Source organism: Bradyrhizobium sp. USDA 4452, assembly GCF_054063575.1.
In genome coordinates this window covers 5,254,660-5,367,800 of the sequence record NZ_JBSSGK010000001.1, presented here as the reverse complement: position 1 = coordinate 5,367,800, position 113,141 = coordinate 5,254,660, and the positions used below count along the sequence as shown (strand labels likewise).

Sequence of the window (113,141 nt, the reverse complement as noted above, 5' to 3'; positions counted from 1 at the left end):
GCGGAGAAATTCGGCCCGCACTAGGCCAACCAGCGAGACCCACGAGAACAGCAGCAGGATGCCGAGCAGGATGAAAAAGCCCGGCGGCAGCACTGCCGAGATGATCAGCAGCAGATAGAGCGAGGGAATCGCGGTCCAGATTTCGATGAATCGCTGGAAGCCGAGATCGATCCAGCCGCCGAAATAACCCTGCACGCCGCCGGCAGCGATGCCGATGATCGAGGACAGGATGGTCAGCGTCAGGCCGAACAAGACGGAGATGCGGAAGCCGTAGATCAGCCGCGCCACGACGTCGCGGCCCTGATCGTCGGTGCCCAGCCAATTGTATTCGAGGTCGCGGCAGCCGGTCAGGCCCTTGCGCTTCACCACGTCCGCGCACTCTTTTTCGGTCAGCAGCCAGGTCGGCTTCGACGGCACCGCGGTCGGCGGATCGAGGTTGCGGCTGTCGTAGGAGTAGCGGATCGGCGGCCAGATCATGCTGCCGCCCTTGGCCGCGATCTGCTTCTGCAGATAGGGATCGCGATAATCGGCCGCCGTCTCGAAGTCGCCGCCGAACGTCGTCTCGGCGTAAGTGAACACCACCGGCCAGTAGAGATGGCCGTCATACTTGACGACAAGCGGCTTGTCGTTGGCGATGAAATTGGCGAACAGCGACGCCACGAACAGCACGACGAAGATCCAGAACGACCAATAGCCGCGCCGGTTCGCCTTGAAGTTCTGCCAGCGCCGCTGATTGAGCGGCGACGGCGCGAAGGCGTGGCGGGTGGCGGGCACCGACTCGCCGAGCGGCGATTGCGTCGAGGTCTCGACCGGCTGGGGCGCGAGCAGCGTCATCAGACCTCCCGCGCCTCGAAGTCGATCCGCGGATCGATCCACATATAGGCGAGATCGGAGATCAGATTGACCACCAATCCGACCAGCGAGAAGATGAACAGCGTTCCGAACACCACCGGATAGTCGCGGTTCAGCACGCTCTCGAACCCGAGCAGGCCGAGCCCGTCGAGCGAGAAGATGGTCTCGATCAGCAGCGAGCCCGAGAAGAACGCGTGGATGAACGCGCCCGGGAAGCCCGCGATCACGATCAGCATGGCGTTGCGGAAGATGTGCCCGTACAGCACCTGGCGCTCGCTGCAGCCCTTGGCGCGCGCGGTCATCACATATTGCTTGCGGATCTCGTCGAGGAACGAATTCTTGGTGAGCAAGGTCATCGTCGCGAAGGCGCCGAGTGCCATCGACACCAGCGGCAGCGTCAGGTGCCAGAAGTAATCGATGATCTTCCAGTACCAGGGGAATTGCGACCAGCCGTCCGAAGTCAGGCCGCGTAGCGGGAAGATGTTGAGGAACGAGCCGCCGGCGAACAGCACGATCAACAGGATTGCAAACAGGAAGCCCGGAATGGCAAAGCCGATGATGATCACGGCCGAGGTCCAGGTGTCGAACCGCGAACCGTCCTTCACCGCCTTGCGGATGCCGAGCGGGATCGAGATCAAGTAGGTCAGCAGCGTCATCCAGATGCCGAGCGACATCGACACCGGCAGCTTCTCCTTGATCAGCTGGATCACGCTGACGCTGCGGAAATAGCTCTGGCCGAAATCGAAGCGCGCGAAATTCCAGACCATCAGCGCGAATCGCTCCGGCGCCGGCTTGTCAAAGCCGAACTGCACCTCAAGCTTCTTGATGAAATCAGGATCGAGCCCCTGCGCGCCGCGATATTTCGAGTTGATGGCCGCGCCGGCACCCGCACCCTGGCCGCGCTGCGCGCCGAAGTCGCCGCCGCCTCCCGACACGCGCGAGGTGCCGCCAGTGTCGGCGCCATTGATCTGCGCGATCACGCGCTCGACCGGTCCGCCAGGGGCAAACTGCACGACCACGAAAGAGACGAACAGGATGCCGAGCAGCGTCGGCAGCATCAGGAAGATACGTCGGGCGATATAGGCGCTCATCGGCTACTTCGCCTGCTCAAGCTTCGCGGCCTTGGCCGCATCATACCACCAATTCTCCGGCGCGCCGACGCCCTGGGTGTATTTTGCCAGCTTCTCGGTGTGTCCGAACTGATCCCAGTAAGCGATCGGATGCGTGTTGCGGTACCATTGCGGCACCCAGTAACGGCCGGCGCGAAATACGCGGTCGAAGGCGCGGCAGGCGACCGTCAGCTCGTGGCGGCTGTTGGCGCCGATGATCTTCTCGATCAGGGTGTCGATCGCCGGATTGGAAATGCCGGCGAGATTGTAGGAGCCCTTGGTCTTCGCGGCCTGCGACGAGAAAAACGGCCGCATGCTATCGCCCGGCGTCGCCGAGAAGCTGAAGCGCTGCATGGTCATGTCGAAGTCGAAGTCCTCGACGCGGGCGCGGTATTGCACCGCGTCGACCAGGCGGAACGTCGCATCGATGCCGAGCGTGCCGAGGTTCTTGATGTAGGGGCCGTGGTGCGGCTGCAGCGAGGGCTCGTCGTTGAGGAATTCGACCGTAATGGGCTCGCCGTTCGGCAGCACCCGCTTGCCGTCCTTGATGAGACAGCCGGCCTCGTTGAGCAGTTGCACCGCCTTGCGCAGCAGCGCGCGATCCTGACCGGAGCCGTCCGACATCGGCGGCACGAATGGCAGGCCGAACACTTCGTCGGGCACCTGGCCGCGGAACGGCTCGAGCAATGCAAGCTCCTCCGGCGGGGGAGGCCCCTCAGCGACCATGTCCGAGTTCTGGAATGGCGAAACGGTGCGCGCATACGCATCGTACATGATGGTCTTGTTGGTCCACTCGAAGTCGAAGGCGCAGATCAGCGCCTCGCGCACGCGCGGATCCTTGAACTTGTCGCGACGCATGTTAATGAACCAGCCCTGCGCGCCCGACGGCGTGTCGTCGGGCAACGTCTCGCGCTTGACTCGGCCGTCCTTCACCGCAGGGAAATCGTAGCGCGTCGCCCAGACACGCGCGGTAAACTCCTCGCGGAACAGATAGCTCTTCGAGGTGAAGCCCTCGAACGCCACGTCGCGATCGCGATAATATTCATAGCGTACTGTATCGAAATTGTAGCTGCCGCGATTGACCGGAAGATCGGCGCCCCACCAGTCCTTGACGCGATCGTATTCGACGTAGCGGTTGACTTCGAAGCGGCCGACCTTGTAGGGCCCCGAACCAAGCACCGGATCGAGTGTCGATTCCTCGAACGGGCGCGTCGCGTAGTAGGCCTTGGAGAAGATCGGCAGGCTCGCGACATAGAGCGGCACGTCGCGCGCGCGCCCCGCCGCGAAGGTCACCACCACGGTCGCGTCATCGGGCGCCTCGGCCTTGATGAAATCGCGCAGCTGCACCTGGATCAGCGGATGCCCCTTGTCCTTCAGCGTGTTGAGCGAGAAGGCAACGTCTTGCGCGGTCAGCTTTGAGCCGTCATGGAAGCGCGCCTCGGGGCGCATAGTGAAGCGGTAGGTCAGCTTGTCCGGCGAGATCTGCACCGATTTCGCGGCAAAGCCGTACATCGCGTCGGGCTCGTCATTGGCGCGCGACATCAGCGTCGCGAACGTCATGTCCATGCCCTGCGCGCCTTCGCCCTTCAGAACATAGGCGTTGAGCGAATTGAAGGTGTAGTAGGACTGGTTGTAAGCACGTACCCAGGGAATCACCGAGAACGTCCCGCCCTTCGGCGCCTTCACATTGACGTAGTCGAATTGCTGGAAATCTGCCGGGTATTTCAGGTCGCCGAACACCGACATGCCGTGCATCTCGGTGCCGTTGTCGGCCGCCGCCGGGGCAGCGCGCAAGCCTGCAGCACTCAACGCACCGATGCCGAGACCGAGTGCGTGCCGACGGGAGAAGTGCGCCATGCGCGAATCCTTCGATCTTACGAACGCTTGAGCTTGGCCGCCTTGTCGGCGTCGTACCACCAAAGATTTGGGAATCCTGAAACCGCGTATTTCGGCAGCGGATCGGGATGGCTGAAGCGATCCCAATAGACATAGCGCTGCTTGTCGTAATTGAAGTGTGGAACGCAATAGAAGTTCCAGAGCAAGACTCGGTCCAGCGCCTTGGCGGCGGCGATCTGATCGGCGCGGCTGGTCGCGAAGATGATGCGCTCGATGATGGCATCGACGGCCGGATTCTTGATGCCGGGAAGATTGTTCGAGCCCGGACGGTCGGCAGCCTGCGAACCGAAATTGTCGCGCTGTTCGTTGCCGGGCGAGATCGACTGTCCCCACACCTGGGTGACCATCTCGAAATCGAAATCGCGTACCCGGTTCTGGTACTGCACGGTGTCGACAGCGCGCAGGTTGACGGTGATGCCGAGGCGCTCCAGGCTCGGCTTGTAGAACAGCGTGATCCGCTCCATGCCGGAATCGCCGCTGTTGCCGAGTATCTCGACCGTAAACGGCTGGCCCGAAGAATCGACCAGCTTGCGATCGCGGATCTCGAAGCCGGCTTCCTTCAACAGTCGCGTCGCCTCGCGTAGATTGGCGCGCACGTTCTCCGGCGTGCCGCCAACCGGATCCTTGTACGGCGTCGTGAAGACTTCCGGAGGCACCTTGTCGCGCACCGTCTCCAGGATCTCGAGCTCCTTGCCTTCCGGCAGGCCAGTCGCCATCAGGTCGGGGATGCCGTCGAAATAACTTGAATCGCGATGGTACTCGCCGGTCGAGAGCACCCGGTTCATCTCTTCGAAATCGAACGCGTAATTGAAGGCCCGGCGTAGCCTCGGGTCCGCAAATTTCGGGCGCCTCAGGTTGAACACCCAGCCCTGCATCCGGCCTTGATTGCGGACGGTGAAGAGCTCCTTGAGCAGTCGCTTGTCGCGTACCGGCGGAACGTCGTAAGCCGATGCCCATTCCTTGGCGCTGCGCTCATTGTACCAATCGAACCCGTCGGCCTTCAGCGCCTCACGCGCGACGGTGTCGTCGCGGAAATACTCGTAGCGCAGCTCGTCGAAATTGTTCTGTCCGATTGCGATCGGAATATCCTTGCCCCAGTAATCCTTGACGCGCTCGAGCACCACCGACCGTCCGGCGACGAACTCCTTGATCCGGTAGGGTCCCGACCCGAGCGGCGGCTCCAGCGTGCTCGCGGTGATATCGCGCTTCTTGCCCTGCGCGTCGGTGCCCTCCCACCAATGCTTGGGCAGGATGATGAGCTGGCCGGTGATCATCGGTAGCTCGCGGTTGCCCGGGCTGTCGAAGGTGAACTTGACGTCGCGATCGCCGATCTTCTCGGCCTTCGCGATATGCCGGTAATAGGCGCTGAACATCGGACTGTTCGCCTTCAGCGCCTCGAACGAGAAGATCACGTCCTCCGGCGTCACCGGCTTGCCGTCGTGCCAGCGCGAGCCCGGCCGGAGGCGGTAGATCACGTAGGAGAAATCGTCTGGGAAGGCGGCGCCCTCGGCGAGTTCGCCGTAATAGGTATCGGGCTCGTCGAGCGAGGCTTCCATCAGCGAGTCGTAGATGCGGGCGACCGCGGCGGCGACCGTGCCCTTCAAACCCGCAACGACCAGGTTGAAGCTGTCATAGGTACCGGACTGGAACAGCCGCACCACGCCACCCTTCGGCGCGTCCGGCTTGACGTAGTCGTAGCGCTTGAAGTCGGCCGGGTACTTGATTTCGCCATAGGTGGAGAGGCCGTGCCGCCATTTCAGCCCGTTGGGGGCGTCATCGGCCAGTGCCGGCGTGATCGCCGGCAGGCTGGAGTTCAGTCCGAGCGCCGGCGCGAATGCCGCCAGTGCGCTGCCTTGAAGGAGGTGTCGTCGGGTGATCGCCAAATTCGCTCTTCCTGCTTGCGGCCCCGGTTACATGGGACCCAATATAAGGCAACGGTTCGACAGATTACGTTGCTTTTTCCTCATGATATTGGCCCGGGAACAATATTGGTGCGGCGAAACGTCCCGATAGCACCCCCGCGACAGCGGATTCCTCAAGGGATTTCCCAAGCGAAAGAGGATTCCCCATGCGAAAACGGCCAGGCAGTGCCTGGCCGTTTCATCCACATGGTTGCACGAAGCAATTCGTTACTTCGAGGCGGTCGGGAGCGGAGCCGGATGCTCCGAGTTCGAATTCAGATAGGCGATGATGTCGGCGCGCTCGCTGTCCTTCGGCACGCCGGCAAAGCCCATCGCGGTGCCGGGGATGAAGCCCTTCGGGTTGGTCAGGAACTTGTTGAGGTCGTCGAACGACCAATCGCCGCCCTTGCCCTTCATCGCGGCCGAGAAATTGAAGCCACGGCCCTCGCCTTTCTTCTCGCCGACGACACCGTACAGGTTCGGACCGACGCGGTTGGGGCCGCCCTTCTCGAAGGTATGGCAGGCCTGGCACTTCTTGGCGGCCGCGGCGCCCTTCTCCACCGAGGCGGGTCTGCAGCAGCTTCTCGATCGGTTCGGAGGCGGCCGCAGCGGCCTCACCGCCAGCACCATGGGACTCTTCCTTCACCGCGATCTCAAAACCCGGCTTCTCCGGAAGCTTGGCGGAAAACACCGATCCGGCGGCAAAGCTCATCACCAGGACGACGATGCAGGTGCCGAGAACCGCACCGAGGATTTTGTTGAGTTCGAAGGAGTCCATTTGGCTCAGGCTCCGGGCCTTGAATGTCGACTTCAGGCCGGGAATACGGCCGCGGGGAAAGACCTGGGAATCGGCCTTATCGCACCGCCCCAAGCAGGGTTGAGATATCGGTTTGCCCGCGCTCTGGCAACCCGTATAAACGCGCCGAATTCAACCTCCTCCCCGGCAATTTCCGCAGGCCGGACGGGCCCCGACACGAATGACCGATCCCCGTACCTTGGTGCTGATTCCGGCCCGCATGGCCGCGACCCGACTACCCGGAAAACCGCTGCTCGACATCGCAGGCGCACCGATGATCGTTCATGTGCTGCGGCGGGCCGAGGCGGCCGGGATCGGCCGGGTTGCGGTCGCAACCGACACGGCCGAGATCGCAGCCGCAGTTCAGGCTGCGGGCGGCGAGGTGGTGATGACCCGCCCGGACCATCCTTCCGGCTCGGATCGGATCCATGAGGCGATGACGATCCTCGATCCGGACGGCGCTGCCGAGATCGTGGTCAATCTGCAGGGCGATTTCCCGACCATCACCCCCGAGACCATCCAGAGCGTGATGCCGGCGCTGGCCGACCCCACCGTCGACATCTCGACGCTGGCCTCGCGAATCCATACCGAGGAGGAGGATCAGGCTCCCAGCGTCGTCAAGGCGGTCGGCTCGCCGATCGGCGCCGACCGGCTGCGCGCATTGTATTTCACCCGCGCCACGGCACCTCATGGCGACGGCCCACGCTACCACCATATCGGCCTCTACGCCTACCGCCGGGCCGCGCTGGAGCGGTTCGTAGCGTTGCCGCCCTCGCCGCTGGAGCAGCAGGAGAAGCTCGAGCAGCTGCGCGCGCTGGAGGCCGGGATGCGGATCGACATCACCATCGTCGACACCGTCCCACGCGGCGTCGACACCCCGGCCGACCTCGAAACCGCCCGCAGAATACTTTCCAAAGCCTGAGCGGGTGCTAAAAGGCCCGCCAGGAAAGAACCTATGACCAAGAAGCTGAAAATCGCGTTCCAGGGCGAGCCTGGCGCCAATTCCCATATCGCGATCGTCGAGGCCTATCCCGACGCCGAGCCGATGCCCTGCCCGACCTTCGAGGACGCACTGGCGGCGATTTCCTCGGGAGAGGCCGATCTCGGCATGATCCCGATCGAGAACTCGGTCGCCGGCCGCGTCGCCGACATCCATCATTTGCTGCCCGCCTCGGGCCTGTTCATCATCGGCGAATGGTTCCTGCCGATCCGCCACCAGCTGATGGCGGTGAAGGGCACCAAGCTCGCCGACATCAAGAGCGTGGAGAGCCACGTCCACGCGCTCGGCCAATGCCGGCGCATCATCCGCAAGCTGGGCATCCGGCCGATCGTCGCCGGCGACACCGCCGGCAGCGCCCGCGACATCTCCGAGCGCGGCGATAGGAGCGTGGCGGCGATCGCCTCGCGCCTCGCCGCCGATATCTATGGCCTCGACATTCTCGCCGAGGACATCGAGGACGAGGCTCACAACACCACGCGCTTCGTGGTGCTGGCGCGCGAGGCCAAATGGGCCGCACAGGGCTCCGGGCCGCTGGTGACCTCTTTTGTTTTCCGGGTGCGCAATCTGCCCGCCGCGCTCTACAAGGCGCTCGGCGGCTTCGCCACCAACGGCGTCAACATGACCAAGCTCGAAAGCTACATGGTCGACGGCAATTTCTTCGCCACGCAATTCTACGCCGATGTCGACGGCCACCCGAACGATCGCGGGCTGGCTTTCGCGCTCGAGGAACTGAAGTTCTTCTCGCGCGAATTCCGCATCGTCGGCGTCTACCCCGGCCATCCGTTCCGCGCCACGTTCAGCGAAACGCGGGATTAGTAGGCCGAGCGAGCGTAGTCTCCCCACACGTCGTCCCGGCGAAGGCCCGGACCCATACGCCGCAGCGGACGTTGTGGGTGGGACTCGTTGTTCAAGCATCGCGCAACAATCACCATCGATTATGCGGCGGCGCTCCTCTGCAGCCCGAACGCCTCCGCAAGCAGGCTGTAGGACTTCTTCCGCGCTGCGTGATCATAGACTGCAGTGATCACCATCAGCTCGTCCGCCTGGCTCGCCGCGATCAGCGGCTCCAGCTTGGTCATCACGGTCGCCGGGCTGCCGACGAAGAGCCGCCCGCGGTTGCGCGCGATCGAGGCGCGTTCGGCGTCGGTGTAGGGATAGGCCTGAGCTTCCTCAACGCTCGGCAGCGGCAGATACTGGCCGCGGTCGCGGCGCAGCCGATTGAGATCCATCGACATCGCAAGCTGCTCGGCTTCCGAGTCGGTCTCGGCCGCGACCACGGCAACCGCCAGGATCGATTGCGGCGTCGCACGCCAGCCCGACGGCTTGAAATGCGCGCGATAGTTCGTCATCGCCGCAATTGCGTCGTGAGTCGCAAAATGATGCGCGAACGCAAAGCCCATTCCGACCTCGGCAGCGAGCTCGGCGGAATAGTCGCTCGAGCCAAGCAGCCAGATCGGCGGCAGCGGCGAATCATCCGGCATCGCCACCACGTTGTTATAGGGATGGCCGGCCGGGAAATCGCGCGTCTCCCAAAGCGTCAACTCATGCAGCCGCTCGAGGAAGTCGTCGCCCTCGCGGCGATCGAGCCTGCTGCGCAGCGCATAAGCTGTGGCGCCATCGGTGCCGGGCGCGCGGCCGAGGCCAAGATCGATACGGCCGGGAAACAGCGCCTCGAGCATCTTGAACCGCTCGGCGACGACGAGTGGTGCGTGGTTGGGCAGCATCACGCCCCCGGAGCCGACCCGGATATGCTGCGTCACCGCCGCGATCTGCCCGATCATCAGGTCGGGCGCCGGGCTCGCGACCGAGGCGAGGTTGTGGTGCTCGGCAAGCCAATAACGCGTGTAGCCGAGACCATCGACATGGCGCGCCAGGTCGATGCTGTTGCGGAGTGCAGCGGCAGGCCTCGTGCCGGTGGTAACGACGGAGAGGTCGAGGACGGAGAGCGGGATCATGGCCGTCAGCCTAATGTGGCGCCACGAGTCGACAAAGGCCCCGGCCGCGCAGGGCAGTTCCGCACCGGAGGTCCGGCTTGGGGCGACAGCACAATTGGGACATAATACGACGATTATTTGAAGTATCCGGCTGCCCACAATCCATATTGGCAGGCAGTTCACCGTCAGAATCACAATTACGTCATAGATTTCAATTAATTATAAATTTCAAACAACTGCTGTGCTTGGCCCATCACTCGTGCCACGCAGTCGAATCTTGCCGCTTCTTTGCGATAAATGGGCAACTTCCCAAATACGATCGGCTATTTCGGCCCACCGGATTCGCCTATCTTGGGGCCTCGATATCCAGGCCGGACGCCTGCCCTCCAGTTGCGGAGCCCTTGCGTATCATGACCGAGACCATTTCCTCCCTGCCGAACGGGCAGCGCGCGCCAAAGACGCCGAAAATCTCCTTCGAGTTCTTCCCGCCGAAGACCGAGGAGATGGAGCGCAATCTCTGGGAGACCATCAATCGCCTGGCGCCGCTGACCCCGAATTTCGTCTCGGTGACCTACGGCGCCGGCGGCTCGACGCGCGAGCGCACCCATTCCACCATCAGCCGCATCCTGCGCGAGACCGACCTGCTGCCGGCCGCGCACCTGACCTGCGTCAGCGCCTCGCGCGGCGAGATCGACGACATCGTCGACCGCTATTATGAGGTTGGCGTCCGCCACATCGTGGCGCTGCGCGGCGATCCGCCCGGAGGCATCGGCACGCCCTACTTCACCCATCCGGACGGCTACCAGAGCTCGGCCGAGCTCGTCGCGGGGATCAAGAAGCGCCACGCCGACATCGAGATCTCGGTGTCCGCCTATCCCGAGAAGCATCCTGAAGCCGCTGACTTCGATGCCGACATCGACACGCTGAAGGCCAAGGTCGACGCCGGCGCGACGCGCGCGATCACCCAGGTGTTCTTCGACAACGACCTCTATCATCGCTACGTCGACCGGGTGCGGGCGCGCGGCATCGAGATTCCGATCGTGCCCGGCATCATGCCGATGCACAATTTCAAGCAGGCCCGCAATTTCGTCACGCGTACCGGCACCAGCGTGCCGGACTGGCTCGCCGAGAAATTCGAGGGCCTCGACAACGACGCCGAGACCCGCAAGCTGGTCGCCGCCACCGTCGCCGCCGGCCAGGTGCAGAAGCTGTTCAAGCACGGCGTCGACACCTTCCACTTCTACACCATGAATCGCGCGGACCTCGTGTTCGCGATCAGCCACCTGCTCGGCATCCGGCCGACCGGTGCCCAAAAAGCTGCCTGACCCAGAAAGCAATCGATGTCCGTTCCGGTTTCCCCCAAGCGTAACGCTTTGCTCGCGGCTGCCCGCGAGCGCATCCTGGTGCTCGACGGCGCCATGGGCACGATGATCCAGGGCCTGCAGTTCGACGAAGCCGCCTTCCGTGGCGAACGCTTCAAGGACTTCCACCGCGACATCAAGGGCAACAACGATCTGTTGATCCTGACCCAGCCCGAGGCGATCACGGACATCCACGCGGCCTATCTGCGTGCCGGCGCCGACATCGTCGCAACCAACACCTTCTCCTCGACCTCGATCGCGCAGGCCGACTACGACATGTCGGACCTCGCTTATGAAATGAACCTGCAGGGCGCGCGGCTGGCGCGTGCCGCCGCGGAGCGCGTGAGCGCCGAGGACGGCAAGCCGCGCTTCGTCGCCGGCGCGCTCGGCCCGACCAACCGCACCGCCTCGATCTCTCCCGACGTCTCCAATCCCGGCTATCGCGCGGTCACTTTCGACGACCTGCGCAAGGCGTACGGCGAGCAGGCCAAGGGCCTGCTCGACGGCGGCGCCGACCTGCTGCTGGTCGAGACCATCTTCGACACCTTGAACGCCAAGGCGGCGTTGTATGCGATCTCCGAGATCATCGAGGAGCGCGGCATCGACGTGCCCGTGATGATTTCCGGCACCATCACCGACAAATCCGGCCGCCTGCTCTCCGGGCAATTGCCGGAGGCGTTCTGGCATTCGGTACGGCACGCCAGGCCGATCACGATCGGCTTCAACTGTGCGCTCGGCGCCGAGGATCTGCGCGCGCACATCGCCGATATCGGCCGCGTCGCCGACACGCTGGTCTGCGCTTACCCCAACGCTGGCCTGCCCAACGAGTTCGGCCAGTACGACGAGACGCCGGACTACATGGCGCGGCTGATCGGCGAGTTCGCCGCCGCCGGCCTCGTCAACATCGTTGGCGGCTGCTGCGGCACCACGCCCGACCATATCGCCGCGATCGCCCGGGCCGTCGCCCCGCACAAGCCGCGCGTGGTGCCCGAGATCGAACCGCGGCTGCGGCTCTCCGGCCTCGAGCCGTTCACGCTGACCGATGCCATTCCCTTCGTGAACGTCGGCGAGCGCACCAACGTCACCGGCTCGGCGCGTTTCCGCAAGCTGATCACCGCAGGCGACTACACGGCCGCGCTTCAGGTCGCACGCGACCAGGTCGAGAACGGCGCCCAGGTCATCGACGTCAACATGGACGAGGGTCTCCTCGACTCCGAGGCGGCGATGGTGACGTTCCTCAACCTCGTCGCCGCCGAGCCCGACATTGCGCGCGTGCCCGTGATGGTCGACTCCTCGAAATTCCACGTCATCGAGGCCGGCCTGAAATGCATCCAGGGCAAGCCGATCGTGAACTCGATCTCGATGAAGGAAGGCGAGGAGAAATTCCTGCACGAGGCAACGATCGCCAAGCGTCACGGCGCCGCCGTGGTGGTGATGGCGTTCGACGAGACCGGCCAGGCCGACACGTTCGCGCGCAAGACCGAGATCTGCAAGCGCGCCTACGACCTGCTGGTCAATCGACTCGACTTCCCGCCCGAGGACATCATCTTCGATCCGAATATATTTGCGATCGCGACCGGCCTCGAGGAGCACAACAATTACGGCGTCGACTTCATCGAGGCGACGCGTTGGATTCGGCAGAACCTGCCGGGCGCGCACATCTCGGGCGGCGTCTCCAACCTCTCGTTCTCGTTCCGCGGCAACGAGCCGGTGCGCGAGGCGATGCATTCGGTGTTCCTGTATCACGCCATCCATGCCGGCATGGACATGGGCATCGTCAATGCCGGACAGATGATCGTCTATGACGACATCGACCTGGAGCTGCGCCAGACCTGCGAGGATGTGATCCTCAACCGCGATCCCGGTGCGTCCGAGCGGCTCTTGGCGCTGGCCGAGAAATTCCGCGGCAAGGAGAAGCAAACCAAGGAGCAGGATCTCGCCTGGCGCGAATGGCCGGTCGAGAAGCGGCTGTCGCACGCCCTGGTGCACGGTATCACCGAATTCATCGAGGCCGACACCGAGGCCGCCCGCCAGAATGCGTCCCGTCCGCTCGACGTCATCGAGGGGCCGCTGATGGCCGGCATGAACGTGGTCGGCGACCTGTTCGGCGACGGCAAGATGTTCCTGCCGCAGGTCGTGAAATCGGCGCGCGTGATGAAGCAGGCGGTCGCCTATCTGATGCCGTTCATGGAGGAGGAGAAGGCGCGCAACCTTGCCAACGGCATCACCGGCGGCCGCAACGCCGCGGGCAAGATCGTGCTCGCCACGGTGAAGGGCGACGTCCACGACATCGGCAAGAACATCGTCGGCATCGTGCTCCAGTGCAACAATTTCGAGGTCATCGATCTCGGCGTCATGGTGCCTGCCAACAAGATCATCGAGACCGCGAAGGCCGAGGGCGCCGACATCATCGGCCTGTCCGGCCTGATCACGCCCTCGCTCGACGAGATGAGCTTCCTCGCCGGCGAACTGGAACGGCAGGGCATGAACGTGCCGCTTTTGATCGGCGGCGCCACCACCAGCCGCGTGCATACCGCCGTCAAGATCGACCCAAACTATCCGGGCGGCCCGGTCGTGCACGTCAATGACGCGAGCCGCGCCGTCGGCGTCGCCTCCTCGCTGCTGTCGGGCGAGAAGAAGCAGGCCTACGCCGCCGAGGTGCGCGCCGAATACGCAAAAATCTCGGCGGCGCATTTCCGCGCCCAGGCCGACAAGAAGCGGCTGAAGCTGAACGACGCTCGCGCCAACAAGGTGGCGATCGACTTTGCGGCGGCGCCGCCGAAGAAGCCGGCCTTCTTCGGGCTGAAGAGCTTCGATGCCTACGACCTCGCGGAGCTGGCTGATTACATCGACTGGACGCCGTTCTTCCAGACCTGGGAATTGACCGGCCGCTTCCCGGCGATCCTCGACGATCCCAAGGTTGGTGAAGTCGCGCGCTCGCTCTACGCCGACGCGCGCAAGATGCTCGACACGATCATAAAGGAGAAGTGGTTCACGGCGCGCGCCACCATCGGCTTCTGGCCGGCGAACGCGGTCGGCGACGACATCGAGGTCTATGCCGACGAGACGCGGAAGCAAAAGATCGCGGCCTTCCATACGCTGCGCCAGCAGCTGGAGAAGCGCGAGGGCCGCTTCAACGCCGCTCTGTCGGACTTCGTCGCGCCAAAGGAGACCGGCGTGCCTGACTATATCGGCGGCTTCGTCGTCACGGCGGGAATCGGCGAGGATGCGGTCGCTGACCGTTTCAAGAACGCCAATGACGACTACTCCTCGATCCTGTGCAAGGCGCTGGCCGATCGTCTCGCCGAAGCCTTCGCCGAGCGCATGCACCAGCGCGTGCGCAAGGAGTTCTGGGGCTATGCGCCCGACGAGGCGTGGTCGGCGGACGAATTGATCCTCGAGAAATATGACGGCATCCGCCCCGCGCCCGGCTATCCGGCGCAGCCCGACCACACCGAGAAGCGAACGCTGTTCGCGCTGCTCGATGCCGAGAACACCGCCGGCGTGAAACTGACCGAGAGCTTTGCGATGTGGCCGGGCTCGTCGGTCTCGGGCCTGTATTTCTCGCATCCCGAGAGCTTCTATTTCGGCGTCGGCAAGATCGAGCGCGACCAGGTCGAGGACTATGCCGCGCGCAAGGCCATGACGGTCGCCGAGGTCGAGCGCTGGCTCGCGCCGGTGTTGAACTACATCCCCTCGCAGGACGGTGCCAAGGGATCGGCGATCGCGCCGGCCGCAACGCCCGCCAATGACGAGGAACTGGCCTCGCATCCGCAGGGCTGCACCTGTGCCGTGCACCTCGCCTGGCGCAAGAAGAAGGTAGGCGCGGGGTAAGCCTCGCCAAGACTTGTCATCGCCGGGCTTGACCCGGCGATCCCTCTTCAACGACATTCCTCCAGTCGACGGATGCCCGGGTCATCTGCACGAAGACGCGCTTCGCGCTCTTGCCCGGGCATGACGCAAGGAGTTCGCCCCATGCAGTTCTTCTCCTTCTGGCGATCGCTGGCGAGCTTTCGGGTGCGGATCGCGCTCAACCTCAAGGGCGTGCCGGCCGAGGTGGCGTTCGTCGACATCGATGCGGACGCGCATCGCACTGACGCCTATCGCAAGATCAATCCGCAGATGGCGCTGCCGGCGCTGGTGACCGACGACGGCACGGCGCTGTTCCAGTCGCTCGCGATCATCGACTATCTCGACGAGACATTTCCGACCCCGCCGCTGCTGCCATCAGATGCGCTCGGCCGCGCCCGGGTGCGCGGGCTGGCGCTGATCGTCGCCTGCGAGGGCCATCCGCTGCTGACCCCGCGGGTACGCCGCTATCTCGACCGCGAGCTCGATCTGCGCGACAGCCAGCAGAACGCGTGGCGGCGGCACTGGACGGTCGAGACGCTCGCGGCGCTCGAGGGCCACCTCGCCGGCCACAAGGCGACCGGCCAGTTTTGTCACGGCGATGCGCCGACCCTCGCCGACATCTGCCTGGTCGGCCATGTCACGGCGGCGATCAATCAGCAGATCAGCCTGTCGCCCTGGCCGACCGTGAAGCGGATTCACGACGCCGCCATGGCGCTGCCGGCGTTTGCGAAAGCGCATCCCTCCGCACAGCCGGATACGCCGGAGGCGATGCGGGCGAAGTGAGCTGTCGTCCCTGCGAAAGCAGCGACCCATACTCCGCAGCAGACGTTGTGAACGGGACTCGTCGTTCCAGCATCCTTCAACAATGAGCATTCGTGGTTACGGGTCCCCTGCTTTCACAGGGACGACACCACATCTGTTGCTCCATCAGTGCGTCGCACTTCCGCATCTCGCGACATGAATTGGCCAAGAGATGGACTCCGGGCTCGCGCTAGAGGGCGCGCTAGGTGTCGGCACCATCGGTATCGCGCGGACAATAGAGGAAGTCGGCATCCCAGATCACCGGCAGCGATGCTTCATCGATCGTCAGCGTCGCCATCAGTTGCGGAATCCATTCTTCGCCCATCAGCCGCCGCGCAGGTTTCAAGATGGACGTGGGATCACGCCGTGATACCGTGCAGCCCCAACCAGCCGGTATAGAGGCCAACGAGCACGATCAGCGCGGCCGACACATAGGGCGCGCGTTGCGCAAACCGACTGAACCCTCCCCAGTGACGCTCGACATGGCGCAGACTGAGCGCGGCCACAACACCAGCGGAGACCATGGTGATCGCAAGCCCGATGCCGAAGCAGAGCACCAGCACGAAGCCGAGGCTGAACTGCTTGAGCTGAAGGCAGAGCAGCAGCACGGTGATCGCCGCCGGACACGGAATGAGACCGCCGGTCAGGCCGAACAGAATGATCTGCCAGGTCGTGACGGTGCGTCCGGCAAAGCGATTGCGGATGTCGGCGGCGTGAGCGCGCGCATGCGCGTCTTCCGCGTCGCCGAGGTCCATGTGCGCGTGGTCGTGCTCCTCGAACAGCACTTCCGCAATGTCCGCCCGCAGCGACACACGTGCCTTGAAGGCATGCGGCTCCGGGATTTCATCGACGCTTTCCAGATAGCCACCCCGATCGGCGAAGCGAAAGCGCTGCTCGCTGCCGTCGGGACGGATGGTCAAGACGTCGACCTCGCCGGCCGCCGGGAGCGTCCCGGCCTCGCTACGCAACCGCCAGCGCGGCGGCACGCCATCCTCGAAAACTTCGAGCGACAGCGCCTGCCCGGCGAGGATCAGTTGACGCGTTTCATCGTGGTGGTGATGGTCATGGTCATGGTCGGAATTCTGCTCGCGCCAGGTGCGCCAAGCCATCCAGGCGGCGACCGCGATGATGATCGCCGCCGACACCAGTTGCAACCAGGCTTCGCTGCGTTCGCCGGACCATTGCTGGCCGAAATGCAGCCCCGCCACCGCGATGATCCAGACGATGGCCGTGTGCGAGATGGTCGCCGACAGGCCGAGCAGCACAGCCTGCAGCACCGTGCCGCGGATCGCGACGATGAAGGCCGCCATCATCGTCTTGGAGTGCCCGGGCTCGAGACCATGCAGCGCGCCGAGCAGGATCGCACTGGGGATGAACAGCCATGCATGCGCGCTGCTCTGCTGGAGCAGCTGGGACAGATCGGTCATGTGCTTCACTTCAAATAGGTGCGAACGACGTCGATGAGATCGGCGGCGCCCTGCGCCCGTTCGGGATCCTTTTCCCGGGCAGGGTCGAGCACGTGATGGCGGATATGATCCTCGAGCAGTTCCGCGGTGAGACCGTTGATGGCGCCGCGAACCGAGGCCACCAGCATCAACACGTCGGCGCAGCCGAGCTCGGACTCCAGTGCCCGCTCGACGGCCTCCAGCTGACCCTTGATGCGGCGAACCCGGCCGACGAGCTTGGACTTGTGCTTGATTGTGTGCGACATGCAAATAATATAGGGGGGTACCCTATATTGGTCAACACCGCTTTCTGGTCTTTGCGCCGGGGACAACCGCCAGCGCCGTGTGTTCCTGTCACAATCGGTGAATTCTTGGTGATCTGCCGACGCGGCAGAGCCGGTTGACAGCAAGGCGCATTGCTCTTCTATTGACAGCACGGGGATGTGCGATCTCCCCGCGAGGCGACATGCCCAAGAATCGCGTCCTGTTCACCAAGGACGCATCATGTCATCATACACCTCGATCTCATCCGAAAAACTGTATCGTCTCATCGGCACGGCCAAGGCGCCGGCGCTTGTCGACGTCCGTCTCGATGAGGATTTTTCCAGCGATCCGCGCCTGATTCCGGGCGCGATCCGGCACTCCCATCTCGACGTCCAGGACTGGGCTTCCGGCCTGACCGGCCAGTCCGTGGTCGTGGTCTGCCAGAAGGGACAGAAGCTCAGCGAAGGCACCGCCGCCTGGCTCCGATGCGGCAACATTGCTGCCGAAGTCCTCGAGGGCGGCCATCTCGCCTGGAAGCAGGCGGAGCTTCCGACCGTTCCTGCCGACAGAATTCCGAAACGTGACGGGCGCGGCCGGACCGTCTGGGTGACGCGATCGCGGCCGAAGATCGATCGCATCGCCTGCCCGTGGCTGATCCGCCGCTTCATCGATCCCGCGGCCGTGTTCCTGTTCGTCGCTTCAGCGGAAGTCGAGGCGGTCGCGGAACGATTCGACGCCACGCCGTTCGACATCGAGAACGTGTTCTGGAGCCACCGCGGCGAGCTCTGCACCTTCGACGTGATGGTCACGGAGTTCGGCCTGTCGACGCCCGCACTGGAGCGACTCGCGACCATGGTGCGGGCCGCGGACACCGCCCGGCTCGATCTGTCGCCGGAGGCCCCGGGGCTGCTCGCCGCTTCGCTCGGCCTGTCGCGGATGTTCGACGACGACCTCGAGCAGTTGAGCGCCGGCATGCTGCTCTACGACGCCTTCTATCGCTGGTGCCGCGACGCGACCAGGGAAACGCACAACTGGCCGACCAGCAAGGTGAAGCCGTGAGCGTTGCGATCTTCCGCTTCATCTGAGCAAGCGCGCACCTGAAGAACCTGGGGCAGCACAACACAACCAGGAGAACAGCCATGCAGAAGCGAAGATTCCTCCACCTGATCCTTGCGCTCGCGGTCGCAGGCACCGCCGTGCCCGCCCGCGCCCTGACGCAGGACGAGCTTGTCGCGAAACTTCAGGCTGCCGGCTACGCGAACGTCAGCGACGTCAAGTCGACGGCCGAAGGCACGACGGCGAAGGCGATGAGGAACGGCAAGCCCGTAAAGCTCGTGATCGACAGCAGCGGCCAGGTCAAGGAGCAGGACTGAGGTCCTGCTCCGCCCGAAGCGACCAGAGGCCGAAACAATGGAGCGACGATCATGATGAGAACAACCCTGGCCCTGTGCCTCGCCGCGCTGTGGCCCGGCGCAACGCTTGCAACACCAGCCGATGGTGGCGAGCAGCGTGAAACGGCCGTCGCATTGCAGGCGGCGGCCGTCGATCCGCCGGCAAGCGAGACGCTGCGCGGCGTCGTCGATAGCGTCGACGAACGCAATGACACGCTGCTGATACGCCTGCCTGCGGGCAGAACGGAACCGTTCAAGGTTCAGGACGGCCTGATCTTCAATGCCGTCCGCTTCGGCGACCCCGTCGAAATCTCGGTGCAGACCATCTCGGGATTCCCGACCATCGTCGGGCTCACCAAGCAATAGAGCCGCGATCTGACGCAAGGAACGTTCAACATTGGGAGAAGCCGATGACCATCAACACAGAGCGTCGAAACTTCATCGCAGCGGCTGGCGTAGCCGCAGCATCTGCAACCGTGCTTGGCATCAACCAGGCCGTGGCCGAAACCAATCAGCAGACAGGAGCCAGAGCCATGTCCTATCAGGCAAAGCCGATGCCATTCGATCCAAAATCGATCAGCGGCATCTCGGAGAAGATACTCGTCAGCCACTACGAGAACAACTACGTCGGCGCGGTGAAGCGACTCAACGCGATCGGCACGCAGCTTGCCGAGCTCGACTTCGCCAAGGCCCCGAACTTCGTCATCAACGGCCTGAAGCGCGAGGAGCTGGTCGCGGCGAACTCGATGATCCTGCACGAGGTCTATTTCGACGGGCTCGGCGGCGCGGGCAAGCCGAACGGCGCACTGGCCGAGGCGATCGGGCGCGACTTCGGCAGCCTAGAGCGCTGGCGGACCGAATTCGCCGCCATGGGCAAGGCGGAAGGCGGCGGTTCGGGCTGGGTGATCCTCGCCTACTCGCCCCGCGACAAGCGGCTCGTCAACCAATGGGCGGCCGATCACACGACCACGCTCGCCGGCGGCCGCCCGGTCCTGGTGCTCGATATGTATGAGCACGCCTATCACATGGACTTCGGAGCCGCGGCGGCCCGCTATGTCGACATCTACATGGAAGCCATCCGCTGGGACAACGCGGCCAGACTCTATGAGCAATATTCGAAAGAGGCTTGAGGAGAGGCGCGTGGAACTTCCTTCGAGGGAGATTTTTCAGGAATGACACCAACGTCCTCGCATCCCGGCCGATTGGCGGAACTGGCACGCTATTTCCTGCGCCTGGGCTTTCTCGGCTTCGGCGGCCCGGTCGCGCTCGTCGGGCAGATGGAGCGGGAGCTGGTCGACGGCAAGAAATGGCTGACCAAGGCTGAAATGAAGGAAGCGATTGCCATCTGCCAATCGCTTCCGGGGCCGCTGGCGATCCAGGTCGGCATCTATGTGTCCTGGCTCCGCGGCGGCTTCTGGGGAGCCTGGGTCGGTGGATGGTGCTTCATCCTGCCGAACTTCGTCATCGTGGCGGCTCTCGGCGCGCTGTACGTCTACCTTGGCGATCTCCAGCCGGTCACCGCGATCTTCTACGGCGTCAGCCCCGCCGTGATCGCGCTCATCCTGCACTCCTGCTACCGGCTTGCCAAGCTCGGCATGGAAGACTGGCTGCAATGGGCGATCGCAGCGATTTGCCTGGCGGTCACCGTCATTCTCCAGGCCGAGGTCGCCCTGCTGTTCATCGGCGCGGGCATCGTGGGCATCCTCTATTACGGCAAGCCGTTCAAACGCTCGCCCGCGATCCTGCCAGGAATTGCCATCGTGCCGGTCGCCACAGGTCCGATCGCGCCGGTCGCAAGCACGTCTACGCTCTCCAAGCTGTTGCTGTTCTTCCTCAAGGCCGGCTCGCTGACCTTCGGCAGCGGCCTCGTCATTGTGCCGTTCCTCGAGCAAGGGCTCGTGCAGCAATATGGCTGGCTCGATGAGCGGCAATTCCTCATCGCGGTCGCGATCGGCATGATCAGTCCGGGACCGGTGGTGATCACCGCGACCTTCGTCGGCTACCTCGTGGCGGGATTCTGGGGCTCGCTGGTCTCCACCATCGGCATTTTCCTGCCGTCGTTCCTGCTGGTGCTGATCGTCGCGCCGCTGCTGGCGCGGCATCGCGGCAACGCCAACGTGCAGGGCTTTGTGAAGGGCGCCTATGCGGCGGCGATCGGCACCATCCTCGGCGCCTGCATCCTGCTCGGCAAGATCGCCATCGGCGACTGGCTGACAGCGCTGATCGGCACGATCTCGCTCGCCCTCCTGTTCCGCTGGAAGGTGAGCAATCCGCTCTTGATCGCTGCAACGGCCGTCGTCGGCCTGATCGCCTATCCGTTACTGCAGCCGACCTGGGTGATGGTTCATTAGCCGCCCGTGACATCCCCGGTGCTCTGGTTCAAGCGGCGCGGATGGATTGACCGGGCCGACAAGCGACGTTGAAACACCGCTGCGTTATCGGCGTTGAGAACCCGATTACGGCTCTCTAGATCAGGACTGCCCCATCCGCCCCTGCGGCGCAGTCATAACCCACCGAAGAGTTGAGGCAATGCGACCCCACATCATCTGCCACATGGGCACGTCGATCGACGGCCGGCTTCATCCCAGCCGCTTCACCAAGCCGGCCGCGGGCATCCCGGCCGAGGTGCTGCGCTCCCACTATGAGAGGATACATGACGGCTTCAATGCCGATGGATGGATCATCGGCCGCGTCACCATGAACGAGATGGCCAAGGGAACGGAGCGGCAGTTCGCCAATGCGCCCAAGCTGCCGCGCGAGCCGCATCTCGGCAACCGCGACGGCCGCAAGCTCGCTGTCGGCATCGATCCGTCGGGCCGGGTACATTTCGGCAAGGACAATGTCGGCGGCGATCACGCCGTCGCGGTGCTCGGCGAACAGGTCTCCGACAGCCATCTCGCCGAGCTGCGCGAGGACGGCGCGTCCTACATCTTTGCAGGCCTCAAGGGCGACGATCTGGCGAGCGCGATGGCGCAGCTTGCAGCGCGGTTCGGCGCCAAGACGCTGCTGCTCGAAGGCGGCGGTGCGATCAATGGCGCCTTCCTCAAGCACGGGCTGATCGACGAGTTCAGCACATTGATCCATCCGGCCGTCGACGGTGTCGCGGGATCGCAAAGCATTGTCGACTATCACGGCGAGGCCGGCGAGCGCCCCGGCGCCGGGCAGTCGCTCCGGCTCACCCATTGTGAAACGCTGGAAGGCGGCATGGTCTGGCTGCGTCACGCGGTGGAGCGCGCGCCGGGCTGAGCGCTCCCTGAGAGACTGCACCAGAGCTGCGTCACCTCTCCCGCGCGCGGGAGAGGTGACGCAGCGTTTGCTCGCCGGTGTCAGAACTTGTAGCTCAACGCGGCGCGGGCGACGCTGAACCTGTTCTCGCGACTGGCATTGTAACGGATCTGGCTCTGCAGCGGATCCGTGCCCTGGAATGTCGCCGTCGTACCGCTGCTGCCGAGATCGATATAGAGATATTCGCCGCGCAGCGTCCAGTTATTGGTGAAGGCATATTCGAGGCCGGCGCCGGCGGTCCAACCGACGCGAACGTCGGAGTTATCGCCAAGCCAGAGCCGCGAGAGGCCCGTGGAGAAGGCCGACGAATTGGCGATGTTGGTCTTCACCTCGCCATAGGCCACACCGCCCGTCGCGTAGATCAGCAGGCGCTCGGCCGGCACAAAGCCGATACGACCCCGCACGGTGCCGAACCAGTCGATCTTGCTGGTGTTCGCAATGTTGAAATTGCCCGTCACGCCGCCAGGGAAAGCGGCGGTGGTGCTTCCTCCCTTGGTGGACTTCAGGTCGACATAGTTGAAATCGGCTTCCACGCCAAGGACGACCCTGTCCATCTGATAATTGTATCCGATCAGTCCACCAGCGGTAACACCGGCATGGTTGCTGTTCGAAAGGGGCACACGGACGATGTTGCCGGGGGGAATCAGCGAACTGACATTGCTGCTTGTCGTGATATTCCCACCATCATACCAGCCCCCGCCCGCATTCACGCCGGCGTAGAATCCGGACCAGTTGAACGCGGGAGCCAGCAATGGCGGAGCCTTGGTCCAATTGCGCTCCGACAGGTCAGCGGCTGACGCCGCGCTCGCAAATTGCGTAATCAAAAGCAGGCAAGTCCCAACGATTGCAAAACGGCGCACTTCCATTCCCCTTGCGGTTGCCATAGGCCAGCGACACACGTCTCTGCCATGGGCGGAAGGGATGCGACAGTACGTCTCATTCAAATTCTATTCTTTTCCGCACTCCTGTGACGCAGTTGCGACGGTCCGCACTCACAACCTGGTGATCGTCCGGGGGTCAATCGGCGCCGAACCGGTAACCGCTTCTGCACGCCGCGACGAAGAACGAGACGCCGCGCGCGACGTGTTCGTCGAGCTCGGGATCGAGCGCCTTGAGGTCGACTTCGTACAGCGCCCGCATCAGCATCGGCACCGCAATGATGTCGAGGAACAGGCGCGCGGTGGTAGGCAGGTGCTCCGGCGCGAAGGCCGGCAGCTTGCCGAGCTCGTCGGATTGCGTCAGGTCGCGCAGCAGATGGATACCGAGCTCGGTCGCGAGCGCGCGCGCCCTGCGGTTGACGGTGGCGGCGAGATCCGGGAAACGATGCGCCTCGGCGATGGCGAGCCGCATCAGCCCGATCCGCTCGGCGTCGAGACCCCAATGCAGCAGCGTAGATGCGACGCTGGTGAGGCGTTCCTCCACGGTCGCACCAAGAGGCGCGTCCGCCTTGAACTCAGCGACGCGTGACAGGATGTCCCGCGTCACCACCTCGGTGAACAGCGCCCGCTTGTCCTGAAAGCGCGCATAGATCGTGCGCTTGCCAGAGCGCGCGATGTCCGCGATCTCGTCGATGCTGGCGCCTTCGAACCCGCGCTGCAGGAAGACCTTGCGCGCCGCATCGAGGATGCGCGCGTCGACCTCGCCGGCGAGCTCCTTCGGCGGCCGGCCGGCACGCACCTTGATCGGCCTTTCTGCCGTGCGGGCCTTGGGCGCCCGCGGCATCTTCAGCGTGCTGGTGGTCATTGGCTTGACCTCGGGTTCCGTGAGCCGTTGGGCCGGCAACGCCCAGTAATATAGGCCGATCACATCTGGTTGTAAATAGAACGGTACAGTTCCGTTCCTATTGACGCTGCATTGCGGTGGGACTATCTGCCGCACAGAACGGAACGGCATCGTTCCCTTTTGCGAAGGCCTTGCAGACCTCGCTCAACAGCCAGGAGCAGCCATCATGTTCGAAGACACTGTCTTGGAGCGCGACCAACCGGGGCACGAGGGCATCGAGGGTTCGCCCTCGCTTCCACCCTCTCATGAGCCCACCATCACGGCCGAGCGGCCGGAGATCACCGCGCGCGCACCCGCGCAGCAACGCCCCGCAAACAAGCAGCCGGTCCCGCCGGCAACGATCCCGCCGGAGGCCACGGCACCGAAGCGCGGCTTCCTGCGCCGCCGTCCGGTCGTCTCCGCGATCGGCGCCGTGCTGCTCGCCGCCACGCTCGGCGGTGGCTATCTGTACATGGACTACACCGAGCATTTCGAATCCACCGATGACGCCTTCATCGCGGCGCGGCAGTCCGCGCTGGCCCCGAAGGTCTCGGGCTACATCACTGCCGTTCCGGTCACCGACAACCAGCATGTCGCAGCCGGCGATGTGATCGCCCGGCTCGATGACCGCGACTATCGCGTCGCGCTGGCACAGGCCGAGGCGCAGGTCGCGGCCGCACAGGCCAGCATCGAGAATGTCGACGCGCAGCTCGACGTGCAACAGGCGCAGATATCAGCCAACCAGGCCCAGGTCGACCAGGCGCAGGCGGCGCTGACCTTCGCCCAGCAGCAGGCGACTCGCTACCAGCACCTGGAGCAGACCGGCTACGGCACGGTGCAGAATTCCGAGCAGTACACCTCGCAACTGCATCAGCAGCAGGCCTCGCTGCTGAGCGCGCAGGCGACGCTCAATCTCGCGCAGCGTCAGGTCGAATCGCTGAAGGCGCAGCGCAAGAGCGCGGTCGCCAACCTCGCCCAGGCCGAGGCGCAGCGCGACCAGGCTAAACTCAATCTGTCTTACACGACGGTCACGGCCGCGCAGCCGGGCCGCGTCGTCAATCTGTCGGCCGCGGTCGGCCAGTTCGCGCAGGCCGGCACCAACCTTTCGATGTTCGTGCCCGACCAGACCTGGGTCACCGCGAACTTCAAGGAGATCCAGCTCGACCAGATGCGTCCGGGCGAGAAGGTGACGCTGAAGATCGATGCCTATCCCGGCCGCACCATCAAGGGTCATGTCGAGAGCGTGCAGCCCGGATCGGGCACCGCGTTCTCGCTGCTGCCGGCGCAGAACGCCACCGGCAACTACGTCAAGATCGTGCAGCGCGTGCCGGTGAAGATCGTGATGGACAACCCGCCGACCGACGTTGCGCTCGGCCCGGGCATGTCCGTCGTCCCGACAGTGCGGATCAATCCCGCGCCGTCACTGCTCGAGCGGCTTGGCAAGCTCTGATCCGGGGAGGCCGTCATGAGTGCCGCAGCAATCGATGCCGGAAGCCTCCCTGCTCCAAGCGTTGCCGTCAATCCCTGGCTGATCGCCATCGTGGTCGCGCTCGCGAGCTTCATGGAGGTGCTCGACACCACCATCGCCAACGTGGCGCTGCCCTATATCGCGGGCGGGATGGGCGTGAGCGAGGACGAAGCCTCCTGGGTGGTCACCTCCTATCTGGTGTCCAACGCTATCATCCTGACCGCCTCCAGCTTTCTCGCCAAAATGCTGGGGCGGAAGACGTTCTTCCTGATCTGCCTCGGCATCTTCACCGTCAGCTCGATCCTGTGCGGCTTCGCGCCCAATCTGAACGCGCTGCTGCTGTTCCGCATCCTGCAGGGTCTCGGCGGCGGCGGCATGGTGCCGGTGGCGCAGTCGATCCTCGCGGATGCGTTCCCGCCGGCCAAGCGCGGCCAGGCCTTCGCGGTGTTCGGCATCGCCGTGGTGGTGGCGCCGGTGGTCGGCCCGACGCTCGGTGGCTGGCTCTCCGACAATCTGTCCTGGCACTGGTGCTTCCTGATCAACGCGCCGGTCGGCCTGTTCGCGATGGTCGCGATCGCCGCGGTGTTGCGGGAGCCAGCGAAGGCTGCGGACCCGAAGCAGGACAACTCGTTCGACTTCGTCGGCTTCGCGCTGGTGGCGACCTTCCTTGGCGCGCTCGAGGTGACGCTCGACCGTGGCCTCGAGGACGATTGGTTCGGATCGTCCTTCATCGTCGCGTCAGCGGCGATCTGTGCCGCCGCGTTCGTGCTGATGATCCCGTGGGAAATGACTCGCCGCAATCCGATGATCGATTTGCGGATGGTCGCGACCCGGCAGTTCGGGGCGAGCTTCCTGGTGATGCTGGCGACCGGCGCCATCCTGCTTGCGACCACCCAGTTCCTGCCGCAGCTGGTGCAGCAGGATTTCGGCTATACCGCGACCTGGGCCGGCCTCGTGCTCTCGCCCGGCGGCATGGTCACCATGCTGATGATGTTCGTGGTCGGCCGGCTCGCCGCCAGGGTGCAGCCGAAATATCTGATCATCGTCGGCGCGCTGGTGATCGCCGCCTCGATGTACAGCATGACCAACGTGTATGGCGATCTCGGCTTCTGGTACATGGCGCGCTCGCGCATGCTGATCGGCGTCGGCCTGCCGCTGATCTTCATTCCGATCATGACGGCGTCCTATGACGGCATCCCCGCCGGCAAGACCGACCAGGCCTCCGCGCTGATCAACGCGGCGCGCAACACCGGCGGCTCGATCGGCGTCGCGCTGGTCTCCAACGTGCTGACGCATCGCCAGCAGTTCCACCAGAGCCGGCTGGTCGAGCAGGTGACGCCGTCGAGCCCGCAATACCAGGACACGCTGCACCAGGTCACCGACTTCTTCGTCGCCCAGGGCAATGCGCTGGCGCAGGCGCATCAACAGGCGATCCAGTGGATCGGCCAGCAGGTGCAGACCCAGGCCTCGTTCCTGTCCTACATGGATGCGTTCTGGGTGCTGATGCTGATCGCATTGTCGGCGATCCCGCTGGCACTGACCTTGCGCAAGGTCAAGCTCGGCGGCGCCGTGCCTGTCGGTCATTGACAGGCAGCAGAGATAAATTGCGATGCGCCCGCGCCACAGATCGGCGCGGGCGCATCGCTTCAGGATCGGCGCGAGATCAAATGCCGCGCGTAGCGGCAACGATCGTGTCGCGCAGCCAGCGGTGCGCCGGCAGATCGTCGAAGCGGCGGTGCCAGCTCATGACGCTCTGCAGCTTCGACGCGTCGAACGGCAGCTCCCGTATCTCGATCGGATAGGCGCGGCGGAATTCGAGCGCGAGCTTGCGCCCGAGGATCGCGACCATGTTCGATTGCACCAGGACCGCGCCGGCCGACAGATACGGCACATCTGAGGCGATGGTGCGGCTCGCCTTGCGGGCCCGCAGCCAGGCATCGATGAAATCCAGGTCTTCGCCGCTGGAGGTGATCGCAAGGTGCGGCAGCTCGACCAGCGTCTCCCCGGTCAGCTTCTTGCGCAAGGCCGGATGACCGGCGCGTAGCACCGCGACGAAGCGGTCCTCGATCAGCCGGCAGGAGGCGAAGCGCTCGCCCTCCAGTGCGCGGGCGGAGATCGCAAGATCGAGCTCGCCGCGATCGAGCCTATCGGCGAGATCGAGCGTCCCGCTCGGCACCAGCGTCAGCCGTACCCTCGGCGCCTGCGCGCGCACCGCCGCGATGATCGCGCCGGCCGCGACCACCGCGGCATAATTGTTGACGGCGATGGTGAAGCGCCGCTCCGCCTGCGCCGGATCGAAGCGATCGCCCTCGACCGCGAGTTGCAGCTCGCTCAGCGCCTTGCGGACCGGCAGCGCGAGCGCTTCGGCCCGCGGCGTCGGCAGCATGCCGGACGGCGTGCGGACGAACAGCTGGTCTTTCAGCGCATGACGCAGCCGGTTCAGCGCGTGGCTCACGGCGGGCTGGCTGATGGCAAGCGCGCCAGCCGCGCGCACCACGCTGCGCTCGCGCATCACGGCGTCGAACACCAGGAGGAGATTGAGATCGAGATTGCGCATCCGCATGCCGTCATCATGCATGATATGAATTGACGGATAAAGACAATTCATTTGAATTATATCGACCCAGGGCCCAGCTTCCGGGCATGTCCGAAAGCCCGCACAGCGCCCTCGCAACCCGGACCCGCCCCGCCGTCACGGGCGTGCTGGTCGGCGTGCTGGCCGCCCCCGATGCTGCGTCCATCACCGTGCCCGAGACCTTTGCGCGCTGGCGCCGGCTCACGCCACTGGCGACGTGGCTGCCGATCGAGCTCCGCGAAACCAGCTATGCCGGCATCCTGAGCGGCGTTGCGGACGCGCTCGACCGCGTCGGCATGATCCCGCGGCAGCTGATCCTGCTCGGCGAAGGATCGGTCGCGCGGCGCATGCTCGAACTGGCGTTGCGGGGCGAGTTGCCCTGCGGCGGCATCGTCGCAATCGACGCCGCCTCCGACGCGCTGCCGTTTCACATCGTGCCGACAGTGACCGCGATCCGGCTCGTCGTTCATCGCACCGACGATGCGCCGCAAGAGAGCCTGATCGGCGCGCTGCGCGCTTCCGATCTCGACGCACGCATCATCCACCTCGACCTGACCGCCGGCCCCGGGGCCGCGGCGGCCGCGGCGAGCGCAACTGAAACCTTCGTCCTGGAACTGGTCGCAACGATCGGCCGCCGGACAACCGATGGAGCTGGTGACCCATGAGAGCGAAGACCTTCAAGATCGCGGCCGCCGGCATGGTGACCGCCGCCGCAATCGGCGCCGGCTCTTACGTCCTGCATCGACCGGACAGCGCGACGGACCATGCACCGGCGGCCCAGTCGAACACCACCACATCAGTCGTTCCGGTGACGGCGGCGAAAGTGTTGCAGCATGATGTGCCGATCGTGCTCGAAGGCCTCGGCACGGTGACGCCGATCAACACGGCCACCATACGCACCCAGGTGCAGGGCACGCTCGACAGCGTCGATTTCGTCGAGGGTAAGCAGGTGAAGCGCGGCGATGTGCTCGCCAGGATCGACCCGCGGGTCTACGAGGCTCAGGTCGACCAGGCCGAGGCCGCGCTGGCGCGCGACGAGGCGAGCCTGAAGAACGCCCGGACCAATCTGGCGCGAACGCAGCCGCTCGCCAATCGCGGCTTTGCCACCCAGCAATTGCTCGACACCCAGGATTCGCAGGTCGCCCAGGGCGAAGGTACCGTCGCGCTCGACAAGGCGGCGCTGGAAGCCGCGCAGACGCAGCTGAGCTTCGCGACGATCACCGCACCGTTCGACGGCGTCACCGGCATCCGCCGCATCGATCCCGGCAATATCGTACACCCGACCGACACCAACGGACTCGTGGTCCTCACCCAGCTGCAGCCGATCGCGGTGATCTTCACGCTGCCGTCCGGCGAGATCCCGGGCGTGCGGCAGGCGCTGGCATCCGGAGACGCATCGGTCGACGTCTATGATGCACAGAACAAGCACAAGCTCGACCACGGCAGCCTGATGCTGATCAACAACCAAGTCGACAGCTCAAGCGGCACGGTGCAGCTGAAGGCGTCCTTTCCCAATGCCGGCAACACGCTGTGGCCCGGCAGTTTCGTCAACGTCCATCTGACGATCGCGGTTCGTCACGACGCGCTCACCGTGCCGCTAACGGCGGTGCGCCAGGGACCGGACGGCGGCTTCGCCTATGTGGTCGGCGCGAACAACGTCGTCAGCATGCGCAATGTCACGGCCGGCCAATCGCGCGACGGGCAGGTCCTGATCGAGCAGGGCCTCGCGGCCAACGAGACCGTCGTCACCGCGGGTCAGTACCGGCTCAATCCGGGGACGAAGGTCGAGATCGTGCCTGATGACAAGAAAGACCTGGTCCAGGAAGCAACCACCGCAAGCGCAGGCATGCTGCCATGAACATATCAGCAGGTTTTATCCGCAAGCCGGTCGCCACCGCCTTCCTGGCCATCGCCATCGTGCTGGTCGGCATGATCGCCTTCGTGCGGCTGCCGGTCTCGGCGCTGCCGACGGTGGATACCCCAACCATCCAGGTCACCGCGCAATTGCCCGGCGCCGATCCGCAGACGATGGCGTCCTCGGTGGCGACGCCGCTGGAGCGGCAGTTCGGCCAGATCGCCGGCCTCACCGGCATGAGCTCGAGCAGCGGGCTCGGCAACACCCAGATTACGCTGCAATTCGCACTCAACCGCAGCGTCGATGCGGCCGCGCAGGACGTGCAGACCGCAATCGATGCGGCATCGGGGCAATTGCCCAAGACGATGCCGTCGCCGCCGACCTTCCACAAGGTCAATCCGGCCGACGTGCCGGTGCTGCTGATCGCGCTGATGTCGGACACCGAGCCGCTGACCAAGGTCGACGACTATGCCGACAGCATCCTGGCCCAGAAATTGTCGCAGGTGCCGGGCGTTTCGCTCGTCACCATCGGCGGCATGCAAAAGCCCTCGATCCGGGTGCAGGTCAATCCGGCCAAGCTCGCCGCCGCGGGGCTCGATCTCGAGCAATTGCGCGGCACGCTCGGCAACATCACGGTGAACCAGCCCAAGGGCGTGCTCTACGGCAGCCAGCAGGCCTACACGCTCGCCACCAACGACCAGGTGCTGGTCGCGAGCAAGTATGATGATCTGATCATCGCCTATCGCAACGGCGCGCCAGTCCGCCTGCGCGACATCGGGCACGCGATCGTGGCGGCCGAGGACATCACGCTGCATGGCTGGTACAACGACAAGCCGGCGGTCATCCTCGCGATCCAGCGCCAGCCCGGCGCCAACGTGATCAGCACGGTGGACGGCATCGAGAAGCTGCTGCCGCAGCTCGTGTCGAGCCTGCCGTCCGACATCAAGGTCCAGATCGCCTCCGACCGCACCCAGACCAGCCGCGCCAGCGTCGCCGACGTGCAGTTCACCCTTGTGCTGACCATCGCGCTGGTGGTCGGCGTGATCTTCCTGTTCCTGCGCAATCTGTGGGCGACCATCATCCCCGCGGTCTCGGTCCCGATCTCGCTGATCGGCACCTTCGGCGTGATGTATCTGCTCAACTACAGCCTCGACAATCTATCGCTGATGGGGCTGTCGATCGCGGTCGGCTTCGTCGTCGACGACGCCATCGTGATGATCGAGAACATCTCGCGGCACATCGAGGAAGGTCTCTCCCCGATGCAGGCCGCCCTGAAGGGCGCCGGCGAGATCGGCTTCACCATCATCTCGATCTCGGTCTCGCTGATCGCGGTGTTCATTCCGCTGCTGCTGATGGGCGGGGTGATCGGCCGCATGTTCCAGGAATTCGCCGTCACGGTGTGCGTTGCCATCGTGGTGTCGGTGATCGTCTCGGTGACCCTGACGCCGATGATGTGCGCCTATCTACTGTCGCCGCACCAGGGCGCCAATGCCGGCGCGGTGTCGCGCGCGCTGGAACGCGGCTTCATTGCGATCCAGGCGGCCTACGAGGCCGTGCTGGCCAAAGCGCTGCGCTACAAGGCCACGACCCTGTCAATCATGCTGGCAAGCGTCGCGGTGACCGGCCTGCTGTTCGTCGGCATCCCCAAGGGCTTCTTCCCGCAGCAGGACACCGGCATGATCACCGGCATCACCGAGGCCTCGGCCGACGTCTCGCCCTCACAGATGGCGACGCTCCAGCGCAGCGTCATCGACGTCATTTCCAAGAACCCTGCGGTCGCCAATGCGACCGGCTACATCGGACCGGGCGGCCCGACCGTGACCGAAAACAACGGCCGCCTGTTCGTGCTGCTGAAGCCGCGCAACGAACGCGATGCGTCCGCCGATCAGGTGATCCGGCAGCTCGACACGGCGCTAACGAAGATCAAAGGGATGTCGGTGTTCATGCAGGCGACGCAGGACATCAACCTCGCCAGCCGGCTGTCGAAGACGCAGTACCAGTTCACCCTCACCGACGTGAACCAGGACGAGCTCAATCTATGGGCCGGCAAGCTGTATCAGAAGCTGAAGACGCTGCCCGAGCTGGCCGACGTCGCGACCGACCAGGCCAATGCCGCGCGTCAGCTCAAGCTGCAGATCGACCGCGACGCCGCCTCCCGGCTCGGCATCGATCCGGCCGCGGTCGACAACACGCTCTATGATTCATTCGGCCAGCGTCACGTCGCCCAGCTGTTCACAACGCTCAACACTTACTACGTGATCCTGGAGGTCGATCCGTCGTTCCAGCTCGGCCCCTATGCGCTCAACCGCATCTACGTCCGCTCGTCGGCGGGAACGATGGTGCCCTTGAGCCAGATCGCGAGCATCGACTACGGCACCGCACCGCTCTCCGTAAATCATCAAAGCCAGTTTCCGTCGGTGACGCTGAGCTTCAACCTGGCGCCGGGCACGGCGGTGGGGACCGCAGTCGCAGCCGTGCAGAAGGCGACCGCCGACCTGCAGGTGCCTTCGACGGTGGTCACCAGCTTCCAGGGCAACGCGCAGGCGTTCCAGGCGGCGCTCGCCTCGACGCCGGTCCTGATCCTCGCTGCGGTGGTCGCCGTCTATCTGATCCTCGGCATGCTCTATGAGAGCACGATCCATCCGGTCACGATCCTCTCGACCCTGCCGTCCGCCGGGCTCGGCGCGCTGCTCACGCTGTGGGCGTTCGGCTTCGGGCTCGACGTGATCGGGCTTGTCGGCATCATCCTCTTGATCGGGATCGTGCAGAAGAACGGCATCATGCTGATCGATTTCGCGCTGGAGGCCGAGCGGCACCAGCATCTCTCCGCCGAACAATCGATCTACATGGCCTGCAAGGCGCGCTTCCGCCCGATCCTGATGACGACGATGTGCGCCATGCTCGGCGGCGTTCCGTTGATGATCGGCACCGGCACCGGATCGGAGCTGCGCCAGCCGCTCGGCTTTGCCATCGTCGGCGGGCTAATCGTCTCGCAGCTGATGACGCTGTTCACGACGCCGGTCGTCTACATCTATCTCGACGGCTTGATCCACTGGATCGGCCGCATGCGCAGGAGCCGTTCGGGCAAGCCTGCGGCACATCCCACAATGTCGACCTGAACGTTGCCTCGGAGGCGCATATGGACGTGGTTCATATTGAGATGCGAGGGACGCCCGGCGTGCGCGAGGCCGCGGTACGGTTCTGGGCGATGAGAACCGTTGCCGCAGTGCTGGGCGAAATCGCGGGCCTCGCCGTTGCAGGAAAGGGGAGCCACTTCCTGGCCGCGGCCGGTGTGGTGTCAATTGGGGTGCTGTATGCACGCGATCGCGCAGGTCCGATCGCCTTTTGGCCGGTACTGGTCGGCGTCCTGATGCTAAGCGCGGCATTGGCCCATATGGCGGACCGGTCGCTCGGGATCGGCGATTGTATCCCCTCGGTCCAGCTGGCGGCACTGTTCGCGCTCGCCCTAATCGTCCGGGCTCGGGTGGCGGGCAAAACGGGATTCCTTGCCGTCGGGTCGATCCGGAATCATGCGCCGTTCTGGATCGTCACGATGCTGGCGCAGGCACTCGCCAGTTCGTTGGCCGACTGGGTGGTGGAGCCCGGTCAGACCGGCTCATCCGTCGTGCTGCTGGCTGTCGCAATCGGCCTGCCGGCGGTGGCCGCGGCCCGATGGGCGCGGATCGCACGTCCCGCACTGTTCTGGGCCGCGTTTGTGTTGACCGGGATTCTCGGCGCGCTGTGGGGTGACATGCTGATCCGTCTGATCGGAGCCGGCCACTCGCTCTCCACCTGATCTCAAGCTCCCTTGCGCCACTGGCCACGCCACCACAGGCCGAAGGCGATCGTGACCGCGGCGGCCAGCGAAAACCAGGTGATAGCGTACTGCATGTGGTCGTCTTTGAGATGGACCTTGAGAGGTCCGGGCTTCGGGGTGCCGCTGTCGGGCACCGGCGCCTCGAGGTCGATATAGAACGGTGCGAGCTGAGCTCCGTCCTTGCCCCAGCCGAGCGCCTGCGCCATCGCGCGATGATCGCGCACGAACCACAGCCGCTTCACCGGATCCTCCTTCGGCGTCAGCCGGCCCGGCGGCTCGGGAAAGCGGATATAGCCGGTGAGCTCGACCGGTGCGCCCGTGACGAGGCGCCCGGTGACGCGATCCTCGAAGGCACGGTCCTGCATCGTGTTCTGCACGAAGCCGGTGTTGATCACGACGGTTTCGCCGCTGGCGAGCGTGGCCGGCAGGAACGCCCAGGTACCGGGTCCCGAAATGTCGTCGCGCACGGCGGAGCCGGAGCTGAAGACCATCGCATCCGGCTGTTGCGCGTAGGTCGCGGTCAGGGTGACGCGGCGGAATTCATCCTTGGCCGAGGTCAGCGTGGGCCATGCCGAGGGTGGCGGCAGCGCGTCGGTCGGGGCGGCCAGCCGTGCGTCGAGCGCAGCGATCAGCGCATGCTTCTCGACCCGGCGCTGCAATTGCCAGACGCCGAGCGCGACGAACACCGCGATCAGGATCAGCGTGAAAATGCCGAAGCCGGCCGCGCTCGGCCGGCGGGTCGTGGTGGTCTCATTCATTTCGGATCGCGCTCGATCAATTGGCCTTCGGCGGCCTTGTGGTGGAATTGCAGCGCGATCAGCAGCGCCTTCATGGATCGCAGCGGCAGGATCGTGGTCGCCACGATCAGCGGCAGCCACAGCGCGGCGTGCACCCAGAACGGCGGCTGGTACTTCACCTCGACGATCAACGCCGCCGCGACCACGATGGCGCCGGCCAGCATGATGACGAAGATCGCCGGCCCGTCGCCGGAATCGATGAAGGCGAAGTCGAGGCCGCAGGCCTGGCAGCGCGGCGCCAAGGTTAGGAAGCCGGAATAGAGCTTGCCCTTGCCGCAGCGCGGACAGCGGCAGGCGATGCCGCGCATCGCGCTCTCGGTCACGGTAGGCGGGGTATCGGTCATCGGTTCTCTTCAAAAGCAAAGGGGCGGCCGTTCGGCCGCCCCTGATAGCACGTCGGCCTGCGCTTTAGTGCGCGCCGTGAGCCATCGACTCGGCGCCGTGGCCCCAGACGTAGATGCAGATGAACAGGAACAGCCAGACCACGTCGACGAAGTGCCAGTACCAGGCGGCGAACTCGAAGCCGAGGTGCTGCTTCGGCGTGAAGTGGCCGGCATAGGCGCGGATCAGGCAGACCAGCAGGAAGATGGTGCCGACCAGCACGTGGAAACCGTGGAACCCGGTCGCCATGAAGAACGTCGCGCCATAGACGTTGCCGCCGAACGAGAACGTCGCATGGGCGTACTCATAGGCCTGCACGCAGGTGAAGAGGGCGCCGAGAATCACGGTGAGGATCAGGCCCTGCTTGAGGCCCTGGCGGTCGTTCTCCAAGAGCGCGTGGTGCGCCCAGGTGACCGTCGTGCCCGAGGTCAGGAGCAGCAGCGTGTTGAGCAGCGGCAGATGCCAGGGATCGAAGGTCTCGATGCCATGCGGGGGCCAGGTACCGGGGACCGAGCAGGCGCCCATCGCCGTGCCGGGGCCGCAGCCGAACACCGCATCGCGGGTGGCGTGCACCGCATCGGCCGGGAACAGCGCCGAATTGAAGAACGCCCAGAACCAGGCGACGAAGAACATCACCTCGGAGGCGATGAACAGGATCATCCCGTAGCGGTGGCTGATCTGCACCACGCGGGTGTGGTCGCCCTTGTACTGGGCTTCCTTGATCACGTCGCCCCACCAGCTCGCCATCGTGTAGAGCACACCGATGGTGCCGATGCCGAACACGATCGGAGCGGCGGAGTACATGTGGTGCATCCAGCCGATCGCACCGAACGCCATGATGAAGGCCGAGATCGAGCCGACCACCGGCCACGGGCTCGGGTCGACGAGATGATAGTCGTGATGCTTGACTTGCGCCTCAGCCATTGCCGTCTCTCCATTCGCGTGCCGCAAGGCACGTCTTAATCTTCAATTCCAATCTCTTCAGCATGATCTTCCCGGAAAACCGGTCCCCACTTTTCCGGATCGTGCTCTAGCCGCCCTTGCGCTGCTCCGCCTCGCCCGCAGCCACGGGCTTCGGCGTGGCATCGCGCACGGGGAAGAAGGTGTAGGACAAAGTGATCGTCTTCAGCGTGTCGTTCTCGCTGTCCCTGGCCAGCGCCGGATCGACATAGAACACCACGGCCATCTCGCGCTTCTCGCCCGGCGCCATGGTCTGCTCGGTGAAGCAGAAGCAGTTGATCTTCTGGAAATAGGCGCCGACCGTCAGTGGCGCGACGTTGTAGGCGGCCTGGCCCGTCGTGGTACGCGCCGACTGGTTGGTCACGGTGTAATAGACCGTGACCACCTGGCCGATCTTGACGTCGATCGTGGTCTGCTCGGCCTCGAACTTCCAGGGCAGGCCCGGCGCGACGTTGGAATCGAAGCTGACCGAAATGGTGCGCTCGAGCGGCGCATCCGTCGGGACCGACGTCGCGACCTGGGTGGTGCCGTTGAAGCCGGTGGTGCGGCAGAACCAGTTGTAGAACGGCACGGCCGCGTAGGACGCGCCGACCATCAGCACCACCACGAAGCCGCAGATCGACGCGACCATGGCGTCGCGCGTCAGCATGCGGCGCGTGACTTTCGTGCCCTCGCCTTGCGGAGCCTGCGGTGCGGGATGGTTCGCCACCTCGCTCACAGCGGCCGCACCAGCACGGCCGGCCCCTTGACGAGGGTGACGGCGAAGAACAGCACGACCATGACGCCGAGCGCGAGCGCAATGGCGATCGAACGCTGGCGGCGGCTCCTGAGCTGCGCCTCGGTGAGGACGATGCCTTCTGGTTGGTTCTTGTCGTCCATTGGTATCCCGTGCGTCCCCATCTCGCCCCCCGGCGTCCCTACCCGATGATGACAGGCAGGATCGCGCGGACCACGACCTCGGCGAGGAGGACGGCGAACAGCGCGAACAGATAAAGGATCGAGAAGGCGAACAGCCGGCGCGTGGCACGGTTGGCCGCAACACCCTCACGACGGCGATAGACCTCGACGGCGAGCCACAGCATGCCACAGCCGAGCACCAGCGAGGTGACGCCGTAGATCGCGTCGAAATAGCCGAGCGGCCACGGCGCCAGCGCGATCGCGACCAGCACGATGGTGTAGAGCAGAATCTGCAGCCGGGTCGCGTCGGGCCCGGCGACGACCGGCAGCATCGGGATGCCGGCGCGCGCATAGTCGTCGCTGCGGAACAGCGCCAGCGCCCAGAAATGCGGCGGGGTCCAGAAGAAGATGATCAGGAACAGCAGGATCGGCTCGACCGAGAGCGAGCCGGTCGCGGCCGCCCACGCCACCACCGGCGGCAGCGCACCGGCGGCGCCACCGATCACGATGTTCTGCGCGGTCCAGCGCTTCAGCAACATCGTGTAGATCACGGCGTAGAAGAAGATGGTGAAGGCAAGCAGCCCGCCCGCCACCCAGTTGACCAGGATTCCGAGCGTCATCACCGAGAAGAAGGCGAGCGTCAGGCCGAAGGTGGCCGCTTCGGCCTGGGTGATCTTGCCGCGCGGGATCGGCCGGTTGGCAGTGCGCGACATCAAGGCGTCGACGTCGCTCTCATAGGCCATGTTGAGCGCGCCGGAGGCGCCGGCGCCGACCGCGATGCAGAGGATCGAGGTGAACGCCAGCACCGGATGCACATGCACCGGCGCGATCATCAGCCCGACCAGGGCGGTGAAGATCACCAGCGACATCACGCGCGGCTTCAACAGCGCGATGTAGTCGCCCACTTCGGCCTCGGAGATCCGGGGCATTTCGATAGCGTTGTGATCGACAACCGACAAGATCAGGTCTCACTTCTCTTGGAAAGGCGCGGCGCACCTGGGGTGCGCCGCGTTGTCTTGGACTTACTGCACGCGGGGCAGCACTTCGAACTGGTGGAACGGCGGCGGCGAGGTCAGCGTCCACTCCAGCGTGGTCGCACCCGCGCCCCACGGGTTGTTCGCGGCCTGCTCCTTGCGGACGAAGGCATCGATCACCCCATAGATGAAGATCAGCACGCCGACGCCGGAGATGTAGGAGCCCCAGGAGGAGATCAGGTTCCAGCCGGCGAACGCGTCCGGATAGTCGACGTAGCGGCGCGGCATGCCCGACAGCCCGAGGAAGTGCTGCGGGAAGAACACCAGGTTGACGCCGACGAAGGTGAACCAGAAGTGCGCCTTGGCGATCTTCTCCGAGTACATGTAGCCGAACATCTTCGGGAACCAGTAGTACCAGCCGGCGAAGATGCCGAACACGGCGCCGAGCGACAGCACGTAGTGGAAGTGCGCCACCACGTAGTAGGTGTCCTGCAGCACGCGGTCGACGCCGGCATTGGCCAGCACGACGCCGGTGACGCCGCCGACGGTGAACAGGAAGATGAAGCCGATCGCCCAGATCATCGGCGCCTTGAACTCGATCGAGCCGCCCCACATCGTGGCGATCCACGAGAAGATCTTCACGCCGGTCGGCACCGCGATCACCATGGTGGCGGCGACGAAATAGGCCTGCGTCGCCGAGGACATGCCCACGGTGTACATGTGGTGCGCCCACACCACGAAGCCGATGCCGCCGATCGCCACCATGGCGTAGGCCATGCCGAGATAGCCGAACACGGGCTTGCGCGAGAAGGTGGAGACGATCTGGCTGATCATGCCGAAGGCCGGCAGGATCAGGATGTACACTTCGGGGTGGCCGAAGAACCAGAACAGATGCTGGAACAGCACGGGGTCGCCGCCCCCGTCGGCCGCGAAGAAGGTGGTGCCGAAATTGCGGTCGGTCAGCAGCATGGTGATCGCACCGGCGAGCACCGGCAGCGACAACAGCAACAGGAACACCGTCACCAGGATCGACCACACGAACAGCGGCATCTTGTGCAGGGTCATGCCCGGCGCCCGCATGTTGAAGATCGTGGTGATGAAGTTGATGGCGCCGAGGATCGACGACGCACCGGCGAGATGCAGCGACAGGATCGCGAAATCCACTGCCGGACCCGGATGGCCCGAAGTCGACAGCGGCGCATACATGGTCCAGCCCGCGCCGACGCCGTTGGCACCCGGCTCACCCTCGACGAAGGTGGACATCACGAGCAGCGCGAACGAGGCAGGCAGCAGCCAGAACGAGATGTTGTTCATGCGCGGGAACGCCATGTCAGGCGCGCCGATCATCAGCGGCACCATCCAGTTGCCGAACCCGCCGATCATCGCCGGCATGACCATGAAGAAGATCATGATCAGACCATGCGAGGTCACGAACACGTTATAAGTGTGCGTTTCGTGGAATATCTGGACGCCCGGATACATCAACTCGGCACGGATCGCGATCGACATCGCAGCGCCGATGATGCCCGCGATCACCGCAAAGATAAGGTACATCGTACCGATATCCTTGTGGTTCGTGGAGTAGAGATAACGCCGCCATCCGGTCGGATGGTGGGCGTGATCGTCATGGGCGTGATCGTCGTGTGTCGCTGCGCCTGTCGCCATGTTCAAAATCCTGCCTTGCAGTCCCTCTCGGACCTTGCGGGTCCCATCGCCCTTATTCCGTCCGCGCCGTGAGCCGTCAGGCTTACTGCGCCGCCTGACCAGCCGAGGCGTAGGAATTCGCCGGGTTGGTCGCAAACTTCTTCTTCGCCCCTTCAACCCAGGTCGCGAATTCCTGGTCGCTGACGACCCGCACCGCGATCGGCATGAAGGCGTGATCCTTGCCGCACAGTTCCGAGCACTGGCCGTAGAACACGCCGGTCTTGGTGGCCTTGAACCAGCTCTCGTTGAGGCGGCCGGGGATCGAGTCGATCTTCACGCCGAACGCCGGCACCGCGAAGGAGTGGATCACGTCGGCACCGGTGGTCTGGATCCGCACCACCTTGTTGACCGGGACCACCATCTCGTTGTCGACGCCGAGCAGGCGGGGCTGCTTGTCCTTGTCGAGCAGCGAGTCGAACTCGAACTTGCCGTTATCCGGATAGGCGTAGGACCAGTACCACTGCTTGCCGGTGACCTTTACCGTGAGGTCCGGCTTCGGCACGTCGAGCTCCAGGAACAGGAGGCGGAACGACGGCACCGCGATGCCGACCAGGATCAGCACCGGGATCAGCGTCCAGGCCACTTCGATCAAGGTGTTGTGGGTGGTCCTGGAGGGGACCGGGTTGGCCCTGGCGTTGAACTTCACCACCACGATGACGAGCAGCGCCAGCACGAACAGGGTGATCAGGGTGATCAGCACCAGCAGGAAATTGTGGAACCAGATGATGTTTTCCATCACCGGGGTCGCGCCTTCCTGCAGCGTGTGCTCCCACGGCGCCGGCTGTCCCATTTCGGCGAAGGCCGATCCCGCGGCGATCGACGCCACACCCGCTACCGCCAACCCCAGCAATTGCCTGCCCAACCGGCCAATCGACATCTTCATGCCGCTCGCGCTCCCTTGCATTGTTCCCCAAAGCACCTCCGGCTTATGGCCGAAAATGCAGCACGATCCGCCCTGACAAACGGCCTTCCGGACATACCCGTCTCTGAGTCAAGGTGGGTACGGGAGCCAGATCGCTAGAACGCGTCGAAATCCAGCCTCTCAAACCATAATTCGCAGGCGCTCGCAATGCAGTAGTAGGGCCGAAAGCCATGCGCCTGCGATGAGCCTGCCGCTTGCGAATTTTCCCGCAAAATCAAGCGAAAGTCGTCGAAACTCCGCCGCACGCAGTTGACAGGGGGATTGCCGGATGTAGGCACAGGCGGCGTAGCCCACAGGAACCTGATTCGCTGCGTGCTGCCCCAATCCGGCGCGGGAATGGCTTCAAGATCGCCTTCAAGGCGCCCTATTGCGGTATCAGTCGAGGCTTGAGCATGATCCGGAAAGTTGGAGACCGGTTTTCCGAAAAAGATCATGCTCAAACAAGAACATGAGATCATGATGCGCTTCGGGAAGCGCATCATGGCGCGCGTGCTGCCGGCGGCCGGAATGGCCGGATTGACCAAACATCTCAAAGGATCGACCCGGATGGGCGCTTCGAACATTCAGGCAGGACGAAAGGCCAGCTGGCTCGGCGGGCTGCTGTTTCTGGCCCTTTCTCTTGGTCCGACTCTTGGCCTGAGCCAGCCGGCGAACGCGCAAGGCGCGGTGCGCTCGGTCCATGGCGACTGGCAGATCCGCTGCGACACCCCGCCGGGCGCCCAGGCCGAACAGTGCGCACTGATCCAGAGCGTGGTAGCGGAAGACCGCTCCAATGCCGGCCTGACCGTGATCGTGCTGAAGACCGCCGACCAGAAGAGCCGCCTGATGCGCGTGGTCGCACCGCTCGGTGTGCTGCTGCCCTCCGGCCTCGGCCTGAAGCTCGACAACCAGGACGTCGGCCGCGCCGGTTTTGTCCGGTGCCTGCCCAATGGCTGCGTCGCCGAGGTCGTGATGGACGACAAGCTGCTCGGCCAGCTCAAGAACGCCAAGACCGCAACGTTCATCATCTTCGAGACCCCGGAAGAGGGCATCGGCTTCCCGCTCAGCCTGAACGGCCTGGCGGAGGGCTATGACAAGCTGCCGTGATCGGCCTCACGGTCGCGGCCCCTCCCGATTGCACATCACACGCATTATGTTGGCTGATCGCCGTCCGGTCCCTGACAGGGAGACCGGCACAGGTTTCCGGGTTGTAAGATGAGTTTCCTGCTCGTCTCTGCTTAGATGTCCGGTATTCCTGGGCTGGTTTCCACGCGCTGGCATTCAATTGCGCATGGGGGCAGGATCGCAAGGATGTGCCCTTTGCTGGAGTGACCATGACCAATCCCGCCACGACCTCCCTGCTCGACCGCGCCAATCTGGACCGCGATGCCGTCCGCCGCGAGGTGGCGCGCGGACTTGAGGGCGCCGACGACGGCGAGCTGTTCCTCGAGTTCGGGCAGACCGAGGCGCTCATGTTCGACAATGGAAGACTGAAGCAGGCGACCTATGACACCTCGCAGGGCTTCGGCCTGCGCGCCGTCAAGGACGATGCGGTCGGCTATGCGCATTCCTCCGACGTCTCGATCCCGGCGCTGATCCGTGCAGCGGATGCGGTGGCGGCGGTGCGCGGCGGCTATGCCGGGACGTTCGCCGCGGCGCCGGCCCACACCAATGTCAGACTTTATGGCGACGAGAACCCGCTGGACGGTCCGGCGTTCGAGGCCAAGGTCAAACTGCTCGGCGAGATCGACGCCTATGTCCGCGACAAGGACCCGCGGGTGCGGCAGGTCTCGGCCAGCCTCACCGCGACCTGGCAGGTGGTGGAGATCCTGCGGCCCGACGGCGAGAGCTATCGCGACATCCGCCCGCTGGTGCGCGTCAATATCTCCGTGGTCGCCGGCCAGGGCGACCGGCAGGAGAGCGGCAGCAAGGGCTATGGCGGCCGCGAGGGCTATGCCCGCTTCATCGAGACCAAGGCCTGGCGCGACGCCGCCGACGGCGCGCTGCGCGAGGCGCTGGTCAATCTCGAATCGGTGCCGGCGCCCGCCGGCGAGATGGACGTGGTGTTAGGGGCCGGCTGGCCCGGCGTGATGCTGCATGAAGCGGTCGGCCACGGGCTCGAGGGCGACTTCAACCGCAAGCAGACCTCCGCCTTCGCCGGCCTCATGGGCCAGCAGGTGGCGGCCAAGGGCGTCACGGTGGTCGATGACGGCACCATGGCGTCGCGCCGCGGTTCGCTCTCGATCGACGACGAGGGCACCCCGACCAACCGCACCGTGCTGATCGAGGACGGCATCCTGGTCGGCTACATGCAGGACCGCCAGAATGCCCGGCTGATGGGCATGAAGCCGACCGGCAACGGACGCCGGCAGAGCTACGCCCATGTGCCGATGCCGCGCATGACCAACACCTACATGCTGTCAGGCGACCGCGACCCGGCCGAGATCATCGCCTCGGTGAAGAACGGCATGTATGCCGCCAATTTCGGTGGCGGCCAGGTCGACATCACCTCGGGCAAATACGTGTTCCAGTGCACCGAGGCCTACAAGATCGAGAACGGCAAGCTCGGCGCCCCGCTGAAGGGCGCCATGCTGATCGGCAATGGACCGACCGATCTCCACAGGATCACCATGATCGGCAACGATCTTGCGCTCGATACGGGAATCGGTACCTGCGGCAAGAACGGCCAGGGCGTGCCGGTCGGCGTCGGCCAGCCGACGCTCAGGATGGAACGGATTACGGTCGGAGGAACGGGCTAGTGAGCAGCGGAAACGAAGTCGTGGCGGCCAAGCCGACCAGCTGGCGCGGGCAGGCCGTGCAACTGGCGGCGATCGTGGCCGTCGTGTTCCTCGCCAAGGGTGCGATCGCCGAGCCGTTCTACGTGCCGTCCGGCTCGATGGAGCCGACGCTTTTGATCGGCGACGCGCTGGTCGCCTCGAAGTTTCCCTATGGCTACGGCGCGGCGTCGCTGCCGATCCAGATCACGCTGCCGGAGACCGGCCGGGTGTTCGGCGAGACGCCGAAGCGCGGCGATGTCGTCGTGTTCCGCTGGCCGGGCGACCGCTCGCAGGCCTGGGTCAAGCGCGTGGTCGGGCTGCCCGGCGATCGTATCCAGATGCGGCAGGGCCAGCTCTTCATCAACGATCATCCGGCGGCCTTGAAGCCCGATGGCACCGGCTTTGCCGAGGACGATCGCGGCGGCGGCGAGGAAGCCAATCGTTATGTCGAGACGCTGCCGAACGGCGTCAGCCATGCGATCTTCAAGATTCGCGACAATGGCAGGCTCGACAACACGCCCGAGGTGACCGTGCCGCCGGGCCAATTGTTCGTGCTCGGCGACAACCGGGACAACTCCGCCGACAGCCGCGTGCCGGTGCGCGACGGCGGCGTCGGCCTGTTGCCGATCGACAATCTGATCGGCCGCGCCGACGCGGTGGTCGGTTCCTGGGACATGGGCATCCGCAGCCAGCCGGTCTGGACCTGGCTCTCCGGCTTCCGCCTCGCGCGCTTCTTCACCTCGGTGCAGTGAGTTCGCCAACGTGACCTTCGACGACGTCAGGACCCTGGTGCTGGCGTGGCCGGAGGTCGAGGACGGCTCGTCCTACGGCACACCGGCGCTGAAGGTGCGCAAGAAGATGCTGGTGCGGCTCAGGGAGGACGGCGACAGCCTGGTGATGCCCGGCGTCCCGCCGGATGAGCGCGACATGCTGGTCAAGAGCCAGCCCAAGGTGTTTTACTTCACCGATCACTACCGCGACTATCCGACCGTGCTGATCCGCCTGTCGAAGGCAAAACACGCCACGGTCGAGCCGCTGCTGCGCCGGCACTGGCGCGCGCTGGCATCGAAGAAGGCGGTCAGGGATTTCGACGCGACCGTTTCGTCGTGACGCAAGACGAATTCCTCGCCGCGGCGGTGCGCAACCCGGCCAATCAAGCGATCACGGACGAGTTGCTCCGCCTCGCATTGCCCGATGCCTGGCTGGTGGCCGGCTGCCTGGTGCAGAGCGTGTGGAACGTGCTGACGAAGCGGCCGCCCGAACACGGCATCAACGATTACGACGTCTTCTATTTCGATCCGGATACGTCGTGGGAGGCCGAGGACGCGGTCATCCGCGACCTCACGGCGCGGCTCGGCCATCTTGGCGTCGCGATCGAGGTCCGCAACCAGGCCCGCGTCCATCTCTGGTACCCCGGCAAGCACGGCGTGCCCTACGCCGCACTGTCGTGTTCGACCGACGGCATCGATCGCTTCCTCAGCACAAACGTGCAGGTCGGCATCCGCCGCAGCGCGAGCGGCTACGACGTCTATGCGCCAAGTGGCTTTGACGATGTCGCCAGCATGATCGTGCGACCGAACCGGACCGCGAACTTCTCGGCGGCGAACTATGCGACGAAGGCTGCGCGGTGGAAGGCGCTTTGGCCGGAGATCACGGTGCTGGCGGCGGAATAGCGGCTCGTACTTTGCGCGTCAGCGCACCACGCCCGACGTGAACCCTGCCTTTCGGCGCGGCGGCTTGATCTCTTTTTTCAGGAAGCAACGCGCGTCGCGGCCGGCATAGCCGGGCCGGGCATAGGTCCAGGCGCGGCACTTGGTGTCGGCGGTGCAGGCGGCCTGGCAGGCCTCGTCGCCATCGCTGCTCTTCAGCTCGAAATTCTTGTAGTCGCCGCCGAGCCGGTCAATCGAGGTTTCGATGGCGCCGTTGCGCGGCTCGACCACGCCCGCGCCGCGCACCCCGGAGACGCAGCAGACGTCCTGCACCCGCGCCGGCACGGTATTCTTCAGCCAGCACACCGCGCCGTTATTGGCGTCGGTCGGATAGTTGAAGCTCCAGGCGCGACAGCGGCGGTCGCGCTCGCAGGTGAGCGCGCAATCGGCGGGATCGCCTGATGTCACCGGCGCGTTCAGGTAGTCGCCGCCGGGCCGGTCGAAATTGGTCTGCGCCAATGCCGGACGCGCGGCGAGAACGGCGGAAAAAACCGCATACATCACCACGCACGCCCTAAAGAGGCGACCTATCCCCATGAGATTGCTTTCAAATTCGCACAGCCCCGCACACTCCGCGGGGCGTCATTTGAACGCCAAGAACCTGTACGGCTGATGAACGGCGGGTGCGACACCACCGTCGTCCCGCTCGCGTGCCTCACCCGAATTCGGGCCGGCGGAGATTTAGAAGGCGTACTCCTGATAGGCCGGTTCCACCGAACCGTTCCACGGTCCGTTGAACTTCTCCAGCATCTCCTCTGCCGGCGAGCGGCCGGTCTCGATGATGCGCTCGAGCGGTTCGAGGAAGCGGCTCTCGTCGCGACCGAGATGATCGATCCGGCCGCGCCGCCGCAATCCGGCATGCGAAAGGACCAGGCACTCCTTGGCGATCTCGAACAGATAGCGGTCCTTGATCCGCGACTTGAAGCCGAAACGCGGCACGTCATCGCGCAGCGCCTGCCGCTCCGGCGCGGTCCAGTGCCGGACGATGTCCCAGGCGGCATCCAAGCTGTCATTGTCGTAGAGCAGCCCGACCCAAAACGCCGGCAGCGCCGGCAGCCGGCCCCACGGCACGCCATCGGCGCCACGCATCTCGAGGTAACGCTTCAGCCGCACCTCGGGGAAAATGGTCGACAGATGATTGGCCCAGTCCGACAGGGTCGGCCGCTCGCCGGGAAGGATCTTGTTCTTGCCGGCGAAGAAATCGCGGAACGAGGAGCCGGAAACGTCGATATATTCCTCGCCGCGCTTGACGAAATACATCGGCACATCGAGCGCGTAATCGACATAGCGCTCAAAGCCCATGCCGTCCTCGAATGCGAACGGAATCATGCCGCTTCGTGCGTTATCGGTGTCGCGCCAGATCTCGGAGCGGAACGACAGGAAGCCGTTGGGCTTGCCTTCGGTGAACGGCGAGTTGGCGAACAGCGCGGTCGCGATCGGCTGCAGCGCCAACGACACCCGCAGCTTCTTCACCATGTCGGCTTCGGAAGAGAAGTCGAGATTGGTCTGCACCGTGCAGGTCCGGAACATCATGTCGAGGCCGTATTTGCCGACCTTCGGCATGTAGTTTCTCATGATGTTGTAGCGGCCCTTGGGCATCACCGGGATCTGCGCCCGCGACCAGGACGGCGTCATGCCGAGGCCGAGGAAGCCGATGCCGAGCGGGGTTGCGATCTCCCGCACCTGCGCCAAATGCGCCATCAACTCGGATTGGGTCTGGTGCACGGTCTCGACCGGCGCGCCCGACAATTCGAACTGGCCGCCCGGCTCCAGCGAGATCGCGCCGCCGCCAGTGACGTCATAGAGCCCGATGATGTTGCCGCGCTCCATGATCGGCTCCCAGCCGAGCAAAAGCTTCATGCCCTCGAGCAGCGCACCGATGCCCTTCGCGCCTTCATAAGGCACGGGCTGATGGCCCTCGAGTGTGAACGGGGTCTTCTCGTGCTCGGTGCCGATCCGGAATTCGGACTCGGGCTTCACACCGGCTTCAATCCACGCCACGAGTTCGTCGCGCGACTGCAGCGGCGTCATGTCGATCTGGTCACGCGCCATACTAAATCCAACTCAAGGGCGCTTCGATCGAAGGCGCGCGGTGGCAGGGACATCCGTGCGCCGCAACGGCCGCGGATGATGGAATCAGGGATATCATCGGGCAGGCACGCCGTCTCGCGCCGGCGCAGCCTTGGTATCGCTCTTCGCATCGACTTTGGCATCGCTCTTGGCGTCACCGCAGGAGCAGCCCAGACGGTCGAGCAGGCCGCACAGCCTGGCCGCGTCGGCATCGGACAGTTTCGAGCCGACATGCTTGTCGATCGCAGCCGAATAGGCGTTCCACATCTTCTTCTGGAGCTCGCGTCCCGCCTCGGTGATCTCGACGAACTGGCCGCGCTTGTCGATCTTGCATTCGCGCCGGGCGGCAAGCCCTTCGTCGACCAGCTTGTCGATCAGTCGCGAGGTCGAATATTGCGGGATCAGCATCTGCCGCTCGAGCTCGACCGGGCGCAACTCGCCCGACGGCGCGCGCGACAGCTCGAGCAAGGCGTCATACCAGGCGAGCGGCGGAAAGCCGGCCTTCTTCAAATCCTGCTCGACGCAGTCAAGCACCCGGCTCGGCACCCGCATCAGGCGGATCCAGGCGGCCGTCGCCTCGCTCGATAGCTTGCGTTTCATCGTTTAGCCCATAAGGTCCCGGAACCCAGTGTACCGCACTGAATGCATCTGCATCAATCTTGACTATTTCATGCAGGTGCATGTAGGCAATCCCTCTCCGGACGCCAAGAACAAGGGAAGGAATACCCCCATGAAGCTGTATTACACCCCCGGTGCCTGCTCCCTCTCCCCCCACATCGCCCTGCTCGAGGCTGGCCTGCCCTACGACTTGGTGAAGGTCGATTTGCGCGCCAAGAAGCTCGAAAACGGCGACGATTTCCTCGCTGTGAACCCCAAGGGCCAGGTGCCCGCGCTGGCGCTGGATACCGGCGAGATGGTCACTGAAGGGCCGATCATCATCCAGATGATCGCCGACAAGGCCGCCGACAAGAAGCTGGCGCCGGCCCGCGATTCCAACGAGCGCTACAAGCTGCTCGAATGGCTGAACTACATCACGACCGAGCTGCACAAGAACCTCGGCCCGATGTTCTCGCCGGTGCTCGCCGATGACGCCAAGGCCTTCTTCAAGGACCGCGCCATGAGCAAGTTCAAGTATGTCGAGAGCCAGCTCGCCGGACGCGATTACCTGATGGGCAACCAGTTCACGGTCGCCGACGGTTACCTCTTCACCATGATCATGTGGGCGAGCGACCGGCTCGGCTTCGATCTCTCCGGCCTGCCGAATGTGATGGCCTACAAGGCCCGCATTGCGGCGCGTCCGAAGGTGCAGGAAGCGCTGAAGAAGGAAGGCCTGCTGAAGGCGGCCTGAGCCCAGCGTTTCCATCGCCGGCCTCGCGCAACGACGGTGCCGGCGATCGCTTTGCCGACAATTTTCGGCAGATTGTCGCGTCCGCTCTTACGCGATGTTCTCCACGACTGCGCAGGCCCGGAAACCCGAGCGCGATCAGCTGGTTGAGAGACCACTCACTCAACCTGGCGTGGAGATGCGCATGAGTACCAATGATCGCGACGCCTACCGTGACCAATACGTCGCCATGGGCGGCATGGTCGGCGACAGTGCAGCCACAACGTCCGCTTCCGGCGCGACGGGTCAGCCTGCCGGTTCGGAGACGACGCCGCCGCAAGGCGATACGTCGTCAGCTCCTCCTCAACAGAGCACAACCCCGACGGGGTCTCAGGCTTCCGGCGGCAACGGCGGCTCGGACACTGGAAGTGGTGCAGGTGGCTCGGGTACCGGCGGTGGCACCTCGACGCCGCCCGGCCAGACTGGAATGCCGGGATTGGGCGGCATCCTCGGCGGCGATGGCAGCCTCCACCTTGCGGGCAGTGAAGGCATCCTCCAGCCGGTGATCACCGCCGTGAACGGCGCGGTCAACGACGTCAACACCGGCGTCCTCGATCCGGTCGGTCAGGCAACAGGGCTCGGCGATACCGTGCACGACGTGACCGGCCTCGCCGGAACGGTCGGATTGGGCGAGATCGGCGTCCCGACGCCCGCATCGGACGGCCATACCAACCTGCTGACCGACGTCCTCAACGCGCCCGGAACGCTGCTTGATGGCGGCGGCCTTGGCACGGTGCTGACGGAAGTCGGCAGTGATCTCAACGACATTGTCCACTCGGTGGACGGCGTTGTCGGATCGTTGACCGGAGACCATGGCCTCGTCGGCTCGCTGCTCGGAAATACGGGACTCGGTTCGCTGCTCGGCGGCACCGGTGCGACCAACCCGGTGACGGATGTCGTCCAAGCGGTGGACGGTGTGGTCGGATCGTTGCTCGCGGACGCGGGTGTCGGCTCCGTGCTCGGCAGTGGCACCGGCGCGCTCGCTCCGGTTACGCAGGTCGTTCATACCGTGGATGGCGTCGTCGGCTCCCTGCTCGGAGACACGGGTGCCGGTTCTCTGCTCGGTGGCACGGCCGCGCTGAGCCCGGTGACGGGTCTGCTCGGCAATGTTCTGCACGATGTGGAGACGCTGCCGCTGCTCGGCATCAATGGCGGCAACAACGGCGGTGATGGCGGACTGCTGGGCGGGCTGCTTGGCAATCTCGGCGGCTCCAACACCGGTCACCTCGCCGACGTCGATCTCGGCCCCACGCAGCCAAACGGGAATTCGATTGACCTGCTCGCGGCGCCGACATCAGGCGATCACCACACATTGGAGGTAAATGCCGTCGACGTCGGCCAGAACGGCCCGCATCTGCTCGACCTCGGCGCGCTGACCGGCACCGGCGGGCTCAGCATTCCGAGCCTTGGCGGCACGGGGGCCGACGGTCTCGCCGGCAACCTGCTCGGAAGCCTGGACCTCAGTCATGTGCTCGGCGGCAATATCGCCTCCGGCAACACAGCCAGCGCGCCGGTCTCCGTTCCGATCGACGTCGATGCCGTGCTGCACGACCTGCTCTCGGGGCCATTGGCGGCCGATCACGGCATCCTCAACAACCACGGCACACACATCCTGTGATGTCGTAACACCCGGCGGAAGCGCGGAGATCGCCGCGCTTCCGCGACTTCCTCACCAATCGATTTGGGCATCACGGCTCGAACATCCGCGAGGGCGAGGTGATCGGTCAGGTCAAAAGGTTTTCGGCTCTACCGGTGGAGATCCGGAACGCGGTGGTGGCTCTGCGCGGCGCGCTGATCGCGACGGCGATCGCCAGCGGGCTGGTCAATCTGCTGATGCTGGTCGCGCCGCTGTTCATGTTGCAGACCTATGATCGCGTGCTGCCGAGCCGCAGCATGGCAACCCTGATCGGCCTGCTGATGATCGCGCTGGTCCTGCTCATGGTCCAGGCCGGCGTCGACATGTTGCGCAGCCGGCTGCTGGCGCGCATCGCCGAAATCTTCGATGAAACCATGCGTGATGCGGTGTTCGACAGCGTCCAGCACGCCGCGCTCAATCAGCCGGGCACTGACGGCTTGCAGGTCATGCGCGACCTCGACACGATACGGGGCTTCGTCGCCGGCAGCGGACTGATCGCGATCTGCGACCTGCCATGGACCCCGCTCTACATCGCCGTTTGCACCCTGTTTCATCCGCTGATGGGACTGGCGGTGGCCGGCGGCGCCGCTGCACTGGCGCTGATCACGGTTGGAGCCGAGATGTTCACTCGCGCGCCGACCCGCTCGCTGGTCACGCTGGCGTCGTCGCGGCGGCAGATGGCGGAGACCGCGTTCCACCACGCCGGCGTCGTGCACGCCCTCGGCATGCAGCGGCGGATGGCCGAGTTGTGGTCCGAGCGCACGCAGGCCTATCTCGACGCGCAGCGCGTGACCTCCGATCTGACCGGCACATTCGGCAGCGCCTCGCGCTTCCTGCGCATGATCCTGCAATCCGGGGTGCTCGCACTCGGCGCCTACCTCGTCATCAATCAGCAGGCGACCGCCGGCGTCATGCTGGCCGCCACCATCCTCTCGATCCGCGCCCTGGCGCCGATCGAGCTCGCGATCGCAAACTGGCGCAGTTTCATCACAGTCCGCGCGAGCTTTGGCCGGCTGATCGACGCCCTGACAGACATGCCCGTGCGACCGCCGGTCACTCTGTTGCCTGCTCCGAACAACGAGATCCGCGCCACCTCGCTGAGCTTGACCGCGCCCGGAACCAATGCCGTGGTGCTGCATGACGTGAGCTTCGCGCTGCGCGCCGGCAGCGCCGTCGCAGTGGTCGGCCCGAGCGGCTCCGGCAAATCGACCCTGGCGCGCGCTTTGGTCGGCGTCGGAACGCCGGCGCGCGGCGTGATCAGGATCGACGGCGCCACGCTCGCGCAATGGGATCAGCTCGCGCTTGGCCGATCGATCGGCTACCTGCCGCAGGACGTCGCGCTGTTCCGCGGCACGGTCGCCCAGAACATCTCGCGTTTCGCCGCGGTTCCCGATTCCACGCGGTTGATCGCAGCCGCGCGCGAGGCCGACGTGCACGAACTGATCCTGCGGCTGCCAGGCGGCTACGAGACCGAAGTGGGCGATGGCGGCCTGATGCTGTCGGGCGGCCAGCGGCAGCGCATCGCGCTCGCCCGCGCGCTCTACGGCGATCCGTTCCTGGTCGTGCTCGACGAGCCGAACTCGAATCTCGACGCCGAGGGCGAACGCGCGCTGGTTCGCGCCATCAGCCGCGTCCGCACCCGCGGCGGGATCGTGGTCGTGGTCGCGCACCGGCCCGCCGTGCTGCAGACCGTCGACCACATGCTGGTGCTCAACGAAGGACGCATGCATGCGTTCGGCACCACGGCATCGGTGTTGCCGTTGCTGGTGGCGCAGGCGCAACCGCTCGCGCCAACATCGGCCCCCGCCCAGGCTTCCATGCCGGCACGCCGCAGGCGCAAAAAGCCGATGGAGCCTCGTCCCGATGCCTAGCGCACGACAATCGGTTCGGCATCACATTCTGGCAGTCGCTATCGCCGCGATATTCCTCATCGCCAGCATCGGCTTGATGGGCGCCGCCACCAAGATGTCCGGCGCAATCATCTCGCAGGGATCGCTCGTCGTCGAATCCAGCGTCAAGAAGGTGCAGCATCCCTCCGGCGGCGTTGCCAAGCAGCTGCTGGTGGAAGACGGCGCCCGCGTCGGCAAGGACGATCTGCTGATCCTGATGGACGAAACGGTGGCGCAGGCCAATCTCACCGCGGTGACCAAGAGCCTGTGGGAGCTTGAGGCGCGGCGGGCCCGGCTACAGGCCGAGCGCGACGGCGATGCCGAGATCGGCTTCCCCGACAGCGTCGCATCGAGCGACGATCCGGCGGCGCAGGCCGTCGTCTCGGGCGAGCGCCGCTTTTTCCAGCTGCGCAAGGACGCCAACGAGGGGCAGAAGCAGCAGTTGCGGGAGCAGATCGCGCAGCTCAAGGAGCAGATCGGCGGCATGCAGGATCAGTTGAGCGCGAAGAAGCAGGAGGCAGACTTGATCGCCAACGAACTGACCGGCGTGCAGCAGCTCTGGGAGCAGCGCCTGGTGTCGCTGTCGCGTCTCTCTGCACTGCAGCGCGATTCGGCCCGGCTGCTCGGCGAACGCGGTCAGCTCACCGCGTCGATCGCGCAGGCCAAGGGCAAGATCTCGGAAACCGAGCTGAAGATCCTGCAGGTCGATCAGGATTTCCGCTCCGGCGTCGCCAAGGAGCTGGCCGACATCCGCGCCAAATACGCCGAGACCGTGGAGAAACAGGTCACCGCGAAAGACCAGACCGAGAAGCTCGAGATCCGCGCCCCGCAGGCCGGCGTCGTGCACGATCTCACCATCCACACCCAGGGCGGCGTGATCGCGGCGGGCGAAACCATCATGACCATCGTGCCCGACCAGGACAATCTGATCGTGGAAACTCATGTTGCGCCGCAAGATATCGATCAGGTCAAGCTGGGCTCCGCGGCGGTGCTGCGTTTCACCAATTTCAACCAGCGCACCACACCGGAGATCGAGGGCGAGGTCAGCCGGATCGGCGCCGACGTGTCGCGCGACGACAAGACGGCTCCGACCTACTTCCTTGTACGCATTGCGATTCCGCCGTCGGAGCTGAACAAGTTCGCGTCCACGCATCTGCTGCCGGGCATGCCGGTCGAGGTCTTCATCCCGACCAGTGAGCGAACGGTGCTGTCCTATCTGATGAAGCCGCTTGCCGACCAGGTGCACCGCGCCTTCAGGGAGAAATGAGCGGTGCAAAGTTTCGGCGCGCGCCGGAACAAATCAAATTTAGTCCGCATTGTACCGATTAATGTTAAGTCGGTGTACATCCGGCTGAGGGCGCTACCGTCCTTGTGCGAGCGATCCGACTGACCGACTATGACCTGCGGCGCGCCCTCCGCTCCAACTGGTCTGAAAATGTGACGATCGCCTTTACGGTTCTGTTGACCAGCACGCTCGTCGGGCTGGCGACCAGTTTGTACTTTCGCGTTTGGACCTTGATGCTGGTGTCGCCGCTGATCGCGGTGGTCGCGGCAATCGTGCTCCAATCCGACGGCTATGCGTTTGCCACCGGCGCCCCGATCGTCGTCGCCTGCCTCGCATTCAACCAGATCGCCTATCTCGCCGGAGCTGTCCTCGCGCCGGACAGTGACGTCTCAATTGCGGAAGAAGCCGACGGCATTCCAGGCGGCCTCCGCGAGCACAAGGTCCACGGCCAGAACGAGCAGCAAGAGGCCGAACCAGGAAGGACCCTTGCCTCGCAAGCGCAGCGAGACGGAATGGCCCGTGACCCTGGCGGCGCCTTCCTTGAGCACAGAACGCATTGCAGGACATCCCAATCCTGATCGTCGTCTTCGATCATCCCGGCGATCGACGAGCAAGAGTGATGCCAGCGGCGTGGTGTCAGTTGGGAGTAAGCGTGGCGGGACTTTGACCGGCGCGACCGTCACGCGACAGGATCAAGTCGGATCGATGACCGGCCTGATCCTGCGCGAGTTGGCTCAAGACGTAACGGCGCTTATGCCGCTTGCTTCTTCGGCGGGAAGCGGCCGTAGAAGGTTTCGCCCTTGGCCGCCATCTCCTCGAGCAGCTTCGGCGGCGTGAAGCGCGAGCCGTATTTTTTCTCGAAGGCGTGGCAGAGCGCGACGAAATTCTTGGTGCCCATGAAGTCGATGTAGGACAGCGCGCCGCCAGTGAACGGCGCGAAGCCGAAACCGAGGATCGAGCCGACGTCCGCCTCGCGCACGTCGGTGATGACGTGATCCTCGACGGTACGGGCGGCTTCCACCGCCTGCACCACCAGGAAGCGCTGCTTCAGCTCCTCGACGCTCAGCGTATCGGGATCGAGCTGCTTGGGCTGCAGATGGGCCAGTCCCGGCCACAGGCTCTTCTGACCCTTGCCCTTCTCGGGATAGTCGTAGAAGCCCTTGCCGTTCTTGCGGCCGAAGCGGCCCTGCTTCTCGACCATCTCGACCATCAGCTTCTTCTGCGCCTGGTCGATCGCGTTGGGACCGAGATCGGCTTCGGTCGCCTTGGTGATCTTCAGCCCGAGATCGAGCGCGACCTCGTCCTGTAGCGACAGCGGGCCGACCGGCATGCCGGCCATCTTGGCGGTGTTCTCGATCATCGCCGGCGGCACGCCTTCGAGCAGCATCTCGTTGCCCTCGGAAATGTAGCGCATCACACAGCGGTTGGCGAAGAAGCCACGCGAATCGTTCACCACGATGGGCGTCTTGCCGATCGCGCGGACATAGTCCAGCGCGATCGCCAGCGCAACGTCGCCAGTGTTCTTGCCGAGGATGATCTCGACCAGCATCATCTTCTCGACCGGCGAGAAGAAGTGGATGCCGATGAACTTGCCCTGGTCCTTGAATTCCTCGGCCAGCGAGTTGATCGGCAGGGTCGAGGTGTTGGAGGCGAAGATCGCACCCGGCTTCAGAAGCGGCTGCGCCTTGGCGTAGGTGTCGGCCTTGACCTTGCGATCCTCGAACACGGCCTCGATGACGAGGTCGCAATCCCTGATCACGCTGTAGTCGGCAGTGGCCGAGATGCGGGCCAGGATGGCGTCGCCCGCCTCCTGCTTCATCCGGCCCTTCGCGACCAGGCCGTCGACCACGGTCTTGGCGTGGCCCTTGCCCTTGTCGGCGCTGTCCTGGTCGCGATCGACCAACACGACATCGATGCCAGCCTGCGCCGAGACATAGCCGACGCTGGCGCCCATGAAGCCGGCGCCGATCACGGCGAGCTTCTTCACCTTGGTCGGCGGCACGCCCGCCGGGCGACGCGCGCCCTTGTTCAGCTCCTGCATCGACAGGAACAGCGAGCGGATCATCGCCGCCGCTTCCTTCGAGCGCAGGATCTGCGTGAAGTAGCGCGACTCGACGCGCAGTGCGGCATCGATCGGCAACTGCAGGCCCTCATAGACGCAGCTCATGATGGCGCGCGCGGCCGGATAATTGTCGTAGGTCTCGCGGCGATAGATCGCGTTGCCGGCCGGGAACATCTGCATGCCCATCTTGGAGAAGACGGGGCCGCCGGGCAGCTTGAAGCCTTTCTCGTCCCACGGCGCGACCGCCTTGCCGCCGCCCTTGATCCAGTCCTTCGCGGCCTTGATCAGATCGGCCGCGGGCACCACGGCGTGAATCAGGTTGAGCGCCTTGGCGCGGGTCAGATTGACCGCCTCGCCCTTGAGCAGCAATTGCATCGCGTCCTGCGGCGACACCAGGCGCGGCACGCGCTGGGTGCCGCCCGCGCCGGGGAACAGGCCGACCTTGATCTCGGGCAGGCCGAGGCGAGTCTTGGGGTTCTCGGCTGCGACACGGTAGTGGCAGGCCAGCGTGATCTCGAAGCCGCCGCCGAGCGCAAGCCCGTTGATTGCGGCGACCCAGGGCTTGCCCGAGGTCTCGATCGCGCGGAACGATTGCGACATCTGGCGGCTCTGCTCGAACAGCATCTGGTTCGCGGCTTCCTCGCCCTTTTCCTTGAAGAGCTGCGCGTAAGCGCGGTTCATGCCCTCGAGCATCGAGAGGTCGGCGCCGGCGCAGAACGCCTCCTTGGCCGAGGTGATCACGACGCCCTTGATCGCGGCATCGCTGGTGGTCTGCTTGATGATCTCGCCGATCTCCTGGGTCGAGACCTCGTCGAACACGTTCATCGAACGATCGGGGATGTCCCAGGTGACCAGCGCAATGCCGTCGGCGTCGACGTCGAACTTGAAATTCTTGTAAGCCATGTTGCTCGCTCCCCTCGCCTCAGACGCGCTCGATGATGGTGGCGGTGCCCATGCCGCCGCCGATGCACAGCGTGACCAGCGCCGTTTCCTTGTCGGTGCGCTCGAGCTCGTCGAGCACGGTGCCGAGGATCATGGCGCCGGTCGCCCCGAGCGGATGGCCGAGCGCGATCGCGCCGCCATTGACGTTGATCTTGGCATTGTCGATGTCGAACGCTTGGATGTAGCGCAGCACCACCGATGCGAAAGCCTCGTTGAGCTCGAACAGATCGATGTCCGACTTCTTCATGCCGGAACGCTCGAACAGCTTTTCGGTGACGTCGACCGGGCCGGTCAGCATCATCGCGGGCTCCGAGCCGATATTGGCGAACGCACGGATTTTCGCACGTGGCTTCAAGCCATGCTTGGCACCCCCGTCCTTACTGCCGAGCAGCACCGCGCCGGCGCCGTCGACGATGCCGGACGAATTGCCGGCGTGATGCACGTAATTGACCTTCTCGACCTCGGGGTGCGACTGGATCGCCACCGCGTCGAAGCCGGCCATCGCCGCCATCGCCGCGAATGACGGCTGCAGCTGCGCCAACGACTGCATCGTCGTGGTCGGGCGCATGTGCTCGTCCTTGGCTAGGATGGTCAGGCCGTTGATGTCCTTGACCGGCACCACCGACTTGCTGAAGCGGCCTTCGTCCCAGGACTTCGCAGCGCGCTGCTGGCTCTGCACGGCATAGGCATCGACATCATCGCGCGAGAAGCCGTATTTGGTCGCGATCAAATCGGCCGAGACGCCCTGCGGCATGAAATAGGCCGGCACCGCCATCGAGGGATCCATCGGCCAGGCACCGCCGGAGGCGCCGATGCCGACCCGGCTCATCGATTCGGCGCCACCGCCGATCACGAGCTCATGCTGGCCGCTCATGATCTGGGCCGCGGCGAAGTTCACGGCATCGAGGCCGGAGGCGCAGAAGCGGCTGATCTGCACGCCCGGCACCTTCTCGCCGAGACCGGCATTGAGCGCGGCAAAGCGCGCGATGTCGCTTCCGGCCTCGCCGACCGGATCGACCACGCCGAGGATGACGTCGTCGACGGAATCCTCGGGCAGATTGTTGCGTTCCTTGAGCGACTTCAGCGGCACCGTGGCGAGCGCCAGCGCGGTGACCTCATGCAGTGCGCCATCGGCCTTACCGCGGCCGCGCGGGGTACGAACGTGATCGTAGATGTATGCCTCAGGCATGACGCCCTCCTTGATATGAGGATCATAATATATACGGAAGGAAGCGACGCCGCACGGTGGTGCGGCGGCAATTTTCAGAATGCTTCCGCGGCCAGTTCCATTGTGGTGGCGCTGCCGCTCTGGATCCGGGCCAGGTGCACGGCGGTCTCCGGCAGCAGCCTTTCCATGAAGAAGCGCCCGGTCACGAGCTTGGTGTTGAGGTAGGGCGTCGCGCCGGCAGCGGCCTTATCCTGCGCCACCTTGGCCATCTTCGCCCACATGTAGCCGAGCGCGACCAGGCCGAACAGTTTCATGTAATCGGTCGCGGCGGCGCCGGCATTGTCGGGCTTGGTCAGCGCGTTCTGCATCAGCCAGCCGGTGGCCTGCTGCAGATGGCCGAGCGCGGTGGAGAGCGGGGTGATGAACGGCTTCATCGCCTCGTCCGCGCCATGCTCCTTGGCGAAGGCACCGACCTCGCCGAAGAACGCCATCGCGGCGCGGCCGCCGTCGCGCGGCAGTTTGCGGCCGACAAGGTCGAGCGCCTGGATGCCGTTGGCGCCCTCATAGATCATCGCGATACGGGCATCACGGACGAACTGCTCCATGCCGTGCTCGGCGATATAGCCGTGGCCGCCGAACATCTGCTGCGCCGAGACCGTGTTGGCGAAGCCGGTGTCGGTCAGCACGCCCTTCAGCACCGGCGTCATCAGGCCCATGTGATCATCGGCAGCTTGGCGATCCTTCGGATCGTTGGAGCGGTGCGCAACGTCGCTCTTCAGCGCGGTCCACACCACCATGGCGCGTGCCGCCTCATTGAAGGCGCGGATGGTGAGCAAGGTACGACGGACGTCGGGATGCACGATGATCGGATCGGCCGGCTTGTCGGCGGCCTGGACGCCGGTCAGCGAACGGCCCTGCAGACGCTCGCGCGCATAGGCGACCGCGTTCTGATAGGCGACCTCGGACTGCGCGAGGCCCTGCACGGCGACGCCGAGGCGGGCCTCGTTCATCATCACGAACATGCCCTGCATGCCCTTGTTCTCTTCGCCGATCAGCCAGCCGGTGGCGTTGTCGTAGTTCATCACACAGGTGGAATTGCCGTGGATGCCCATCTTGTGCTCGATCGAGCCGCAGGTGACGCCGTTGCGCGCCCCGAGCGAGCCGTCGGCATTGACCAGCACCTTGGGCACGACGAACAGCGAGACGCCCTTGATGCCGGCCGGCGCGCCTTCGATGCGCGCCAGCACGAGATGAATGATGTTGTCGGCGAGGTCGTGCTCGCCGGCGGAGATGAAGATTTTGGTGCCCGTGATCTTGAAGCTGCCGTCGGCCTGGCGCACCGCCTTGGTGCGCAGCAGACCGAGATCGGTACCGCATTGCGGCTCGGTCAGGTTCATGGTGCCGGTCCATTCGCCGGCGATCATCTTCGGCACATAGGTCTTCTTCTGCTCGGGGGAGCCGTGCACCAACAGCGCCGCGGTCGCGCCCATGGTCAGCCCGCCATACATCGAGAACGCCATGTTGGCGGAGATCTGGAATTCGTTGACCGCCTGCGAGAGCGTCACCGGCAGGCCCTGGCCGCCGAATTCAGTCGGCGCCGAGAGGCCGAGCCAGCCACCTTCAGCGACTTGTTTGAAGGCCTCCTTGAAGCCCTTCGGTGTGGTGACGCTGCCGTCGTCGTTGCGCTTGCAGCCTTCGAGATCGCCGGTGCGATTGAGCGGCTGCAGCACTTCCTCACTGAGCTTGGCGGCCTCGCCGAGGATCGCCTCACGCACATCGGCCGACGCATCGGTGAAGCCGGGAAGATTGCCATAACGATCGATCTGGAAGACGTCGTTCAACAGGAAGCTGACGTCTTCGACGGGGGCTTTGTAGGTCGGCATGCTGATCTCCCGGCTGGCTCGTGGCCGCTTGTGCGACCTGTGCTGCGCAGCTTGTCCTTGGGTTTGTTGGAGCGGACCTTATCCGGTTCGGAAGGTCCGCGGCAGGTCCTAGCGAGACTGTGATTGCGACGTTGCGCCGCTCTGCTTCATCAACTCCTCGCCCATCATCCGATGCAGCAAGTTGATCGCCTTGAGCGGGCGCACCATCACCTTGAAGTGCGTGATCCGACCGTCACCGTCGAACGTGATGATGTCGACGCCGTTGAGCTTGATGCCGTCGATCTCGTTCTCGAACTCGAGCACCGCGCCGGTGTCGCTTTGCCACTCGCCGAGATATTTGAAGGTCGGGCCGCCAAGCACCTTGGCGGCGCTGGTCAGGTACTTGAAGGTGATGTCGCGGCCGCGCTGCGGCGTGTGCACGACCGGGCTTTCGAACACCGCGTCGGGATGCAGCAGATCCCACAAAGCGGCGGTGTCGTGGGATTTCATGTAGGCGTACCACTTGTCGAGGCCCGGCTTGCTCATTCGGACGTCTCCTGCGGCAGGGGTTGTAAGAAGCCTGAACATCGGCCGCGCCAACAAGGCCGCACGCCGATCACCATATGCATATTGACGCATATGCACAGTAACGCATAAAGTCAAGCGAACTTCAGAATGGCCTTCTTAGGAACTGAGATGGAGGTGGGCGTTGGCACTCGGTGACGCAATCCTCGCCTGCCTCACGGAACGTCCGATGACGGGCTATGAGCTCGCCAAGACGTTTGACGCCTCGATCGGCTTCTTCTGGAAGGCCGACCATCAGCAGATCTACCGCGAGCTCTCCCGGCTGCGCGACAAGGGCCATGTCCAGGGCCGCGAGGTGGTGCAATCCGGCAAGCCGAACAAGCTGGTCTACACCCTGACGACCGAGGGCCGCGCGGCGCTGAAGCATTGGGCGGCGCGGCCGAGCGTGCCGCCCTCGATCAAGGACGACCTGCTGGTCCGGCTCTATGCGCTCGACTGTGTCGACATCGAGCCGCTGCGCACCGACCTGATGGCACGGCTGGAGCATCATCGCGACCGCTATGAGCGCTATGAGCGCCTGCTCAACAAAAGATTCCCCGACGGCACCGCGCCACCGGCCGATGTCGGCAAGATGCTCAGTCTGCGTCTCGGCATGCGCCATGAGCGCATGGTGGTGGAGTGGTGCGAGGAGGCGCTCGACGCGCTGTCGGCGATGTCCGGCCGCAGCAACGTGCTGCCGCTCGACGACGGCAAGCGCGAAGGCAACGGCTAGAAACAAATCTCGCGTCATTGCCTTGCGCGTGCCGACACGCGTCGCGGAATCCGCTTTGCCGGAAAGCGATGGGCGTGTCCTGATCCGGCGCAACAGGTTCCCGGATTCCCTAACTTTAAGGCCCGCCGGCCGCATTCCTTAACCCGTTATTTACCGTGACGGGAAAAAGTCAGCAGCTGAAGCAGACGACCAGCGCAGAATTCGATTGTCTCTTAACGGGAATGCGCGGGGAGGCTGCGGGCGCAGAGTATGGCGCCGGAGTCGGGACCGGACGGAATCATGAATTCGCGCGTATCGTGGAGTGTTGACGGCATCGATCCCTCCGTCCGCGACAGGGCCGAGGCGGCTGCGCGCCGCGCCGGCATGTCGCTGAACGACTGGCTCAATTCCACCGTCGGCGAGCCGAGCCCGCCGGATTGGCGTATGGAGCAACGGCAGCCGATGCCGAGCCGGGAAAGCCGCGAGGTCGCGGACATCCATCAGCGGCTCGATGCGATCACCCGCCAGATCGAACAGATTGCAAAACCATTGTCGCGCGCCGAAGCCGTGCGCGCCGAAGTACCGCGCGGCCAGCCCGCCGTCGCACGGCAGCTGAACGACGCGATCTCGCGCCTCGATGCGCGGCTGTCGCAGATTTCGCGGCCGCAGCAGGCGCGCGAGCCGCAGCCCCAGCCGATACGTGAAGCGCAGATGCAGCGGGAGCCGCAGATGCAGGACCGGCAACTGGAGGAAAGGCTGCGCCAGGCGGAAGCGGTCGAGCGCGCCGCAGCCCAGGTCTACCGTCCGTCGCCGCCACTGAGCCCGGCCTCGTTCGATTCCGCGATCGCGGAGATCGCCGCGCGCCAGAACGAGCTCGACGGCCCCCCCTCACGCCAGATGCCGCCGCGCAGCGCGCCGCCGATGCAGCAATCGGCGCCGCCGATGGCCGCCTATGCGCCGCCGCCGGCTGGCCCCGACTTCTCCTCGCTCGAGCGTCACCTGCTCAAGATCACAAGCCAGATCGAGGCATTGCAGCGGCCCGACCATATCGAGCAATCGATCGCGGCTTTCCGCGGCGAGCTTGCCGAAATCCGCCAGGCGATCACCGAGGCGATGCCGCGCCGCGCGATCGAATCGATCGAGAACGAGATCCGCTCGCTGCATCACCGGATCGACGAGATCCGCCAGGACAGCGGCAACGGCCAAGGCCAAGCCCAGGTGATTACCGGCATCGAACGTGCGCTGTCGGAAATCCGCGAGGCGCTGCGCACGCTGACGCCCGCCGAGCAGCTCACCGGTTACGACGAGGCGATCCGCAATCTCGGCGCCAAGCTCGACATGATCCTGCGCGCCAACGACGATCCCTCGACGGTGCATCAGCTCGAGAGCGCGATCGCCGCGCTGCGCGCCATCGTCTCCAATGTCGCCTCCAACGACGCGCTGCTGCAGCTCTCCGGGGACGTGCATGCGCTGGCCGCGAAAGTCGACCAGCTGTCGCAGATGTCGCGCGCCGAGTCCCATGTCGATGCCTTCGCCGGGATCGAGCAGCGCATCGCCGCATTAGCCTCGACGCTGGAAACCCGCGAGCGGCCCGCCGGCTACGAAAATACCGACGCCATCGAGGGCGCGCTGCGCTCGCTGTCGGAGCGGATCGATCGGCTGCAGGTCGGCAACGACAGCTCGTCGGCGTTCACCCATCTCGAGCAGCGGGTCTCCTATCTGCTCGAGCGGCTGGAGTCCGCCGACCAGCGCTCCGGCAATCTCGGCCGGGTCGAGGAAGGACTGCATGACATCATGCGGCACCTCGAGGCGCAGCACGCCCATCTCGCCTCGCTCGCCGACGCCACCCGCAACACCGTCAGCAGCGCTTCGCCGCAGCCGATGATGGACAGCGGCATCGTCGACCTGGTGAAGCGCGAACTGTCCGACATCCGCTTCAGCCAGTCGGAGACCGATCGCCGCACCCAGGACTCGCTCGAGACCGTTCACAACACGCTCGGCCATGTCGTCGACCGGCTGGCGATGATCGAGAACGATCTGCGCACGGTCCGCAGCGCGCCGCCGCCGGCTCCTGTGGCCCCTGCATTGGCCGAACAGCGGATGGAAGCACCGCGGATCGAGATGCCGCACGCGGCGGCGCCGCAGCCGAAACCTGAATCGTACCTGTCCGAATCGTACCGGCCCGAATTGCCCAATCCTGCGCTGGCGCAGGAGCACTTCATGTCAGCGCCGCGCGAATTCCATGCCGCGCAGCCGGCCGAGACCGCGCCGCCGCCGCTGCCGCCGCGTGCGATCAGCGAGATCCTCGAGCCGCATGCCGCCTCCGCGCGCGCTGCGATCGCCCCGGAACTGCCGCCGGATCATCCACTCGAGCCGGGCACGCGCCCCTCGGGCCGCGTGGCGTCGCCATCGGAGCGGATCGCGGATTCCGAGCGCGCCATCAGTGATCTTCCCGCCGGCAAAAAGGAGCCGGTCTCGACCTCGAGCTTCATCGCCGCCGCGCGCCGCGCCGCGCAGGCCGCCGCAGCGCAACCTGTCAACGAGAAGGCCGCGCGGGCTGCAAGCAAGGCTGCCGCCAAGGCCAAGGAGAAGGCCGACAAGGCTGCGAAGGCCGCGGCCGGCAAGGCCGGCGCGCCAGCGACCGGCGCACCCGAAGCCCAGCCGTCGACCATCACCTCCAAGATCCGCTCGCTGCTGGTCGGCGCGAGCGTGGTCGTGATCCTGCTCTCGACCGTCAAGATGGCGATGAACCTGCTCGACGCCGGCTCGGCGCCGCCGATGCCGGCGATCGAGCACAGCGAGCCGGCCGTGCCCCCGGCGCAACCGCCTGCCGAGAATTCCGCCGCGCCCGCACCGGCGGCGCCGTCCGTGCCCGGGCCGTCGATGACCTCGCCGACCCCGCTCGGCCGCCAGTCCAACAACACGCCGGCGCCGAACACGCTCGACAGCGCGCAGGTAACGATCCCTCAGGCTCCCGCGCCCGCCGCGGCGCCTGAGCCGGCTGCGGCACCGCTCGCCGCCGCCAGCGATATCACCGGCACGATTCCGACCGCGCCGCCGCTCGGCGGCAAGCTCGCCACGATCCAGATCCCGGCGGGCGAGAAGCTGCCCGACGCGATCGGCGGTCCGGCGCTACGGACGGCGGCGATCAAGGGCGATGCGGCCGCGGCCTATGAGGTCGGCGTCCGCTTTGCCGAAGGCAAGGGCGTGCCCGCCAATGTCGACGAAGCCGCCAAATGGTATGGCCGTGCGGCACAGGCCGGCGTGGTGCCCGCGATGTTCCGGCTCGGCACCTTCTACGAGAAGGGCCTCAGCCTGAAGCGCGACTTCGATACGGCACGGCGCTACTACGTGCAAGCAGCCGAGCGCGGCAACGCCAAGGCGATGCATAACCTGGCTGTGCTCGACGCCGACGGCGGCGGCAAGGGCGCCGATTACAAGAGCGCCGCGCAATGGTTCCGCAAGGCGGCCGATCGCGGCGTTGCCGACAGCCAGGTCAACCTCGGCATCCTCTATGCCCGCGGCATCGGGGTCGAACAGAACCTCGCCGAGTCCTTCAAATGGTTCAGCCTCGCCGCCGCGCAGGGCGACGCCGACGCCGGCCACAAGCGCGACGATATCGCCAAGCGGCTCGACCCGCAGTCACTGGCCGCAGCGAAGCTTGCGATCCAGACCTTTACTCCCGAGCCGCAGCCGAGCGATGCGGTCAACGTCCCGGCCCCGGCCGGCGGCTGGGACGGCGCGCCCGTGCAGCCCGCCGCTGCGAAGTCGGTCCGACCGGCTTCGAAGCGCACCGCGGCGCTGGCCGCCCCGGCGCACTAAAGACCAAGCCGCTGCGGCGCCTTGACGGCGCCGCTGTCCTATCCCTCCGCGCTTCCGCCGTGTAGACAGGCGCACAGTGCTGCGCCGATTGCGCGCGCGTTCCGGAGGTCAGGCTTGTCTGTCGACGATCGTCAGGATGATGGAACAGGCCATCGTTCGTCGCCGACCGGGCCCCGCGTCGCGCCGCCGCGCCAGACGCCGTCTCCGTTCGCCGTGCCTCCCAAGGCTCCATCTCCCCCTCCTCCGCCGCAACGGAACGTGGCACCGCCGCCGCGCGCGTTCCGGTTCTCGCTCTGGTCCGTCATCATCTTCGTGCTGCTGTTGTCGAGCGTCGCCATCCAGGCCTATCGCGACCTGTCGAGGCCGGGCGCCTGGGACTTCTGGCGCGAGACCTACATCGCGGCGAGCATGAATTCGGCGGTGATTCCCGATGTCGACATCGATGGGACGGGCCGCGGCCGGCGTGCGCTCGCGATCAGCGGCAAGATCGGCTCGGCCAGCGCGAGCTGGTTCCGCGACCGGCTGAGCGAGGCGCGTCTCGCAGCTGGCGACGCCGTGCTGCTGTCGTCGCAGGGCGGCGCGCTGAATCAGGCGGCGATCATGGGCGAGGTCATCCGCTCCCATGGGCTGGTCACTGCCGTCGCCACCGCAGACGCATCGGCCAAGCTCCGTCCGACGGCCTGCGCCAGCGCCTGCGTGCTGGTCTTTGCCGGCGGCCAGACCCGCTATGGCATCGCGGGCTCGCGGCTCGGCGTGCATCGCTTCACGACCAGCGCACCGGTCAGCGATCCCCTCGCCGAGGCGCAACGCATCCAGGGCATGGTGCTGGGCTACATGACCAAGATGGGCGTCTCCTCCGGGATCGTGGAGGCGATGTCGCAGACCTCGGACATCCGCTGGCTGAGCCCGAAGGAAGCGCTCGCGCTGAACCTGATCACCAAGCCGGTCGATCGGCCCTGAGCCACCGGCGTCATTAATCTGAATTATCAACCACGTCGGCAGCCGAGCGGCCACGTGCGGCGAAAAATGCCACCCGGAGCGGATTCTTTAGTCCCTCCCCCCACCGAATTCGGTTATGCAAGAACGCGGCAATCGACCCGCGTTCGCCTGCTTCTTGCGCGCCGACCGGATTCGTTCAGCCGGAGAATGCCCGAACCGAACGACATCACGCCGTGATGCGGCCTTGCGCCCCAGCATGCGGCGAACCGACAAGAAGCGACGCGCGTGCAGCTCTATCTCCCGATCGCCGACATTCCGGTCAATGTCTTCCTCATCCTGGCGATGGGCGCGGCGGTTGGATTCGTCTCCGGCATGTTCGGGATCGGCGGCGGCTTCCTGATGACCCCGCTCTTGATCTTCGTCGGCATCGCGCCTGCGGTCGCGGTCGCCTCGGTTGCGAGCCACATCGCGGCCTCCTCGTTCTCCGGCGCGATCTCCTATTGGCGAAGACGCGCGATCGACCCGCTGCTGGCGGCGGTGCTTCTGGTCGGCGGCACGCTCGGCACCACGCTCGGGGTGTGGACCTTCACCTTCCTGCGCTCGCTCGGCCAGCTCGACCTGATGATCGCGCTGTCCTACGTCATCCTGCTGACCACGGTCGGCGGCCTGATGTTCTGGGAAGGCCTGCGCGCGATGCTGCGGTCCCGGCGCGGCGGGGCGGTCACGCTGCGCAAGCCGGGCAGCCATGGCTGGATCCACGGCCTGCCCCTGAAGCTGCGCTTCAAGCGCTCCAAGATCTACCTCTCGGTCATCCCGGTCGTCGTGGTCGGGCTCGTGATCGGCTTCATTGGCGCGGTGATGGGCATCGGCGGCGGCTTCATCCTGGTGCCGCTGATGATTTATGTGCTGCGGGTGCCGACCTCGACCGTGATCGGCACCTCGATGGTGCTGACCCTCGTCACCATGGTGTTCGCCACCATGCTGCACGCGGTGACCAACCATCTGGTCGACGCCGTGCTGGCGCTGATCCTGATGATCGGCGGCGTCACCGGCGCGCAGTTCGGCGCCCGCGCCGGCCAGAAGATCCGCGGCGAGCATCTGCGCCTGTTGCTCGGCCTGCTTGTGCTCGCGGTCGGCATCCGCTTTGCCGTCGAGCTGGTGATCCGGCCGCAGGACCTGTTCAGCATCCGCGAAACCGGCGGAGCCCCGCCATGAGGTCGCGCGCGCCGCTTGCCATCGTGGGCCTTCTCGCCGCCAGCCTGGCGGCGGTCCCGGCGCGTGCCGAGCGGCTGATCGTGTCGGTCTCCAACCACCGGGTCACGGTGACGCCGAATTATTCCGGCGGCGAGCTCGTGCTGTTCGGCTCGGTCGAGAAGGACGACAAGACGCCGTCCAATCGCAACAATTACGACCTCGTCGTCACGGTGTCCGGCCCGCGCGCCGACATGGTGACGCGGCGCAAGGAGCGCAAATTCGGCATCTGGATCAACACCGACTCCAGGCAGTTCCTGCAAGTGCCAGGCTATCTCGCGCTGTTCTCCAACCGCCCGTTCGACGAGATCGCCTCACCGGAGGTGCAGCGGCGGCAGCAGCTCGGGCTCAACAACGTGCTCTTGATGCAGCGGGTCGGGCCCGACTTCGCCGACGTGGTCCCGAACGATCCGTTCCGCAGCGCTTTCGTCCGCCTGCGCTCCGAACACGGGCTGTACCGCGAGGCGACCTCGGCGGTGACGTTCCTGACGCCCACTTTATTTCGCACCGGCATTCCGCTGCCGGCGGAGGTGCCGATCGGCACCTACAATGTCGAGATCAAGCTGTTCTCCGACGGCGCGCTGGTGACCAAGACCGAGACCGCCTTCGAGATCGTCAAGGTCGGCTTCGAGCAGTTCGTCGCCACCACAGCGCGGCAGAACGGCCTGGTCTACGGCCTCGTCACCGCGTTCATGGCGCTGATGACCGGCTGGATGGCGTCGATCGTGTTCCGCAAGGATTGATCAGTCACGCCTCTGCTGCAACGCGCTCTCGAACGCATCGCTCAGGATCGAGAGACCAAGATCGATCTCGTCGTCGCTGATCGTGAGCGGCGGAGCGATGCGGAACACGCTGCCCATGCCTGGCAATTGCACGATGTTGGTGCTCAGTCCTAGCGCCAGGCAGCGCTGCGATACACGGGTGCCCAGCGCTTCGTCGGGCTCCTTGCTGAAGCGGTCGCGCACGATCTCGATGCCCTGCATAAGCCCCCTGCCGCGCACGTCACCGATGCATTCGAACCGGTTCTGAAGCGCGAGGAGCCCGTCCCTCAGCCGCGCGCCGGCGATCCCGGCGCGCTCGACCAGTCGGTCGCGAAGGATGATCTCGATCACCTTCAGCCCGACCGCGGCCGGCATCGGGTCCGACACATGCGTCGTGTAGAACAGGAAGCCGCGTTCGTGACAGCGCTCCTCGATTTCCGCTGACGTGACGACCGCGGCCAGAGGCAGGCCGGCGCCGAGCGTCTTCGACAGGGTCAGGATGTCAGGCACGACACGATCGCGCTCGAACGCGAACATGGCGCCGGTTCGCCCGAGGCCGGTCTGCGCCTCGTCGACGATCAGCAGCATGCCGCGCGCGCGACACAGCTCCTTCAACGCGGCGAGATAGCCCTCCGGCAGGTCGATCAGCCCGCCGGAGCTCAGGATCGGCTCGGCGATCATGCAGGCGAGCGAGCCGGTCGATTGGCGGTCGACGAGATCGAAGGCGTAGTCCAGCTCGGCCCGCCAATCGGCCGCATGGCCGAAGCGGGGGCGATAGAGGCTCGGCGTCGGGATCGCGAGCGAGCCGACCGGCGCGGGACCATGGCCCTTGCGGCCGGCCGAATAGGTCGTCCCGGCCGCACCCGACGTCATGCCGTGCCAGGACTGCGCGAACGCGATGGTCTCGAAGCCGCCGCTGGCGAGCTTGGCCATCTTGATGGCCGCCTCGTTCGACTCGGCCCCCGTGCTCAGCAGCATGACGCGATCGAGCCCCGGCGGCAAAAGCTCCGCGAGCTGTTCGGCGAGCGCGACGACCGGGCGCGTCAGCATTCCGCTGAACAGATGGTCGAGCCGTTCGGCATACTCCCCGATGGTCTTGACGATCTCCGGGTGGCCGTGGCCAAGCACGGCACTCATCTGCCCGGACGTGAAATCCAGGATGGCGCGGCCGTCGGCGTCATAGACGAAAGAGCCGGCGGCGCGCTCGATAATGACGGGAGCGAACGTCCCGCCATAGCGGATGAGGTGACGCCGCGCACGATCCCAAAAGGATTTGTCGTCGTTTCCAGCCATGCCCGTTCCCCTGCTGCTCGATCGCCCAGATGAGAGACCTTCGCAGCGCATCTTATGCGCGCGACACAGCAAGGACATTGCGATTTGAGATGCTTTTGATCCCATCTTCTGCGATCAATTGCGCAAAAGATGGAAAATGCGAAAGAAATGGGAACCGCGATCGTGATCGACGAGATGGACCGGAAGATCCTCGACGTGCTGCAGGTCGAGGGGCGCATCACCAATCTCGAGCTGGCCGAACGGATCGGCCTCTCGTCTGCCCCCTGCATGCGGCGCGTCCGGACCCTGGAAGAGACCGGCGTCATCAATTCCTATGTGGCTTTGGTGGACCCTGCGCGAATTGGACTTGGCTTCGACGTGATCGTCGAACTCCGCCTCAAGCAGCAGAACAGGGAATCCTTCGCGCGTTTCGAGAAGAAGGTCATCAACCTTCCGGAGGTCGTGGAGTGCTGCATGATTGCCGGCGACTGGGATTACGCGCTGCGCGTCGTGTCCTCAGATCTCGCAAGCTATCAATCGTTCGTCCTCGACCGCCTGATGCATCCGGACACCGATATCGCGAGCTATCGCACGACCATCATCCTGCGCAAGGTCAAGTCGACGACGAAGATCGATAGCTCGCTGTTCTGATCGCAAGGGTCAAACGAGGATCAGACAAGCATCCCGACCGCCATCGCGATCACGCTGAGCGCCATCGCGCCGGTCGAGAGCCAGCCGAGCGAGTAGAGCCACCCGCCGATCACGAAACGGCCCATCACCTCCCTGTGACGCGCCATGACCATCAGCAGCACCATCACGGGCACGGCGAGCACGCCGTTGACCACCGCGCTCCAGTACAGCGCCGAGATCGGATCGATTGGGGTGAAATTCAGTGCGATGCCGATGCCACCCGACAGTCCCAGCACCGAATAGAATGCAACCGCCTCCTTCGGCTTACGCGCCAGCCCGACCGGCCATCGCCGGCTCTCGCCGACCGCGTAGGCGGTCGCTCCCGCAAGCACCGGGATCGCCAACAGGCCGGTGCCGACGATGCCGAGCGCGAAGATCACCTCGGCAAAGGGCCCGGCAATCGGGCGCAACGCTTCGGCGGCCTGCGCCGAGGTCTGGATATCGGTCTTGCCGGCGGTATGCAGCGTCGCGGCAGCGGTGACGATGATCGATAGCGCGATCACGTTGGAAAACGCCATGCCGGTGATGGTGTCGGCACGGATGCGGGAAAACTCCTTCCGCGCGCCGTCATGCTTGTTGATCAACGGATGCTTGGTGGCGTCGACCCGCTGCTCCTCCGCCTCCTGCGAGGCCTGCCAGAAGAACAGATAGGGCGAGATGGTCGTGCCGAAGATCGCCACGATGGTGGTGAAATAATCGGAGCTCCAGGTCAGGCGCGGAACGAACACGCCGGCCAGCGCCTCTGTCCATGACACTTTGGCAAAGCCGAGTGCCGCGACATAGGCGAACAGGCTGAGTGTCAGCCATTTCAGAACGGCGACATAGCGGTGGTAGTTCATGAAGATCTGAGCGGCGACCGAGGTCACCCCGAACAGCACGACGTAGAGGATGGCCGGACCGCCGATCAGGAGCCTGGTCGCGTCCGCCATGGCCGACAGGTCGGCGGCGATGTTGACGGTGTTGGCGATGAACAGCAGCGTCACCACGATGATCAGCAGCCAGCCCGGATAGTGCTTGCAGACGTTGCCCGCGATACCATGGCCGGTGACGCGTCCAACCCGCGCGGAGATCTCCTGGATCGCGGTCATCAGCGGGAAGGTCAGCAGCATGGTCCAGCCGATACCGTAGCCGAGTTGCGCGCCGGCCTGGCTGTAGGTGCCGATACCCGACGGATCGTCGTCGGAGGCGCCGGTGATCAGGCCGGGGCCGAGCGACTTCGCAACGCGCTTGAAGCTGAACGGCTCGCGCCGCGGCTTGCCGGTCGACGCGCTGCGGGAATTGTCCTGCTCTCGCGAGATTTTCCTCTGCCGTGCCATGTCCTAATCCGACCGTCGCTACAACGGCGAGGACACTGGCAGGGTTCCTAAAATGAAACCCGCGGCGCGCCCACGGTCGCGACGCGGGCGGCAGTTCGCTGACGGCGGCCACATGGCTGCCGTCAGCGATGCATGCTCATGCTGCTCTCGCCGTAGCTGGCGCTGCCGGGCGAGTCACCAGGTAAATGCCGAGCGCGACGGGAACGATCCCGAGCAGATCGCGAAATTCGACATGCTCGCCGAGCACGAGGTAGGCGAACAGCATGCCGAGCGGCGGCATCAGGAAGTGATAGGCGCTCGCGGCGGTCGCGCCACACACTTTCAGGAGATGAAACCAGAGCAGATAAGCGAGGATCGAACCGCCGAGCACGAGGAAGGCAAAGGCGCCGGCGAGCCGCATGCTCGGCACAATGTCACTGGCGCTGGAGAGCGTGAAGGCGAACGGCATCACCGCAAGGCCGCCGGCGATGTTCTGGATGCCGTTGCCGATCCACAGGCTGCCCTTCGGCGCCAGCAGCTTGAACAGGATGGTGCCGGCAACGATCGAGGCGAGCGAGGCCAATGTGAAGAGTATGCCGTGCGGGCTGTCGGTGCCGATCTTGAGGCGATGCCAGACGATGAAGGCGACACCGGCGATGCCGAGCACGAGACCAATCACCTTGCGCAACGTCATGGTCTCGCCGAGGAACAACGCCGCCAGCATAGCGGTGAAGACCGGATTGGCCGAGACGATCAGCGCGCCGAGGCCGGCCGACACCGTCTTCAGGCCGGTATAGCCGAGCCCGAGATAGAGCGCGTTGTTGGCGACGCCAATCACGGCGAACACTGCCGCATCGCGCCAGCTGAGGTCCCATTTGTCACTGCGCAGCCAGGAGATGCCGAGGATCAGGACGCCTGCGAGCGAGAATCGCGTGGCGAGCAGGATCAGCGGCGGGCAATCGGTGACGCCGATCTTGCCGGCGACGAAGGCGTAGCTCCAGAGCAGGCAGAACAAGGCGATCAGCAGCGGCAGGGTGTTGAAGCGGGTACGGGGGACGGACATCGAGGTTGCGGCGGACATGGGCATTGCTCCTGGCGATTTTCGCCTCGCCCCGATCTAGGCTCGCGCCTTGATATTTGGAAATTAAATGATAGACTGGATTGCAGTGGATTTATGAATGGAGGCTGCGATGCTCGACCTGGAGCTCTTGCGCAGTTTCGTCTCGGTTGTCGATGCCGGCGGCTTCACCCGCGCCGGAGAGCGCGTCCACCGCACGCAATCGACGGTAAGCCAGCAGATCAAGCGCCTGGAGGAGGATGTCGGCCAGCCGCTGCTGATCCGCAGCGGCAAGGACGTCACCCCGACGGAAGCGGGCGAGCGGCTTTTGACCTATGCGCGGCGGCTGCTGTCACTTGCGGAAGAAGCCCGCGACGTGCTCTCACGCCCCGGCAGCGCAGGCGCGATCCGGATCGGCATCACCGAGGATTTTGCCGCCTACCGGCTGACGAGGTTGCTGGCGACCTTCTCGCGCAGCCATCCGAATCTGCGGCTCGATGTGCGCTCCGGCCAGAGCCTGTCCCTGTACCGCGATCTCGAGCGCGGCGATCTCGATCTCGCGCTGATCAAGCGCTCTGCCAGCGAGAAAGGCGGCATCGCGGTGTGGCCGGAACGCGTGCATTGGGTCACCAGCAAGAGCCATCCACGCGACACCGCGACCGGCTCGGTGCCGCTGATCGGCTTCGGCTCGGGCTGCCTCTACCGCGCCTTCGCCATTCATGCTCTGGAGCGCGCGGGCCGCAACTGGCACATGGCCTACACCTCCTCCAGCCTCGCCGGCATCCAGGCCGCGGTCGCCGCGGGCCTGGGCTTGAGCATCCTGTCCGAGATGTCGATCCAGGCCGAGCATCGCGTGCTGACGGCCGAGGACGGCTTTGCCCCGATCGAGCGCACTGAAGTCGCCCTCGTCGCTGCCCCCGAAGCCAGCCCCGCAACGCTGCGGCTTGCGGATCGGCTGGCGGAATATTGCGAGAGCGTGCAGGCGAAGGCGGCGTGAACTCACCGATCCGTCATTCCGGGGCTCGCGAAGCGAGAACCCGGAATCCATCGAGCCGCATCATTGATTGATGAATGGATTCCGGGTTCGTGCTGCGCACGCCCCGGAATGACGGAGAGAGCTCAATAACACCGCGACGCCGCGAAGGCGTGGACGCGATGGTCTCCGAGCACATGCGCCATGAAGCCGGGCGATCCGAAGATCCGCGCAAACGCCGCGTCGCGGATGCTGAGGCCCCCGGTGTAGGCGCCGAACGCCGGCATCACCGCGCGCTCGCCGTCGGAGGCGAAACAACGCCGCTCGATGGAGCGGCCGCGGGTCGGCACCCGTGCCTTGGGGTGAAGGTGACCGGCGATCTCGCCGGCAGCGCCGGTCGGCTCATGGCGGAACACGATCGGACCGATCGCGACCTCGGTCGCGACGACGCCGCCGAGATTGCGCGGCAGCGCCGGATCGTGGTTGCCCGCGATCCAGATCCAGTTGCGCCGCGTCTGCAGCGCCGCCAGCGCCTCGCGATCCGGCTCCGACAGGCGCGCATGCGCGTCGCGATCGTGAAAGCTGTCGCCGAGCGCGATCACCTGCCGCGGATCGTGCCGCGCGATCACAGCTGCGAGCCGGCTCAACGTCGCCACCGTGTCGTAGGGCGGCAGCAGCACGCCGCGGGCAGCGAAGCTCGAGCCCTTTTCGAGATGCAGGTCGGACACCACGAGCAGGCTCTGCTCTTCCCAGAACAGCGCGCCGGAGAAATCCGCCACGAAGCCGACGTTCGCCACCGTGACCCTCGCAACGCGCATGTCGTCACCGTCTCGCAAAGCTAGCGCGCCTGCCGTCACGTCCAGTTCCCCACACAGCCAATATTACGTCGTCGCCTCCCGCACGAGTTCCTCGGCCGCTTCGGCCAGAAGCTCGTCGGATGCCTCGCCATAAACTGACTCGCGGCCGATTTCCAGCAGCGCGGGGACGGCAAGCGGAGAAACGTGGTCGAGATCCTTGTGGGTGATTCGGCCGTGGATGCGCGAAAGCATGTCGCTGAGACGGCGGAGATCAAGCAATCCCGTGGCGGCATCGCCGCGCGCGGCGCGCAGCAGCACGTGGTCGGCCTGGTGCTTGCGCAGCACGTCGTAGATCAGATCGGTCGAGAACAGCACCTGCCGGCGCGACTTCTCCTCGTCGGTGAAGCGGCGCGCGATCAGCCCGGAGATGATGGCGCAGTTGCGGAAGGTGCGCTTCATCAGCGCGGATTCCGCAAGCCATGCTTCGAGATCGTCGCCGAGCATGTCGGGGTCGAACAACGCGTTGAGATCGAGCTTGCCGTGCCGGATCATGAAGGAGAGATCGCCGACGCCCCAGACCGCGAGCGCATATTCATTGGCGACGAAGCCGAGCGGACGGGCGCGGGCACGCTCCAGCCGGCGCGTCAGCAGCATGCCGAGCGTCTGATGCGCAAGCCGGCCCTCGAAGGGATAGCAGACCAGATAGTGACTGCCGCCGCGCGGAAAGGTTTCCACCAAGAGTTCGCGCACCGCAGGTACCCGCGAGAATTTTCGCTGCAGCGACAGCCAGTCGTGCACCTGGTCCGGCAATCCGTTCCAGGCCCGGCTGTTGTCGAGCAGTTTCCGCACGCGTTCGGCGAGATAGGTCGACAGCGGGAACTTGCCGCCCATATAGGACGGCACTTTTGCATCCTTGTCATTGGCGCGGGAGACATAGACCTGGTCCTCGACCAAGGCCTCGTAGCGCACCACCTCGCCGCCAAAGACAAAAGTGTCGCCGGGCACCAAGCCCTCGATGAAAGCCTCCTCGATCTCGCCGAGCATCCGGCCGCCGCGGGCGATCGCGCCGGTCGAGCCGCGACCACCGGCGCGTGAGCGCACCAGCCGCACCTTCAGCATGGTGTCTTCCACGATGGTGCCGACGTTGAGGCGGTAGCTCTGCCGCACCTTGGGATTGCTGACGCGCCAACGGCCCTGCTTGTCCTGCTTGATCCGCGCAAAACGCTCATAGGTCTTCAGCGCGTAGCCGCCGGTCGCGACGAAGTCGACGACATCGTCGAAATCGGTCCGCGCCAGTGCCGCATAGGGCGCCGCGGTCCTCACCTCATCGTAGAGCTCGTCGGACAGGAACGGCTTGCCGCAGGCGCAGCCGAGCACGTGCTGGGCCAGCACGTCGAGCGCGCCCGAGCGCAGCGGCGGCGTGTCCTGCGCATTCTCGGCGATGGCGTCGATTGCGACACGGCATTCCAGCACCTCGAAGCGGTTGGCCGGCACCAACACGGCGCGCGAGGCCTCGTCGAAGCGGTGGTTGGCGCGGCCGATCCGCTGCATCAGTCGCGACGAGCCTTTGGGCGCGCCGATGTTGATGACGAGGTCGACATCGCCCCAGTCGACGCCGAGATCCAGCGAGGAGGTGCAGACCACGCCGCGCAGTCGGCCGGCGGCCATCGCATCCTCGACCTTGCGGCGCTGCGCGACGTCGAGCGAGCCGTGATGCAGCGCGATCGCGAGCCCGTCGTCGTTCATGCGCCAGAGATCCTGGAACAGCATCTCGGCCTGGCTGCGGGTGTTGACGAACACCAGCGTGGTCTTGTTGCGCTTGATTAGCTCATAGACCTCGGGCAGCGCGTGGCGCGCGCTGTGGCCGGCCCACGGCAGCCGTTCCCGCGTATCGAGCATCTCAACCACCGGCGGCGCCGCGCCACCGGCCGTGACGACGTCGGCGGACGCGCTCGCGCCGCCCGGCTGCGGCACCAGGAAACGCGCGAGCTGCCCGGGTTCGGCGACCGTTGCCGAGAGCCCGATGGCGCGCGCCTGCGGCGCGACGGTCCAGAGCCGCGCAAGCCCGAGCGACAGCAGATCGCCCCGCTTGGAGGTGACGAGGGCATGCAGCTCGTCCAGCACGATGCGCTTCAGCGACGAGAACAGATAGGGCGCGTCGTCCGATGCCAGCAGCAGCGCCAGCTGTTCCGGCGTGGTGAGCAGAATATCCGGCGGATAGCGCCGCTGCCGCTGCCGTCGCGACACCGGCGTGTCGCCGGTACGGGTCTCGATCCTGATCGGCAGCCCCATCCCGGCAACCGGCGTCTCCAGGTTGCGCGCAATGTCGACCGCGAGGGCCTTCAACGGCGAGATGTAGAGCGTATGCAACCCGCTGGAACGGCGAACCGAGCGGCCGGTGGAGATGACTTTTGGCCTCGGATCGACTGCGACAGCCGCCTCACTCGCTTGCCGGAGCGGTTTGCTACCGCCCGGTTCGCCCGCCAATTCCACCAGCGTCGGCAGGAACCCGGCCAGGGTCTTGCCTGCACCTGTCGGCGCAATCAGCAATGCGGAACGTTCCTCGCGGGCCTTGGCCAGCAGCGCGAGCTGGTGCTCGCGCGGCGACCAGCCGCGCGAAGCGAACCAGTCGCGAAACCGGCGCGGCAGGAGATCGGCCGTTTCCGACGGCGGGACGGAAAAGAGATCGAGCGTCGACACGCCCAAGAGGTAGGTGGTTCAGCGGGTTTCGTCGAGGGCGGGGCGGGGATGGCAGCAGGTGGCAGCGACTCTGCGGGCCGAGTCACCTCGCCCCGCCTGCGGGGAGAGGTCGGATCGCATCGCCAGACGCGATCCGGGTGAGGGGGTACAGGTCCATCCACGCGGCTCACTCGCGGAGAGAGCCCCTCACCCCAACCCTCTCCCCGTAAGAACGGGGAGAGGGAGAAGAGAGAGAGCTTCCCCTACTCCGTCATCGGCTCGCCGGCCAGATCCCAGTCCTTGCCGTTGAAGATCGAGACATAGAGTGTCTTCATCGGGGTGTAGTCGTCGGGCGTGTAGCTGTAATTGATGCCGTCGAGGAAATAGGGCGAGTGGAAGCCGGCCAGCGTGGTGGCGTGCTTCAGCACGTTGGCGCGGGTCAGGTCGTCGCCGCAGCGGCGCAGGATTTCGCCCATCGTCGCCGCCTGGCCGTAGCCGGCAAAGGCGATGGTGTTGTCGGGGTCGATATTCGGCAAATACTTCTTGCGCAGCTCCTCGAACGCGGCCACGTCCGCGTCCTTTTCATAGCGCGGCACGCCGACTTCCTTGTTGTAGCGGATCGCGACGATGTCCTTGGCGTTCTCGAGTCCCGCGGCGCTCAGGATCGAGCGACCGGTCGATCCTGCCGATAGCAGCTGCAGCGGCTTCCAGCCGAGTTCGGCCACCTTGCGGATCGACTGCGACGTCGCCTTGCCTGTCGTGATGTTGTAGAACACGTCGGCGCCCGACTTCGACAGATTGATCAGCTGGGAATCGACTGTCGGATCGGTGAGATCGTAGGTCTGCTCCATGATCACCTGTGCCTTGCCGCCCGCGTCAGTCAGCACCTTCTTGAACGGGCCGAGGAAGTCGCGGCCGAAATCGTCGTTCTGGTAGAGGATGCCGATCCTGGCGTTCGGCTTCACGCTGACGACGTGCTTGGCGAGGATGCGGGCTTCGGTCGGATAGAGCGGCAGGCCCGCCATGGTCCATTTGTAGGTCTTCGGATCGTTCCATTTCGAGGCGCCGGTGTTGAGCAACAACTGCGGCACGCCCTTGGAGTTGAGGTATTTGTGCACGGCGGTTTGCGGCGCGGTGCCGAGCGAGCCATAGAGCGCCAGCACCTCCTCCTGCTCGACCAGGCGGCGCGTCGCCTCGACGCATTTCGGCGCGCTGTAGGCGTCGTCCATGGTGAGGAATTTCACCTTGCGGCCGTTGATGCCGCCCTTGTCGTTCAGCATCTGAAAGTATGCTTCGCCGACGCGGCCGAGCACGCCATAGAGCGAGCCGGGGCCGGAATGCGGCACGGTCTGGCCGAGCTTGATCTCGGTGTCGCTGGCACCCGGATCGTACTTCTTGTCGGCGGCCCGGACGAACGGCGCGGGCAGCACGGACGCTGCGATCACGGACAATGCGGTGGCGCCAAACTCGCGCCGCGTATGTTTCTTCATTGTTTCTCTCCCTGAGGCGAAAGCTCTCGCATCCCGCCCTGCGCCGGGCAAGCGCGAAGTCACGGCTTTGCGGCGCAATGCCGCGTCACGGCAAATGCGTAGCGTGTAGACTCAAGTTGGGAACGACGCGCATGACCATGCCCCCTCTCCCCCTGTGGGAGAGAGTGGCTTCGATGCGGAAGCATCGAAGCCGGGTGAGGGGTCTGTCTCCGCGGATAGAGACCCCTCATCCGGCGCGGATTGCATCCGCACCACCTTCTCCCACAAGGGGAGAAGGGAAGACGCATCACGGCTTAATAGCGACAGCCACGAGCCCCGGCGCCGGGATGTTGTCCTCATTGCGCGCCGAGAGATCATCGAGCAGCGCCAGCGTCAGCCCGGCGGTGGCGACGGAGGCGCGCACGTAGGCTGCACTGTGCGCGTAGCGCAGTCCTTCGCCGAGGATGACTCCCTCTCCGTCATGGGTTTCCGTGGTGAAGGCGAGCACGCCGCCGCGCACCAGCACGCGCGCGGCTTCCGTGAGCACGGGCGCGAGATCGGCGACATAGACCATCGCATCCGCCGCGAGGATCAATTCGGCGCTGGCGTCCGGCTTGCCCGAAATGCCCTTCAGCATGTCGTCGACCTCGAGCTCGGCATAGAGCCTGGTGGCGCGCGCCTTGTCGATCATGCGCGGCGACAGGTCGATGCCGATGAAACGGTCGACGTGCTTGGCGAATGCAGCGGCCGCAAGGCCGGTGCCGCAGCCGAGATCGATCGCTCGCTTGAAGAAGGCCGGCTTCTTCGCGGAGGCACGCACCGACAGCACCGCCTTGAACAGCAGCGCGGGACCGCGATAGCCGAGATCGCCGACCAGCGCGGCCTCGAAGCGCGGCGCATATTGATCGAACAGCGTCTGCACGTAGCCCGGCGGCATCGCGCCGACGGCCTCGACGCCGAGCTGCATCAGATGCAGACCGGCGCCATGGCGGTCTTCGGGATCGGCGTCGCGCGCGGCGCGGAAGGCCGCGATCGCGGCCTCGCGCTGGCGGAGCTCGAGGCGCAGCTTGCCCAGCGTGTACCAGGCCGACGGGAATTTTGGCACCAGCTCGATCGCCTGTTCGAGCAACTCGGCGGCGGCCGGCAGATCACCCTTCAATTGCAGGTCGCGCGCGAACTCGTAGCGGCGGTCGGCAACGAGGTCGCCGGAGGATAGAAACAGGCGGGGGGCCATTTTCTTTATGGAACCGATCTTGGCCGACTAGGCCATCCATCAAAGCACGGACTTTTTCCGGAGATGGATGCCCGGGTCAAGCCCGCGCATGACGGCTAAACATCGCGGGGAGAGCGCCTATATAGGACCGATGCGCCCGCAAGACATTCTGATGCCCGTCCCGGCCGGGCTTTGCTGCAAGCCCGGGGGCTTCCACATCGATCCTGTCAGGCCGGTCGAGCGTGCCCTGATCACGCATGGCCATTCCGACCATGCGCGGGCGGGCCATGGCGCCGTGCTCGCGACCCAGGAAACCCTCGACATGATGCGGCTGCGCTACGGCGAGAATTTCGCCGACTCAGTGCAGGCTATCACTTATGGCGAGGAGATCAGGCTCGGCGACGTCGCGGTCACGTTTCATCCCGCCGGGCACGTGCTGGGCTCCGCCCAGATATCGGTCACCTGCAAGGACACCCGCATCGTCGCCTCCGGCGACTACAAGGACGCGCGCGACCCGACCTGCGCGCCGTTCGAGCTAGTGCCCTGCGATGTCTTCATCACGGAGGCGACCTTCGGCCTGCCGGTGTTCCGCCATGGCGATGCCGCAGGCGAAGTGAACAAGTTGCTGGCGTCCGCAAAACTGTTTCCGGAGCGCGCCCATCTGGTCGGCGCCTATTCGCTCGGCAAGGCGCAGCGCGTGATCGCGCTGCTGCGCGAGGCCGGTTACGACGCGCCGATCTATCTGCACGGCGCAATGGAGAAGATCACCAATTACTATCAGGAGCGCGGCATTCCGCTCGGCGAGCTCCGGCCGGTGCGCGGCATGAAGAAGGCCGAGCTCGCCGGCACCATCACGCTGGCACCGCCGAGCGCGACTTCAGATGTCTGGACGCGGCGCTTCCCCGATCCGGTCACGGCTTTTGCAACGGGCTGGATGCGGGTGCGCGCCCGCGCGCGGCAGGGCGGCATCGAGCTGCCGCTGGTGATCTCGGATCATGCCGACTGGGACGGGCTGACCGCGACGATCACCGCCACCGGCGCAGGCGAGATCTGGGTCACCCACGGCCAGGAGGACGCGCTGGTGCATTGGTGCAAAACCCGAGGCCTTGCCGCGCGGCCGCTCGATCTGGTCGGCTATGGCGACGAGGACGAGGGCGAGACGGCGGCGATCACTGGCGAAGTCGAGGCCCAGCCCGAAGGCGAGACAAAAGCATGAACCGCTTTGCCGAGCTGCTCGATCGCCTCGCCTATGAGCCGGGCCGCAACAACAAGATCAAGTTGCTGGTCGCCTATTTCGGCGAGACTGAGGATCCCGACCGCGGCTACGCGCTGGCGGCACTGACCGGTGCGCTGTCGTTCAAGCACGCCAAGCCCGGCTTGATCCGCGACCTGATCACCGAACGCGCCGACCCGGCGCTGTTCGGCTATTCCTATGATTACGTCGGCGATCTCTCCGAAACCGTCGCGCTGATGTGGCCGAAGGCCGAGCTGCCGGGCCACAACAACCCGCCCCCGCCGACGCTCACCGACGTCGTCACCACGTTGCGCACGCTCGGCAAGGCCGAGTTGCCGGCGCAGCTGGCGCGCTGGCTGGACGAACTCGACGAGACCGGACGCTGGGCGCTGCTGAAACTCGTCACCGGCGCGATGCGGATCGGGATCTCGGCGCGGCTGGCGAAGACCGCGGCGGCGGCGCTCGGCGACAAGGACGCGCACGAGATCGAGCTGATGTGGCCCGGCCTGTCGCCGCCTTATCTCGACCTGTTCGCCTGGCTCGAAGGCCGCGGCGACAAGCCGGTCAACAGTGATCCGACACCGTTCCGTCCGGTCATGCTGGCGCATGCGATCGAGGATGGCGATTTCGCCAATCTCGACGCCGCCGATTTCAGCGCGGAATGGAAGTGGGACGGCATCCGTGTGCAGGCTGTGGCCGGCCACGACGCGCGCGGGCACATCCAGGCGCGGCTCTATTCGCGCACCGGCGAGGACATCACCGGCAGCTTCCCCGACCTCGTGCCGTCGCTGCATCTGCCCGGCGCGATCGACGGCGAATTGCTGGTGCTGCGCGAGGGCCGCGTGCAGACCTTCAACGTCTTGCAACAGCGGCTGAACCGCAAGGTGGTCTCGCCGAAGCTGATCAAGGAATTTCCGATCCACTTGCGCGCCTATGACCTGCTCGGTGATGACGCGAACGATTTGCGCGAGCTGCCGTTCACCGAACGCCGTGCGCATCTCGAAGCCTTCGTCGCCAGACTGGACGATCCGCGGATTGACCTTTCTCCAATGGTCCCGTTCGCGAACTGGGAAGACCTCGCCGCGGCACGCGCCGATCCGAAAAGCGCGGGCGCCGGCAACGACGCCGACGCGGTCGAAGGCGTGATGCTGAAGCGGCGCGACGCGCCCTATCTGCCCGGGCGGCCGAAGGGCCCGTGGTGGAAATGGAAGCGCGATCCGCACATCATCGACGCGGTGCTGATGTATGCCCAGCGCGGCCACGGCAAGCGCTCGTCCTATTACTCCGACTACACGTTCGGGGTCTGGACCCATAGTGAAGCCGGCGACGAACTGGTGCCGGTCGGCAAGGCCTATTTCGGCTTCACCGATGAGGAGCTGCTGCAGATCGATCGCTTCGTCCGCCGCAACACCACCGAGAAGTTCGGTCCGGTGCGACATGTCGTGCACGAGCCAGATCAGGGGCTGGTGCTGGAGGTCGCCTTCGAGGGTCTGCAGCGCTCGCCGCGTCACAAATCCGGCGTCGCGATGCGCTTTCCGCGGATCAGCCGCCTGCGCTGGGACAAGCCGCCGCGCGAGGCCGACCGGCTGGAGACACTTGAACGGATGTTAATCTCCATGACAGGAAGTTAAACCCGCAAGCCGCATGGCAGCCATTGATCGCGGCAGACGGATTTCCCATGTGCTGCGCCGTGACCTATAATGCGGGCGATTCCGCCAGGAGAGAAAGATGCCAGACAACATCCGGGACTTGCCGGCCGGTGGCCAGAGCGACGGCCTGTACCGCTTTCTCGGTGGATCGCCGCTCTCGGTGGCGTTCCGGCTGATCCTGCTCTCGATCCTGGTCGGCGTCGTGCTCGCCGCGATCGGCCTCGATCCGTGGAACATTCTGTACAGCATCCGCCGGCTGTTCCAGAGCCTCTGGGATTTCGGCTTCGACGCAATCAACTGGGCGTGGCGCTACTTCCTGCTCGGCGCCGTGATCGTGATCCCGATCTGGCTGCTGTCGCGGCTGTTCGGCGCGCCGCGCGGCCGCTGATCGCAAGGAAAGCCCGCAGCCGATGCAATTGCAATTTGTCGGCTGCGGCGATGCATTCGGCTCCGGGGGCCGCTTCAACACGTGCTTCCACGTCAGTGGCGCGCGCGTCAATTTCCTGATCGACTGCGGCGCGTCCTCGCTGCCGGCACTGAAACGGCTCAGGATCGATCGCAACGCGATCGATTTGATCCTGATCACGCATTTCCACGGCGATCATTTCGCCGGCCTGCCGTTCTTCCTGCTCGACGCGCAATTCTCCCGCCGCACCCGGCCGCTCGTCATCGCGGGGCCCGAAGGCATCGAAACGAAGCTGCCTGAGTTGATGGAGGTGATGTTCGAGCACTCCTCCAGGACCAGACAACGCTTCGAGCTGTCCGTCGTCACGCTGGCACCGCAGGCGCGGCGCAGCTTCGGCGAGGTGGCCGTGACGCCCTACCCTGTGGTGCATGGCGAATCCGGCGGGCCGTTCCTCGCCTACCGCGTCGAGGCGGAAGGCCGCGTCCTCAGCTACAGCGCCGACACCGAGTGGACCGACGCGCTGATCCCGGCTGCGCGAAACGCCAACCTCTTCATCGCCGAAGCCTATACCTATGACAGGATGGTCAGGAACCATCTCAGCCTGAAGACGCTGGAAGCGCATTTGCCGGCCATCAACGCCAAGCGCGTGGTGCTGACTCATATGAGCGACGACATGCTCGGCCGTGTCGACGGCCTGCCCTACACGGCGGCGAGTGACGGCATGGTCGTGACGCTCTGACCATGTAATGCCTTGTCGGCTGCCCTTCCGCCACCGCATTGCTCTGAGAACAATTCCGGCATGGTCGCGCGACGGATGTCGCGATAGAAACGCCTGTTCCTCGCAACTGTAGCCATGCACGCACCCATCCACCCGAAGATCACCACCCGCCAGGTATTCGCCATCGCCGGTCCCGCGATGGTCGCGAACCTGACCACGCCACTGATCGGCATCGTCTCGACCACGGCGATCGGCCGGCTCGACGATGCCGCGCTGCTCGGCGGGGTGGCGATGGCCTCGGTGATCTTCGACTGCCTGTTCTGGCTGTTCGCCTTCCTGCGCATGTCGACGCTGGCCTTCACTGCGCAGGCTCAAGGAGCGGGCGAGCCGCAGGAATATGCCGCGATCCTGGTACGCGGCTTCATCGTCGCCGGCCTGATCGGCGCTGCGCTGATCGCGCTGCAGGTGCCGCTGGCCGCAATCACTTTCCAGCTGATGGGCGGCAGCGAGGGCGTCACGCGCGCGGCCAAGAGCTATTTCATGATCCGGATCTGGTCGGCGCCGCTGGCGCTCGCCAATTACGTCATCCTGGGCTGGCTGGTCGGCCAGGCCCGCGCCAATCTGGCGCTGGCGCTGCAGATCGTGATCAATCTGATCAACATGATTGCAACCGTGCTGCTGGTGCAGGCCTATGGCGCCGGCATCACCGGGGCTGCGATCGCCGCCGTGCTGGCCGAGACGACCGGCTTCGCCGTCGGCATCGTCGTGGCGTGGCGGATCTCGCAAGGCGGCTTCGCCGTTCCCGTGGCGACGCTGTTCGACCGCGCCAAGCTGATGCGCATGCTGGCCGTCAACCGCGACATCATGGTGCGCACCGCGGCGCTGATCGTCGTGTTCCTGTTCTTCACCGCCAAAGGCGCGCGCGAGGGCGACGTCACGCTGGCGGCGAATTCGGTGCTGAACAATTTCCTGCTGGTCAGCGCCTTCTTCCTCGACGGCCTCGCGAATGCCGCGCAACAGCTCTGCGGCCGCGCCTTCGGCGCCCGCGACGCGCGCGGCTTCGCCGATTCGACCCGGCTGGTGCTGCTCTGGGGTGTCGGCTTTGCGCTGGTCGTCTCGGCGCTGTTCGCGCTGTTCGGACCCTCGCTGATCAATCTGATGACGACCAGCGACGATGTACGCCGCTATGCACGAGAGTTCCTAGTGTTCGTCATCCTGGCGCCCTTGCCCGGCGTGTTCGCGTTCGGTTTCGACGGCATCTATGTCGGCGCGACCTGGGCGCGCGAGATGCGCAATCTGATGCTGGCCTCGCTTGCGATCTTCCTCGCCGCCTGGTGGGTGCTCAGCTCGTTCGGCAATACCGGGCTGTGGATCGCGCTGCTCGGCTTCTACGTCGCGCGCGGCGGCCTGCAAGGCCTGCGCTATCCGGCGCTGCTGAGGAAGTCGTTCAAGACCGCGTAGCTCCGTAGCCCGGATGGAGCGCAGCGCAATCCGGGGACCTATGCCGCGGTAAGATTGTCCCGGATTGCGCTGCGCTTCATCCGGGCTACAGGTCCCTACCTCACCGGCCAATCCTCGGCCGTAATCGTCGCGGCATCGGCGCCGACGATTTCAGACAGCGAGTCGCGCCCCGTGCGCAGCAGGGTCGAGGACAGATCGCGCTTGATGTCGTCGACCAGGCCGATGCCCTTGTAGACCAGCGAGGAATAGAGCTGGATCAGGCTGGCCCCGGCGCGGATCTTGGTCAGCGCGGCGCCGCCGCTATCGATGCCGCCGACGCCGATCAACGGAAATGCACCTTCGACGCGGACATAGGTCTCGGCCACCATTCGCGTCGACAGCCGGAACAGCGGACGGCCCGAAAGGCCGCCCTGCTCCTTGGCGCGGTTCTCCTCGCGCAGGGTCGAGGAACGCGCCAGCGTGGTGTTGGCGACGATCATGCCGTCGACACGCCGCGAGCGGGCGATGTGCACGACATCGTCGAGCTCGGCGAGGCTCAGGTCCGGCGCGATCTTCAGCAGCACTGGCGAGTCGCCGGCGTTCTTGCGGACCCGCTCGCGGGTATCGATCACCCGCGCCAGCAAATCGTCGAGCGCCGCCGATTGCTGCAGATTGCGCAGGCCCGGCGTATTCGGCGAGGAGACGTTGACGGTGAAATAGCTCGCGACCGGGGCAAAGGTCTCGATCAGCTTCACATAATCGGCGACACGGTCGGTCGAATCCTTGTTGGCCCCGACATTGACCCCGACGATGCCGCCGCCACCGGCGCGCGCGGCGAGCCGGCGCAGCACGGCTTCCGCGCCGTCATTGTTGAAGCCCATGCGGTTGATGACGGCCTCGTCGCGCTCGAGGCGAAACAGCCGCGGCCGCGGGTTGCCGGCTTGCGGCTTCGGTGTCACCGAGCCGATCTCGACAAAGCCGAAACCAAGCCGCAGCAGCGCGTCGGGCACCTCGGCGCTCTTGTCGAAACCCGCCGCCATGCCGATCGGGTTCGGAAAGTTCAGCCCGAAGGCGCGCACCGCAAGCTTCGGATCATCCACCCGCTGCCGGATCGGCGGCAGCAGCTTCAAGCCCTGGATCGCCATGCGATGGGCATCTTCGGGATCGAACCAGCGCAGCAGCGGCAGCGAGAAGGCATCGAAGGCACGGATCACGGCTTGAGCTCCGGAACGTCGTGGCCGCCGTCGGAGCGCGCGTGCAGATTGAGGATCTCAGTGACCGCGCCGAGGTCGAGCTCGCCGTAGAGATGCGGAAACAGCTCGTCATTGCGCGAGCGTTCCCAGCGCAAGGCGTCGCCGAGCGCATCGGCATCGACCGCGACCAGGAACAGGCCGGTTTGCCCGTGGTAGTGCTTGCGCGCGGTCTCGGCCACCTGGGAGGCGGTGGAAAAATGGATGAAGCCGTCGCGATTGTCGTCCGCACTGCCCCGGTAGACGCCCTGCCGCTCGGCTTCGCGCCAGGCCGAAGCGGGAGTGATTTTGTAGATCATGGGCACAGCCCGGCCTTCCCTTTTGTCCTTGAGTCTCTTGGGGTTTATCCGGATTTGAGGGGAAATGCCCCAGACGCCATTTGGCGCGCGAGGGACCGTATCGGCGGCGGCGTCGCAACTCAAGCGGTGCCAGGGCACATCCGACGGCAGATTTGCGGAAACGCCAGGTTTCAGGTAATAATTCCTACCATCCGGGGTATCCTCGATGGCCAAACAGTCCAAAGCCGCGCGACCGCTGACCCACGCACAGGTCTGGGCCGCGCTCGACCGGCTCGCCGAACGCGCCGGCCTTTCGCCGTCCGGCCTTGCCAAGCAGTCCGGTCTCGATCCCACCACCTTCAACAAGTCCAAGCGCGTGACCGGCGACGGCCGCGAGCGCTGGCCTTCGACCGAATCGCTCTCCAAGGCGCTGGCCGCGAGCAATGCCAGCATGGAGACCTTCGTGCAGTTGCTCGGCGATGGTCCACGCGGCGGGCAGTCGGTGCCGCTGATCGGGTTCGCGCAGGCCGGTGCCGGCGGCTATTTCGACGACTCCGGCTTTCCCGCCGGCAAGGGCTGGGACGAAGTGGCGCTGCCAGGGACAACCGACGAGCACGCCTATGCGCTGGAGATCGAGGGCGACTCGATGAAGCCGGCCTATCGCGAAGGCGACATCATCGTGGTGTCACCCGCGACGGCGATCCGCCGCGGCGACCGCGTCGTGGTGCGCACCACCGGCGGCGAGGTGATGGTGAAGGAACTGAAGCGCCGCACCGGCAAGGTGCTGGAGCTCGCATCGCTCAACCCGGAGCATCCCGACCGCATGCTCGATGCCGAGGAAGTCACGTGGATCGCGCGCGTGGTGTGGGCAAGCCAGTAGTTGGGCAGATCGCTCACCTCGTCACCAGCGTCGTCGCGAGAATGCGAAGCTCCGTCCTCATCCACAACTGTCATCGCCCGGCTTCTGTTTGGCCCGGACAGATCACTGACGGGTGTTCGGAGACATAGCTGACACATCAACATTGGCTGGATTGGTCCGATTCGGGAGGCCGTCCGAGGCCCTTACGTCGCGTAATCCGGCTCCTTGCGGTCGAGCATCCGCGACCACCGGTGAATTTGCCGATGCCTGCCATCCGCATTTTGCGGGCTCGCCGTAATCATGTGATGATACATCGTAAGGCAAGCAGGTTCGGACCGATTGCAAATGAACGATGAAACCAGGCCAAGACCGCCGGCATTCGATCCCTATACGGTGGCCGAGAGCAATTCGACCAGCATTCCGCCGCCACACCGCGCGGCCAACCAGATGCGTTACAACCGCCGGCTCGGCGATCATGCCGGCCTGACCAATTTCGGCGTCGTTTTGACGCGGATCATTCCGGGCGGCCAATCGTCGTTTCGCCATGCCCATTCGCGTCAGGATGAATTCGTCTACGTGCTGGACGGCGAGGTGGTGCTGGAGACCGATGGCGGCGCGCAGGTGCTGACAGCAGGCATGTGCGCCGGCTTCCCGGCGGGCACCGGCGGCGCGCACCGCTTCGTCAACCGCACCGACAGGGACGTCAAGCTGCTGGTGGTCGGCGACCGCACCGCCGGCGACGAGATCAGCTATCCCGACATGGACATGCATGCCGTGCTCGGCGCGGACGGCGCATACAAGTTCACGACCAAGAAGGGCGAGCCGCTGTAAATGGCCCGGTCGTCATTGCGCGAAGCGCCGTGGCCCCGCATTTCGCGTCGTTCCATCCGGATTACGATGCTGCTTCGCCGACCCAGAGTCACACCATGACAGGACCATCCGGTCGCAAGACCATCGCCATCGTTGGCCTCGGCAGCATCGGCGGCATCATCGCCGGCCTGCTGAGGTCGGTCGACAATCACGATGTGATCGCCTGCGTCCGGCGGCCGCTCGACCGCCTGACGGTCGAGCGCGCCGAAGCCACAATAGAGGTGCCGCTGCGCGCGCTCACCGACCCGGCCGCTGCCATGCCGGTCGACTGGGTGTTGCTGTCGACCAAAGCACAGGACTCCGAATCGAGTGCGCCATGGCTGGAAAGGCTGTGCAGGCCACAGACGCGCGTGGCGGTGCTGCAGAATGGCATCGGGCATGCCGAGCGGCTGGCACCGTTGGTCGGCGCCGCCACCGTCGTTCCCACCATCGTCTACTACAATGGCGAACGGCTGGCGCCGGATCGCGTCCGCTTCCGCCGCGCGGGCGAGCATGAATTCGCGGTCGCCGATGACGCGGACGGGCGCGCATTCGAAGCTCTGCTGGATGGCACCGCGATGCGCGTGCGGCGCTCCGCCGATTTCACCACGCTCGCCTGGCGCAAGCTTCTGCTCAACGCCGTCGCCAACCCGATCACCGCGCTCACCCTGCTGCGGCAAGCCGTATTCCGCCGCGAGGACGTCAAGGCGCTGTGCCTTGCCATTCTCGAGGAGGCCGCGCGTGTTGGCCGCGCCGACGGCGCGCAACTCGCACCCGACGAGCCCGAATTGATGCTGACGACGCTGCTGACCTATCCGCCCGACGCCGGCACCTCGATGTATTTCGATCGTGTCGCAGGACGCCCGTTCGAAGCCGACGCGCTTACCGGCGCGATCATCGCGGCCGGTGAACGGCATGGCGTGCCGACGCCGCTCAATGGCCTGTTGCTGACGTTGCTGCGCGCCACCAGCGACGGCCTGCGCGACGCGGCGCAGGCCACACGGTGATGAACACGGCTTGGATTTCAGGCACCCCATCCGGGCGACGTTCTTTGCAGCAAATCCGAACGGCAAATCGATGCGCACAAGGTAGCCCCGAGCGCTGAACCTTATCCGCGCTCGTCGGCCATGGACTCGGTCAGCGCCGCGCGCAGTGCCTGGATGCGCTTGTTGAGCGAGATCAACTCCTCGACCGTCAAGCCCGACCGTTCGAGCAACGTATCCGTGAGGCAGCCGGTCCGGGATTGCATCGCCTTGCCGCTGTCGGTCAGATGGACACCGACCTGTCGTTCATCCTCCGCGCTGCGCCGGCGCACCACGAAGCCGGCGTTTTCGAGTCGCTTGACCAGCGGCGTGATAGTGCTGGGCTCGAGCGCAAGCCGGTCGGCGATGGCGGAAATCATCTGTCCGTCCTTTTCCCAGAGCACGCTGAGCACGAGGTACTGCGGATAGGTGATGCCGAGGCCGTCGAGCAGCGGCTTGTAGGCGCGGTTGATCGCGATGGTCGTTCCATAAAGAGAGAAGCAGAGCTGGCTATCCAGCGGAATTGGTCCCGAGGCCGACATTGAGGGCACCCTTTCGATCGTTACTGGCGTACCATATCACAAAAATCATTATCGCGATAAAAAATATCTGGACAAGCAAATCGAGATGCGCTACCTAACATTTATCGCGATAATGATTATCGCGAAATAGATATCAGGAGAACTTCAATGTCTGTCGTCACCAAATTGCTCGCCGCCGCAGCGTCGCTGGGCCTCGCCACCGCCACGATCCCTGCTGCTCAGGCCGAAACGGCCCCCGTCAAGTCGGTCGTCCTCGTCCACGGCGGCTTCGTCGATGGTTCGGGATGGGAAGGCGTCTACAAGATCCTGAAGAAGGATGGCTACAAGGTCAGCATCGTCCAGAACCCGACCAGCACGCTGGCGGACGACGTTGCCGTCACCAAGCGCGCGATTGCGGCGGCCGATGGAAACGTCATCCTGGTCGGCCATTCCTATGGCGGCGTCGTGGTCACCGAGGCGGGCACCGATCCGAAGGTCGCCGGTCTGGTCTACATCACCGCCTTCGCGCCCGATCAGGGCGAATCGGTCGGCAAGCTGATCGCCAACCCGCCTCCCGGCGCGCCGGTGCCGCCGATCCTGCCGCCGAAGGACGGCTTCCTGTCGCTCGACCGGGCGAAGTTCGGGGCGTCGTTCGCGGCCGACGTGAAGCCCGATGTCGCCGCCTTCATGGCCGACTCGCAGGTGCCGTGGGGTGTCGCGGCCTTGAACGGCGAGATCACCGTGCCGGCATGGAAGAGCAAGCCGAGCTGGTACCTGGTGGCGACCAACGACAAGATGATTCCGGTGGACGCGCAGCGGATGATGGCCAAGCGCGCCGGCGCCAAGACCGTCGATCAGGCCGGCAGCCACGCCATCTATGTCTCGAAGCCGGAAGCCGTCGCCAAGGTCATCGAGCAAGCCGCCAAGGGCGTCGGCGACAAGCAGAAGTAATGTGCCTGGCCGTGACCGAGCTCCCTGATCGCGCCTCCGCGTTCGGGTAGCTCGTGCATCGGATCAAGGCCAGGCGCGCCGATTGCCGGCCGAGCGCGGATCGGCCTGCAATCCCTACGACGACCGCGCCAGCGCGCCGTCGATCATGTTGACCGCGTTCTGCACGCCGTAGACCGCGACGAAGGAACCGAACCGCGGGCCCTTCTCCTGGCCGAGCAGCACCTGGTAGAGCATGTTGAACCAGTCGAGCGATACGCCGGGACGACCGTCCTTGCCCTTCTTGACCATGTCGAGGAACGGTTCGCGGCGGCCGATCTCGTAGACCACGTTCTGGATGTCTTCCGCGCTTGCATCCACCGGCATGTTGGCGAGCGCATCGCGCAGGTCCTGCAGCGCGGCGCGCTCACCCTCGGTCGGCTCGCGGAACTGCTTGGTCGGCGCCACGAAGTCGCGATAGTAGTTGATGGCGTAGCCGACCATCGCGTCGAGTTTGGGATGGGTCTGCGGCGTCACGCCCGGCCGATAGCGGCCGATGAAGCCCCACAGCGTCTCGGCATTCTCCGCGTTCGACGACGACACCAGCGTCAGCAGGAGCTGGAAGGTGACGGGCATGTCGGCCTGCGGCGGCTTGCCGGAATGGATGTGCCAGACCGGATTCTGCAGCTGCTGCCGTGGCTCCTGCCGCGTGAAGCCGTCGAGGAACTGCTGGTAGTCGTCGACATTGCGCGGGATGACGTCGAAATACAGCCGCTTCGCCGCCTTCGGCTCGCGATACATGAACAGCGACAGCGATTCCGGCGAGGCGTAACGCAGCCATTCGTCGATCGTCAGTCCATTGCCCTTCGACTTCGAGATCTTCTGGCCCTTCTCGTCGAGGAACAGCTCGTAGTTGAAGCCCTCGGGCGGCGTGCCGCCGAGCGCCGAACAGATCTTGGCAGACAGCTTCACCGAATCGATCAGATCCTTGCCGGCCATTTCATAGTCGACGCCGAGCGCATACCAGCGCATCGCCCAGTCCGGCTTCCATTGCAGCTTGCAGCGGCCGCCGGTGACGGGAACGGTGACGCTCTCCTTGGTCTCGGGATCTTCATAGGAGATGGTGCCAGCCTTGGCGTCGTGCGCGGTCACCGGGACGTAGAGCACGAGGCCGGTGCGCGGACAGATCGGCAGGAATGGCGAGTAGCTCGCCGCCCGTTCCTCACGCAGCGACGGCAGCATGATCGCCATCACCTTCTCGATCCGCTCCAGCATGCGCAGCAGCGCGGCATCGAACCGGCCGGAGGTGTAATACTCGGTCGAGCTCGCGAACTCGTAGTCGAAGCCGAACTGATCGAGGAAGGCGCGCAGCCGCGCATTGTTGTGCTGGCCGAAGCTCGGATGGGTGCCGAACGGATCGGGCACCTTGGTCAGCGGCTTGCCGAGATGCTGGGCCAGCAACTCCTTGTTCGGCACGTTGTCCGGCACCTTGCGCAAGCCATCCATGTCGTCGGAGAAGGCGAGCAGGCGGGTCTTGATCTTGTCCTCGGTGAGCACGCGGAAGGCATGGCGCACCATCGTGGTGCGCGCGACCTCGCCGAAAGTGCCAATATGCGGCAGGCCTGACGGGCCGTAGCCGGTCTCGAACAGCACCTCGTCCTTGGGATTTTTCTTCAGCCGCGCCACAATCGCTTTCGCCTGCTCGAACGGCCAGGCGTTGGATTGTTCGGCGAGCGCGCGCAGGTCGCTCGGGCTGGCAGCAAGATCAATCACGGACATTTCTTCAGGCTTTCTCCAAAACGGCCGCGAAAACTAACGCTTTCGCGGCAAAATGCAAAACTGCGCTACCTCGCCCCGCAAGCGGGGCGAGGTGAAGACCACAGCGTCAGAACGGGCTGATCGAGAAATAGCGCAGCCACAGATCGGTGTAGCGGCCTTTTTCCCAGATCCGGAACAGCGCCCAGTTCAGCGACTGCCGGAGCAGATCGTTGCCCTTGCGCACGGCGATGCCGACGCCCTCGCCGAAATAGCGACTCTCGACGAACGGACCGCCGGAAAATGCGCAACATTCGGCGGAATCAGTGCCGTTGATCCAGAACGCGAGCGAGATCGCATCGCCAAAGATGAAATCGACCTCGCCGCGGCGCAGTGCCGCGCGCAGCGCGTCGTTATCCGGATAGGAATGGATCTCGGCGTCGGTGAACATCGCCTTGAGGTAGGCCTCGTGCGAGGTGCCGGCGATGACGCCGACCTTCTTGCCCTCGAGATACTCGGGACGGATTTCCGGCATCACGTTGTCGCGGCGCGACACGAAGCGCGCCGGCGCACGGTAATAGGGATCCGTGAAATCGACCTTGGCGCGCAGCTGCGGCGTCACCGCCATCGACGCGATGATGGCATCGCCGCGGTTGGTGGCGAGCGCATCGATCAGGGTCTCGAAGCGACGCATCTGGATGGTGCAGGTGACCTTGATCTCGTCGCACAGCGCACGCGCGAGGTCGACGTTGAAGCCGGCCGGATTGCCGTCAGGCCCGGTGAAGTTGAACGGCGGATAGTCGGTCTCGGTCAGGAAGCGGATCACGGTGAGGCGCGACAGGTCCGGCCGATCCGGCCGCCGCCGCGGGTCCCAGAAGCCCGGCACCGCTTGCGGCGCGGCCTCGGCCGCCTTCGGCGGCTGGTTCGGAGCCGACGGGGCGGCCGCGGCCGCCGGAGGCGGTGCGGGCACAGCCTGTGCGGGAGCGGCCTTGGGCGCTTGCGGTGCCTGAGGCGTCTGCGCAAGCGCCGGCCCCGCGATGGCCAGCACGACGGCCGCCATCAATCCCGCAGCCAGGCGACGCTGGCGCGAGCGGACGGCAAAGGGCTGGGCAGACAAATTGGGCATAACCGGCAATTTCAGGAAATTGAACGGCTTATAGACCATCCGGCGCCCGATGCGAGCGCCGATTGGGTTAATTCCGAGCCGGAATCGGCGATCAGAGATACCGTTTGAGATCGGTCGCCGCCTCTTCCGGCGTCCGTTTCAGGTTGAACGGCGCGACGAAATGGCCATCGCGGTCCATCAGATAGATCAGCGCGGTGTGATCCATCGTGTAGTCGCCATCCTTCAGCGGCACCTTCTTGGCGTAGACCCGGTAGCTCGACAGCACTTTGGCGATCGCGGCGGGATCGCCGGTCAGGCCCTTGAGGTGCGGATCGAAGCTCGAAAGGTAGTCTTTCATCGCAGTCGCGGTGTCGCGTTCCGGGTCGACCGAGACGAAATAGGCGTTCACGCGGTCGGCGTCCTTGCCCATCGCCTTCAGAACCTCCGAGATCTCGAACAGCGAGGTCGGGCAGATGTCCGGGCAGTGGGTGAAGCCGAAGAAGATCAGCGTCGGCTTGCCCTGCAGGTTCTTGTCGGTGACGGTCTGGCCGGCCTGGTCGGTGAGCTGGAACGGGCCGCCGATCGCGGCGGGCGCGGCGACGGTGCGCAAGCCGCCGACCGCCCACAACATGAGGAACAGGCCGACCGCCAGACTGCCCGCGAAGGCAGCGAAGATCACCAATGGGCGCGTGGTCCGGGGCATGATGTGAGGGCGTCCTTGTCAGAAGCAGGCGGCGATGCCGGCCGTGATCATTTCGAAAAACACCGCGGTCCCGTAGTGGAACCAGAGCGCGGCAGCGGCGAGCAAGGCCAATCCGCCGATTGCGGCAGCGCCCCACAGGATTGCAGACGCCACCCGGCCCTGCGGAGCCGTCACGAGCTCGGATCGGGTGGAGATCGGCTGAACCATGCGGTTGAAATAAGCCGGGTTCCTCCAGGCAGCAAGCGCCATGGCCGTCGCACGCCGTCAAATGATAGCGAGGCGATGTCCGGCGCTCGACGTCGTCTTGCCCGCCTATGCCGAGAATGGCGTTCGCCGGGATCAGCTGCTCAGCGCGCGGGCTCAGCCGGTTTGGGCGCCGAGGCCTGGGCGTTGAGATAGCACGGCTTGTACAGCGCCTGCAGTTGCTTGCCTTGCAGGAAGATCATGCGCCGGGTCAGGCCACCGCGGCCCGTGATCCATTTGCGCACCGCGGGTGGGTACATCAGGTACAGCATATGGGTGGCTTCGGGATTGGGGACCGGGCGACCGTTGTCACCGTAGTCCCAGGCGGCATGGAAGCCGAGACTGGCGTGTGAGGTCACACAGATACGGTCATGCGGGACCTTGCCGAGCACGATGGTGCAGGCCGAGGCGCACAGCCCGTCGATGATCACCGTCTCACCGGATGTGCGCAGGTCCTGATATTTGTCGACGTAGACGCCGATCTTGCCGCCACGATCGTCGGCGATCCTGACCACTGCTTGAGACGCCCCCATTCCCGCCAGCAGAAGAACCGCAGCGAGCAACCCCGTCATCAACTTCATGTTGGCCAGCCCCAGTCGAAAACCGAATCTGTTGGTCTGTGATGCAAGACAAGCGTGAGCGTGTTGCGAGAGTCGATTTTTGTCCAGACGAGCGAAGCCGGTCAAAACAAATTCAAATTGGGTGTTGCGCCCACGCTGCAGTGGCGCGTGGAAAGGTCCCAAACTGGAACAGCTTGCCGCAACCATTTGGTGCTTCGCCGCCACAGGCAAGGTCCATTTGCCGTTGACCGCACACAACGACGCGGTCTTCAATTCCGGCGGGACGGGGAACATCAAAATGGCTGACGATGCAGATGTGATCGTGATCGGCGCCGGCCTTGCCGGCCTGGTCGCCGCAACCGAGATCGCCGATGCGGGCAAGCGCGTCATCGTGCTCGACCAGGAAGGCGAACAGAGCATCGGCGGCCAGGCGTTCTGGTCGTTCGGCGGATTGTTCCTGGTCGATTCGCCGGAACAGCGCCGGCTCGGCATCAAGGATTCCGCCGAACTGGCGCTGCAGGACTGGATGGGCACCGCCGGTTTCGATCGGGAGGAGGATCACTGGCCGCGCAAATGGGCCGAAGCCTATGTCGCGTTCGCGGCGGGCGAGAAGCGCGACTGGCTGCGCGCGATGGGCCACCGCATTTTCCCGGTGGTCGGCTGGGCCGAGCGCGGCGGTTACGATGCGATGGGCCACGGCAATTCGGTGCCGCGCTTCCATGTCACCTGGGGCACCGGCCCCGGCATCGTCGAACCGTTCGAGCGCCGCGCGCGCGAGGCCGCCGGGAACGGACAACTGGTGTTCAAGTTCCGCCATCGCGTCGATGCACTCAACATCAGCAACGGCACGGTCGACGGCGTCAGCGGCGCGATCCTGGAACCGTCAGGCGTCGAACGCGGCAAGAGTTCCTCGCGCAACGTCGTCGGCGATTTTTCGCTACGCGCGCAGGCGGTGATCGTCGCCTCCGGCGGCATCGGCGGCAATCATGACCTGGTGCGGCAGAATTGGCCGAAGCGGCTCGGCGATCCCCCGAAGTTCATGATCTCCGGCGTGCCCGAGCATGTCGACGGCCGCATGATAGGGATCACCGAGCAGGCGGGCGGCCGGCTGATCAATCGCGACCGCATGTGGCATTACGTCGAGGGCATCCGGAACTGGAACCCGATCTGGCCGCGTCATGGCATCCGGATCCTGCCGGGGCCCTCGTCGCTGTGGTTCGACGCCACCGGCAAGCGGCTGCCGGCGCCGCTGTTCCCGGGCTCCGACACGCTCGGGCAGCTGCACTACATCATGGGCACCGGCTACGATTATTCGTGGTTCATCCTGACCCAGAGCATCATCAAGAAGGAGTTCGCGCTGTCGGGCTCGGAGCAGAACCCCGACCTCACCGGCAAAAGCTGGCGCATGACGATCAAGCGCGCCACCAACAAGGGCGCGCCGGCGCCGGTCGAAGCCTTCAAGCAGCACGGCGCCGACTTCATCGTGCGCGACAATCTCACCGAGCTTGTCGATGCCATGAACAAGCTCGCCGGCAACGACCTCTTGAGTCTCGACGCCATCAAGACCCAGATCGAGGCGCGCGACCGCGAGATCGCCAACCCCTATGTCAAGGATGCGCAGGTGATGAACCTGCACAATGCGCGGCGCTATATCGGCGACCGGCTGATCCGCACCGCGAAGCCGCACCGCATCCTCGATCCCGAGCACGGCCCGCTGATCGCGGTGAAGCTCAACATCCTCACCCGCAAGACGCTCGGCGGCTTCGAGACCGACCTCGATTCGCGCGTGTTCGGCAATGATCACCAGATCATCCGCGGGCTCTATGCGGCCGGCGAAGCCGCCGGATTCGGCGGCGGCGGCATGCACGGCTATCGCTCGCTCGAGGGCACGTTCCTCGGCGGCTGCCTGTTCTCGGGCCGCAACGCCGGGCGCGCGGCGGCGAAGGCGGTGGGCTAGAACGTGTCGATGCGGCGCGCTGCCAAAATGTCGAAAACAACCCCATGCAAAGTAGCGGCGGCGGCCGGCACTTGATCGGGCAACTTGACACGTCGGGCAACTCAGGAGCATACTTCTAGTATTCCGAATAATATGAGTATCTGCCCCATGCCTGTCGCACAGGCCGCTGCGGAGTTCTGCAACCGCCGCAGCAAGAGGCCACAGAGCGACCGCGGCCATGTTGCGGACCTCAAACGTCGCTTCCGTCTGACTCAACAGCGGGCCATTGAAAATCCGCAATCATGTCTTCAGCGAGTTGGAAGCACTTCTTTGCAAAGGGACGCTCTCGCCAGACGGAACGCAACGCGCATGGCGGGCGGGGCTGAAGTCCCGCCTGCGGCGCAGGCGCGTGGCCTGCGCGCGTTACTGCATGCGGCCCGCCTTGATGTACTCCACCATCTGCTTCACGACAGTTCCCCAGCCGGTTTCGAATCCCATTTGTTCATGGCTCTTGCGGGCCTCGTCGTTGCCGTGGATCGCAATTGCCTTGTAGTGCGCGGCGTTGGGTCCTCTCTTCGTGAGCTCCAAAACGGCCGTGAAGAAGGGACGTGGCGAAGGACGATAGCCCGGGAGAAGTGCATCGGTCATGATGAGCCGCTCGTAGGGCGTGACTTCAAGGTATGATTGCGTGTTGGGGAATTCCTGACCGTCCGGCCCGCGCATGGTGAAGTTGATCGCACCGCCGGGACGCACATCAAGATCGCAAGCCGTGATCGTCCAAGGCTTGGGCGCGAACCAATGACGCAGGTGCTCGGGCGAAGTCCATGCCTTCCAGATCAGTTCAACGGGCACATCGACCTCTCGTTCAAGCACTAAATCGAGCTTCGGATCGATCTTGATTACGGATTCGGTCACTTCGTCGTCTCCTGTTTCATCTTCATGAGGTAATCATCAAGTTGATCAAGGCGGCGCTCCCACAACGTGCGTTGCCGTGCAAGCCAGTTCTCAGCCACCTTCATGCGCTCAGGCACAATCTCGTAAGTTCTGACCCGCCCTTCCTTGTGAGAGCGAACCAGCCCGCACTGTTCCAACACTTTGAGGTGCGCAACGAAGGACGGCAGCGCCATGTCGTAGGATTCTGCGAGATCGCTAACCGACGACGCACGTGCGCTTAACCGTCCCAAAACGTCGCGCCGCGTAGGGTCGGCGAGCGCCCGGAAGACACCATCAATGATCGCCGGCGAAACCGGCTTAGCGCCGCCGCCTGCATGGGGAATCATCAATTGCCTTCTCTCCATCCGCCGCCAGAATTCGGGCGAGAACCTAACGGCGAACAATACTTAGGTCAATACCTAAGTATTGCGCAGACGCGCTCCGCTCAATCCTCTTCCTGTGTCGGTCGATGCCCAAATTGCATCGAAGAGAATGCCGGCGTCGCAAGCTCGCAAACGTCTTCGCGTGCTTCGTAGATGCCATACTCGCGCGCTGGCTGGAACGTCGCATTTGGCGATCCGGTCCCCGATCCCTTGCGCGAGCCGACGCTGTTCGCATGGGCCGGCGGCTATACTGCGCCACCGACCGGATCGTGAAGCCGCGCTCCCGACAGACCGGTTGAACCCGTCTCGCCGGCGTGCTGCAATCGCCGCAACAGAGCGAGTTTCTTTGGCGATGCGACAATATCCAATCGGCTTGCTGGTACTGGCCGGCGCATTTGCGTTGGGCAGTGTACCGGCGGCTGCGGATTCGCTCGTCGTCAACCGCACGACGCGAACATTCACGCTGCAGGCTCCGGCCGCCAAGCCGGCGCCGCTCGTGATCGTGCTGCACGGCAAGACCCAAAGCAGTGCCGACATGATCACGCGGACGTCGTGGCCTTTGATCGCCAGACGCGACGGCTTTGCAGCGGTTTATCCCGACGGGCTGAACCATGCCTGGGCCGACTCCCGGCCGGACGCACGCCGCGCCGGCAATCCACCGCCGGAAGGCACCGACGACGTCGCCTTCATCACCCAATTGATCGCAAAGCTCGTGGCCGACGGCACCGTCGATCCGAAGCGCATCTATGTCACCGGCATCTCCAACGGCGGCGCGATGGCCATGACGCTGGCCTGCGAACGCGCCGACCTGTTCGCGGCAGTGGCCAGTGTCGTCATGAACCTGACCGATGAATCCGCGGGGGCCTGCCGGCCCGCGCGTCCGGTGCCTATGCTGCTGATGAACGGCACCGTCGACCCGCTGATCCCCTATCAAGGCGGGCGCGGCAGCAGCTATTTTGCCGTCGACGGGTTCTGGTCGACCGAACGCACCCTGGAATTCTGGCGACGCATCGATGGCTGCGAGGCCAAAGATGCCGCAACCACCGATCTGCCCGACCGCAACCCGTCCGATCAATCGACCGTCACGCGGATCGACTCGGCCTGCCCGCAGGGACGTGACGTCGTGCTGTACCGCGTCAATGGCGGCGGCCATCGCATGCCCGGCCACTTCCCGGATGCTCATTTTACGAAGTTGGCGGCGACGCTGCTTGGGCCGCAAAACGGCGACATCGACGGCGCCGACACGATCTGGGCGTTCTTTGCTCGCTTTCCGTGAGATGCGCGGTTGCAAAATGCGCAGTGGCGGCGACCGCCGTTGCAGTATAGACAGTGCCCGCCATTCAAGTGGAGACCCAAATGAGCATTCAGCGTTTCGAAACCGGCCCGCGCATGAGCCAGGCCGTCGTGCACGGCAACACCGTCTATCTCGCCGGCGTCGTTGCCGGCAAGGCCGCGGGCGGCAGCGTCACCGACCAGACCAAGGACATCCTGTCGATCATCGACGGCCACCTCGCCAAGGCCGGCACCGACAAGTCGAAGCTGCTCAGCGCGACCATCTACATCACCGACATGAAGACGTTCCCCGAGATGAACGCGGTGTGGGATGGCTGGGTCTCGCAAGGTAACACCCCGGCCCGCGCCACCGTCGAAGCCAAGCTTGCGGCGCCGCAGTACAATGTCGAGATCATGGTCGTCGCGGCGAAGTAACGCGACGCGGATCATCGCAATGGAGTCCGATGCCCCGGATTGCAAACTGCAGTCCGGGGTATTTCATTTGGCACCTCAGGCGCTGATCTGCAATCGCTCGCCCGCGGCCTCGCCGAGGTCGGACTGAAGCCAGCGGGCAATCCGGCGCCACGGACCGGCCAGAGCCCTGCAACCCATGAACAGCCCGAGGTGACTGCACGGCTCGGTGTCGCATTGCAGCCACGCGGGCGGCGTACCCAGGAGCCGCAATGTCGCAAATGCCTGATCGGCCGGAACAACGATGTCGTTCTCCGCAGCGAGCAGGAAGACGGGCAGCTTCACCGTGGCAAGGTCAATCTTGCTGCCAAGCGCGACAAAGTCTCCGGTCGCAATCCGGTTCTGGCGAAAGATCCAGTCGGTCACTTCGAGATAGTAGGAGCCCGGCAAATCAAGCGTCTCGCTGTTCCAGCGCATGAAGCGATCGAGCAGGTCCTGTCCATCCTCCGACTCGCCGTCGAGCCGCCGCTGCAGCGCCGCTTCCACATCTGCCATGCTGAGTGGGGCGCTCCATACCTGCAGCATCTGCTTGCCACTGACGATTCCGTTCCCTTGACGGACCAGTGCCTCGAACCCTTGCTGCGGAAGCGATGCGACCATTCTGGACAGCTCCGACGGCACAGAGACGTCGACAGGGCTGCCCGCCAGCACCAGCCGCTGCACCTTGTCGGGAAAGCGCGCCGCATAGAGCAGTGACAGCCATCCACCCTGACAGAGACCGGCAAGGTCGACGGGCGGCCCGATCGTGTCGACGGCCACGTTGAGGTCGGACAGATAGGTGTCAATCGAGAAATATCGCATCTCCGGTGCCGCCGAGCGCCAATCCGTGAGATAGAGGCGCGCAATACCCGCCGCCCGCAACGCCTCCATCAGACTGTGGCCGGGTGCAAGGTCCGCTATCTTCGCGCGATGCAGCGCGTAGGGCGCGCAGACCAGCAGTGGCGGCCCTTCGACAGCTCTCGAGAAATCCAGCAGGCGCATCGATGGCAGTTGCAGCGCCACCGAATGGGGCGTCGTCCAAGGCAGTGTTGCCATTTCGCCGGGCGCATCCATGGGGTCGGACGCGCGAGCGGAATACATCCGCGAGTAGGTTTCGAGCGCCAATCGCGTGGCTTCAAACGGCCATAACCAAGGGTACTGCACCCAGCTAGGGGCTTCACTTCGTTCCGATGGATCCCTTTTTTCGTGCAAACTGGTTCACCGATCTGATCGCAACGAAGATAGTCCGGCTGGTGCAGGCAAAAACCTTGACCGGGATCAAGAACCGACGAATTCACGCTGATTACTTTACGCCAACCCCGCTTGGACGGCAGCCACGCCAGGACGTCACGATTTCGCGATCGCGGCGTGGCTTGCGCCCAGGCGGTGACACCGTCGCGCCACCGACTATGCGGCGCGCGCCGCGCCTTTCTCCGCATCGAGCCTGCGTGCGAACAGCCAGCGGAAATAGGTCAGCGGCGCATCGGCGCCGATCGCAAGCAGCTGATAGTTTGGATCGACGTCGAGCACCTTCTGCTGCGCTTCGATGAAATCCTTGTCCTCGTTGAAGGCCTCCTCGAGGGAATGCCGCAGCGACAGCGCGATGTTCGGATTGTCGATGTCGAAATCGTGCAGATAATTCCAGAAGAAGTGCGTCGACGAGCGCGTCTCCGGCGTCATGAACTGCGCATTGCGATATGACCGCGTGCCCGGAACCTGGACGCCCTTCTCCGCGCCCTGCCCCGCCGGCGCGAACGTGGTGTCGAGCGTGAAGATGCCCGGCACCATCATGCGGCCGACATTGCGGCGATCGACCTTGTCGTCGCGGTTGGAGATCACCTTCTTGTGGTAGGGTGGCGCATCGGCGCCCATGTGCCAGCGCTCGACGCGGAAGCCGTCGTCGAGTTTCTCTATCGCGACCGGTTTGGTCTTGTAGGCGTATTCCTCGGAACCGCCGAGCGTGTTGGTGTGCACGAAGGCGAGATGCGCGAAATCGCTGAGGTTGTCCACGATCAGGAGCCAATTGGCCTTGTAGTGCATGTAGCCGGGCAGGCCGCGCCATTTGGGATCCTCGAGCGGGGGATAGTCGAGGATCAGCTTCGGATCGGCCTTCTCGGCATCGCCAGTCCAGATGAAGATCATGTTGTAGCGCTCGACCACCGGATAGCTGCGTACCCCGAGCTTGGCGGGGATCGCGTCCTGGCCCGGGATCTGGATGCACTTGCCGTCGGCCGCGAACTTCATGCCGTGATACATGCACCTGATGTCGTCACCCTCGACGCGCCCCATCGAGAGCGGCGCGGCGCGATGGCAGCAACGGTCGTCGAGCGCGACCACCTTTCCGCTGGCGCCGCGATAGATCACGATCGGCCGCTCCAGGATGGTGCGCGCCAGCTTCTTGCCGTCGATCAGCTCGTGATTCATCGCCGCCACATACCAGGCGTTGCGCAGGAAAATTCCGTCGTCAGCCATCTCACCCTCCCGATGCAAATTTGCTTGCAATCAGGTTAGGTGATCCCGGCCATCGGGATAATCCGATTTGGCTGGACACACTGTACCGCTGGATGGACAATCGGCCATGGAGTGGCGCGACTGGGAGCTGTTTTGCGAGGTTGTCGAGCATGGCGGCTTCACCGCCGCTGCACGCGTGCTTGGGCATCCCAAATCGAGCCTCAGTGCTGCGGTGCAACGTCTCGAGGCCAATCTCGGGCTGCGGCTGATCGAGCGGACCACGCGGCATCTGCGACTGACCGATTCCGGCGAGACCATCTATCGCAAGGTCCGCCCGCTGTTCGCCGCCCTGCACGACACCCATAGCGAGGCGCTGGCGATGTCCAGCGCGGTGGCAGGTACCCTGCGCATCAAGGCGCCGTATGAATTCGGCGCGCACCATGCGGGGCCGGTCGCCTGCGCGGTGATGGGCCGTCATCCGGACCTCGCGATCCGGATCGACGTCGAGCATGACATCGTTAGTCCGATCGCCGAGAATTACGACATCGTGTTCGCGATGCTGGAGGCACCGCTGCCGTCGGCCGGCATCGTGATCCGCCGCGTCTTCACGCTCGAACGCGGCCTGTTCGCCGCGCCGGCGCTGCTGGAGAAGTTCGGCGAGCCGCGCACGCTGGATGAATTGCGCAAACTGCCGTTGTTGACCGGCCCCAGCGATCCGCCATGGACGATCACAGCTCCCGGCGGCGCGGTCGAGCATCTCGCGGTGGATCGCGCGCGACTCACCTCTTCGAATGCCCATGTCCGGCTGCAGGCGGCGCTCGCCGGCCATGGCGTGCTGCGGGTCACCGCAAGCTACACCCGCGCCGCGGTCGCGGCCGGCGAGTTGAAGCGGCTGCTGCCGGACCATGGCTGCGAGCCGCTCAACGTGCACGCGCTGTTGCCGGCGCGGCAATTTGTCCCGGCAAAAGTTCGCTGCTTCCTCGATGCGATGGAGACGCACGCGCGCGGTGATCGGGAGGCCTATATCAGGCCGTGACCAGCGCAGCCGTTACGCGCCGCATGACGTCAGAGGTAATCGATCGGCGCACGCGAACCTTCGATAGTCCGGACAGCCGCGCAGACCGGCACATCAGAAGGAGAGCACCATGACCGACCATGCCACCATCGCCCGCAACTATATCGAGCTCTGGAACGAGCGGACGCCGAGCCGGCGGCGCGAGATGCTGAGCGAGAACTGGACCGCCGACGCGCGTTATGTCGATCCAATGATGAGCGGCGATGGCCATGACGGCGTCGACGCGCTGATCGCGGGCGTGCAGCAGAAGTTTCCGGACTTCACCTTCAAGCTGATCGGCGAGCCGAACGGCTACGGCGACCATGTCCGCTTCTCCTGGGGCCTCGGGCCCGACGGCGTCGACAGCCCGATCAAGGGCACCGACTTCGCCACGCTGAAGGAAGGAAGGATCAGGAGCATCACCGGCTTCCTCGACCAGGTGCCCGGCGCCTGAGGCGATTTCCCCGATGGTCGTCATTCCGGGGCTCGCGAAGCGAGAGCCCGGAATCCATCAGGCCGCGGGTTTCGTGGTGAAATGGATTCCGGGCTCGACGCTGCGCGTCGCCCCGGAATGACGAAGGGATAGGGACGCTCCGCTGGATACCCGAGCCGCCGCCGCTTCCACCCCCGCAATCCCGCTGCTAGTCTTCCCGAAACACAGGGAGGACGCCATGAAGGCAGATTTCGCCTTCAAGACTTCTGTCGTCAGCGACATCACGCCGGCGCTGCTGGCGATCGGCCGCGACAGCTTTCCGCAGGCCCTGATCGCCGCACTGCGCCGCGTCGCCGGTGTCGGTCACTGCATGGTGTTCTCGTTCACGGGCCCACGGTCCGCCGCGTGCCTGCTCGACGTCGGCAACATCCCGACCGGGCGCGAGCTCGGAATCGCCTATTCGGAACATTTCCATCAGGCCGACCCGAACCGCGATGCGGTGTTCGAGGGCAAGGCGCAGGCCGTGCCGATCATGCTACCGACCTTCGCCCGACGGATGTACAGCGACGGCTACCGCAAGATCTTCTTCGACGATTCCGGCATCGTCGACAAGTTCGCCTCGGCGATCTGGACCGGCGACACCTGCTTCTACATCAATTTCTATCAGATCACCGCGCAAGGCCGCTTCAGCAGAGCGCAGATCGCGCGCCTCGCCGCAGTCGCACCCGCATTGACCGCAGCGGTGGCGCGGCACTTCCAGCGCGAGCCGGCGACGGATGCCGACCCGATCGCGCGGCTGAAGAGCCTGTTTGCGACCACTGAGCCGCTCGCCCGGCTGACCGGCCGTGAGAAGGAGGTCTGCCTCGGCATCCTTTCGGGCCTCAGCTCGGAAGCGATCGCCGCCGAGCTCGGCATCGGGCTGCACTCCGCCCTCACCTATCGCAAGCGCGCCTATGACAAGCTCGGCATCTCCTCGCAGAATGAGCTGTTCGCGATCGCACTGCGCCTGATGGCGTCGGCACGCCAGCTGAATTGAGCCGCGCTGAACGGGCGCTTGCGTCTGTCCCTAACGGTAGGGACAGACCGGCGGAGCCCCCCGACCTATGCTCGGTTGGAAACCTGAGGTTATGCCGTGAGCACCGCTCCCCATTTCGACATCGACGTCCCCGCTTTCTGGCAGGATCCCTATCCGACGCTGGCGCGCATGCGCAAGGAAGCGCCGATCGCCTTCGTGCCGCAGCTCGGCAGCACGCTGCTCTGCAACCGCGACGACATCTTCGTCTCCGAGAAGCAGATCGACGTGTTCTCGTCGCATCAGCCCGAGGGGCTGATGAACAAGCTCATGGGCCACAACATGATGCGCAAGGACGGCGATGCGCACATGAACGAGCGCAAGGCGATCTTCCCGGCGGTCTCGCCGAAGACCGTGCGCTCGCACTGGACCGCGCAATTCGCACGCCACGCAGAGCGCATCCTCGACGAGCTGAAGCCGGACGGCGTGGTCGATTTCGTGCAGGCCTTCGCGTTGCCGTTCTCGGCCGAATGCCTGAAATCGATCACCGGGCTCACCAACATGCGCTTTCAGGACATGAACGCGTGGTCGCAAGGCATGATCGACGGCATCGCCAACTACACCGGCGATCCCGCGATCGAGGCGCGCTGCCATGCCGCGACCTCGGGCATCGACGCCGCCATCGACGACATGGTGCCGGTGTTGCGCAAGACACCCGACCTCAGCCTGCTCGGCGTGCTGCTGCAGACCGACATGCCGATGGAGAGCGTGCGCGCCAACATCAAGCTGGCGATCTCGGGGGGCCAGAACGAGCCGCGCGATGCCATCGCCGGCACGGTGTGGGCGCTGCTGACCCACCCGGAGCAGCTGGCGCTGGCCGTGAGCGGCGCGATCCCGTGGCTGCAGGTGTTCGAGGAATATGCGCGCTGGATCTCGCCGATCGGGATGTCGCCGCGGCGGATCGCAAAACCCTGGACGATCAGGGACGTCGCATTCGAGACCGACGAGCGCGTGTTCCTGATGTTCGGCTCGGCGAACCGCGACGAGAAGCATTTCGACAGGCCTGACGCGTTCGATGTGCGCCGCGACGCCAGCAAGAGCATCGCCTTCGGCGCCGGCCCGCATTTCTGCGCCGGCGCCTGGGCCTCGCGCGCCATGGTCGCCGACGTCGCGCTTCCCGCGATCTTCAGTAGGCTGCCGAATCTGCGCCTGATCGCCGACAAGCCGCCGCGGATCGGCGGCTGGGCGTTCCGCGGCCTGCTGGATTTGCCGGTGACGTGGGACCGGTAGTCCACCACGCGCGTCCGCCCTTGCGACGGGTCCATGTAAGCACAGACACATCGAGACACGAAAAGATCGCCTGCCGAGGCTTGCCCGCCCCACGCGGATGCGGCCTTGACTGCCGACTACGCGTCCTGTTGCGTTGCGACACCATGCCGCCGCAACCAGTCGGACGACTGTAATCAAACTGTCACGAATCCATTTCAATCCGCCGTTATTGATGAAACTGCAGTCATTTGAGTGGTCACAAGGGATTTCAGATGAACCCGAATACCAACGGTAGCAGTCACGACACTGCCTTCCACCATGAAGCCTCCGAACAGGATTTTGAGGAAGGCGGCGGCATCAACAAGACGGTCGCGGTCGTCGCGGTGGTGGCTGTTGGTGCTGCCGTGTTCGAGGCTGCCCTGCTCCCGGGACTTGCGCTTGGCGTTGCCGCCGTCGCGGCGCCGAAGTACCTGCCGAAGCTCGCCGGCGCCCTCAATCCGCTGTTCAAATCCACCGTTCGCGGCACCTACAAGTTCGCACAGAAGTCGCGCGAGATGTTTGCCGAGGCGCAAGAACAGGTGAACGATATCGTCGCGGAAGTGAAGGCGGAAAACCAGGCGCAGGACGCCAAGGCGACCGACAGCCACAGCCGGACTTCGTCTGCGGCCTGAACCGCGTCCGATGGGCAGATGCAGCGCGGCGAGGCCACGCCGACAAGCGACCTTGCGACACCAGCGCGGCGCGTAATCATGTGTCACGGCATCATTCGCGTCCCCGCGCCGGCGTCGGAACGCTGTTAGAGGAATGCGATGACCAAGATGAAGCTGCAGATTGCGCATCAGGTGCCCGGCCGGATACGCATGAAGGTTCCGTCGGCGAAGGAAAACCCCGAGCTTCTCGAACAGATCAAGCAGACCTTCAGCGTCATCCCCGGCATCGAGGAAGTGACGATCAACCCGACGACGGGGAGCGTCGTGTTGCACTACGACACCGACCGGCATGATGAATTTCATGGTCGCCTGGAGCATCACACCGGCGGTCACTACAAGCCGCCGACCAACGAGATCGACGCGCTGGCAAACAAGATAGAACAGGAAGCCCAGTACCTCGCCGAGCACTCGCACACGGCGAAGGTGATCGTGGACTTCTTCCGGGACTTCGACCACGGCATCAAGGTTGCCAGCGGCAATGTGATCGATCTGAAGATCGTGCTGGCGGCTGGCATCGCCGGCTTCACCGTGTTCGAGGTTGGCGCCACTGCGGCGACGCCGGTTTGGGTCACGCTGGCCGTGTTTGCACTCAACCACATGATACAGGCCAACATGGCCTCCGCGGAGCAGGCGGAGCCGGCACGCGCGATGGCCTGACCCGCCAGGGGTGAGAGTGCAACGTCATGGATTTCAGTTTCTGCCATTCCATGCCAGGGCGCATTCGTCTGAGCATCCCCGCGCTCGGGCAGAACCGCAAGCTGGGCGAGCTCTGCCTTGGATGGCTGCGGGCGCAGGACGGCATCAGGACCGCACGGATCAACTACGAATGCGCCAGCCTCGTGCTGGAATACGATCCGGCCCACGAACAACGGCTGCTCGCGCTGCTGAACGGCTTCAAGGCCATGAGCCTCGCCGACGTCAAGGCGCTCTGCGTCGGCGCCGCGCAGGACGCGGGCGCGCCGCGCGCCAGCGTGCCGGAAGTCTCCAAGCGCTCGCCGCTGACGTTGCCGACGCTGTCGCTGTTCATGGCCTTCAGCGCCAATCCGGTGATCACGGCGATCAACATGCCGCTGATGCTGTGGAACGCGATCCCGATCGCCAAGCGCGCCTGGAAGGTCTGGGCGAACGAGAGCCGGCTCAACATCGACGTGCTCGACACGCTCGCGATCAGCGCATCGGTGGTCCAGGGCAACCCGCTGGCCGGCTGCATCGTCACCTGGCTGATCAAGCTCGGCGACTGGATCCGCGACCTGACCGCGGCGGGCTCGCGGCGGGCGATCAACGAGCTGCTCGAATTCCAGTCGAAGACCGCCTGGCTGCTGCGCGACGGCGAGGTGGTGTCGATCCCCGCTGCCGAGCTCAAGAACGGCGACATCGTCGTGGTGTATCCCGGCGAGATGATTCCGGTCGACGGCGAGATCATCGACGGCTCCGCCACCATCGACCAGAAGACGATCACCGGCGAGGGCCTGCCGGTGCATCGCGGCAAGGGCGAAGCCGCCTTCGCCGCCACGGTGATCCGCGAGGGCCAGATCACGCTGCGTGCGCTGCGCGTCGGCACCGCGACCACCGCCGGGCAGATCGTGCGGCTGATCGAATCCGCACCGATCGGCGACACCCGGATGCAGAACCATGCCGAGCGCTTCGCCGACCGGCTCGTGACCCCGACCCTGGCGCTCGCCACCGGCACCGCCATGGTCTCGGGCGACTTCAACCGCTTCCTATCGCTTGTGATCGTCGACTACGGCACCGGCATCCGCGTCGCCGCCCCGACCTCGGTGCTGTCCTCGATGACGCTGGCGGCCCGCACCGGCATGATCATCAAGAGCGGCGGCCACATGGAGAAGCTTGCCGGGATCGACACCATGGTGTTCGACAAGACCGGCACCCTCACCCACGGCACGCCTGCCGTCATCGACGTGATCTCCTACCAGAACTCGATCACGCCGAACCATTTGCTCGGGCTCGCCGCCGCCGCCGAGACCAAGCTGCAGCATCCGGTCGCCGAAGCGCTGCGCACCCGGGCCCGGCAGCTCGCGGTGAACATCCCGCCCTGCAACGAGACCACCTACCGCCTCGGCCTCGGCGTCGAGGGCCAGGTCAACGGCTACTATGTCCATGTCGGCAACCAGCGCTTCATGCGCCAGAGCGAGATCGCGGTCGACGCCTCGGCCTTCGATCGCGCTGCGCTCGACGAGCGCGGCTATTCGAGCCTCTATATCGCCGTGGACGGCAAGCTCGCGGGCCTCGTGCCGTATTCCGACGAGATCCGCGCGGAGAGCCGATCGGTGATCCAGCGGTTGCATGCGCTGGGCGTCAAGAACAGCATCATGCTGACCGGCGACAATGCGGTGGTGGCGCGCGCCGTCTGCAAGAATCTCGGGCTCACCGAGCACTTCGCGGACATGCTGCCGGCAGACAAGGCCGATGTCATCCAGCAGCTGCAACGCCAGGGACGCAGGGTCGCCATGGTCGGCGACGGCATCAACGATTCTCCCGCGCTCAGCTTCGCCGACGTCGGCATCGCGATGAAGCACGGTGCCGAGGTCACGCACGAATCCGCCGACGTCATCCTGATGGAAGATTCGCTCTGGAAGCTGGTCAAGGCGATCGAGATTTCGCAAGGCGCCGTCAGCCTGATCAAGCAGAACTACGCCATCGTCGCCGCGCTCAATACGCTGGCGCTCGGGCTTGCCCTGCCGGGCGGCCTGATCACGCCCGAGGTGACCGCGCTGATCAGCAACGGCTCGGCGATTCTCGCAAGCTTCAACGGCATCCGGCCAATCCTGCGCTATCAATGAGCCAGGATCTCACCCAGCTCCTTGTCCTTCCTCCCGGCGATCACGCCGCACTGCAAGCCGCCGTCAAGACGCTGGAGAGTTCCAACCTCGCGGCAAGGATCGCCGACTATGCGGGCGTTCCGGTCAACCGCGTCCTCAACCTGCTGCCGAAGGCCGCCAACCGCCAGCTCAGCGGGCTGGTGCGAACGGCTGTCATGAAGGGGCTGGAGGTTGCCGTCGACACGCTCGACGAGAAACCGCCGCCCGCACCGGCGGTGACCTTCTCGTCGTTCCTCGCCGGGGTGACCGGAGGCGTCAGCGGGCTGCTCGGCTTCGGCGCGCTCGCGGTAGAGCTTCCTCTGACCACGACCTTGATGCTGCGCGCGATCGCCGAGATCGCGCGGCACCAGGGTGAGGACCTCTCCAGCATCGAGGCGAGGCTCGCCTGTCTCGAAGTCTTCGCCTATGGCACCAAGCGAACCGACGAGAGTGTCGACGTCGGCTACTACGCCGCCCGCGCGCTGATCAGCAAATACACCAGCGACGCGGCCGCCTACATCCTGGAGCGCGGCGCGGTGGATGCCTCCGCCCCGGTGATCTCCAATCTGGTCAGCGAGATCGTCTCCCGCTTCGGGCTGGTGGTCTCGGACAAGGCCGCCGCCGGCGCGGTGCCGATCATCGGCGCGGCATTCGGCGCGACCGTCAACGTGATCTTCATGGACCATTTCCAGAAGATCGCGAAAGGGCACTTCACGGTGCGCCGGCTGGAACGCCTCCATGGCAGCGCCGGGGTTCGGCAACATTATGCGGCGATCGCAGCGCGGCTTGCACCGCGCCGCGGCGTTGCGACGGCATGAGGCGAATTGGACATCGGCGCCGTGCTTCCGCCTGAGGACACCAGATTGCGCGATCTCCGTCGCATGCGGGCCCTCGCCACGGCCCTGCTCGTGTTCATGCTGCTGGTTTTTCTGGCGACCTCGATGGCGCAACCGCACTGGCCGTGGCTGGCCTATCCGCGCGCATTCGCGGAAGCCGGCATGATCGGCGCCTGCGCCGATTGGTTCGCGGTCGTCGCGCTGTTTCGTCATCCGCTCGGCATCCCTATCCCGCACACCGCGATCGTGCCGCAGAGCAAGCAGCGCATTGCGGTCGCGCTCGGCCGCTTCATCGCCAACAACTTCCTGTCGCCCCGCGTGGTCGGCGATCGCATCCGCGACGTCGACATCGCCGGCTGGACGGCACACTGGATCGAGCGGCCGTCGCACGCCCGCAGCGCGGCACAGCGCACGGTCTCGGCGGTCCACCAGGCCCTGCAGGCGACGCCGAGCGCCGACCTCAACAGCTTTCTGACGCGCCGCACCCGGCAGGGCATCGCGGCGGTTCCGGTGGCGCCGCTCGCCTCGCGGGTGCTGGCGCTGTTGTGGGCGCATGGCGATGCGCAGGCCCTCGTCGAGCGCATGATCACATCGGCGAGCACGGCGCTCGCCAACAACAGGGAAACCATCCGCAGGAAGGTCTCGCAGCGCTCCTACCGGTTCGTGCCGAAATGGGTCGACGGCATAGTGGCCGACCGCGTCATCTCCGGCATCGGTCAGACGCTCGACGAGATGCGCGAGCCGAACCATCCCTGGCGGATCGAGCTCAAGGCCGAGATCGAACGCCTGATCGACCGGCTCGCCACCGATCCCGACTACCTCGCCAAAGGCGAGGAACTGAAGCAGCAGATGCTCGACAACCCGGCCGTGATCCGCCAGATCGACGCGATGTGGCAGGCGATCGAGGCGCGGCTGAGCTCTGCGGCGACCTCGGCCGCGATCGCGGACGCGATCGAAACCGCCCTGATCTCGATTGCCGCGCGGGTCCGCGACGATGCCGAGATGCGCGACCGCATCAACCGCTGGCTTCGCGTCGCAGCGCTGCGGGCCGTTGCATCGCGCCGCCAGGAGATCGCGGCCTTCATCCGCAAGGTGGTCGAGAACTGGGACACCGAGACGCTGATCATGCGGATCGAATTGCAGGTCGGGCGCGACCTGCAATTCATCCGGATCAACGGAACCGTCGTCGGAGGGCTGGTCGGCCTGCTGATCTTCTCGGTCTCGCGCTGGCTGTAGCGCGTCCGTTCGCGCTCAGGGAAAACGAATGCGCAGCAGCGGCAATCGCTGGAGCTTGTCGAGCAGGCGCACCATCTGGCCGGCAACCAGGCTGAGGCAGCCGAGGATGAAGTGACGGCGGGTCAAGCCGCGCTCGCGATCCACGAATTCCAGGCGCTGGAGACGCGGTTCGGGAGCAGCGTGCGTACGCAGGGCCGGAAGCGTCGTCATGGGCATCAGCCGATCGGAAGCCGGATTTCCGGCGCGGTGGTCATCTGCTCGATTGTCTTGTCGAACGACAGGCAGTCCGGATTTTCGCCCGGCATCCGGCGCAGCGTCTCGACCAGCTGCTCCTGCTCCAACAGGAACGAGCGACCGTCGCGCAGGCGGGCATAGGCGGCCCAGGGAACGAATTTGGTGAACGGAAACGGAAAACCCTCGCGCGGCGACACGTCGATGTTGAGGCCGGACACGAACAGCACGTTCTTGGTCTGAAACGCCGGCTCGCGCAAAATGCTCCGATAGGTGCGGTCGAACTCGGCCTGGGTGACGAAGCGGGCGGCATCCAATGCGGGATGCGGCGAGGTCACCAGCGCCGGCATGACAGGCGCGAGCGCCGCCTCGAGAATGTCATGGCCCTCGGGGCCGTCCGGCAGCGCGCGGCGGAAGTGAAACAGATCGGGGGACAGCGCCGTGCCGATCGGCGCCAGGGCTTCGCCAAAGCAGGCCTCGCCGAGCCGTTCGCGGATCGCCCGGCCCGCACGAAAGGCCTTCGACGTGCTCAGCACGTGCAGCGGCTGCCGCGGCGTCTCGACCATACGGTCGAGCCGCAGAAAGAGACCTTCGCTGCGGCCCTCGTCGAGATACTGATTGTCGATCTGGAACACCGGCTCGCCATCGAGCCGGCCGCATTGCACCTGCTTGCAGGCATGGGCGTATTCGTCCTCGTACCAGCGCAGCACGCCGCAGAGCTTGCCGCAGCAATCGCCGAACCGGCAGTCGTCGGTGCGGTGGCGCTGATAGACGCCGAAGCGGCCGTCATCGGGATCGTAACCGACATGGCTGGCCTGAATCAGCAACAAATCCTCGCCGTGATGGGCAAAAGGTCCGTGGCGGTTGATCGCGACCTTGCCGCCGACCCGCCCGTGATCGAACGGAAAGGTTCCGAAATGCTGGGCCAGCAGCATGACCGGATAGCCCTGACTCTCGTCCGAGCAGAAGGCGCGTGACGGCAGCATGTGCTGCCGCTCAAAGCCGAGCGAGCGGCAATAATTGTAAAGCCGCGGCACGAAATGGCCGTAGCGCATCGCAAAACCGCCGACCCGGAAGGTTTCAATCATGCTCTGCCTGAGCGGCCAGACCTATGCAGATTGCACATGCGGGGACAAATGCCCCACTTCCCGTACCGGAACGGTAGATACCGTTGTTGACGGTTATGTGAATGCAGACGGCAGCGATGATCCGGACGAGACAGCCGGGTGGCGCGCTCAGCGCCCCCAGCGCAGCACGACCGGGTCGAGCGTGCGCGCGATCTCGATCAGGCCGGCGCGCGTCGCCGGATGCAGCGGCTGCAGCGGATGCCGCACCGCGTCCGACTTGATGACGCCGCCCTCGCGCATCAGCACCTTGCAGGCCTGCAGCCCGCATTGCCGGTTCTCGTAGTTGATCAGCGGCAGCCAGCGCGCATAGGCCTGCACGGCCTCGTCGCGGCGGCCGGCGAAGAACGGATCCATGATCTGGCGGATGCCGTCGGGATAACCGCCGCCGGTCATCGCACCGGTGGCGCCGGCATCGAGATCGGCCATCAGCGTGATCGCCTCCTCGCCATCCCACGGTCCCTCGATCACGCTGCCGCCCTTCTCGATCAGGCCGCGCAGCTTGCTTGCGGCCATCGGCACCTCGATCTTGAAGTACCTGACATTGGCGAGCTCCTTTGCCATCCGCGCCAGGAAGTCCACCGAGAGCGGCGTGCCCGCGACCGGCGCGTCCTGGATCATGATCGGGATGTTGATGGCGTCAGACACCACCCGATAGAACTCGTAGATGGCCGGCTCGCCGACGCGGAAGGTCGCGCCGTGATAGGGCGGCATGATCATCACCATCGCGGCGCCCGCGGCCTCCGCGTCGCGGCTGCGCGCGGCGCACACCGCCGAGGAGAAATGCGTCGTGGTGACGATCACCGGAATGCGGCCCGCGACGTGCTCGAGCACCGCATGCATCACGGTCTCGCGCTCGGCATCGGCCAGCACGAACTGTTCCGAGAAATTGGCGAGGATGCAGATGCCCTGCGAGCCGGCATCGATCATGAAATCGATGCAGCGCCGCTGGCCGTCGAGGTCGAGGTTGCCGCCAGCGTCGAAGATGGTCGGCGCCACCGGGAACACGCCGCGATAGGGACACTGTACCGAAATCGTCATGTCAAATCCTCCCTGATGATCTGTCGCAGCTTGATCCGTCACACCTTGCGGAACGGCAGCGGTGGACCGTCGAGCCTGCGCAGGCCCGGCTCGCGCCGCTCCAGCCACCACCCATACTGCTTCGGCCAGGACGCGAACACCTCGCCGCCTCCGCCGCCAAGCGCAAGCTCTGCATGC

The 113,141-nt window shown here is 65.1% G+C and carries 105 protein-coding genes and 1 pseudogene (2 of these 106 only partly in view); 55 read left to right on the top strand and 51 right to left on the bottom strand.

What is annotated here, in order from left to right; all coding sequences use genetic code 11:
• From ACVISU_RS25620 to ACVISU_RS25600, 5 genes and pseudogenes are all read right to left on the bottom strand, one after another.
• A protein-coding gene (locus tag ACVISU_RS25620; RefSeq protein WP_456708741.1) for an ABC transporter permease crosses the window boundary here: on the bottom strand, positions 1-834 show its 5' portion. Its footprint begins 351 nt before the window's first position; 834 of the gene's 1,185 nt are visible here — the first part of the coding sequence; the start codon lies at positions 832-834; its stop codon lies off the left edge, out of view.
• Positions 834-1,943 (bottom strand): microcin C ABC transporter permease YejB, encoded by a 1,110-nt coding sequence (locus tag ACVISU_RS25615; RefSeq protein WP_050402171.1) that lies wholly within the window; start codon positions 1,941-1,943, stop codon positions 834-836. The genes ACVISU_RS25620 and ACVISU_RS25615 overlap by 1 nt, the downstream gene beginning before the upstream one ends.
• A gap of 3 nt (positions 1,944-1,946) precedes the next feature.
• A complete protein-coding gene (locus ACVISU_RS25610) occupies positions 1,947-3,818 on the bottom strand; it encodes an extracellular solute-binding protein (RefSeq protein WP_456708740.1) in 1,872 nt (623 codons plus the stop codon).
• A gap of 17 nt (positions 3,819-3,835) precedes the next feature.
• Positions 3,836-5,740, bottom strand: coding sequence for an extracellular solute-binding protein (locus ACVISU_RS25605; RefSeq protein WP_050406346.1), 1,905 nt, complete (start codon positions 5,738-5,740; stop codon positions 3,836-3,838).
• 246 nt (positions 5,741-5,986) lie between these two features.
• Positions 5,987-6,536: pseudogene (locus tag ACVISU_RS25600) on the bottom strand (c-type cytochrome).
• 199 nt (positions 6,537-6,735) lie between these two features.
• On the opposite strand from ACVISU_RS25600, the gene ACVISU_RS25595 reads away from it, so the two are divergent.
• Positions 6,736-7,476, top strand: a complete 741-nt coding sequence (locus ACVISU_RS25595; protein ID WP_050406344.1) for a 3-deoxy-manno-octulosonate cytidylyltransferase — start codon at positions 6,736-6,738, stop codon at positions 7,474-7,476.
• A 33-nt stretch (positions 7,477-7,509) separates the two neighbouring features.
• Positions 7,510-8,370 carry a prephenate dehydratase gene (locus ACVISU_RS25590; protein WP_050406343.1) on the top strand — a complete coding sequence of 287 codons (861 nt, stop codon included), beginning with the start codon at positions 7,510-7,512 and terminating at the stop codon, positions 8,368-8,370.
• 119 nt (positions 8,371-8,489) lie between these two features.
• On the opposite strand, the gene ACVISU_RS25585 is transcribed toward ACVISU_RS25590, so the two are convergent.
• Positions 8,490-9,509, bottom strand: a complete 1,020-nt coding sequence (locus ACVISU_RS25585; RefSeq protein ID WP_456708739.1) for an LLM class flavin-dependent oxidoreductase — start codon at positions 9,507-9,509, stop codon at positions 8,490-8,492.
• Positions 9,510-9,898: 389 nt separating this feature from the next.
• On the opposite strand from ACVISU_RS25585, the gene metF reads away from it, so the two are divergent.
• The 3 genes from metF to maiA all read left to right on the top strand — a co-directional run bounded on the left by metF (position 9,899) and on the right by maiA (position 15,484).
• Positions 9,899-10,813, top strand: a complete 915-nt coding sequence (gene metF / locus ACVISU_RS25580) for a methylenetetrahydrofolate reductase [NAD(P)H] (protein WP_050406342.1) — start codon at positions 9,899-9,901, stop codon at positions 10,811-10,813.
• A 15-nt stretch (positions 10,814-10,828) separates the two neighbouring features.
• A complete protein-coding gene (metH, locus tag ACVISU_RS25575; RefSeq protein WP_456708738.1) occupies positions 10,829-14,683 on the top strand; it encodes a methionine synthase in 3,855 nt (1,284 codons plus the stop codon).
• Between the two features lie 141 nt (positions 14,684-14,824).
• Positions 14,825-15,484, top strand: a complete 660-nt coding sequence (gene maiA, locus ACVISU_RS25570; RefSeq protein WP_456708737.1) for a maleylacetoacetate isomerase — start codon at positions 14,825-14,827, stop codon at positions 15,482-15,484.
• 220 nt (positions 15,485-15,704) lie between these two features.
• Here the strand turns inward: maiA and ACVISU_RS25565 are convergent, their stop codons facing one another.
• From ACVISU_RS25565 to ACVISU_RS25555, 3 genes are read right to left on the bottom strand one after another with little or no spacing between them, the layout of a single operon-like run.
• Positions 15,705-15,827 (bottom strand): Cj0069 family protein, encoded by a 123-nt coding sequence (locus ACVISU_RS25565; protein WP_283807360.1) that lies wholly within the window; start codon positions 15,825-15,827, stop codon positions 15,705-15,707.
• Between the two features lie 34 nt (positions 15,828-15,861).
• Complete coding sequence (locus ACVISU_RS25560) at positions 15,862-16,929, bottom strand: nickel/cobalt efflux transporter (RefSeq protein WP_456708736.1); 1,068 nt, start codon at positions 16,927-16,929, stop codon at positions 15,862-15,864.
• 5 nt (positions 16,930-16,934) lie between these two features.
• Positions 16,935-17,213 carry a metal/formaldehyde-sensitive transcriptional repressor gene (locus tag ACVISU_RS25555; protein ID WP_456708735.1) on the bottom strand — a complete coding sequence of 93 codons (279 nt, stop codon included), beginning with the start codon at positions 17,211-17,213 and terminating at the stop codon, positions 16,935-16,937.
• Positions 17,214-17,451: 238 nt separating this feature from the next.
• Between ACVISU_RS25555 and ACVISU_RS25550 the strand changes: the two genes are divergently transcribed.
• From ACVISU_RS25550 to ACVISU_RS25525, 6 genes are all read left to right on the top strand, one after another.
• Positions 17,452-18,270, top strand: coding sequence for a chromate resistance protein ChrB domain-containing protein (locus ACVISU_RS25550; protein ID WP_456708734.1), 819 nt, complete (start codon positions 17,452-17,454; stop codon positions 18,268-18,270).
• Positions 18,271-18,350: 80 nt separating this feature from the next.
• Entirely contained in the window at positions 18,351-18,584 is a 234-nt protein-coding gene (locus tag ACVISU_RS25545; protein WP_050406337.1) for a PepSY domain-containing protein, read from the top strand.
• A gap of 51 nt (positions 18,585-18,635) precedes the next feature.
• Positions 18,636-18,968: a hypothetical protein gene (locus tag ACVISU_RS25540; protein ID WP_456708733.1), complete on the top strand. Its 333-nt coding sequence runs from the start codon at positions 18,636-18,638 to the stop codon at positions 18,966-18,968.
• Positions 18,969-19,012: 44 nt separating this feature from the next.
• Positions 19,013-19,732: a superoxide dismutase gene (locus tag ACVISU_RS25535; RefSeq protein WP_456708732.1), complete on the top strand. Its 720-nt coding sequence runs from the start codon at positions 19,013-19,015 to the stop codon at positions 19,730-19,732.
• Between the two features lie 42 nt (positions 19,733-19,774).
• Positions 19,775-20,953: a chromate efflux transporter gene (gene chrA / locus ACVISU_RS25530; RefSeq protein ID WP_456708731.1), complete on the top strand. Its 1,179-nt coding sequence runs from the start codon at positions 19,775-19,777 to the stop codon at positions 20,951-20,953.
• Between the two features lie 178 nt (positions 20,954-21,131).
• Entirely contained in the window at positions 21,132-21,848 is a 717-nt protein-coding gene (locus ACVISU_RS25525) for a dihydrofolate reductase family protein (protein WP_063695269.1), read from the top strand.
• Positions 21,849-21,928: 80 nt separating this feature from the next.
• Here ACVISU_RS25525 and ACVISU_RS25520 read toward each other — a convergent pair whose 3' ends face one another.
• Positions 21,929-22,753 (bottom strand): outer membrane protein, encoded by an 825-nt coding sequence (locus ACVISU_RS25520; RefSeq protein ID WP_456708730.1) that lies wholly within the window; start codon positions 22,751-22,753, stop codon positions 21,929-21,931.
• Between the two features lie 151 nt (positions 22,754-22,904).
• Positions 22,905-23,630 (bottom strand): TetR/AcrR family transcriptional regulator, encoded by a 726-nt coding sequence (locus ACVISU_RS25515; protein WP_456708729.1) that lies wholly within the window; start codon positions 23,628-23,630, stop codon positions 22,905-22,907.
• Between the two features lie 205 nt (positions 23,631-23,835).
• Between ACVISU_RS25515 and ACVISU_RS25510 the strand changes: the two genes are divergently transcribed.
• Together ACVISU_RS25510 and ACVISU_RS25505 are read left to right on the top strand one after the other, a co-directional pair.
• Positions 23,836-25,098, top strand: coding sequence for an efflux RND transporter periplasmic adaptor subunit (locus ACVISU_RS25510; RefSeq protein ID WP_456708728.1), 1,263 nt, complete (start codon positions 23,836-23,838; stop codon positions 25,096-25,098).
• A gap of 15 nt (positions 25,099-25,113) precedes the next feature.
• Positions 25,114-26,703 (top strand): DHA2 family efflux MFS transporter permease subunit, encoded by a 1,590-nt coding sequence (locus ACVISU_RS25505; protein WP_456708727.1) that lies wholly within the window; start codon positions 25,114-25,116, stop codon positions 26,701-26,703.
• A 76-nt stretch (positions 26,704-26,779) separates the two neighbouring features.
• Here ACVISU_RS25505 and ACVISU_RS25500 read toward each other — a convergent pair whose 3' ends face one another.
• Positions 26,780-27,679 (bottom strand): LysR family transcriptional regulator, encoded by a 900-nt coding sequence (locus ACVISU_RS25500; protein WP_050406365.1) that lies wholly within the window; start codon positions 27,677-27,679, stop codon positions 26,780-26,782.
• Positions 27,680-27,816: 137 nt separating this feature from the next.
• Between ACVISU_RS25500 and ACVISU_RS25495 the strand changes: the two genes are divergently transcribed.
• The 4 genes from ACVISU_RS25495 to ACVISU_RS25480 are packed head-to-tail and all read left to right on the top strand — an operon-like array spanning position 27,817 to position 33,342.
• Positions 27,817-28,356 carry a hypothetical protein gene (locus ACVISU_RS25495; protein ID WP_456708726.1) on the top strand — a complete coding sequence of 180 codons (540 nt, stop codon included), beginning with the start codon at positions 27,817-27,819 and terminating at the stop codon, positions 28,354-28,356.
• The gene (locus ACVISU_RS25490) at positions 28,353-29,549 is read left to right on the top strand and encodes an efflux RND transporter periplasmic adaptor subunit (RefSeq protein ID WP_456708725.1); all 1,197 of its coding nucleotides are present in this window, start codon (positions 28,353-28,355) and stop codon (positions 29,547-29,549) included. Before ACVISU_RS25495 ends, ACVISU_RS25490 begins: the two co-directional genes overlap by 4 nt.
• Positions 29,546-32,665 (top strand): efflux RND transporter permease subunit, encoded by a 3,120-nt coding sequence (locus tag ACVISU_RS25485; RefSeq protein ID WP_456708724.1) that lies wholly within the window; start codon positions 29,546-29,548, stop codon positions 32,663-32,665. Before ACVISU_RS25490 ends, ACVISU_RS25485 begins: the two co-directional genes overlap by 4 nt.
• Positions 32,666-32,685: 20 nt before the next feature.
• Complete coding sequence (locus ACVISU_RS25480) at positions 32,686-33,342, top strand: hypothetical protein (RefSeq protein WP_456708723.1); 657 nt, start codon at positions 32,686-32,688, stop codon at positions 33,340-33,342.
• Between the two features lie 2 nt (positions 33,343-33,344).
• Here the strand turns inward: ACVISU_RS25480 and ACVISU_RS25475 are convergent, their stop codons facing one another.
• The 9 genes from ACVISU_RS25475 to ACVISU_RS25435 form a co-directional block, all read right to left on the bottom strand.
• On the bottom strand, positions 33,345-34,121 hold the full coding sequence (locus ACVISU_RS25475) for an SURF1 family protein (protein ID WP_456708722.1): 777 nt from the start codon (positions 34,119-34,121) through the stop codon (positions 33,345-33,347).
• Positions 34,118-34,504, bottom strand: coding sequence for a DUF983 domain-containing protein (locus ACVISU_RS25470; protein ID WP_050406327.1), 387 nt, complete (start codon positions 34,502-34,504; stop codon positions 34,118-34,120). The genes ACVISU_RS25475 and ACVISU_RS25470 overlap by 4 nt, the downstream gene beginning before the upstream one ends.
• Positions 34,505-34,568: 64 nt before the next feature.
• The gene (locus tag ACVISU_RS25465; RefSeq protein ID WP_050406326.1) at positions 34,569-35,465 is read right to left on the bottom strand and encodes a cytochrome c oxidase subunit 3; all 897 of its coding nucleotides are present in this window, start codon (positions 35,463-35,465) and stop codon (positions 34,569-34,571) included.
• A 106-nt stretch (positions 35,466-35,571) separates the two neighbouring features.
• Positions 35,572-36,150, bottom strand: coding sequence for a cytochrome c oxidase assembly protein (locus ACVISU_RS25460; protein ID WP_157113357.1), 579 nt, complete (start codon positions 36,148-36,150; stop codon positions 35,572-35,574).
• A gap of 65 nt (positions 36,151-36,215) precedes the next feature.
• Positions 36,216-36,380 carry a hypothetical protein gene (locus ACVISU_RS25455; RefSeq protein ID WP_050406325.1) on the bottom strand — a complete coding sequence of 55 codons (165 nt, stop codon included), beginning with the start codon at positions 36,378-36,380 and terminating at the stop codon, positions 36,216-36,218.
• Between the two features lie 38 nt (positions 36,381-36,418).
• A complete protein-coding gene (locus ACVISU_RS25450; protein ID WP_456708721.1) occupies positions 36,419-37,357 on the bottom strand; it encodes a heme o synthase in 939 nt (312 codons plus the stop codon).
• Positions 37,358-37,420: 63 nt separating this feature from the next.
• Positions 37,421-39,037, bottom strand: a complete 1,617-nt coding sequence (gene ctaD, locus ACVISU_RS25445; RefSeq protein WP_050406323.1) for a cytochrome c oxidase subunit I — start codon at positions 39,035-39,037, stop codon at positions 37,421-37,423.
• A gap of 82 nt (positions 39,038-39,119) precedes the next feature.
• Positions 39,120-39,959 carry a cytochrome c oxidase subunit II gene (coxB, locus tag ACVISU_RS25440; protein ID WP_050406322.1) on the bottom strand — a complete coding sequence of 280 codons (840 nt, stop codon included), beginning with the start codon at positions 39,957-39,959 and terminating at the stop codon, positions 39,120-39,122.
• Between the two features lie 134 nt (positions 39,960-40,093).
• On the bottom strand, positions 40,094-40,561 hold the full coding sequence (locus ACVISU_RS25435) for a hypothetical protein (protein WP_157113284.1): 468 nt from the start codon (positions 40,559-40,561) through the stop codon (positions 40,094-40,096).
• Between ACVISU_RS25435 and ACVISU_RS25430 the strand changes: the two genes are divergently transcribed.
• The 5 genes from ACVISU_RS25430 to ACVISU_RS25410 all read left to right on the top strand — a co-directional run bounded on the left by ACVISU_RS25430 (position 40,545) and on the right by ACVISU_RS25410 (position 44,427).
• Complete coding sequence (locus ACVISU_RS25430; protein WP_456708720.1) at positions 40,545-41,084, top strand: invasion associated locus B family protein; 540 nt, start codon at positions 40,545-40,547, stop codon at positions 41,082-41,084. The two genes, ACVISU_RS25435 and ACVISU_RS25430, sit on opposite strands and share 17 nt — an antisense overlap.
• Before the next feature lie 227 nt (positions 41,085-41,311).
• A complete protein-coding gene (gene tldD / locus ACVISU_RS25425; protein ID WP_050406321.1) occupies positions 41,312-42,736 on the top strand; it encodes a metalloprotease TldD in 1,425 nt (474 codons plus the stop codon).
• Complete coding sequence (gene lepB / locus ACVISU_RS25420) at positions 42,736-43,506, top strand: signal peptidase I (RefSeq protein WP_456708719.1); 771 nt, start codon at positions 42,736-42,738, stop codon at positions 43,504-43,506. Before tldD ends, lepB begins: the two co-directional genes overlap by 1 nt.
• A 10-nt stretch (positions 43,507-43,516) precedes the next feature.
• Entirely contained in the window at positions 43,517-43,864 is a 348-nt protein-coding gene (locus tag ACVISU_RS25415; RefSeq protein WP_456708718.1) for an MmcQ/YjbR family DNA-binding protein, read from the top strand.
• Positions 43,861-44,427: a nucleotidyltransferase family protein gene (locus ACVISU_RS25410; protein ID WP_456708717.1), complete on the top strand. Its 567-nt coding sequence runs from the start codon at positions 43,861-43,863 to the stop codon at positions 44,425-44,427. The genes ACVISU_RS25415 and ACVISU_RS25410 overlap by 4 nt, the downstream gene beginning before the upstream one ends.
• An 18-nt stretch (positions 44,428-44,445) precedes the next feature.
• On the opposite strand, the gene ACVISU_RS25405 is transcribed toward ACVISU_RS25410, so the two are convergent.
• From ACVISU_RS25405 to ACVISU_RS25395, 3 genes are all read right to left on the bottom strand, one after another.
• Positions 44,446-45,000: a PAN domain-containing protein gene (locus ACVISU_RS25405; RefSeq protein WP_050406318.1), complete on the bottom strand. Its 555-nt coding sequence runs from the start codon at positions 44,998-45,000 to the stop codon at positions 44,446-44,448.
• A gap of 144 nt (positions 45,001-45,144) precedes the next feature.
• Complete coding sequence (locus ACVISU_RS25400; protein WP_456708716.1) at positions 45,145-46,515, bottom strand: glutamate--cysteine ligase; 1,371 nt, start codon at positions 46,513-46,515, stop codon at positions 45,145-45,147.
• Positions 46,516-46,608: 93 nt separating this feature from the next.
• Complete coding sequence (locus ACVISU_RS25395) at positions 46,609-47,133, bottom strand: MarR family winged helix-turn-helix transcriptional regulator (RefSeq protein WP_050406316.1); 525 nt, start codon at positions 47,131-47,133, stop codon at positions 46,609-46,611.
• A 130-nt stretch (positions 47,134-47,263) separates the two neighbouring features.
• Between ACVISU_RS25395 and gstA the strand changes: the two genes are divergently transcribed.
• The 5 genes from gstA to ACVISU_RS25370 all read left to right on the top strand — a co-directional run bounded on the left by gstA (position 47,264) and on the right by ACVISU_RS25370 (position 53,305).
• Positions 47,264-47,881, top strand: a complete 618-nt coding sequence (gene gstA / locus ACVISU_RS25390) for a glutathione transferase GstA (protein WP_050406360.1) — start codon at positions 47,264-47,266, stop codon at positions 47,879-47,881.
• A 181-nt stretch (positions 47,882-48,062) separates the two neighbouring features.
• The gene (locus tag ACVISU_RS25385; protein ID WP_456708715.1) at positions 48,063-49,535 is read left to right on the top strand and encodes a hypothetical protein; all 1,473 of its coding nucleotides are present in this window, start codon (positions 48,063-48,065) and stop codon (positions 49,533-49,535) included.
• Positions 49,536-49,690: 155 nt separating this feature from the next.
• Positions 49,691-51,424 (top strand): type I secretion system permease/ATPase, encoded by a 1,734-nt coding sequence (locus ACVISU_RS25380; protein WP_456708714.1) that lies wholly within the window; start codon positions 49,691-49,693, stop codon positions 51,422-51,424.
• Complete coding sequence (locus ACVISU_RS25375; protein ID WP_050406314.1) at positions 51,417-52,709, top strand: HlyD family type I secretion periplasmic adaptor subunit; 1,293 nt, start codon at positions 51,417-51,419, stop codon at positions 52,707-52,709. The genes ACVISU_RS25380 and ACVISU_RS25375 overlap by 8 nt, the downstream gene beginning before the upstream one ends.
• Positions 52,710-52,966: 257 nt before the next feature.
• Positions 52,967-53,305, top strand: a complete 339-nt coding sequence (locus ACVISU_RS25370; RefSeq protein ID WP_456708713.1) for a hypothetical protein — start codon at positions 52,967-52,969, stop codon at positions 53,303-53,305.
• A 173-nt stretch (positions 53,306-53,478) separates the two neighbouring features.
• On the opposite strand, the gene ACVISU_RS25365 is transcribed toward ACVISU_RS25370, so the two are convergent.
• The 4 genes from ACVISU_RS25365 to ACVISU_RS25350 form a co-directional block, all read right to left on the bottom strand.
• On the bottom strand, positions 53,479-55,692 hold the full coding sequence (locus ACVISU_RS25365; RefSeq protein WP_456708712.1) for an FAD-dependent oxidoreductase: 2,214 nt from the start codon (positions 55,690-55,692) through the stop codon (positions 53,479-53,481).
• A gap of 19 nt (positions 55,693-55,711) precedes the next feature.
• A complete protein-coding gene (locus ACVISU_RS25360; protein ID WP_456708711.1) occupies positions 55,712-56,920 on the bottom strand; it encodes an acetyl-CoA C-acetyltransferase in 1,209 nt (402 codons plus the stop codon).
• Positions 56,921-56,994: 74 nt separating this feature from the next.
• On the bottom strand, positions 56,995-58,782 hold the full coding sequence (locus tag ACVISU_RS25355) for an acyl-CoA dehydrogenase C-terminal domain-containing protein (protein WP_050406311.1): 1,788 nt from the start codon (positions 58,780-58,782) through the stop codon (positions 56,995-56,997).
• A 108-nt stretch (positions 58,783-58,890) separates the two neighbouring features.
• Positions 58,891-59,307, bottom strand: coding sequence for a nuclear transport factor 2 family protein (locus ACVISU_RS25350; RefSeq protein ID WP_050406310.1), 417 nt, complete (start codon positions 59,305-59,307; stop codon positions 58,891-58,893).
• A 163-nt stretch (positions 59,308-59,470) separates the two neighbouring features.
• Between ACVISU_RS25350 and ACVISU_RS25345 the strand changes: the two genes are divergently transcribed.
• The 5 genes from ACVISU_RS25345 (at position 59,471) to ACVISU_RS25325 (ending at position 66,792) form a co-directional block, all read left to right on the top strand.
• The gene (locus ACVISU_RS25345; protein ID WP_050406309.1) at positions 59,471-60,058 is read left to right on the top strand and encodes a PadR family transcriptional regulator; all 588 of its coding nucleotides are present in this window, start codon (positions 59,471-59,473) and stop codon (positions 60,056-60,058) included.
• Between the two features lie 279 nt (positions 60,059-60,337).
• Entirely contained in the window at positions 60,338-63,859 is a 3,522-nt protein-coding gene (locus tag ACVISU_RS25340) for a hypothetical protein (RefSeq protein WP_456708710.1), read from the top strand.
• Between the two features lie 114 nt (positions 63,860-63,973).
• Entirely contained in the window at positions 63,974-64,819 is an 846-nt protein-coding gene (locus ACVISU_RS25335; RefSeq protein ID WP_456708709.1) for a hypothetical protein, read from the top strand.
• Positions 64,820-65,083: 264 nt separating this feature from the next.
• Entirely contained in the window at positions 65,084-66,013 is a 930-nt protein-coding gene (locus tag ACVISU_RS25330; RefSeq protein WP_050406307.1) for a sulfite exporter TauE/SafE family protein, read from the top strand.
• Positions 66,010-66,792, top strand: a complete 783-nt coding sequence (locus ACVISU_RS25325; protein ID WP_456708708.1) for a TIGR02186 family protein — start codon at positions 66,010-66,012, stop codon at positions 66,790-66,792. Before ACVISU_RS25330 ends, ACVISU_RS25325 begins: the two co-directional genes overlap by 4 nt.
• Here the strand turns inward: ACVISU_RS25325 and ACVISU_RS25320 are convergent, their stop codons facing one another.
• The gene (locus ACVISU_RS25320) at positions 66,793-68,103 is read right to left on the bottom strand and encodes an aspartate aminotransferase family protein (protein WP_456708707.1); all 1,311 of its coding nucleotides are present in this window, start codon (positions 68,101-68,103) and stop codon (positions 66,793-66,795) included. It abuts the gene before it with no gap.
• A 147-nt stretch (positions 68,104-68,250) separates the two neighbouring features.
• Here ACVISU_RS25320 and ACVISU_RS25315 point away from each other — a divergent pair, with 147 nt between their 5' ends.
• Positions 68,251-68,733 (top strand): Lrp/AsnC family transcriptional regulator, encoded by a 483-nt coding sequence (locus ACVISU_RS25315; protein ID WP_456708706.1) that lies wholly within the window; start codon positions 68,251-68,253, stop codon positions 68,731-68,733.
• A gap of 20 nt (positions 68,734-68,753) precedes the next feature.
• Here the strand turns inward: ACVISU_RS25315 and ACVISU_RS25310 are convergent, their stop codons facing one another.
• Together ACVISU_RS25310 and ACVISU_RS25305 are read right to left on the bottom strand one after the other, a co-directional pair.
• Complete coding sequence (locus ACVISU_RS25310; protein WP_456708705.1) at positions 68,754-70,088, bottom strand: NRAMP family divalent metal transporter; 1,335 nt, start codon at positions 70,086-70,088, stop codon at positions 68,754-68,756.
• Between the two features lie 136 nt (positions 70,089-70,224).
• Positions 70,225-71,148 carry a DMT family transporter gene (locus tag ACVISU_RS25305; RefSeq protein WP_456708704.1) on the bottom strand — a complete coding sequence of 308 codons (924 nt, stop codon included), beginning with the start codon at positions 71,146-71,148 and terminating at the stop codon, positions 70,225-70,227.
• A gap of 109 nt (positions 71,149-71,257) precedes the next feature.
• On the opposite strand from ACVISU_RS25305, the gene ACVISU_RS25300 reads away from it, so the two are divergent.
• Positions 71,258-72,121, top strand: coding sequence for a LysR family transcriptional regulator (locus tag ACVISU_RS25300; RefSeq protein WP_456708703.1), 864 nt, complete (start codon positions 71,258-71,260; stop codon positions 72,119-72,121).
• A gap of 122 nt (positions 72,122-72,243) precedes the next feature.
• Here the strand turns inward: ACVISU_RS25300 and pdeM are convergent, their stop codons facing one another.
• The 4 genes from pdeM to ACVISU_RS25280 all read right to left on the bottom strand — a co-directional run bounded on the left by pdeM (position 72,244) and on the right by ACVISU_RS25280 (position 78,276).
• Positions 72,244-72,915 carry a ligase-associated DNA damage response endonuclease PdeM gene (gene pdeM, locus ACVISU_RS25295; protein ID WP_456708702.1) on the bottom strand — a complete coding sequence of 224 codons (672 nt, stop codon included), beginning with the start codon at positions 72,913-72,915 and terminating at the stop codon, positions 72,244-72,246.
• A 63-nt stretch (positions 72,916-72,978) separates the two neighbouring features.
• Positions 72,979-75,594 carry a ligase-associated DNA damage response DEXH box helicase gene (locus tag ACVISU_RS25290; RefSeq protein ID WP_456710895.1) on the bottom strand — a complete coding sequence of 872 codons (2,616 nt, stop codon included), beginning with the start codon at positions 75,592-75,594 and terminating at the stop codon, positions 72,979-72,981.
• A 242-nt stretch (positions 75,595-75,836) separates the two neighbouring features.
• Positions 75,837-77,063 (bottom strand): ABC transporter substrate-binding protein, encoded by a 1,227-nt coding sequence (locus tag ACVISU_RS25285; RefSeq protein ID WP_050406300.1) that lies wholly within the window; start codon positions 77,061-77,063, stop codon positions 75,837-75,839.
• Between the two features lie 286 nt (positions 77,064-77,349).
• Complete coding sequence (locus ACVISU_RS25280; protein ID WP_050406299.1) at positions 77,350-78,276, bottom strand: methyltransferase domain-containing protein; 927 nt, start codon at positions 78,274-78,276, stop codon at positions 77,350-77,352.
• A gap of 130 nt (positions 78,277-78,406) precedes the next feature.
• Here ACVISU_RS25280 and ACVISU_RS25275 point away from each other — a divergent pair, with 130 nt between their 5' ends.
• The 5 genes from ACVISU_RS25275 to ACVISU_RS25255 all read left to right on the top strand — a co-directional run bounded on the left by ACVISU_RS25275 (position 78,407) and on the right by ACVISU_RS25255 (position 83,723).
• Positions 78,407-79,471, top strand: coding sequence for a ligase-associated DNA damage response exonuclease (locus tag ACVISU_RS25275; protein WP_456710894.1), 1,065 nt, complete (start codon positions 78,407-78,409; stop codon positions 79,469-79,471).
• On the top strand, positions 79,468-81,120 hold the full coding sequence (locus ACVISU_RS25270; RefSeq protein WP_456708701.1) for a cisplatin damage response ATP-dependent DNA ligase: 1,653 nt from the start codon (positions 79,468-79,470) through the stop codon (positions 81,118-81,120). Before ACVISU_RS25275 ends, ACVISU_RS25270 begins: the two co-directional genes overlap by 4 nt.
• Positions 81,121-81,217: 97 nt before the next feature.
• The gene (locus tag ACVISU_RS25265) at positions 81,218-81,526 is read left to right on the top strand and encodes a DUF6460 domain-containing protein (protein WP_050406296.1); all 309 of its coding nucleotides are present in this window, start codon (positions 81,218-81,220) and stop codon (positions 81,524-81,526) included.
• 22 nt (positions 81,527-81,548) lie between these two features.
• Positions 81,549-82,283: an MBL fold metallo-hydrolase gene (locus tag ACVISU_RS25260; protein ID WP_050406295.1), complete on the top strand. Its 735-nt coding sequence runs from the start codon at positions 81,549-81,551 to the stop codon at positions 82,281-82,283.
• A gap of 114 nt (positions 82,284-82,397) precedes the next feature.
• The gene (locus tag ACVISU_RS25255) at positions 82,398-83,723 is read left to right on the top strand and encodes an MATE family efflux transporter (RefSeq protein ID WP_050406294.1); all 1,326 of its coding nucleotides are present in this window, start codon (positions 82,398-82,400) and stop codon (positions 83,721-83,723) included.
• A gap of 95 nt (positions 83,724-83,818) precedes the next feature.
• Here ACVISU_RS25255 and ACVISU_RS25250 read toward each other — a convergent pair whose 3' ends face one another.
• The gene (locus ACVISU_RS25250; protein ID WP_456708700.1) at positions 83,819-84,916 is read right to left on the bottom strand and encodes a quinone-dependent dihydroorotate dehydrogenase; all 1,098 of its coding nucleotides are present in this window, start codon (positions 84,914-84,916) and stop codon (positions 83,819-83,821) included.
• The gene (locus tag ACVISU_RS25245) at positions 84,913-85,257 is read right to left on the bottom strand and encodes a DUF952 domain-containing protein (protein ID WP_172803509.1); all 345 of its coding nucleotides are present in this window, start codon (positions 85,255-85,257) and stop codon (positions 84,913-84,915) included. The genes ACVISU_RS25250 and ACVISU_RS25245 overlap by 4 nt, the downstream gene beginning before the upstream one ends.
• 199 nt (positions 85,258-85,456) lie before the next feature.
• Between ACVISU_RS25245 and ACVISU_RS25240 the strand changes: the two genes are divergently transcribed.
• From ACVISU_RS25240 to ACVISU_RS25230, 3 genes are all read left to right on the top strand, one after another.
• The gene (locus ACVISU_RS25240) at positions 85,457-86,110 is read left to right on the top strand and encodes a S24 family peptidase (RefSeq protein ID WP_456708699.1); all 654 of its coding nucleotides are present in this window, start codon (positions 85,457-85,459) and stop codon (positions 86,108-86,110) included.
• 324 nt (positions 86,111-86,434) lie between these two features.
• Positions 86,435-86,920, top strand: coding sequence for a cupin domain-containing protein (locus tag ACVISU_RS25235; protein ID WP_456708698.1), 486 nt, complete (start codon positions 86,435-86,437; stop codon positions 86,918-86,920).
• A 95-nt stretch (positions 86,921-87,015) separates the two neighbouring features.
• A complete protein-coding gene (locus tag ACVISU_RS25230) occupies positions 87,016-87,945 on the top strand; it encodes a 2-dehydropantoate 2-reductase (protein ID WP_456708697.1) in 930 nt (309 codons plus the stop codon).
• A gap of 101 nt (positions 87,946-88,046) precedes the next feature.
• Here ACVISU_RS25230 and ACVISU_RS25225 read toward each other — a convergent pair whose 3' ends face one another.
• Entirely contained in the window at positions 88,047-88,502 is a 456-nt protein-coding gene (locus ACVISU_RS25225) for a MarR family winged helix-turn-helix transcriptional regulator (RefSeq protein ID WP_050406289.1), read from the bottom strand.
• A gap of 147 nt (positions 88,503-88,649) precedes the next feature.
• On the opposite strand from ACVISU_RS25225, the gene ACVISU_RS25220 reads away from it, so the two are divergent.
• Complete coding sequence (locus ACVISU_RS25220; RefSeq protein ID WP_456708696.1) at positions 88,650-89,432, top strand: alpha/beta fold hydrolase; 783 nt, start codon at positions 88,650-88,652, stop codon at positions 89,430-89,432.
• A 114-nt stretch (positions 89,433-89,546) separates the two neighbouring features.
• On the opposite strand, the gene ACVISU_RS25215 is transcribed toward ACVISU_RS25220, so the two are convergent.
• The 5 genes from ACVISU_RS25215 to ACVISU_RS25195 form a co-directional block, all read right to left on the bottom strand.
• Positions 89,547-91,187: a lysine--tRNA ligase gene (locus ACVISU_RS25215; RefSeq protein ID WP_050406288.1), complete on the bottom strand. Its 1,641-nt coding sequence runs from the start codon at positions 91,185-91,187 to the stop codon at positions 89,547-89,549.
• Between the two features lie 106 nt (positions 91,188-91,293).
• Positions 91,294-92,223, bottom strand: coding sequence for a transporter substrate-binding domain-containing protein (locus ACVISU_RS25210; protein ID WP_430641536.1), 930 nt, complete (start codon positions 92,221-92,223; stop codon positions 91,294-91,296).
• A gap of 157 nt (positions 92,224-92,380) precedes the next feature.
• A complete protein-coding gene (locus ACVISU_RS25205; protein WP_050406287.1) occupies positions 92,381-92,971 on the bottom strand; it encodes an SCO family protein in 591 nt (196 codons plus the stop codon).
• Positions 92,972-92,989: 18 nt separating this feature from the next.
• The gene (locus ACVISU_RS25200; RefSeq protein WP_456708695.1) at positions 92,990-93,220 is read right to left on the bottom strand and encodes a hypothetical protein; all 231 of its coding nucleotides are present in this window, start codon (positions 93,218-93,220) and stop codon (positions 92,990-92,992) included.
• A 98-nt stretch (positions 93,221-93,318) separates the two neighbouring features.
• The gene (locus ACVISU_RS25195; protein WP_050406286.1) at positions 93,319-93,795 is read right to left on the bottom strand and encodes a hypothetical protein; all 477 of its coding nucleotides are present in this window, start codon (positions 93,793-93,795) and stop codon (positions 93,319-93,321) included.
• A gap of 277 nt (positions 93,796-94,072) precedes the next feature.
• Between ACVISU_RS25195 and ACVISU_RS25190 the strand changes: the two genes are divergently transcribed.
• Positions 94,073-95,731 carry an FAD-binding dehydrogenase gene (locus tag ACVISU_RS25190; RefSeq protein WP_456708694.1) on the top strand — a complete coding sequence of 553 codons (1,659 nt, stop codon included), beginning with the start codon at positions 94,073-94,075 and terminating at the stop codon, positions 95,729-95,731.
• 402 nt (positions 95,732-96,133) lie between these two features.
• On the opposite strand, the gene ACVISU_RS25185 is transcribed toward ACVISU_RS25190, so the two are convergent.
• The gene (locus ACVISU_RS25185) at positions 96,134-96,625 is read right to left on the bottom strand and encodes an SRPBCC family protein (RefSeq protein ID WP_456708693.1); all 492 of its coding nucleotides are present in this window, start codon (positions 96,623-96,625) and stop codon (positions 96,134-96,136) included.
• Positions 96,622-96,990 (bottom strand): ArsR/SmtB family transcription factor, encoded by a 369-nt coding sequence (locus tag ACVISU_RS25180; protein ID WP_050406350.1) that lies wholly within the window; start codon positions 96,988-96,990, stop codon positions 96,622-96,624. Before ACVISU_RS25180 ends, ACVISU_RS25185 begins: the two co-directional genes overlap by 4 nt.
• A gap of 145 nt (positions 96,991-97,135) precedes the next feature.
• Here ACVISU_RS25180 and ACVISU_RS25175 point away from each other — a divergent pair, with 145 nt between their 5' ends.
• Together ACVISU_RS25175 and ACVISU_RS25170 are read left to right on the top strand one after the other, a co-directional pair.
• Positions 97,136-98,302 (top strand): alpha/beta hydrolase family esterase, encoded by a 1,167-nt coding sequence (locus ACVISU_RS25175; RefSeq protein WP_456708692.1) that lies wholly within the window; start codon positions 97,136-97,138, stop codon positions 98,300-98,302.
• 80 nt (positions 98,303-98,382) lie between these two features.
• Positions 98,383-98,733, top strand: coding sequence for a RidA family protein (locus ACVISU_RS25170; RefSeq protein WP_028334578.1), 351 nt, complete (start codon positions 98,383-98,385; stop codon positions 98,731-98,733).
• A gap of 75 nt (positions 98,734-98,808) precedes the next feature.
• Here the strand turns inward: ACVISU_RS25170 and ACVISU_RS25165 are convergent, their stop codons facing one another.
• Positions 98,809-99,804: an alpha/beta fold hydrolase gene (locus ACVISU_RS25165; RefSeq protein ID WP_456710893.1), complete on the bottom strand. Its 996-nt coding sequence runs from the start codon at positions 99,802-99,804 to the stop codon at positions 98,809-98,811.
• A gap of 351 nt (positions 99,805-100,155) precedes the next feature.
• Positions 100,156-101,220 (bottom strand): aromatic ring-hydroxylating dioxygenase subunit alpha, encoded by a 1,065-nt coding sequence (locus ACVISU_RS25160; RefSeq protein ID WP_456708691.1) that lies wholly within the window; start codon positions 101,218-101,220, stop codon positions 100,156-100,158.
• Positions 101,221-101,326: 106 nt separating this feature from the next.
• On the opposite strand from ACVISU_RS25160, the gene ACVISU_RS25155 reads away from it, so the two are divergent.
• From ACVISU_RS25155 to ACVISU_RS25115, 9 genes are all read left to right on the top strand, one after another.
• The gene (locus tag ACVISU_RS25155) at positions 101,327-102,235 is read left to right on the top strand and encodes a LysR family transcriptional regulator (RefSeq protein WP_456708690.1); all 909 of its coding nucleotides are present in this window, start codon (positions 101,327-101,329) and stop codon (positions 102,233-102,235) included.
• Between the two features lie 109 nt (positions 102,236-102,344).
• On the top strand, positions 102,345-102,707 hold the full coding sequence (locus ACVISU_RS25150; protein WP_456708689.1) for a nuclear transport factor 2 family protein: 363 nt from the start codon (positions 102,345-102,347) through the stop codon (positions 102,705-102,707).
• A 217-nt stretch (positions 102,708-102,924) separates the two neighbouring features.
• A complete protein-coding gene (locus ACVISU_RS25145) occupies positions 102,925-103,722 on the top strand; it encodes a helix-turn-helix transcriptional regulator (protein ID WP_050406281.1) in 798 nt (265 codons plus the stop codon).
• 96 nt (positions 103,723-103,818) lie between these two features.
• Positions 103,819-104,988 (top strand): cytochrome P450, encoded by a 1,170-nt coding sequence (locus ACVISU_RS25140; RefSeq protein WP_456708688.1) that lies wholly within the window; start codon positions 103,819-103,821, stop codon positions 104,986-104,988.
• 251 nt (positions 104,989-105,239) lie between these two features.
• The gene (locus ACVISU_RS25135) at positions 105,240-105,638 is read left to right on the top strand and encodes a DUF5132 domain-containing protein (protein ID WP_456708687.1); all 399 of its coding nucleotides are present in this window, start codon (positions 105,240-105,242) and stop codon (positions 105,636-105,638) included.
• Between the two features lie 138 nt (positions 105,639-105,776).
• Positions 105,777-106,334, top strand: coding sequence for an HMA2 domain-containing protein (locus tag ACVISU_RS25130; RefSeq protein ID WP_050406278.1), 558 nt, complete (start codon positions 105,777-105,779; stop codon positions 106,332-106,334).
• A gap of 26 nt (positions 106,335-106,360) precedes the next feature.
• On the top strand, positions 106,361-108,478 hold the full coding sequence (locus tag ACVISU_RS25125) for a heavy metal translocating P-type ATPase (protein ID WP_456708686.1): 2,118 nt from the start codon (positions 106,361-106,363) through the stop codon (positions 108,476-108,478).
• Entirely contained in the window at positions 108,475-109,314 is an 840-nt protein-coding gene (locus ACVISU_RS25120; RefSeq protein WP_456708685.1) for an EcsC family protein, read from the top strand. Before ACVISU_RS25125 ends, ACVISU_RS25120 begins: the two co-directional genes overlap by 4 nt.
• A 45-nt stretch (positions 109,315-109,359) precedes the next feature.
• Positions 109,360-110,568, top strand: coding sequence for a DUF445 domain-containing protein (locus ACVISU_RS25115; protein ID WP_456708684.1), 1,209 nt, complete (start codon positions 109,360-109,362; stop codon positions 110,566-110,568).
• Between the two features lie 15 nt (positions 110,569-110,583).
• Here the strand turns inward: ACVISU_RS25115 and ACVISU_RS25110 are convergent, their stop codons facing one another.
• From ACVISU_RS25110 to ACVISU_RS25095, 4 genes are all read right to left on the bottom strand, one after another.
• Entirely contained in the window at positions 110,584-110,784 is a 201-nt protein-coding gene (locus ACVISU_RS25110; protein WP_050406275.1) for a hypothetical protein, read from the bottom strand.
• A complete protein-coding gene (locus tag ACVISU_RS25105; RefSeq protein ID WP_456708683.1) occupies positions 110,784-111,887 on the bottom strand; it encodes a hypothetical protein in 1,104 nt (367 codons plus the stop codon). The genes ACVISU_RS25110 and ACVISU_RS25105 overlap by 1 nt, the downstream gene beginning before the upstream one ends.
• 147 nt (positions 111,888-112,034) lie before the next feature.
• Positions 112,035-112,964 (bottom strand): dihydrodipicolinate synthase family protein, encoded by a 930-nt coding sequence (locus ACVISU_RS25100; RefSeq protein ID WP_456708682.1) that lies wholly within the window; start codon positions 112,962-112,964, stop codon positions 112,035-112,037.
• Between the two features lie 38 nt (positions 112,965-113,002).
• Positions 113,003-113,141, bottom strand: partial view of an NADH:flavin oxidoreductase/NADH oxidase gene (locus ACVISU_RS25095; protein WP_050406272.1) — the end only. Its footprint extends 1,028 nt past the window's final position; the window shows 139 of its 1,167 coding nt (coding positions 1,029-1,167); its start codon lies off the right edge, out of view — the gene reads right to left on this strand; its stop codon occupies positions 113,003-113,005.

What these genes read in the sequence shown, in the direction of transcription:
- ACVISU_RS25615 (WP_050402171.1), bottom strand. Translation starts at nt 1,943, where the DNA reads ATGAGCGCCTATATCGCCCGACGTATCTTCCTGATGCTGCCGACGCTG.
- ACVISU_RS25610 (WP_456708740.1), bottom strand. Translation starts at nt 3,818, where the DNA reads ATGGCGCACTTCTCCCGTCGGCACGCACTCGGTCTCGGCATCGGTGCG.
- ACVISU_RS25595 (WP_050406344.1), top strand. Translation starts at nt 6,736, where the DNA reads ATGACCGATCCCCGTACCTTGGTGCTGATTCCGGCCCGCATGGCCGCG.
- ACVISU_RS25590 (WP_050406343.1), top strand. Translation starts at nt 7,510, where the DNA reads ATGACCAAGAAGCTGAAAATCGCGTTCCAGGGCGAGCCTGGCGCCAAT.
- ACVISU_RS25585 (WP_456708739.1), bottom strand. Translation starts at nt 9,509, where the DNA reads ATGATCCCGCTCTCCGTCCTCGACCTCTCCGTCGTTACCACCGGCACG.
- metF (WP_050406342.1), top strand. Translation starts at nt 9,899, where the DNA reads ATGACCGAGACCATTTCCTCCCTGCCGAACGGGCAGCGCGCGCCAAAG.
- metH (WP_456708738.1), top strand. Translation starts at nt 10,829, where the DNA reads ATGTCCGTTCCGGTTTCCCCCAAGCGTAACGCTTTGCTCGCGGCTGCC.
- maiA (WP_456708737.1), top strand. Translation starts at nt 14,825, where the DNA reads ATGCAGTTCTTCTCCTTCTGGCGATCGCTGGCGAGCTTTCGGGTGCGG.
- ACVISU_RS25565 (WP_283807360.1), bottom strand. Translation starts at nt 15,827, where the DNA reads ATGGGCGAAGAATGGATTCCGCAACTGATGGCGACGCTGACGATCGAT.
- ACVISU_RS25560 (WP_456708736.1), bottom strand. Translation starts at nt 16,929, where the DNA reads ATGACCGATCTGTCCCAGCTGCTCCAGCAGAGCAGCGCGCATGCATGG.
- ACVISU_RS25555 (WP_456708735.1), bottom strand. Translation starts at nt 17,213, where the DNA reads ATGTCGCACACAATCAAGCACAAGTCCAAGCTCGTCGGCCGGGTTCGC.
- ACVISU_RS25550 (WP_456708734.1), top strand. Translation starts at nt 17,452, where the DNA reads ATGTCATCATACACCTCGATCTCATCCGAAAAACTGTATCGTCTCATC.
- ACVISU_RS25545 (WP_050406337.1), top strand. Translation starts at nt 18,351, where the DNA reads ATGCAGAAGCGAAGATTCCTCCACCTGATCCTTGCGCTCGCGGTCGCA.
- ACVISU_RS25540 (WP_456708733.1), top strand. Translation starts at nt 18,636, where the DNA reads ATGATGAGAACAACCCTGGCCCTGTGCCTCGCCGCGCTGTGGCCCGGC.
- ACVISU_RS25535 (WP_456708732.1), top strand. Translation starts at nt 19,013, where the DNA reads ATGACCATCAACACAGAGCGTCGAAACTTCATCGCAGCGGCTGGCGTA.
- chrA (WP_456708731.1), top strand. Translation starts at nt 19,775, where the DNA reads ATGACACCAACGTCCTCGCATCCCGGCCGATTGGCGGAACTGGCACGC.
- ACVISU_RS25525 (WP_063695269.1), top strand. Translation starts at nt 21,132, where the DNA reads ATGCGACCCCACATCATCTGCCACATGGGCACGTCGATCGACGGCCGG.
- ACVISU_RS25520 (WP_456708730.1), bottom strand. Translation starts at nt 22,753, where the DNA reads ATGGAAGTGCGCCGTTTTGCAATCGTTGGGACTTGCCTGCTTTTGATT.
- ACVISU_RS25515 (WP_456708729.1), bottom strand. Translation starts at nt 23,630, where the DNA reads ATGACCACCAGCACGCTGAAGATGCCGCGGGCGCCCAAGGCCCGCACG.
- ACVISU_RS25510 (WP_456708728.1), top strand. Translation starts at nt 23,836, where the DNA reads ATGTTCGAAGACACTGTCTTGGAGCGCGACCAACCGGGGCACGAGGGC.
- ACVISU_RS25505 (WP_456708727.1), top strand. Translation starts at nt 25,114, where the DNA reads ATGAGTGCCGCAGCAATCGATGCCGGAAGCCTCCCTGCTCCAAGCGTT.
- ACVISU_RS25500 (WP_050406365.1), bottom strand. Translation starts at nt 27,679, where the DNA reads ATGCGGATGCGCAATCTCGATCTCAATCTCCTCCTGGTGTTCGACGCC.
- ACVISU_RS25490 (WP_456708725.1), top strand. Translation starts at nt 28,353, where the DNA reads ATGAGAGCGAAGACCTTCAAGATCGCGGCCGCCGGCATGGTGACCGCC.
- ACVISU_RS25485 (WP_456708724.1), top strand. Translation starts at nt 29,546, where the DNA reads ATGAACATATCAGCAGGTTTTATCCGCAAGCCGGTCGCCACCGCCTTC.
- ACVISU_RS25480 (WP_456708723.1), top strand. Translation starts at nt 32,686, where the DNA reads ATGGACGTGGTTCATATTGAGATGCGAGGGACGCCCGGCGTGCGCGAG.
- ACVISU_RS25475 (WP_456708722.1), bottom strand. Translation starts at nt 34,121, where the DNA reads ATGAATGAGACCACCACGACCCGCCGGCCGAGCGCGGCCGGCTTCGGC.
- ACVISU_RS25470 (WP_050406327.1), bottom strand. Translation starts at nt 34,504, where the DNA reads ATGACCGATACCCCGCCTACCGTGACCGAGAGCGCGATGCGCGGCATC.
- ACVISU_RS25465 (WP_050406326.1), bottom strand. Translation starts at nt 35,465, where the DNA reads ATGGCTGAGGCGCAAGTCAAGCATCACGACTATCATCTCGTCGACCCG.
- ACVISU_RS25460 (WP_157113357.1), bottom strand. Translation starts at nt 36,150, where the DNA reads ATGCTGACGCGCGACGCCATGGTCGCGTCGATCTGCGGCTTCGTGGTG.
- ACVISU_RS25455 (WP_050406325.1), bottom strand. Translation starts at nt 36,380, where the DNA reads ATGGACGACAAGAACCAACCAGAAGGCATCGTCCTCACCGAGGCGCAG.
- ctaD (WP_050406323.1), bottom strand. Translation starts at nt 39,037, where the DNA reads ATGGCGACAGGCGCAGCGACACACGACGATCACGCCCATGACGATCAC.
- coxB (WP_050406322.1), bottom strand. Translation starts at nt 39,959, where the DNA reads ATGAAGATGTCGATTGGCCGGTTGGGCAGGCAATTGCTGGGGTTGGCG.
- ACVISU_RS25430 (WP_456708720.1), top strand. Translation starts at nt 40,545, where the DNA reads ATGGGCGCTTCGAACATTCAGGCAGGACGAAAGGCCAGCTGGCTCGGC.
- ACVISU_RS25435 (WP_157113284.1), bottom strand. Translation starts at nt 40,561, where the DNA reads ATGTTCGAAGCGCCCATCCGGGTCGATCCTTTGAGATGTTTGGTCAAT.
- tldD (WP_050406321.1), top strand. Translation starts at nt 41,312, where the DNA reads ATGACCAATCCCGCCACGACCTCCCTGCTCGACCGCGCCAATCTGGAC.
- ACVISU_RS25405 (WP_050406318.1), bottom strand. Translation starts at nt 45,000, where the DNA reads ATGGGGATAGGTCGCCTCTTTAGGGCGTGCGTGGTGATGTATGCGGTT.
- ACVISU_RS25400 (WP_456708716.1), bottom strand. Translation starts at nt 46,515, where the DNA reads ATGGCGCGTGACCAGATCGACATGACGCCGCTGCAGTCGCGCGACGAA.
- ACVISU_RS25395 (WP_050406316.1), bottom strand. Translation starts at nt 47,133, where the DNA reads ATGAAACGCAAGCTATCGAGCGAGGCGACGGCCGCCTGGATCCGCCTG.
- gstA (WP_050406360.1), top strand. Translation starts at nt 47,264, where the DNA reads ATGAAGCTGTATTACACCCCCGGTGCCTGCTCCCTCTCCCCCCACATC.
- ACVISU_RS25385 (WP_456708715.1), top strand. Translation starts at nt 48,063, where the DNA reads ATGAGTACCAATGATCGCGACGCCTACCGTGACCAATACGTCGCCATG.
- ACVISU_RS25375 (WP_050406314.1), top strand. Translation starts at nt 51,417, where the DNA reads ATGCCTAGCGCACGACAATCGGTTCGGCATCACATTCTGGCAGTCGCT.
- ACVISU_RS25365 (WP_456708712.1), bottom strand. Translation starts at nt 55,692, where the DNA reads ATGGCTTACAAGAATTTCAAGTTCGACGTCGACGCCGACGGCATTGCG.
- ACVISU_RS25360 (WP_456708711.1), bottom strand. Translation starts at nt 56,920, where the DNA reads ATGCCTGAGGCATACATCTACGATCACGTTCGTACCCCGCGCGGCCGC.
- ACVISU_RS25355 (WP_050406311.1), bottom strand. Translation starts at nt 58,782, where the DNA reads ATGCCGACCTACAAAGCCCCCGTCGAAGACGTCAGCTTCCTGTTGAAC.
- ACVISU_RS25350 (WP_050406310.1), bottom strand. Translation starts at nt 59,307, where the DNA reads ATGAGCAAGCCGGGCCTCGACAAGTGGTACGCCTACATGAAATCCCAC.
- ACVISU_RS25340 (WP_456708710.1), top strand. Translation starts at nt 60,338, where the DNA reads ATGAATTCGCGCGTATCGTGGAGTGTTGACGGCATCGATCCCTCCGTC.
- ACVISU_RS25325 (WP_456708708.1), top strand. Translation starts at nt 66,010, where the DNA reads ATGAGGTCGCGCGCGCCGCTTGCCATCGTGGGCCTTCTCGCCGCCAGC.
- ACVISU_RS25320 (WP_456708707.1), bottom strand. Translation starts at nt 68,103, where the DNA reads ATGGCTGGAAACGACGACAAATCCTTTTGGGATCGTGCGCGGCGTCAC.
- ACVISU_RS25315 (WP_456708706.1), top strand. Translation starts at nt 68,251, where the DNA reads ATGGGAACCGCGATCGTGATCGACGAGATGGACCGGAAGATCCTCGAC.
- ACVISU_RS25310 (WP_456708705.1), bottom strand. Translation starts at nt 70,088, where the DNA reads ATGGCACGGCAGAGGAAAATCTCGCGAGAGCAGGACAATTCCCGCAGC.
- ACVISU_RS25305 (WP_456708704.1), bottom strand. Translation starts at nt 71,148, where the DNA reads ATGTCCGCCGCAACCTCGATGTCCGTCCCCCGTACCCGCTTCAACACC.
- ACVISU_RS25300 (WP_456708703.1), top strand. Translation starts at nt 71,258, where the DNA reads ATGCTCGACCTGGAGCTCTTGCGCAGTTTCGTCTCGGTTGTCGATGCC.
- pdeM (WP_456708702.1), bottom strand. Translation starts at nt 72,915, where the DNA reads ATGCGCGTTGCGAGGGTCACGGTGGCGAACGTCGGCTTCGTGGCGGAT.
- ACVISU_RS25285 (WP_050406300.1), bottom strand. Translation starts at nt 77,063, where the DNA reads ATGAAGAAACATACGCGGCGCGAGTTTGGCGCCACCGCATTGTCCGTG.
- ACVISU_RS25280 (WP_050406299.1), bottom strand. Translation starts at nt 78,276, where the DNA reads ATGGCCCCCCGCCTGTTTCTATCCTCCGGCGACCTCGTTGCCGACCGC.
- ACVISU_RS25275 (WP_456710894.1), top strand. Translation starts at nt 78,407, where the DNA reads ATGCGCCCGCAAGACATTCTGATGCCCGTCCCGGCCGGGCTTTGCTGC.
- ACVISU_RS25270 (WP_456708701.1), top strand. Translation starts at nt 79,468, where the DNA reads ATGAACCGCTTTGCCGAGCTGCTCGATCGCCTCGCCTATGAGCCGGGC.
- ACVISU_RS25265 (WP_050406296.1), top strand. Translation starts at nt 81,218, where the DNA reads ATGCCAGACAACATCCGGGACTTGCCGGCCGGTGGCCAGAGCGACGGC.
- ACVISU_RS25260 (WP_050406295.1), top strand. Translation starts at nt 81,549, where the DNA reads ATGCAATTGCAATTTGTCGGCTGCGGCGATGCATTCGGCTCCGGGGGC.
- ACVISU_RS25255 (WP_050406294.1), top strand. Translation starts at nt 82,398, where the DNA reads ATGCACGCACCCATCCACCCGAAGATCACCACCCGCCAGGTATTCGCC.
- ACVISU_RS25240 (WP_456708699.1), top strand. Translation starts at nt 85,457, where the DNA reads ATGGCCAAACAGTCCAAAGCCGCGCGACCGCTGACCCACGCACAGGTC.
- ACVISU_RS25235 (WP_456708698.1), top strand. Translation starts at nt 86,435, where the DNA reads ATGAACGATGAAACCAGGCCAAGACCGCCGGCATTCGATCCCTATACG.
- ACVISU_RS25230 (WP_456708697.1), top strand. Translation starts at nt 87,016, where the DNA reads ATGACAGGACCATCCGGTCGCAAGACCATCGCCATCGTTGGCCTCGGC.
- ACVISU_RS25225 (WP_050406289.1), bottom strand. Translation starts at nt 88,502, where the DNA reads ATGTCGGCCTCGGGACCAATTCCGCTGGATAGCCAGCTCTGCTTCTCT.
- ACVISU_RS25220 (WP_456708696.1), top strand. Translation starts at nt 88,650, where the DNA reads ATGTCTGTCGTCACCAAATTGCTCGCCGCCGCAGCGTCGCTGGGCCTC.
- ACVISU_RS25215 (WP_050406288.1), bottom strand. Translation starts at nt 91,187, where the DNA reads ATGTCCGTGATTGATCTTGCTGCCAGCCCGAGCGACCTGCGCGCGCTC.
- ACVISU_RS25210 (WP_430641536.1), bottom strand. Translation starts at nt 92,223, where the DNA reads ATGGCGGCCGTCGTGCTGGCCATCGCGGGGCCGGCGCTTGCGCAGACG.
- ACVISU_RS25205 (WP_050406287.1), bottom strand. Translation starts at nt 92,971, where the DNA reads ATGCCCCGGACCACGCGCCCATTGGTGATCTTCGCTGCCTTCGCGGGC.
- ACVISU_RS25200 (WP_456708695.1), bottom strand. Translation starts at nt 93,220, where the DNA reads ATGGCGCTTGCTGCCTGGAGGAACCCGGCTTATTTCAACCGCATGGTT.
- ACVISU_RS25195 (WP_050406286.1), bottom strand. Translation starts at nt 93,795, where the DNA reads ATGAAGTTGATGACGGGGTTGCTCGCTGCGGTTCTTCTGCTGGCGGGA.
- ACVISU_RS25190 (WP_456708694.1), top strand. Translation starts at nt 94,073, where the DNA reads ATGGCTGACGATGCAGATGTGATCGTGATCGGCGCCGGCCTTGCCGGC.
- ACVISU_RS25180 (WP_050406350.1), bottom strand. Translation starts at nt 96,990, where the DNA reads ATGATTCCCCATGCAGGCGGCGGCGCTAAGCCGGTTTCGCCGGCGATC.
- ACVISU_RS25175 (WP_456708692.1), top strand. Translation starts at nt 97,136, where the DNA reads ATGCCGGCGTCGCAAGCTCGCAAACGTCTTCGCGTGCTTCGTAGATGC.
- ACVISU_RS25170 (WP_028334578.1), top strand. Translation starts at nt 98,383, where the DNA reads ATGAGCATTCAGCGTTTCGAAACCGGCCCGCGCATGAGCCAGGCCGTC.
- ACVISU_RS25165 (WP_456710893.1), bottom strand. Translation starts at nt 99,804, where the DNA reads ATGGCAACACTGCCTTGGACGACGCCCCATTCGGTGGCGCTGCAACTG.
- ACVISU_RS25160 (WP_456708691.1), bottom strand. Translation starts at nt 101,220, where the DNA reads ATGGCTGACGACGGAATTTTCCTGCGCAACGCCTGGTATGTGGCGGCG.
- ACVISU_RS25155 (WP_456708690.1), top strand. Translation starts at nt 101,327, where the DNA reads ATGGAGTGGCGCGACTGGGAGCTGTTTTGCGAGGTTGTCGAGCATGGC.
- ACVISU_RS25150 (WP_456708689.1), top strand. Translation starts at nt 102,345, where the DNA reads ATGACCGACCATGCCACCATCGCCCGCAACTATATCGAGCTCTGGAAC.
- ACVISU_RS25145 (WP_050406281.1), top strand. Translation starts at nt 102,925, where the DNA reads ATGAAGGCAGATTTCGCCTTCAAGACTTCTGTCGTCAGCGACATCACG.
- ACVISU_RS25135 (WP_456708687.1), top strand. Translation starts at nt 105,240, where the DNA reads ATGAACCCGAATACCAACGGTAGCAGTCACGACACTGCCTTCCACCAT.
- ACVISU_RS25130 (WP_050406278.1), top strand. Translation starts at nt 105,777, where the DNA reads ATGACCAAGATGAAGCTGCAGATTGCGCATCAGGTGCCCGGCCGGATA.
- ACVISU_RS25125 (WP_456708686.1), top strand. Translation starts at nt 106,361, where the DNA reads ATGGATTTCAGTTTCTGCCATTCCATGCCAGGGCGCATTCGTCTGAGC.
- ACVISU_RS25120 (WP_456708685.1), top strand. Translation starts at nt 108,475, where the DNA reads ATGAGCCAGGATCTCACCCAGCTCCTTGTCCTTCCTCCCGGCGATCAC.
- ACVISU_RS25110 (WP_050406275.1), bottom strand. Translation starts at nt 110,784, where the DNA reads ATGCCCATGACGACGCTTCCGGCCCTGCGTACGCACGCTGCTCCCGAA.
- ACVISU_RS25105 (WP_456708683.1), bottom strand. Translation starts at nt 111,887, where the DNA reads ATGATTGAAACCTTCCGGGTCGGCGGTTTTGCGATGCGCTACGGCCAT.
- ACVISU_RS25100 (WP_456708682.1), bottom strand. Translation starts at nt 112,964, where the DNA reads ATGACGATTTCGGTACAGTGTCCCTATCGCGGCGTGTTCCCGGTGGCG.